Annotated in this window: 75 protein-coding genes and 1 riboswitch (2 of these 76 running past the window's edge); of the genes, 37 read left to right on the top strand and 38 right to left on the bottom strand. The window is 58.7% G+C overall.

The genetic code is table 11. From position 1 onward, the window contains the following. From THTE_RS02955 to THTE_RS02990, 8 genes are all read right to left on the bottom strand, one after another. Positions 1-78, bottom strand: the 5' end (the start) of a protein-coding gene (locus tag THTE_RS02955; RefSeq protein WP_095414039.1) for a class I SAM-dependent methyltransferase. Its footprint begins 771 nt before the window's first position; 78 of the gene's 849 nt are visible here — the first part of the coding sequence; the start codon lies at positions 76-78; the stop codon falls past the left edge of the window. Further along, complete coding sequence (locus THTE_RS02960) at positions 41-766, bottom strand: HAD family hydrolase (protein WP_095414040.1); 726 nt, start codon at positions 764-766, stop codon at positions 41-43. Before THTE_RS02960 ends, THTE_RS02955 begins: the two co-directional genes overlap by 38 nt. Positions 767-788: 22 nt before the next feature. Further along, positions 789-1967, bottom strand: a complete 1179-nt coding sequence (locus THTE_RS02965) for an ATP-grasp domain-containing protein (RefSeq protein WP_095414041.1) — start codon at positions 1965-1967, stop codon at positions 789-791. A 10-nt stretch (positions 1968-1977) separates the two neighbouring features. Continuing rightward, on the bottom strand, positions 1978-2757 hold the full coding sequence (locus tag THTE_RS02970; RefSeq protein WP_095414042.1) for a sugar transferase: 780 nt from the start codon (positions 2755-2757) through the stop codon (positions 1978-1980). A gap of 125 nt (positions 2758-2882) precedes the next feature. Further along, a complete protein-coding gene (ltaE, locus tag THTE_RS02975) occupies positions 2883-3950 on the bottom strand; it encodes a low-specificity L-threonine aldolase (RefSeq protein ID WP_095414043.1) in 1068 nt (355 codons plus the stop codon). A 39-nt stretch (positions 3951-3989) separates the two neighbouring features. Then, entirely contained in the window at positions 3990-6329 is a 2340-nt protein-coding gene (gene rnr, locus THTE_RS02980) for a ribonuclease R (RefSeq protein ID WP_095414044.1), read from the bottom strand. An 832-nt stretch (positions 6330-7161) separates the two neighbouring features. Further along, positions 7162-7590 (bottom strand): nucleotide pyrophosphohydrolase, encoded by a 429-nt coding sequence (locus tag THTE_RS02985; RefSeq protein ID WP_095414045.1) that lies wholly within the window; start codon positions 7588-7590, stop codon positions 7162-7164. A 119-nt stretch (positions 7591-7709) separates the two neighbouring features. After that, on the bottom strand, positions 7710-9521 hold the full coding sequence (locus THTE_RS02990; protein WP_095414046.1) for a DUF4838 domain-containing protein: 1812 nt from the start codon (positions 9519-9521) through the stop codon (positions 7710-7712). Between the two features lie 1132 nt (positions 9522-10653). On the opposite strand from THTE_RS02990, the gene THTE_RS17835 reads away from it, so the two are divergent. Continuing rightward, entirely contained in the window at positions 10654-12585 is a 1932-nt protein-coding gene (locus tag THTE_RS17835) for a thioredoxin domain-containing protein (protein WP_157731660.1), read from the top strand. Positions 12586-12711: 126 nt separating this feature from the next. Here the strand turns inward: THTE_RS17835 and THTE_RS03000 are convergent, their stop codons facing one another. Together THTE_RS03000 and THTE_RS03005 are read right to left on the bottom strand one after the other, a co-directional pair. Further along, positions 12712-15303, bottom strand: coding sequence for an ATP-dependent Clp protease ATP-binding subunit (locus THTE_RS03000; RefSeq protein WP_095414047.1), 2592 nt, complete (start codon positions 15301-15303; stop codon positions 12712-12714). Between the two features lie 645 nt (positions 15304-15948). Then, positions 15949-16590 (bottom strand): tetratricopeptide repeat protein, encoded by a 642-nt coding sequence (locus THTE_RS03005; protein ID WP_095414048.1) that lies wholly within the window; start codon positions 16588-16590, stop codon positions 15949-15951. 646 nt (positions 16591-17236) lie between these two features. Here THTE_RS03005 and rpsO point away from each other — a divergent pair. The 7 genes from rpsO to THTE_RS03040 all read left to right on the top strand — a co-directional run bounded on the left by rpsO (position 17237) and on the right by THTE_RS03040 (position 27374). After that, complete coding sequence (gene rpsO, locus THTE_RS03010; protein ID WP_095414049.1) at positions 17237-17506, top strand: 30S ribosomal protein S15; 270 nt, start codon at positions 17237-17239, stop codon at positions 17504-17506. Between the two features lie 114 nt (positions 17507-17620). Then, on the top strand, positions 17621-19825 hold the full coding sequence (gene pnp, locus THTE_RS03015; protein ID WP_095414050.1) for a polyribonucleotide nucleotidyltransferase: 2205 nt from the start codon (positions 17621-17623) through the stop codon (positions 19823-19825). Between the two features lie 758 nt (positions 19826-20583). Beyond that, positions 20584-21387, top strand: a complete 804-nt coding sequence (locus THTE_RS03020) for a two-component system sensor histidine kinase NtrB (RefSeq protein ID WP_095414051.1) — start codon at positions 20584-20586, stop codon at positions 21385-21387. Continuing rightward, positions 21335-22765: a sigma-54-dependent transcriptional regulator gene (locus THTE_RS03025; RefSeq protein ID WP_095414052.1), complete on the top strand. Its 1431-nt coding sequence runs from the start codon at positions 21335-21337 to the stop codon at positions 22763-22765. The genes THTE_RS03020 and THTE_RS03025 overlap by 53 nt, the downstream gene beginning before the upstream one ends. A gap of 107 nt (positions 22766-22872) precedes the next feature. Further along, positions 22873-24846 (top strand): DNA mismatch repair endonuclease MutL, encoded by a 1974-nt coding sequence (mutL, locus tag THTE_RS03030; protein WP_095416739.1) that lies wholly within the window; start codon positions 22873-22875, stop codon positions 24844-24846. 372 nt (positions 24847-25218) lie between these two features. After that, positions 25219-26031, top strand: a complete 813-nt coding sequence (locus THTE_RS03035; RefSeq protein WP_157731662.1) for a sugar phosphate isomerase/epimerase family protein — start codon at positions 25219-25221, stop codon at positions 26029-26031. A gap of 236 nt (positions 26032-26267) precedes the next feature. Then, positions 26268-27374, top strand: coding sequence for an Lpg1974 family pore-forming outer membrane protein (locus THTE_RS03040; RefSeq protein WP_095414054.1), 1107 nt, complete (start codon positions 26268-26270; stop codon positions 27372-27374). A 139-nt stretch (positions 27375-27513) separates the two neighbouring features. Here THTE_RS03040 and THTE_RS03045 read toward each other — a convergent pair whose 3' ends face one another. Further along, positions 27514-29055, bottom strand: a complete 1542-nt coding sequence (locus THTE_RS03045) for a serine/threonine protein kinase (RefSeq protein WP_095414055.1) — start codon at positions 29053-29055, stop codon at positions 27514-27516. Positions 29056-29676: 621 nt separating this feature from the next. On the opposite strand from THTE_RS03045, the gene THTE_RS03050 reads away from it, so the two are divergent. The 4 genes from THTE_RS03050 (at position 29677) to THTE_RS03065 (ending at position 34133) form a co-directional block, all read left to right on the top strand. Then, on the top strand, positions 29677-31467 hold the full coding sequence (locus tag THTE_RS03050) for a glycosyl hydrolase family 28-related protein (protein ID WP_157731664.1): 1791 nt from the start codon (positions 29677-29679) through the stop codon (positions 31465-31467). 282 nt (positions 31468-31749) lie between these two features. Then, the gene (locus THTE_RS03055) at positions 31750-32952 is read left to right on the top strand and encodes a uroporphyrinogen decarboxylase family protein (protein ID WP_207651764.1); all 1203 of its coding nucleotides are present in this window, start codon (positions 31750-31752) and stop codon (positions 32950-32952) included. Between the two features lie 228 nt (positions 32953-33180). Further along, positions 33181-33381 carry a hypothetical protein gene (locus tag THTE_RS03060; RefSeq protein WP_095414057.1) on the top strand — a complete coding sequence of 67 codons (201 nt, stop codon included), beginning with the start codon at positions 33181-33183 and terminating at the stop codon, positions 33379-33381. A 107-nt stretch (positions 33382-33488) separates the two neighbouring features. Further along, positions 33489-34133 carry a cobalamin B12-binding domain-containing protein gene (locus tag THTE_RS03065; protein WP_095414058.1) on the top strand — a complete coding sequence of 215 codons (645 nt, stop codon included), beginning with the start codon at positions 33489-33491 and terminating at the stop codon, positions 34131-34133. A gap of 340 nt (positions 34134-34473) precedes the next feature. Here THTE_RS03065 and THTE_RS03070 read toward each other — a convergent pair whose 3' ends face one another. The 7 genes from THTE_RS03070 to THTE_RS03105 all read right to left on the bottom strand — a co-directional run bounded on the left by THTE_RS03070 (position 34474) and on the right by THTE_RS03105 (position 45047). Then, positions 34474-35244 carry an SDR family NAD(P)-dependent oxidoreductase gene (locus tag THTE_RS03070; RefSeq protein ID WP_095414059.1) on the bottom strand — a complete coding sequence of 257 codons (771 nt, stop codon included), beginning with the start codon at positions 35242-35244 and terminating at the stop codon, positions 34474-34476. Positions 35245-35333: 89 nt separating this feature from the next. Beyond that, positions 35334-37256, bottom strand: coding sequence for a biosynthetic arginine decarboxylase (gene speA / locus THTE_RS03075; protein WP_095414060.1), 1923 nt, complete (start codon positions 37254-37256; stop codon positions 35334-35336). Positions 37257-37685: 429 nt separating this feature from the next. Then, on the bottom strand, positions 37686-38795 hold the full coding sequence (locus THTE_RS03085; protein WP_095414062.1) for an ABC transporter ATP-binding protein: 1110 nt from the start codon (positions 38793-38795) through the stop codon (positions 37686-37688). Continuing rightward, positions 38788-39879, bottom strand: a complete 1092-nt coding sequence (locus THTE_RS03090; RefSeq protein ID WP_207651765.1) for an ABC transporter ATP-binding protein — start codon at positions 39877-39879, stop codon at positions 38788-38790. Before THTE_RS03090 ends, THTE_RS03085 begins: the two co-directional genes overlap by 8 nt. Before the next feature lie 90 nt (positions 39880-39969). Beyond that, positions 39970-41241 (bottom strand): ABC transporter permease, encoded by a 1272-nt coding sequence (locus tag THTE_RS03095; protein WP_095414063.1) that lies wholly within the window; start codon positions 41239-41241, stop codon positions 39970-39972. Next, complete coding sequence (locus THTE_RS03100) at positions 41238-43058, bottom strand: ABC transporter permease subunit (RefSeq protein WP_095414064.1); 1821 nt, start codon at positions 43056-43058, stop codon at positions 41238-41240. Before THTE_RS03100 ends, THTE_RS03095 begins: the two co-directional genes overlap by 4 nt. A gap of 84 nt (positions 43059-43142) precedes the next feature. Further along, a complete protein-coding gene (locus THTE_RS03105) occupies positions 43143-45047 on the bottom strand; it encodes a peptide-binding protein (protein ID WP_095414065.1) in 1905 nt (634 codons plus the stop codon). Positions 45048-45406: 359 nt separating this feature from the next. Between THTE_RS03105 and sppA the strand changes: the two genes are divergently transcribed. Then, positions 45407-46477, top strand: a complete 1071-nt coding sequence (gene sppA / locus THTE_RS03110) for a signal peptide peptidase SppA (protein WP_095414066.1) — start codon at positions 45407-45409, stop codon at positions 46475-46477. Positions 46478-46564: 87 nt separating this feature from the next. Here sppA and THTE_RS03115 read toward each other — a convergent pair whose 3' ends face one another. From THTE_RS03115 to THTE_RS03130, 4 genes are read right to left on the bottom strand one after another with little or no spacing between them, the layout of a single operon-like run. Continuing rightward, entirely contained in the window at positions 46565-47656 is a 1092-nt protein-coding gene (locus THTE_RS03115; RefSeq protein WP_095414067.1) for a sulfate/molybdate ABC transporter ATP-binding protein, read from the bottom strand. Next, positions 47641-48621, bottom strand: coding sequence for a sulfate ABC transporter permease subunit CysW (gene cysW / locus THTE_RS03120; protein WP_095414068.1), 981 nt, complete (start codon positions 48619-48621; stop codon positions 47641-47643). Before cysW ends, THTE_RS03115 begins: the two co-directional genes overlap by 16 nt. Further along, positions 48618-49454 (bottom strand): sulfate ABC transporter permease subunit CysT, encoded by an 837-nt coding sequence (gene cysT, locus THTE_RS03125; protein WP_095414069.1) that lies wholly within the window; start codon positions 49452-49454, stop codon positions 48618-48620. Before cysT ends, cysW begins: the two co-directional genes overlap by 4 nt. Before the next feature lie 20 nt (positions 49455-49474). Continuing rightward, positions 49475-50593 carry a sulfate ABC transporter substrate-binding protein gene (locus tag THTE_RS03130; RefSeq protein WP_095414070.1) on the bottom strand — a complete coding sequence of 373 codons (1119 nt, stop codon included), beginning with the start codon at positions 50591-50593 and terminating at the stop codon, positions 49475-49477. 397 nt (positions 50594-50990) lie between these two features. Here THTE_RS03130 and THTE_RS03135 point away from each other — a divergent pair, with 397 nt between their 5' ends. Together THTE_RS03135 and THTE_RS03140 are read left to right on the top strand one after the other, a co-directional pair. Then, positions 50991-52550, top strand: coding sequence for a sigma-54 interaction domain-containing protein (locus tag THTE_RS03135; RefSeq protein WP_207651766.1), 1560 nt, complete (start codon positions 50991-50993; stop codon positions 52548-52550). Positions 52551-52804: 254 nt separating this feature from the next. Further along, complete coding sequence (locus THTE_RS03140; protein ID WP_095414071.1) at positions 52805-54148, top strand: leucine-rich repeat domain-containing protein; 1344 nt, start codon at positions 52805-52807, stop codon at positions 54146-54148. Positions 54149-54373: 225 nt separating this feature from the next. Here THTE_RS03140 and THTE_RS03145 read toward each other — a convergent pair whose 3' ends face one another. The 5 genes from THTE_RS03145 to THTE_RS03165 form a co-directional block, all read right to left on the bottom strand. Then, the gene (locus THTE_RS03145) at positions 54374-55069 is read right to left on the bottom strand and encodes a 3-keto-disaccharide hydrolase (RefSeq protein ID WP_095414072.1); all 696 of its coding nucleotides are present in this window, start codon (positions 55067-55069) and stop codon (positions 54374-54376) included. 125 nt (positions 55070-55194) lie between these two features. Further along, entirely contained in the window at positions 55195-56622 is a 1428-nt protein-coding gene (locus THTE_RS03150) for a sulfatase (protein WP_095414073.1), read from the bottom strand. Positions 56623-56850: 228 nt separating this feature from the next. Beyond that, complete coding sequence (locus tag THTE_RS03155; RefSeq protein WP_095414074.1) at positions 56851-58173, bottom strand: amidohydrolase family protein; 1323 nt, start codon at positions 58171-58173, stop codon at positions 56851-56853. Positions 58174-58248: 75 nt separating this feature from the next. Further along, the gene (locus tag THTE_RS03160) at positions 58249-60543 is read right to left on the bottom strand and encodes an ABC transporter permease subunit/CPBP intramembrane protease (RefSeq protein ID WP_095414075.1); all 2295 of its coding nucleotides are present in this window, start codon (positions 60541-60543) and stop codon (positions 58249-58251) included. Then, positions 60540-61403: an ABC transporter ATP-binding protein gene (locus THTE_RS03165; RefSeq protein ID WP_095414076.1), complete on the bottom strand. Its 864-nt coding sequence runs from the start codon at positions 61401-61403 to the stop codon at positions 60540-60542. The genes THTE_RS03160 and THTE_RS03165 overlap by 4 nt, the downstream gene beginning before the upstream one ends. A gap of 537 nt (positions 61404-61940) precedes the next feature. Here THTE_RS03165 and THTE_RS03170 point away from each other — a divergent pair. The 6 genes from THTE_RS03170 to THTE_RS03195 all read left to right on the top strand — a co-directional run bounded on the left by THTE_RS03170 (position 61941) and on the right by THTE_RS03195 (position 73412). Beyond that, the gene (locus THTE_RS03170; protein ID WP_095414077.1) at positions 61941-65684 is read left to right on the top strand and encodes a mechanosensitive ion channel domain-containing protein; all 3744 of its coding nucleotides are present in this window, start codon (positions 61941-61943) and stop codon (positions 65682-65684) included. A 926-nt stretch (positions 65685-66610) separates the two neighbouring features. Further along, complete coding sequence (locus tag THTE_RS03175; protein WP_095414078.1) at positions 66611-67663, top strand: glycoside hydrolase family 5 protein; 1053 nt, start codon at positions 66611-66613, stop codon at positions 67661-67663. 237 nt (positions 67664-67900) lie between these two features. Then, positions 67901-69271, top strand: coding sequence for a Gfo/Idh/MocA family protein (locus THTE_RS03180; RefSeq protein WP_095414079.1), 1371 nt, complete (start codon positions 67901-67903; stop codon positions 69269-69271). A 1047-nt stretch (positions 69272-70318) separates the two neighbouring features. Then, a complete protein-coding gene (locus THTE_RS03185; RefSeq protein ID WP_157731666.1) occupies positions 70319-71389 on the top strand; it encodes an aldo/keto reductase in 1071 nt (356 codons plus the stop codon). A gap of 253 nt (positions 71390-71642) precedes the next feature. Next, a complete protein-coding gene (locus tag THTE_RS03190) occupies positions 71643-72329 on the top strand; it encodes a cytochrome c3 family protein (RefSeq protein WP_095414081.1) in 687 nt (228 codons plus the stop codon). Between the two features lie 171 nt (positions 72330-72500). Continuing rightward, positions 72501-73412 (top strand): ThuA domain-containing protein, encoded by a 912-nt coding sequence (locus tag THTE_RS03195; RefSeq protein WP_095414082.1) that lies wholly within the window; start codon positions 72501-72503, stop codon positions 73410-73412. A 229-nt stretch (positions 73413-73641) separates the two neighbouring features. Here the strand turns inward: THTE_RS03195 and THTE_RS03205 are convergent, their stop codons facing one another. Next, positions 73642-75162, bottom strand: a complete 1521-nt coding sequence (locus THTE_RS03205) for a sulfatase (protein ID WP_207651767.1) — start codon at positions 75160-75162, stop codon at positions 73642-73644. Between the two features lie 277 nt (positions 75163-75439). Between THTE_RS03205 and THTE_RS03210 the strand changes: the two genes are divergently transcribed. From THTE_RS03210 to THTE_RS03235, 6 genes are all read left to right on the top strand, one after another. Then, positions 75440-76903, top strand: a complete 1464-nt coding sequence (locus THTE_RS03210; protein WP_095414085.1) for an MATE family efflux transporter — start codon at positions 75440-75442, stop codon at positions 76901-76903. A 466-nt stretch (positions 76904-77369) separates the two neighbouring features. Beyond that, a complete protein-coding gene (gene argB, locus THTE_RS03215) occupies positions 77370-78278 on the top strand; it encodes an acetylglutamate kinase (protein ID WP_095414086.1) in 909 nt (302 codons plus the stop codon). A 215-nt stretch (positions 78279-78493) separates the two neighbouring features. Continuing rightward, positions 78494-79720, top strand: a complete 1227-nt coding sequence (locus tag THTE_RS03220) for an aspartate aminotransferase family protein (protein WP_207651768.1) — start codon at positions 78494-78496, stop codon at positions 79718-79720. 43 nt (positions 79721-79763) lie between these two features. Beyond that, a complete protein-coding gene (gene argF, locus THTE_RS03225) occupies positions 79764-80699 on the top strand; it encodes an ornithine carbamoyltransferase (RefSeq protein WP_237260190.1) in 936 nt (311 codons plus the stop codon). Between the two features lie 50 nt (positions 80700-80749). Continuing rightward, a complete protein-coding gene (gene rph, locus THTE_RS03230) occupies positions 80750-81484 on the top strand; it encodes a ribonuclease PH (RefSeq protein ID WP_095416745.1) in 735 nt (244 codons plus the stop codon). A gap of 64 nt (positions 81485-81548) precedes the next feature. Continuing rightward, the gene (locus THTE_RS03235; RefSeq protein WP_095414087.1) at positions 81549-82343 is read left to right on the top strand and encodes a HEAT repeat domain-containing protein; all 795 of its coding nucleotides are present in this window, start codon (positions 81549-81551) and stop codon (positions 82341-82343) included. A 59-nt stretch (positions 82344-82402) separates the two neighbouring features. Here THTE_RS03235 and THTE_RS03240 read toward each other — a convergent pair whose 3' ends face one another. From THTE_RS03240 to THTE_RS03255, 4 genes are all read right to left on the bottom strand, one after another. Further along, positions 82403-84322, bottom strand: a complete 1920-nt coding sequence (locus tag THTE_RS03240) for a carbon starvation CstA family protein (RefSeq protein WP_095414088.1) — start codon at positions 84320-84322, stop codon at positions 82403-82405. 239 nt (positions 84323-84561) lie between these two features. Next, positions 84562-88515, bottom strand: coding sequence for a COG1361 family protein (locus tag THTE_RS03245; protein WP_095414089.1), 3954 nt, complete (start codon positions 88513-88515; stop codon positions 84562-84564). 532 nt (positions 88516-89047) lie between these two features. After that, a complete protein-coding gene (locus THTE_RS18610) occupies positions 89048-89635 on the bottom strand; it encodes an REP-associated tyrosine transposase (protein WP_095414090.1) in 588 nt (195 codons plus the stop codon). Between the two features lie 412 nt (positions 89636-90047). Then, a complete protein-coding gene (locus tag THTE_RS03255; RefSeq protein WP_095414091.1) occupies positions 90048-93539 on the bottom strand; it encodes a glycosyl hydrolase in 3492 nt (1163 codons plus the stop codon). Positions 93540-93806: 267 nt separating this feature from the next. Between THTE_RS03255 and THTE_RS03260 the strand changes: the two genes are divergently transcribed. The 4 genes from THTE_RS03260 to THTE_RS03275 all read left to right on the top strand — a co-directional run bounded on the left by THTE_RS03260 (position 93807) and on the right by THTE_RS03275 (position 96953). Then, entirely contained in the window at positions 93807-94814 is a 1008-nt protein-coding gene (locus THTE_RS03260; RefSeq protein WP_095414092.1) for a DUF1559 domain-containing protein, read from the top strand. Between the two features lie 343 nt (positions 94815-95157). Continuing rightward, on the top strand, positions 95158-95373 hold the full coding sequence (locus THTE_RS03265) for a hypothetical protein (RefSeq protein WP_095414093.1): 216 nt from the start codon (positions 95158-95160) through the stop codon (positions 95371-95373). 278 nt (positions 95374-95651) lie between these two features. After that, positions 95652-95927 carry a hypothetical protein gene (locus THTE_RS03270; protein ID WP_095414094.1) on the top strand — a complete coding sequence of 92 codons (276 nt, stop codon included), beginning with the start codon at positions 95652-95654 and terminating at the stop codon, positions 95925-95927. A gap of 78 nt (positions 95928-96005) precedes the next feature. After that, positions 96006-96953 carry a radical SAM protein gene (locus tag THTE_RS03275; protein WP_237260191.1) on the top strand — a complete coding sequence of 316 codons (948 nt, stop codon included), beginning with the start codon at positions 96006-96008 and terminating at the stop codon, positions 96951-96953. Positions 96954-96974: 21 nt separating this feature from the next. On the opposite strand, the gene metH is transcribed toward THTE_RS03275, so the two are convergent. Both metH and THTE_RS03285 read right to left on the bottom strand, forming a co-directional pair. After that, complete coding sequence (gene metH, locus THTE_RS03280; RefSeq protein ID WP_095416747.1) at positions 96975-100670, bottom strand: methionine synthase; 3696 nt, start codon at positions 100668-100670, stop codon at positions 96975-96977. A gap of 886 nt (positions 100671-101556) precedes the next feature. After that, on the bottom strand, positions 101557-102390 hold the full coding sequence (locus THTE_RS03285; protein WP_095414095.1) for a PEP-CTERM sorting domain-containing protein: 834 nt from the start codon (positions 102388-102390) through the stop codon (positions 101557-101559). A 1061-nt stretch (positions 102391-103451) separates the two neighbouring features. Between THTE_RS03285 and pheS the strand changes: the two genes are divergently transcribed. The 3 genes from pheS to pyrF all read left to right on the top strand — a co-directional run bounded on the left by pheS (position 103452) and on the right by pyrF (position 108122). Further along, positions 103452-104477 (top strand): phenylalanine--tRNA ligase subunit alpha, encoded by a 1026-nt coding sequence (pheS, locus tag THTE_RS03295; RefSeq protein WP_095414097.1) that lies wholly within the window; start codon positions 103452-103454, stop codon positions 104475-104477. Positions 104478-104627: 150 nt separating this feature from the next. Next, the gene (gene pheT, locus THTE_RS03300) at positions 104628-107012 is read left to right on the top strand and encodes a phenylalanine--tRNA ligase subunit beta (RefSeq protein WP_095414098.1); all 2385 of its coding nucleotides are present in this window, start codon (positions 104628-104630) and stop codon (positions 107010-107012) included. Between the two features lie 147 nt (positions 107013-107159). Further along, a complete protein-coding gene (gene pyrF / locus THTE_RS03305; protein WP_237260192.1) occupies positions 107160-108122 on the top strand; it encodes an orotidine-5'-phosphate decarboxylase in 963 nt (320 codons plus the stop codon). 73 nt (positions 108123-108195) lie between these two features. On the opposite strand, the gene THTE_RS03310 is transcribed toward pyrF, so the two are convergent. From THTE_RS03310 to THTE_RS03320, 3 genes are all read right to left on the bottom strand, one after another. Then, positions 108196-108783 carry a histidine phosphatase family protein gene (locus THTE_RS03310; RefSeq protein WP_095414099.1) on the bottom strand — a complete coding sequence of 196 codons (588 nt, stop codon included), beginning with the start codon at positions 108781-108783 and terminating at the stop codon, positions 108196-108198. Continuing rightward, a complete protein-coding gene (gene rpe / locus THTE_RS03315; RefSeq protein ID WP_095416749.1) occupies positions 108780-109490 on the bottom strand; it encodes a ribulose-phosphate 3-epimerase in 711 nt (236 codons plus the stop codon). Before rpe ends, THTE_RS03310 begins: the two co-directional genes overlap by 4 nt. 255 nt (positions 109491-109745) lie before the next feature. Continuing rightward, positions 109746-111407, bottom strand: a complete 1662-nt coding sequence (locus tag THTE_RS03320) for an amidophosphoribosyltransferase (protein ID WP_095414100.1) — start codon at positions 111405-111407, stop codon at positions 109746-109748. A gap of 1051 nt (positions 111408-112458) precedes the next feature. Here THTE_RS03320 and THTE_RS03330 point away from each other — a divergent pair. From THTE_RS03330 to THTE_RS03340, 3 genes are all read left to right on the top strand, one after another. Continuing rightward, positions 112459-113490: a hypothetical protein gene (locus THTE_RS03330; RefSeq protein WP_095414102.1), complete on the top strand. Its 1032-nt coding sequence runs from the start codon at positions 112459-112461 to the stop codon at positions 113488-113490. A gap of 457 nt (positions 113491-113947) precedes the next feature. Further along, positions 113948-114010: riboswitch (Fluoride riboswitch) on the top strand. 115 nt (positions 114011-114125) lie between these two features. Further along, entirely contained in the window at positions 114126-114509 is a 384-nt protein-coding gene (gene crcB, locus THTE_RS03335; protein WP_095414103.1) for a fluoride efflux transporter CrcB, read from the top strand. Positions 114510-114530: 21 nt separating this feature from the next. Continuing rightward, complete coding sequence (locus THTE_RS03340; RefSeq protein WP_095414104.1) at positions 114531-114878, top strand: DUF190 domain-containing protein; 348 nt, start codon at positions 114531-114533, stop codon at positions 114876-114878. Between the two features lie 45 nt (positions 114879-114923). Here THTE_RS03340 and THTE_RS03345 read toward each other — a convergent pair whose 3' ends face one another. After that, positions 114924-115343 carry the 3' portion of a hydrogenase maturation protease gene (locus tag THTE_RS03345; protein ID WP_095414105.1) on the bottom strand. It continues 72 nt past the right edge of the window, so the window shows 420 of its 492 coding nt (coding positions 73-492); its start codon lies off the right edge, out of view; it ends in the stop codon at positions 114924-114926.

Consider the following 115343-nt stretch of genomic DNA (forward strand, 5'->3'; position numbering starts at 1 on the left):
GGCGAGGAAGCGGTGCGGGTATTCGAACCATGCATAAATCTTACGCAGCGTTTTCAAGAAGATATTCCCTGCGCTCATGGCGACTGCTTCTGGGCACGATATCAAGACAATCGATCAATTCTGAAAGATGCGTGATGCGGTAGTCCGGAGGGGCCTCCGCGAGGTCGGGGTGGTGACGAAAGTAGCCGTCGTATCGCACAATGCGAACGGTCTTCATGCCCAGCCGGGCGGCACCCCAAATGTCGCGTCGTGGGTGGTCGCCTACAAACACCACCCGCATGGGCTCAGTTTTCAACGCGCGACAGGCGGTCAAAAAAGGGAGCGGATCGGGTTTCCAGAACGGGCGGCCCAGTTCGTCGGTGCAGACAATGACATCCACCATGGAGGCCAGATCCAGAGCGGCGAGCTTTCTTCGCTGGACCTCCCGATGACCGTCCGTCACGATGCCCAGCCGAAAATGACGGCAGAGCTCGACGAGAACCTCGCGGGTCTCGGGGGGCAGCTCTATTTTGGGAACATGCGATCGCACCATGCGAACGAGCTGGGGAATCCAGCCTGGATCGAAGTTCAGGCGTCGCGCCGCGTGCTGGAAGACGCGGTCCCGGTCGATTTCCCAGTGGATGTGTTCCAGCAGGGACAGAATCTGATGCGGGGACCCAATTCCGCGATCGGCGAGAAATTCTGCCACCGTCGCGAAGGCACTGCGGATGAACGCGATTTCAGGATAAAGGGTATCGTCCAGGTCGAAAATAATCGCCTCGATCATCGGTCGGGTCTTCTGCAATCGGTCATGAGGGACGATTTCGCGACAGCTGATCGCTCTGAGGCTCTCTGCATAGTTGGCGGAACCAATGGGGGCGGAAAACTAACTCGGCCGTGTGTCCATGGGACAATCCTTGGACCGCGTCGCTATCTGAGTCATTCCCCCGAGGAACTTCCGAGGGCGACGGTGTTCTGGCAGTGGCTGCCGGGCAGGTTTTGATGATCTCGTTTCCGTGATAGAACAGATCGCCCAGGAATCGCCACAAATGAAGGTCCGCGATATAGTCATCGGGATTGCCCTGAGCAGTCTGCCCCAGGCTTTCCAGCAGCAACGACCGGAGTAGTCGCCCGCCAGTGGCCTGATTGGAAAGCACCACCGCGGAACCCAGCCGAGGATTCACGTCAATGACGGCAGTCTTTTCACCTGCAATGATCTGGACATTGACCGGCCCGCGATGGCCTTCGTGAGCCAATGCAGCGAGGACACGGTCCGCCACCCCGGCGACTGCCTCATTTCGGACGGTGCAGGAGCGAAACGCCTCGCCACCCACCACCTTCTCTCGGATCCGCACCACCCGCACGATAAGATGGCCGGCGCGATTGATGTAGCCGTCCACACTGTATTCCGTGCCCGAGATAAATTCCTCCAGAAACATGGCAGGGTCGGCGAGCACCTGCCGTGCTTCCTCTCTGTTGTGGCAAAGCCGGGCGCCGATCGAGCCAAATCCCCGCGCCCGTTTGGCGAACAGGGGAAAGGGAGCCTGGTCCAGATCAATTGGCTGAAAAACCCTGGGCACGGGAATTCCACGGCGCATCGCCCATTCGCCGAAGCGGAGTTTGTCAAAACACAGTTCCGCCACATGAACGGGCGGTGTGATCAGCGCGACGCCGATCTCTGCAAAGTGTTCCCGGTAAGGCGCAAGGGCCAGAACATCGATGTCAATGATTGGAATGACGACCCCGATTTCGTGACGCCGGCACAGTTCCAGCAGAATGCGGGGATACGAAGGATCGGCAATTGGGGGCACCTGGAAGGCTCCATCTGCAAATGCCCCCGCCGGTGTGATGGCTTCGCGATCGGCCACGTAGATCCTGGCCGTCCGAAACTCCGGAATCTCGTGCATGGCTTCGCGAAGCTGAAGAATGTGCCCCACCCATTTACCCCCACAGGTGACCAGAACATTGTGACGCAGCACGTGACGCATGGGGGACTCCTCAAGCAGCACGGCGATCTTGAGAACGGTCGGCTTCTCGGTGTCGGGGGCCTGTTCCCATTGGAGACGTGATTTCCGGGTTGCGAGGAAAGCGGGTTGAAAGTTCCCCCGTGGTGACACCTGTGGAGAGCTTCCAGGTGAGGTCTTCGTGTCCCGGATGCAACCCCAGGTCGTCCACGATTTTTACGTCCTGGCCAGCCCCGTCGAAAAGCATCCCGGTGGGCACTTTCCAGAGTGTCAGCGCCAGAATTTTCAAATCCAACAGAAGACTGAAGTGATCCACGTAGTACACGTCGTAAGCCAGACGCTCGCTGAACTTCAGGGCATTCCTTCCCATCACCTGCGCAAGGCCCGTGATCCCAGGCCGCATGTTATGGCGGCGAGCTTGTTCGGGGGTGTAGCGGGGTAGATATTCCACGAGCAATGGTCGCGGCCCGATGAGACTCATATCCCCACGCAGGACGTTCCACAGCTCAGGGAGTTCGTCCAAACTGAAGCGGCGAAGAAAACGTCCCAGCGGCGTCAGGCGTTCCGCATCGGGAAGAGGTGTGCCATCAGGACGGAACGCGTTCCGCATGGTGCGAAACTTATAGAGCGTGAAAAGGCGACCGTGCAGACCGGGCCGGACCTGACGAAAAAGAATGGGCCGACCCATGCTCATCCAGATGGCCAGGGCAATCATAGCCAAAAGTGGGGCCAGCAGCACAAGTGCGACTGCGGCTCCTGCGACATCAAAGACCCGTTTGATGGCTAGTTGAATTTCCCTCGACCTTACCGCCATTGGCCTGCTTCCATGCACGTGCCGCAAAACTTTCCGGAGGAAATGACGGGGACGCCTCTCGGTCAGGTACGTCCAGGCAATTTGGCAAACTGGCTCAAAAGCTTACGGGGAACCATCCCGGCAAATCAAGATGAGTTTTGGCATGGGCGGTGCTCGCAGATGACGTGGCGAAGGATGCCCAGGGCCTCGTCCACATCTTGCGAGTTGACATCCAAATGAGTGACCGCCCGAATCCGCTGCGGTGCCGTGGGCAGCATCAGCACGCCGTGGTCTTTGAGAAGCTGGGAAAGCTGGGCTGCTGTACCCCATTCTGGTGCCACGTCGAAGAGGAGAATGTTGGTTTCCACCGGGATGGGCATGAGGGTCAGGAATGGGATTTCCATCAATCCCGCGGCGAGTCGTCGGGCATTGGCGTGGTCTTCGGCCAGTCGGTCGATGTGATGTTCCAGAGCGTAAAGCGCAGCCGCGGCAAGGACGCCTACCTGCCGCATGCCACCACCGAGCACCTTGCGATGGCGTCGCGCTTCGGCGATCAGGTCTTTGGGACCCGCAAGGGCCGAGCCAACCGGTGCCCCGAGGCCTTTGCTGAAACATACGTTGACCGTGTCAAAAAGTTGCGCCCACTCATGGAGGGGGATTCCTGTAGCCACCGAGGCATTCCACAGCCGTGCTCCATCCAGATGGAGGGCCAGATGGTTGCGGCGTGCCCAGCCCACCAGTGTTTCCACAAGCGAAAACGGCTGGACGCGACCGCCCCCACGATTATGAGTGTTTTCCAGGGTCAGCAACCGCGTACGCACAAAATGGACGTTTTGCGGGCGGATCAGTCCCTCCAGTTGCTCGGGCTGCATGAGACCCCAGTAGCCCTGAACAGGTCGAGCGGCGACCCCACAGATCTGCGCGTAACCTCCCTGTTCGTAGTTGTAAATATGGGAGTCCGCTTCACAGATCATCTCGTCGCCAGGTCGGCAGTGCAGCCGCACCGCGATGAGATTGGACATCGTGCCAGACGGCACAAAGAGGGCGGCTTCCTTGTGAAGTAGCTCCGCGACACGCTCCTCGAGTCGTTGGACGGTTGGGTCATCGCCCAGCACATCATCGCCGACCTCGGCCGATGCCATCGCCGCCCGCATCCCGGGAGTTGGTCGGGTGACAGTGTCACTGCGGAAATCGAGAATCCGCTCCGTCTTCATGCGACGTTCCCCATAATCCCATAGCACCGGAGCCGTAGTTTATTTTGACTTTTTTCTCGCAGAACGTCCGCCGCCCGCTTTGTTTGCACGCCGTGTGCTCATCTCCGTCCCGTTAACCCGTTGAGATAGCGAGCGGTGCCGATTCTTCTTGGTCGCCTTTTTGCCATTATGAAATCCGGCCAGGGACTCTTCCACGATCCCCGGCGTGGGATGGCCGCGGTGGGCGATGAGCCGAAAATCGAGCTGGCGGCGTTCCAGATCGACATGCGCCACCGCCACCTGGACAAGGTCTCCCAGCCGAAACTGATTGCCCTTGCGCCGGCCGACCAGGGAGTGTGAAGTGCGATCGTAATCGTAGTAGTCGTCCTGGAGGGCTTCCACGGGGATGAAGCCATCCGCGGGAAGAGCAACTCCCTGGACAAACAGCCCATATTTTTCGACGCCGGTGATGATCCCTTCCATCTCCATGCCGATTCGCTCGCTGAGGAAGGAGAGGAGTTTCAATCGCGTCAACTCCCGCTCTGCCGCCTCGGCACGTTCTTCCCGATCCGAACAATGTTCACCAAGAGCAACCAGTTCCGCGGGATTGATCCGCGGGTTCTTCCCCAGCAGGAGGGCGTCCACCAGCCGGTGAATCGTCAGGTCGGGATACCGCCGGATGGGCGACGTGAAGTGGCAGTAGCACTCGCTCGCCAGGGCGTAATGGCCTTCTTCCAGAGGGCTGTAGATGGCCCGCTGAAGTGATCGCAAGACTGCGTAGTGGACCGCATACTGTTGGGGCTTGCCCGTGGCGTACTCCAGCAGTCCCTGCAGACCGAAACGGTCCTCCAGATCGCGAGGAGGAAATCCGAGTGCCTCCACAAATTCCCGCAGCAGGCGGAGCTTGCGCTCGGCCGGCGGTTTATGGATTCGTCGCAGAAACAACCAGCCGCGATCGCGAAGCGTCTCGGCCACGCTTTCATTGGCGGCCAGCATGAATTCCTCGATCATCTGATGGCTTTCCGTGTTCGGCACCAGATGCGCGCCGATGACCCGACCGCGACGATCGAGATTCACTTTGACCTCGGGCATGACAAGTTCCAGGGCTCCCCGTTCGCGTCGTCGCTGGCGGAGAATCCGGGCGAGATCGCGCATCCGTAGAAGAAGGTCATGGACTTTCGTGCCCCACGCTTTCTTATAAGCTTCTGGATTCTCCAGAAATGCATCCACCTGCTCGTAGGTGAGGCGTTTGTCGCTGCGGATGACCGACCGGTAGATTTTCACATCGGTTTTGACACCATCGGGTGTGTATTCAATGTAAACCGACTTGGTGAACCGGAGTTTGCCCGGCTGCAAACTTGCCAGGCCATTGGAGAGCAGTTCCGGCAACATGGGGATGACGCGGTCGGGCAAGTAGACGCTGGTTGCCCGTTCCCGCGCCTCTCGGTCGATGGCCGAGCCGGGAGGGACAAAGTAGGCCACATCGGCAATGTGCACCCCCAGCACCCACGTGCCGTCCTCGCGGCGCTCAAGGGAAATCGCGTCATCGAAGTCGCGGGCATCCTCGGGGTCGATCGTGATCGTTGTTTCGTGGGTTGCGTCGTAGCGGTCGGGCGGAATAGTTTCTTCAAACATCGCCGCCTGGGCCCGGGCTTCTTCCAGAACGTCGGGCGGAAATTCCTCCGGCAGATTGAATTCCCGCATAATCGTGAGGGTGTCCACGCCCGGCTTGCCCAAGGGGCCAAGCACCTCCACGATCACACCTTCACCGCTCCGATGATGGCTGGGGAAGCGGAGCATCTCGATGACGACCTTGTCGTCCGGCCGGACACCTCGCGCGCCGGGATCTCCCACGTAGATCGGCTGGGCGAATACGGTCCCGTCCACCTGGACAAAACCCTGCCCGTCATGCTCAAAATAGGTGCCGACGAAACGCGAATTCTGCCGTTCGAGGATTTCCACAATTTGACCGGCCAGCATGCGTTCTCCACGCCGATGACGATGGGCCAGCCGTACCCGCACAAGATCGCCGGTGGAGGCGTCCCCGGCCCAGTCTGCCGGGATGAAGATATCCTCAGGGGGCTCGGTGTCGCCGGGTTTGGCCTTGGGCCGAACAAATCCGTGCCCTGCCTCTTTGCGGCGAAAAATTCCGATGATTTCACCGCCCCGATACGGAGAATCATCGGTTTTGCGCTGACCTGCCAGGTACACGAGATGTCCCGATCCGAATTCGAGCAGCCCGGCTTTGACCAGCTCTTTGACCGCCTTTTTGACTAGGTGGGCCTCTTCACTGGGGATTTGCAGCGCTTTGGCGATCGCCCGCGGCTTGACCGGTTGATACTTGGGCGATCGCACGTGTTCCAGGATGGCGTTTTGCAGTTCTTCCATGGCTTGTTTCATAGGGAATAGTCTCCTCTTTTCGGCCAAATCGACCGACGACCGGATGAATTGTACAAGACCAGCGGTGACAATTGGCGGGAGGCCCCGTTTGTCTCACCGTAGTGGGAATGTTCGGACAAGCTCCACAAGGCGGGTGACAACCATCGTCGCCCGTTTCCGATAGGCACGCTCCTATCAGGAGAACGGTGCACGCGACTTATTTTCTGGGAAAAGTCCCGTCGAATTTTTCTCAACATTTCGTTTTCATAAAGTATAGACGCAAGTTTTGCAAATTCAATCCGCATCGAAGTTGAGCGCGGACCTGACAAGCAGGTCCCTCCGGAAGGGATCTATTCGGAGGGGCACGCCTGTCGTGCCCAATGAAGTGGAATTGTTTATCCAACATCGAAAAAAGCGGACCTGACGAGCAGGTCCCTCCGGGAAATCGTTCGGAGGGGCACGCTTGTCGTGCCCGATGAACGGGAATGGATGATCGAACGTTGAACGGCGGAACCTGACAAGCAGGTCCCTCCGGCGTTGTAGGGGCAATTCATGAATTGCCCCGACCGTGTAATCAGCGGAATGCGGACCTGACGAGCAGGTCCCCCCGGGAAATCGTTCGGAGGGGCACGCTTGTCGTGCCCGGTGAAGTGGAATTGTTTATCCAACATCGAAAAAAGCGGACCTGACAAGCAGGTTCCTCCGAGAGGAAGCTCACCGGTCTCAAAACCTTGCCCAAATTCCCAGGTCTTTTCCCGAGCGGAGGAAAGTTGGGATGGGTCGAACCAGACCGAATTCGCCTTGAGGGAGTGAGCCGTTGGCGGTGCGAAAAATCGATTGCCGGTCTCTGGGATTATTGCGAGGCAGAACTGCTCGCTGGACCCGGCCAGCGAGGATCGTCGGGTCCGAAGTATCCCCGGTAAATCTCGGCCGGGTATTTCTGAACGTTCTTCTCCATCTTTCGCAACACGGCCGTCGTGAGATCGATCCCCAGTCGGCTGGAAAGGGCCAGCAGATAGCAGAAGACGTCGGCCATTTCGTCGGCCACTGCTTCCCGCTGTTCAGGGTTCCTGGCGACCGCTTCTCCCTGCTCCGGAGTGAGCCACTGGAAATGTTCCATCAGTTCGGCGGCTTCCACGGCCAGCGCCATGACGAGGTTCTTGGGTGTATGGAACGGCTCCCATGACCGTTCCTGGACGAATTTCTCGACGATCTCGCGCAACCGGGCGATCGGCGTGGTGGCATCGCTGGCGGGAAAGGGGACCTGTTCCGAAGACGTCATCGGCGTGATCACCGCAGGGACACATCGGCCTGCAAAAGCGGAGCAGCCGCGAAGGCGGGCACTCCGCGGCTGCTCCTGGGGGCTGGGGCAATGGACGACTTCTTATTATTGCAAAAACCTTACCGCGATTCCAGTCCCAGCGCGTCTGCCAGTTTAGTCCGGTAATCCTCCAGGTTGAGGGGGTTCCATTCATTCAGTCGGGTGATTCCTGCCACGGGAATCAGCTCCACGAATGGCCGAAAGCGTTGCTTGGCCAGTGAAGCCAGCGGCTCTTTCTGTGGGGCGAGCCGGGCACGCTCCAGAATCGCGTAATCCACACTCAGCCGACCGATCTTCACCCGTTTGAGCAGCGTCGGATCATCGTGGACCGCCTCCTCCGCCTTCTGCCAGAGTTGGTTGGCTTCCACCAGCAGCTCGTCCGTGAGGTGGGGATGGGTCGGAGGAATCCAGATGCTGCAATGGATGTTTTCCTTTTCCACGCGATCGTGGAGAGCGTCGATGTACTGGCGGATGAACGGAGCCGCCGCCCCATAGTAGCCTTCCAAGAACTCGTTCATGGCCAGGTTTTCATCATAATCGGGATTCCAGAGGAACTTGGCCGTCATATAGCCGCCGAGTGCCGCCAGTTCACTGTTGGGTGTGTTGTAGGTGTCCTGTTCAAAAATTCCTTTCACGTTGTTTTCTACAAAGAGCTTGATATTGTCATTGCGGACCCGCTGGTTGGGAAACGGCAGCAGGTAGTGCCGGAAGTCGGTAACGTAGTCCCACACCCACAGCCGGTTGCAGATTTTCGCCCAGCCTCGCAGGTCTTCCACGAACGCCTTGTTGGCCGGCAGGTCGCAGGTGGCCAGCGGATGGGCAAAGCAGCACTCGATGGAGCACAAGCGAATGATCACATTGGGCCGGGGACGCATCGTCTTGGGCGGCTTTCGCGTCCATTGATAGGCCAGCGTTTCGATGGCCTTGTCGGGGAAGCGTTTTTCCACGGCCTCCGCCACTCGATTAACCATCTGAAGCACCGGGGCGATCTGGCTTTCTTCGGCCTTGGCCAGGGCCTGACATCTGTCGCATTCGCAGTAGTTGTACCAGTCGTTCTGAGAAACGGAGAACACGAACGCCTCAGGATCGCGCTCCATCGCCTTGAGGATCTCTTCCGTAACAATCCGAATGACATCCTCATTGGTGCAGCAGAGCTGCGTTCGGTCCTTCAGCCGTTTTCCTTTGACCAGCGCGAAATACTCGGGATGCTCATCGAAATATTTTTCCGGGGGGACCAGCCGATCGAAGGTGTGGACGAAAAAGCCACTTCCAAACCGGATCTTGCCGCCGTGTTGTGGCCCCAGCCGTCCCGACGAGGAATTGACCCGATTCCGGGCACACCAGTCTCCGTCAAAGCAGTCGTAAGTGAACGGCTCCCGGTATTCCAGGACGGGAACGATCGTTTCATCGAGAGGTCCGATGGTCAGGCGATTGTGGTGGGGAATTCGGCTGCAATCCGGGGTGAACCAGCGGCATCCCCAGTGATCCTCGAGCAACCCGTAGACCCCATAAAGCGTGCCCCGGGGCTCACCACCGGCAATGATGAGACGTTGGCCAACCGTCTTGATGGTGTAACCTTCCTTGCCCAGCTTCTGCCAGTCAATTTCGACGCCGAGTTCCTGCAATCGGCGATTGTTGCTCAGCAGGATTTCCTGGTCGGCGGCGGGTTGAAAGGTGTCTGTCCGGATGGAGAGGTTCGCTCCGGTCATTTCGCGGATGAATTTGGCCAATTCATCCGCGGCATGACGCACGGGTTCGCTGGCCTTTTCAGGAATGACAATGTGATAGGACGATTGCCCACCCTCCGCAATAACGAGTTCCTGTGCGTACGCCGGACAGATGCCCACCGACACGACAGCCATCAGTAACATTCCCCAGGGAATCCGACGCATGGTGATCCTCCTCCGCAAAAGAAACTAAACCCGGTTTGTGCGACCCAAACAGGCGTTTCCCAGGGTACACGGCGATGACGCCTGCCGCAATAAGGGGAAGGTTGGCCCTATCCCCACTTTGTCCGCCCCCGGGGAAAGGCCTGTAAAAGTCGGCAACGTCTTCAGAGGAGTGAGATTCAGCCCGGAGGGACTTTTCCCGGAGGGACCTGCCTGTCAGGTCTACGTTCCTCTGATTACATGGTAGGGGCAATTCATGAATTGCGCCTACAATGTCGGAGGGACCTGCCTGTGGAGCCGCCTCTCGGAGGGACGCGCTCGTCACGTCCGCTTCGCGATGTTGGATTATCCACTGTTATTCATTGGGCACGACAAGCGTGCCCCTCCGAAAGAATGTCGGAGGGACCCGCTTGTCGGGTCCGCCGTGCAACGTTCGATCATCCATTCCCATTTCCCCCGGGCACGACAAGCGTGCCTCTCCAAAAAAATGTCGGAGGGACGTGCTCGTCACGTCCGCTTCGCGATGTTGGATTATCCACTGTTATTCCCCCGGCACGACAGGCGTGCCTCTCCAAAAAAATGTCGGAGGGACGTGCCTGTCAGGTCCGTCATTCAACGGTCAACGTCTGCCAAGCGCCCTCGTTGTCGCCTTCGATCGGCCTGAAATGCTCTCTTGCTTGCCGGAATCCCACAGAAGTGGGTGGGCTGCTGTCTTGCTGAAATGGCGGTACCGAGGTCGGCTCACTGCCAATTTGGCAGCCGCACCAATTTGATATTGCCACCCAACTGCCTTGTGGTATTTAATGAGTGTCTCTCGGTGGGTGGACCGGGAGGGATGATCGCCATCGCCTCTGCCGAGAGACGTTGCACTATCCCACTCATTGGCAACAGTTGACGGATCGTACACGTCGAGAGAACACGGAGGTTGCCCTGGATCACAAGTATCCGGTGACCATGGATGGTCGATGCGTTCATTCAAGCCGGCAGGTGCTGGCGGACGGGCTTTTCTCGTCCGCACCGTCCTGGAATCGGCCGGCCTCTTTGCGTCGCACTTGCTCACCTGGTGGCCAGGGTGGCGACCTCCTCGAAACTTACCTGCGGGTGGCGTTCCCGCCTTTTTCTGGAGGGTTTGCCGATGCGCGCTGTGATACTTTGGCCACCGCGCCACAGGTGTCTGCTCTGGGGTTTGCTCGTCCTGGGACAGTGCGTGGGGTCGCTGACATTTCCTCCCGTCAGGGCAGATGATCTCGCTGGTCAGACAGTCCTTTTGGATTTTTACGCCGACTGGTGCGGTCCATGCCAGCAGATGATGCCCGTGGTGGAGGAGCTCCACCGGGCCGGTTACCCCGTGCGGAAAGTCAACATTGATCGAGAACCCGCGCTTGCGCAGCGCTTTCGCATCAACGCGGTGCCGACTTTTGTAATGATCGTCAATGGGAGGGAAGTGGACCGCATTGTCGGACCGGCCAGCCTCGATCAGCTTCGGCTGCTGTGTCGTTTGGCGCCGCAACGGCCGACTCAATTCATACCGGTACAGGCCCCTTCAGAAACAATCGCGAGAACAGCTTCGGGAAATTCCTCGGTTCCCCCACAATCGCCGATCAATGACGGTGGTTCTCAGCGGAAAGGTTTGCCCCCGTTTGACTCGCAGTGTCGGTTTGCTGCTCCGACGGACGAAGACCTTATTGCCGCGACGGTGCGGATTCGGATTGAAGATCCTCGAGGTCGGTCGAGCGGCTCGGGCACAATCATCGATGCCCGAGGAGGCGAAGCCCTGATTATCACCTGTGGTCATCTCTTTCGGGAAAGCAAGGGGCAATTGCCGATTCAGGTGGATCTTTTTGGCCCGCGGCCTGTCCAAAACCTGCCCGCCCAGCTCATTCACTATGATGAAAAACTGGACATCGGCTTTTTGAGTATCCGGCCCAACCAGCCGGTGGTTGTCGCGCGAGTGGCCCCGCCAGGCTATCCGCTGGCGGTGGGTGATGCGATTTATTCCGTGGGCTGTGGGGAGGGGCAACCGCCGACGGTTTGGAAGGGGAAGGTAACGGCGATCGACAAATATTTGGGACCAGCGAACATCGAGGCTTCCCGGGCACCCGTGGTGGGACGCAGCGGAGGTGGCCTGTTTTCCAGCGAAGGCTTCCTCATCGGTGTGTGCAACGCCGCTGATCCACCCCTGGATGAAGGAATCTATCTGGCCCTGCGGGAAATTCATCGCTCGTTGGATCGGCTCAATCTGGCCATGGTCTATCGAACGGACGGAGCCACCGTAGCTCCCGCGACGTTGGTGCAGGCAACGCCCTCCCCCGTCCCAGCCCGGTCGGCCGGGGAACTTTCCAACGGGATGCGGGCATCAGAGGGCGTCGCACCAGAGCAGGCCAACGTGGCATCTAACACCGCTGGGGAAGGACAGCAAACGTCGGTGCTGGGAGCGGACGCTCGGCCGATTCCTTCGCAGGAGTTGGTACGTTCTCCTGAGGAAGTGACCCTCGCCGCAGGGCTGCCGTTGCCGATTGCTTTGAGCCAGAGTGCTGAACACGCGTCTTCCCAGCAGGAAATAAAACCCTCCGCTCCGTTTAACCGGGCGCCTGCCGTGCCGATGTCCCATGTCGCAGCCACGGGAGGGTTATCTACGACAGGGCTGTCGCTGGAGGAGCGCGCAGCCTGGGAAGAAATCGCCAGGCGACGTGCGGCAGGGTACGAGATCGTATGTGTCGTTCGGCCGATGAATCAGCCCCAGGCCCCCAGTGAGGTCATAGTCCTTCGGGAGATGTCGCCGGAGTTTCTTGCCCTGCTGAGACAGGAAGGGGTGAAGACGATCCATCCCCGTGAGGAGAGCCGAATCGATGGAGCAGGGGTGCAGACAAACGTGGTTCCGCAGTTGTCGGATGCAAGAGCGGCGGTGCCCCTGGTGCCCATCACAGCCCAAGCACGAATCGACGACAGAGGCCATTCTGAGCGTGCCGTCCGGGGTCAGGGCGGTTTGTCGCCCGCCGTGGATATGAGCGGGATCGGCCTGCCGGCGGCGGTGATCGCAATTGCGCCTTCAGGTGGCGGCCGATAGGATCGTGAAGCCTGAAGTGAGGACACGAAAAGCGGCGAAGAAGCGTTAGGGCCAGCAAGAAAAAGAACTGGGCGGCTCAAGCCGCCCAGAATGGATGACACGCTTTTACTCGAGAGTCTCGGACGCTCAATTCTGGCTGGCTGGCGGAGTCCCGGAATCGCCCCCAGACACGCCCGCGGTTTCCGGTTCATCGGCGCTGGCTTCACCGGGCGGTGGCAATTCCGGCTTGCCGACCACACCTTCGAAGACCAGTTGTTTCTTGCCGCCGACGTCCTTGACCTTCACCACAATCGTGTCCTTGCCTTCGAACTCACCTTTAAGGAGCTCCTCGGCAAGCGGGTCTTCGATGTAATTCTCGATGGCACGCCGCAACGGTCGGGCACCAAAGTCGAGATTCGTACCCCGCTTGATGATGAGCTTCTTCGCCTCCTCGGTGAGCACGAGGGACAGGCCGCGTTCGGCCAGCCGCTGGCGGACCTTGCCCAACTCGAGTTCCACCACGTCGCAGAGGTCTTTCTGCGTCAGGTGCCGGAAGACGATGATGTCGTCCACCCGGTTGAGGAACTCGGGCCGGAACACCTTCTCGATCTGCTCGATGACACGCCGCTTCATGTTTTCGTAGCTGGTGTCATCGTCGGGCTTCTGGAAGCCGAAGGCGGCCTCATTCTTGATCGCCTCGGCACCCGCATTGGTGGTCATGATCAGGATCGTGTTCCGGAAGTCCACATTCCGGCCGAAGCTGTCCGTCAGACGCCCTTCCTCCATCACCTGGAGCAGCATGTTGAACACGTCCGGATGGGCCTTCTCGATCTCATCGAGGAGGATGACCGAGTACGGCCGACGCCGGATCTTTTCCGTGAGTTGTCCGCCCTCCTCGTAGCCGACGTAGCCCGGCGGCGCGCCGATGAGGCGGCTCACGTTGTGTTTCTCCATGTACTCGCTCATGTCAATCTGGATGAGGGCGTCCTCATCGCCGAACATGAACTCGGCCAGGGCCTTGGCAAGGAGGGTCTTACCGACACCCGTCGGCCCGGCGAAGATGAAGCATCCCACCGGCCGCTTGGGGTCTTTCAGACCGCTGCGGCTCCGCCGCACCGCCCGGGCGATCGACTTGATCGCCTCATCCTGGCTGACCACCCGCTTGTGCAGCTCTTCCTCCATCTTGAGCAACCGGATGGAGTCCTCGGTGGTCATCCGGGTGAGCGGAATGCCGGTCATCTTGGAGACGACCTCGGCCACAACCTCGGCGTCCACGATGCCGTCCGCGGCAGCCGACTTCTCGCGCCACTCGCGCATCATGGTAGCCTTCTTTTTCTTGAGTTTGTCGGCCTGGTCGCGGAGTTTGGCGGCCTTTTCGAAGTCCTGATTGGCCACCGCTTCCTCTTTCTCCTTGTTGAGCCGCTCGATTTCCTCGTCGATTTCTTTGAGGTCGGGCGGCCGGGTCAGCGACTTCAGGTGCACCCTCGCACCGGCCTCGTCGATCACGTCGATGGCCTTGTCGGGCAGGCAGCGGCCGGTGATGTACCGGCTGGAGAGTTCCACCGCCGCGACAATTGCATCGTCGGTGATCTGCACGTGGTGGTGCTTCTCGTAGCGATCGCGGAGTCCTTTGAGGATTGCGATGGTTTCTTCCTTGGTGTTCGGTTCCACCATCACGACCTGGAACCGACGATCGAGGGCGCTGTCCTTCTCGATGTATTTACGGTACTCATCGAGTGTGGTGGCGCCGATGCACTGGATTTCGCCACGGGCCAGAGCCGGCTTGAGGACGTTGGAGGCGTCGATCGCGCCCTCCGCACCACCCGCACCGACCAGCGTGTGCAGCTCATCAATGAAGAGGATGACGTTCCCCGCCCGGCGGACTTCGTTCATGACCGCCTTGATCCGCTCCTCAAACTGACCGCGGTACTTGGTCCCCGCGACCATCATGGCCAGGTCGAGCACCACCACCCGTTTGTCGAGCAGGATCTCGGGCACATCACCCTTGACGATCCTCTGCGCGAAACCTTCCACGATGGCAGTCTTACCGACACCAGCCTCACCCAGGAGCACCGGGTTGTTCTTCGTCCGCCGGCAGAGAATCTGCATCGTGCGCTCGATTTCTTTTTCACGCCCGATCACCGGATCGAGCTTGCCTTGCCGGGCCAATTCGGTGAGATCCCGGCCGAAGCTGTCGAGCGCTGGAGTCCGGGATCGGCTTGCCCGCGCGGAAGGATCACCGCCGGTGACTTCCTCCTGGCTCAATCCGCCGGAACGATCGGGGGTTTCAGCGGCTTCACTTCCGTGACCGAGCAAATTGAGAACCTCCTCCCGAACCTCTTCCAGCTTGAGGCCGAGGTTCATCAATACCTGAGCCGCGACACCTTCCTGCTCACGCAGCAAGCCGAGCAGGAGGTGCTCGGTCCCGATGTAGTTGTGATTGAGATTTCGCGCCTCCTCGGTCGCGTACTCGATGACCTTGCGAGCGCGCGGGGTCAGCGGAAGCCGTCCCATGGTCACCATGTCGGGACCACTCTGGACGAGCTTTTCGACCTCGTTGCGAATCCGCTTGAGGTCCACATCCAGGTTGCGCAGCACGTTGGCCGCCACACCGCTCCCCTCCTTGATGAGGCCGAGCAAGATGTGCTCCGTGCCAACATATTCATGGTTGAACCGCTGCGCCTCCTGGTTGGCCAACTGCATGACCTTTCGGGCGCGATCAGTAAATCGTTCGAACATAGTCGTGCCTTCCTCTCACTGTTTTTCTCATTGAGAGCGATCGACTGTGAATCCGATCGCAGCTCAATGCTCGTTGCCCATTCGTTAATTGTACCGTTCACCGCCCTCCCGCGTGACTGCCGTCGTTTCACCGACGACAGCTTCTGGCCGGACGAAAGGGCGTCCAGCACCATAGCACTGCAACTCTCGTTCCGGCCAAAAAATCTGCAACATTTTTTCCTGCTTTCAAATGGCTTCGTCTGTCAGCGAAGACTTTCCCTCTCGCGTGAGCCGTTTCCAGCTGCGTCCCCCCCAAAAATCCTGCCACGCCAGTCCCGCCATTAAAAAATAGCCCGGCGGGGCACAAACGACTGAACGCCAATAAAAGTTTACCCCATCGGGCCATTTTCGCGAACTGCCAAGTTGGCGGTTGGTGTTGTCGTTTTTGCATCACGCTAATGCAGTTTCCGGTCTTTCTAACCATCCCCCAATGGAATTATACGTGCGATTTGGTTTTCGGTCCTCACCGGGCGAAGGATTTGGCCGTCCTTCTCTGCCTTTAGCATCGCGATGGATCTGTGCGCTTGCTGGTTCGGTTCTGTTTCGACACGTCCTTTCGACCCGAAGTTCACAGATTCCGCTTGGCCGACGTGTTGTTCTACTGTGTCATGCCGCTTTGGCAGTCGGCGACCAGGACACGGCCGCCTCAACGTCCGCGGTACTTTTGGGCTGTGATGTCGGGTTTTCCTTGGTTTCGGTGCTTGCCCGGTGTGCCTCCTTCTCGGCCGTCGATAGCTGCTCCAGGATCTCCAGTTCTCGGTCGATTTCGAAAAGCCAGGGCGCCGCGCGTTCCACCTTCCGCAATTTGGAAAGAAGTGACCGAGCGGCAGGCAAACGGCCCTGGCGTCGCCACACCGAAGCCAGGAGAAGGGCGGCTTCGACGTCCTGCGGATCCCGCCGCAGCCGATTGCGGAGCAGCGACTCAGCCAGCGCCCGATCACCCCGAAGATACGCGTGCAGCGCCTGGGGGTACGTGTCGTCCAACTCGCGCTGGGTGGCGCGCTGCTCTTCCGTGCGAACGAATCGCCAGGACAGCACAACGCCTGTGATCCACCCCGCACAGAACGCCAGCCAGAGGAAGTTTTTGATCTCTGCACTAACGAGTTCCGGCCAAAGCAAAGTGGTGGCCAAAGCCACCTGGAAAATGGCGGAAAGCAAGACGCTCCCTATCCAGGCCGACCAGGTGGGCCGCACCAGAAGGGGGGCCAAACCGGGAACTAGCCAGAGATACCAACCGCGGCTTTTCATGAACTCAGCCCGTCAAAAACTTCCTGCTGCAAGCCATTGAGTTCCCCTCTAAATAGCCTTATCATACGCCTAACAATAGGGGGTCAGCTCTCGTGGCCAGCGTGTGGTTCGATTGTCGCTGGGCGAACTTGGCCTGGAGATTCTCAAACTGCTGGGCAGTTTAGCCCGTTTTGGGGTGCCAGGGCAAGACGATCTGGCCCCGCGGCTGGGCCTGTAGCGGCGATTGCCGTCTGCGGGTGAGCGTAATTTGGTGGGGTCAATTCATGAATTGCCTCTACCGGTAAAACAGGCGACACACGGGACACATTGGTTGGGGCCAATGTATGAATTGCAGCCACAAGCCTGGAGCTGTGGGCGGTCGCAACATGGGCATGGATCAGGATCTCACGCAGGCAATAACTCTTATTAATGGTGGTGACCGTGGCTGGAGGCGTGCCGGTCAGGCCGGGGTTCGAGGCCCGGGGGCACCCGAGTCGGTGGCTCCCTTTTCAGGGTTACGGCCGGGCGGTACACTGAGTGGTGAGAGATTTGGTGGATGGGAAAAGAAAGGTTTGGTTTTTGTCAGACTGGAGGTCGAATACCGCCTTTGCGGGATTTCCGGCGGGTGCTCGGTTGACGGGAAATTTGCGGAACGTGCGGAGCTGAGATGTCCATTACCAAAGAACAAAAGCGCGAGCTGATTGAGCAATTCCGGACCAGTGAGGCAGACACGGGTTCGCCCGAAGTTCAAATCGCGATTCTGACCACGCGGATCAAGGCTCTCACCGAGCATTTGAAGGTCCATCGCAAAGACTTCGCCAGCCGACGTGGCATGCTCATGATGGTCAGTCGGCGGCGGAAGCTTTTGGATTATCTCAAGCGGACGGCTCCGGATCGCTACTTCGCGATTATTCAGCGGCTCCAGCTCCGCAAGTGATTTTCCCCGCGAGCAGCACCCGGCTTGTGATTCCTCGGCATTTCGGCGACGGATGCCGCTTGGGCTTCTCGACAGGCGGTATGGCGGCCTCTCAGAAGCGACCTGGTTGGAAAGGTGACAACATTGAAAGTCCGAGTTGAACGCCGTATTGGGGCTCAAACGTTATGGATTGAAACGGGGGAACTGGGGAGACAGGCTGCGGGCTGCTGTCTGACAGGATATGGTGACACGGTGGTTCTGTGTGCGGTGACCACCGGCCCGCCGCGCGAGGGAATCGACTTCTTTCCGCTCAGTTGCGACTATCGGGAACGGTACGCGGCGGCAGGGAAGTTCCCTGGGGGATTTCTGAAGAGGGAAGGTCGCCCCACGCCCCGTGAAGTGCTCATCTCACGGTTGATCGACCGGCCCATCCGTCCCCTCTTTCCGGAAGGCTTCATGGACGAGGTCCAGGTTCAGGCGATGGTCATGGCGGCCGACCGCCAGAATGACCCAGACGTTCTGGCGATGATCGGTTCGGCGGCTGCGCTCGCCATATCACCGATTCCGTTTTTGGGACCGGTGGGTTCGGTGCGGGTAGGACTCATCGAGGGCCAGATTGTGCCCTTCCCCACGCAGGAAATGCTCGACAAGAGCGAGCTGGACCTGGTCGTCTCCGGCACCGACGAAGGCATCGTGATGATTGAAGGCTTTGCCAAGGAAGTGCCGGAAGATGTGATGGGCGACGCCATCATGGCGGCCTACGAGTACGTCAAGCAGGTCATCGATCTACAGAAAGAGCTGATTGCCCAGGTCCAACCGGTCAAGAATCCGTTTGAGCCGCTACCGCCCAGCCCGTTGTACGACCAACTCAAGGAGCGCTATTACGAGGAATTTAAGCAAGCCAAACAGGTGCCCGGAAAACTGGACCGTGCCCAGGCCGTTGAGCAGCTCAAACAAAAGGCGCTCATGGAAATGATTCCCGATCCAACGGCGGAGGGAGCGCCGCCCATCGTCGAGTTTGAAAGGGCCTGGCACGAACTGGAACGGCGAGTGGTCCGCGATCTGATTCTCAGCGGCAAGCGGCCGGATGGACGCGGCGTCAAGGAACTCCGTCCGATCACGTGTAAAGTCGATGTCCTGCCGCGGGTGCATGGTTCCGCCCTGTTCCAGCGCGGTGAAACGCAGGCCATGATCACCGTCACGCTGGGCACCACCCGGGACCAGCAACTCGTGGACGGCATCATGGAGGAATACGGCAAGAAATTCATGCTGGACTACTACTTCCCGCCGTTTTCGGTGGGTGAATGCCGGCCGATTCGTGGACCAAGTCGGAGAGAAATCGGACACGGCAATCTCGCCGAGCGGAGCGTGGAACCGGTCCTGCCCGACCCGGAGGTGTTCCCTTACACGATCCGAATCATTTCGGACATTCTGGAATCCAACGGTTCCAGCTCCATGGCCACGGTGTGCGGGGCCACGCTGGGATTGATGGCGGCGGGAGTTCCCATTCGCAATCCGGTGGCGGGCATTTCGATCGGGCTGATCAAAGAGTCGGACGACAACTGGCTTCTGCTCACCGATATCATCGGGGATGAAGACCACTTCGGTGACATGGATTTCAAGGTCGCGGGGACCCAGAACGGTGTCACCGGCATCCAGCTCGATTTGAAGGTTCGCTCGATTCATGAAGCGATCATCCGCGCGACCCTGGAGCAGGCCCGGGAAGCACGCATCGAGATCCTTCGCAAGATGCTGTCCGTAATCTCGCGGCCACGGGACGATATCTCGGTCTTCGCGCCGCGGTTGCTGCGGACCAAGATCGATCCCGACAAGATCGGCATGTTGATCGGGCCGGGTGGAAAAACAATCCGTAGCATTCAGGAGAAGACCAATTCCACCATCGAGGTAGAGGACGATGGGACCGTCACCATCGCGGCGTACAGTCTGGAAGACGCCCAGGCCGCGCTGAAACAGGTGGAGGCCGTCACGGCGACCATTGAAGTGGGGAAAATCTACGATGGCCGGGTCACCAGCATTAAGGACTTCGGCGCGTTCGTGGAGATCCTGCCCGGCAAGGACGGCCTGTGCCATATCAGCGAGCTGGCCGACGAATATGTGGCGAACGTATCCGACATCTGCAAGGTGGGTGACACGGTTCCCGTCAAGGTGATCGCTATTGATGATCAGGATCGGGTGAAGCTCAGTCGGAAGAGCGCACTCCGCGAACTTGCCCAAAAGCAGAAAGAGGCAGAAGGCGGTGGCTCGTCAACAGGTGCCACCTCTCCCCCTCACCAGCCGCCGCAACGGCGACAACCGCCCAGTCATCGACGGCGCACATAGGGCCAGCGGTTTCTGCTTCCCACACGATGCAGCAAACGCCGTGGAGAGGTTGTTGTCTGGCCGCACGGGCTGAGTCATCCCAACTTTGTCTCCGCCGCGGTAAAGGTTCATGAAGTTCGGCAGGGTCTTAAGAGGGGTCAGTTTCAGCCCGGCGGGACCTCTCCCGGAGGGACGTGCTTGTCACGTGCGCTTTTCGACGCTGGATCATCCATTCCCTTTCCACGGGCACGACAAGTGTGCCCCTCCGAAGAAATCCCGGAGGGACCTGCTTGTCAGGTCCGATCAACACCAATTGATGACCCATTGCTCCTTGCCGCACGCGACAAGCGTGCCCCTCCGAAGTTTCATGGGAGGCCGTGGAGAACGTTCGTCCTGGTAGGGGCAATTCACGAATTGCCCCTACAACGCCGGAGGGACGTGCTTGTCACGTCCGCTTTCCGACGCTGGATCAGCCATTCCCTTTCCACGGGCACGACAAGCGTGTCCCTCCGAAGAAATCCCGGAGGGACCTGCTTGTCAGGTCCGATCAACACCAATTGATGACCCATCGCTCCTCGCCGGGCACGACAAGCGTGCCCCTCCGAGGGGATCTGCATAGTATCCCACTCCGCTTCCCGCCCATTTGTACCGGCTCGGTGCATCCTGTATGATGACAGGGAACGGCGAGTCATTCGTTCCCGGGTAATCAGGATGGTCGCCAGCAGGCAAGAGCGACGGGCTCCGGCAGCAGCAAGCTTCTCATTCGACGGAAGGGCACAATGGACGGCAATTCCTCCCGTGTGCGAGATGACGTGTCTCAGCGGCTGATCGACCAGTACACGGAGCTTGCGCGCCTGGCCGGTGCCCTCGCCCACGAAATTAAGAATCCCCTTTCGACCATCCGACTCAATCTCGAGCTATTGGCCGAGGATTTTGCCAATTCGGACAACCCGCGGGAACGGCGTGCACTCAACCGCATCCAGATCGTCCAGCGGGAATGTGAACGATTGCAAACCATTTTGGACGATTTTCTGAAATTCACGCGGGCGGATCGGCTGAATCTGGAACCGGCCAATTTGAATGAAGAGATTCGGCGGGCCCTGCAATTTTTTGCGGCGCAGGCCCGCGAGGCAAACATTCGCATCATGGATTTTCTGGCCAGCAATTTGCCGACGGTGTTGCTGGATCGTGCAGCCTTTCAGACGGCGCTTCAGAATTTGTTGATCAACGCATTGCAGGCGATGCCCAAGGGGGGTGAGCTGGTTGTCCGCACGGTCCCATCCCCCGAGGGTGTGGTTATCGATTTGATCGACAACGGCTGCGGGATGGACCCCGAGACACTGGCCCATGCCTTCGACGCATTTTTTACGACGAAGCGCGGGGGCACCGGTTTGGGACTGCCCACGGCCCGTCGTATCATCGAAGCCCATGGCGGATGTATCACGGCCCAGAGTGAAATTGGCCGCGGCACGCAAATGACCATCAAGCTTCCCATCCCCCGACAATTGCCAGGAGAGACAGTAGCGAGTGATGAGCGAGCGAGTGAGTCCCCCAGAACAGAAAAGCAGGTCAGCGGCGGTTGAAGCCAAGGACCGCCCGACCGCGCGAATCCTCATTATCGATAATGACCCCGGTCATGCGGAGGTCATGGCAGAGGCCCTGGAGCGGGAAGGGTACCGGTGTCGGGTGGCCACTTCAGGACCGGAGGGTGCAAAGCTCATCCGGGAGGAGGAGTTCGATGTCATCATCACGGACCTTGTGATGAACGAAATTGACGGTTTGGATATCCTCCGGCTGGCGAAGCAGGAACAACCTGAAGCGGAGGTCATCCTCGTCACCGGTCATGGAACGATCCAGTCTGCCGTCACCGCCATGCGGGAGGGGGCCTTCAACTATTTGCTCAAGCCGCTGGATCTGGCGCAACTGCGGGCGGTGACCGAAAAGGCGGTGGAAAGTGTTCAGCTCCGGCGGACCAATGTGGAACTCCATCGCCGGCTGGACGAAACGTTTGGATTCCAGGGTATTGTGGGCAACAGCCCGCAAATGCGCGCTGTTCTGGAAAAAGTCAAACGGATCGCCCCCACAAACGCCACGGTACTCATTCTCGGAGAAACGGGAACGGGCAAGGAACTCATCGCTCAGGCCATCCATCAGAACAGCCCGCGAAAGAACAAGCCGTTCGTGGCCCTCAATTGTGCAGCACTGAGTGAAAATATTTTGGAAAGTGAGCTGTTTGGTCACGTCAAGGGAGCATTTACGGATGCCTGTGCGGATCGGGTGGGAAAATTCGAGTATGCCCACGGCGGCACGCTGTTCCTGGACGAGGTGGGCGATATGCCCATGGCCACTCAGATCAAATTGCTGCGTGTTCTGGAAAACGGGGAAATCACCCGAGTGGGCTCCAACGATCCCATCAAGGTGAATGTTCGGGTGCTTTCGGCCACCAATCAAAACCTGGAGGCGCTGGTGGAGGAGGGACGCTTCCGCCGCGATCTTTACCACCGTCTCAATGTGGTGAGCATCCGACTGCCGAGTCTGGCAGAGCGGGCGGAGGACATCCCCATCCTGATCGACCACTTCATGAAAATGTTCGCCAAGAAGCATAACAAGCACATCAAGGGGATGACGCCCGCTGCCCGACGCCGTTTGCAAATGTATTCGTGGCCGGGAAATGTCCGGGAATTGCGCAACGTTATCGAAAGTATGACCGTTGTGGATTACGACGGCATCCTCGACGTGGATGATCTGCCCGAGCAATTCGCGGACGGCGACGCCCGTCGCACGGACGCCAACAATGTGTCGTTGGCGGCGCTGGTGGGAAAGCCGTTGGAAGAAATCGAGAAGATGTTCATCGCCGAGACGCTGCGCGCCACAGGGGGAAATCGCGAAGAGGCTGCGCGGCTACTCGGCATCGGTGAGCGGACGCTCTATCGCAAGATCAAGGAATATGGGTTATCGTGACTCTTTCCTCCTCTGCCGATCGCCCCAACAATTGTTGTTGTCGGGTGCTGTTGAAGGAAACTGAATGGAAGATTCAGGGGCGCGGGAACCAGCCAACGGAGGTTCGGATGGCGAAGATTCGCCGTCTTCCCCAGAGCGTGATCAATAAAATCGCGGCTGGCGAGGTCATCGAACGCCCCGCCAGTGTCGTGAAGGAACTTGTCGAAAACTCTCTGGACGCCGGCGCAACGCGGATTGATGTTTCGGTCGCCAAGGGTGGGATTGAGTTCATCCGCGTGGCCGACAATGGTTGTGGCATCGCCTTTGAAGACCTGGAACTGGCCGTCGCCAGTCACGCGACAAGCAAGATCAGTGATGCGGAAGGCCTCTTCCACGTGCGGACGCTGGGGTTTCGTGGAGAAGCGCTCGCGTCCATCGCCGAGGTCAGCCATCTTCGTCTTCGCAGTCGTACTCCGGATTCAGACTCGGGCGGCGAAATCTACGTGGAAGGCGGCCTGGTGCGGTCCATTGCGCCGTGCGGGTGTCCCGTGGGAACGGTCGTCGAGGTCCGCCAGTTGTTCTTCAATACTCCTGTGCGGCGAAAATTCCTTCGTTCCACCACCACGGAACTGGGGCATATTTCGGAGACTGTGGCGAAGCTGGCGCTGGCCCATTTCCGGGTGCATTTCACGCTCACGCACAATGATCGGCCGGTGCTCCAGTTGCCGGCAGCCGGCGATCTTCTGGAACGCATAGCCGCCCTTTACGGGCAGGAGCTGGCCGACGCCCTCATTCCGGTGTCCAGTGAAGATGGGGCGGTGCGCTTGTACGGGTACGTGGCCCATCCGGCATTCAGTCGGCCGAATGCAAAAATGCAATTTTTGTTTTTGAACGGTCGAGCGATCCGCGATCGCAATCTTCAGCACGCCCTCAATGAGGCCTACCGGGGCCTTTTGACCGTGGGACGCCAGCCGGTCGCTTTTCTGGTGCTGGAAATGCCGCCGGAAATGGTGGACGTGAACGTCCATCCCACCAAGCAAGAGGTGCGTTTTCTGGACAGCGGGAGACTTTACAGCCAGCTTCTCAGCACGCTGCGAAGGGAATTCCTTAGCAGCGACCTCAGCACCCGCATTTCCGCGCCCATACCGGCTCAGGGCGGTGATTCCTGGCGGTCAGCTCACGATCCGGAAAAGGTTCGGGCCATGCGCCGACAGATCGTGGAATGGGCCAAGGGGGAACTTCAGCAGAGACTGGCGGGAGAAGTCACATCAACTGCAGAAGTGTCGCAGAATACGGTGAGGCGAGAGCCACTCGCGCCCCACCCCGATGAAACAGCACGACATGGCGTCGGCTTGAGAGAGTTTGGTGCCTGTGGGGAGCGTGGAGCCGAAGATGATGCAGGACTCGCCACAGCCACGGCGGGGTACCGTTCTGCCGGTTCGCGAATCGCGGAATCCATTCAGACTGCTGAAGCGTTGGGGCAAAAGCCGCAGCGGGGCGGGCATCCGGACCTGGGGCTCGGCAGCGATTTCGCACCCAAGGTGCTTCAAATTCACAATCGTTATTTGATTACAGAAAGCGACGAGGGCCTGGTGGTCATCGACCAGCACGCGCTGCATGAACGGATTCTTTACGAGCAGCTTCGGCAGAGCCTCCAGGAGGGACAGCTCACCACCCAGCAGCTTCTCATCCCCGAACCTGTGGACCTCTCGCCCGTGGAGGCGGCCCTGGCCCTGGAAAACAGGGAGCTTCTCGCCGAGTTGGGACTTTCGATTGAGCCTTTCGGCGGGAGCACGGTGCTCGTGCACAGTTATCCGGCCATGCTGCGGCACATGTCGGCCGGGGATTTGCTTCGCTCGGTACTGGCCGCACTCGCCGAGGGAAGAGGCCAACCGGACCGCGCAACCTTGCTGGACAGCATTCTTCACAGCCTGGCGTGCAAAGCGGCAATCAAGGCGGGAGAACGGCTGGCCCCGGAGCAGGTGCAGGCACTCCTCGAGCAAAGCCGCCAGGTGCTCCATTCCCATCACTGTCCGCACGGTCGCCCGACAATGCTGGTCTTTTCGCGCGAGGAGCTCGATCGCTACTTCCGCCGCACGTGACGAGCGGGCAGTTTTCTGCGCTGACGCGTTGCGGTTTTTGGAGCGGTCTACAAGATGTCAGATGTGCCCTGTGAAGGGCAATTCATGAATGGCCCCTACGGCCGCTGTGTCTTATGCTCCGAAAATGATATCCAAGACATTGGGGTGGGCGATTCGTCAAAGAAATTGGGCGGAACTCTCCACAGTTGGAATATGGACCTGACAAGCAGGTTTTGAAGGGCGCTCCCCCGCGAATCCGTGTGGCCGTCCCGGCGCCATCGGTAGAGGAAAAACATAGATGTGTCGGGGCCCCGCATTGTTGCTTTTTGTCGGGACGCGCATCTATACTGATGGGGGACTATGATGGGCTTCAGCAGCGGGAGGGCACAACCTATGGCCTGGCCGTTTTTGCGGATCGGGAACCAGACGGCGTTCAGTGCAAGTGATCCCACGGATCCCTATCGTTTTGCCGTGGAACACGGTTTTGACGCCTTCGAATGGTTCAACGACAAGCGGCACGGCTGGGGCTGGTGTCAGGAAGACGCGGACGAGTACGACCGGCGACAGATTCGTCAGACGGGCGAAGAGAAGCACATCGCCTACAGCGTCCACGCCCGGTGCCAGGCGGACATCACCACACCAGAGGGTCGGGAGGATGTCCTCCGCAGCATCCAGTTTGCCAACGACATTGGCGCGAAGCTCGTGAACATCTACTTCCACGGGACGCAGGGTGTGCAAGGCTTCGCCGAGGCGCTGCGCCCCATTGTGGAAGCGGCGGCCCCTGCTCAGATCAAAATCAGCGTTGAAAATACGGTCTTCGTGGGGCCGGAAGAATTCAACGATCTGTTCGCGTTTCTTCGCGAAAAAGAGTGGTATGTTCCCGGTCAGGTGGGACTGTGCTTTGACATGGGACACGCCAATCTCTGCTCGGCGACGCGGAACAATTATGTTGGCTTTCTGGAAAAGTTGTCGTCCGACGTGCCCATCGTGCATCTACACGTCCACGAGAACTGGGGGGACGGCGATAGCCACCTGCCGCTTTTCACGGGGCCTGCCGGGATGGACGACACAGGCGTTCGCGCGATGTTCCGGATTCTCAAGGAACGGGGGTATGATGGGCTAATCATCATGGAGCAATGGCCTCAACCGGCGGAGCAGCTTCTGCACACGCGGCAGAGATTAAAAGAACTGCTTCTCTCGCTTTGAACGATCACCGGCTGCCTCTTGGCTGAGAAAGTGAAGCAGACGCCCCGCCGTTGAAAAACAGCGGGGATTCTTTGTTAATCTGCGATAGCTGCGCAAACTTTTCTTGTCGTGCTGTTTTTCTTTCCGGACAGCCCGCGAAAAAGCGATATTCTCGATACGAGCGGAAATGCTGCCCGTTTGAAGCACGGATGCGCTTTTGAAATCCTGGATGCTCTTTCCAGTTTACGGGGGACGCTATGAAAACAAGGACGTTTTTGGCGGTTCTAGCGGCCGGTTGTTTTGTTACCGGGACGGCGATGGCGCAATGGGCACCCTCCGGAATGTACCCCAACGCCTGGGGAGGTGGTGTTCCAGTGGGATATTTCGAACAGGGTGGTCCGGCTCCCCAGACGCTCACTCCGGTTCCGGAGTCGCCTTCTACCGGCCCGACGGAAGCGTGTCCGACCGGCCGCCTGCCGGTCTGGCAGGTCTGGGGTGAATATCTTTATCTTCGTCCCTCCGACGTGGATGTGCCCTGGGCTGTTGCCATTAACGGGGCCATTCAGCAGGGAGATGTTCCCATTCAGGTCGGCCGAATTGCCAACGCCGATATCGACTTCGACTCCGGTTTTCGTGTTGGTGTCGGCCGAGTGGTGGACGAATGTTCCAGTGCCGGCGTCAGCTACACGTTCTTTGAAAGTCACTCCAACGATTCGCTCAGCACAGACGCCCCCCTTGTCCTGCGGTCCCTGGTGGCTCATCCGGGCACCCTGACGGCGGCTGCCGACTACCTCCGCGGTATCGCCAGCAACGACGTGGACTTCCAGTTGATCGATGCCGACTACCGCCACATCTTCCGCAGCAATTGCTATGGTTCGTGGAACTGGCTGGTCGGCGGTCGCTACGCTCAACTGGAACAGGATTTTTCGTCCACGTTCTTTAACAACGGTGTGGAAAATGTGCTCACCGACATCCGGTTTTATGGCGGTGGTATCCGGCTTGGATTGGAAGGCGAACGTCACTTCCAGAACTGCAATCTGATGGTGTATGGTCGCAGCGCCGCCAGCTTTGTGGCGGGAGACTTCCGTGCCCGGTATTTCCAGGGACAGTCCTTCACCAGTGTGGAAGTGGATACCAACTGGCGTGGTTCCCGGGTGGTGCCAATCCTCGATCTCGAATTGGGCAGCGGCTGGGTCAGCGACAACGGCTGCGTGATGTTCACCGTCGGCTACATGGTGAGCGCCTGGTTCAACGCAGTGGATGCTGACACCTTCATCCGAGGTGTGCAGAGCAACAACTTCAGTGACATGGACGACACAGTGGTGTTCGATGGTTTGGTGGGACGAGCGGAGATCCGCTTCTGATCGTTTGCTGACTCCAGCGTTTCCCGGAAACACCTGACATCGTTCCCGCTCGCACTCGCTGTTCGGCACGCAGCGAGTGTTGTCTTTTTTGTGAGACGTCTGGGTCGGCCAAGGGGGTCGCGGACTGATCAGGCCGGTATTATCGGAGAAACTGAATCGCGGCCAGCGCTGCAGCGACGAGCACGCCGCCGATGATCACAAGCCAGATCCACGCCGGCATGGGTGGGGCGCGACGCGGCCTGTCGCGGCGGACTATTGCCAGCAGAGGATCTTCCTTGACGTCTAAAGGCAACGTTATCGCGGCCCCCGATTCCGGTTCTCCAGGAAGGGCGCTTTCCTGGTTGGTATTCGCCGTATCGTTGGGCTCGCGGGTAAGTTCCTCCGGAATAGGCAGCGTTTCCACAATGGGTTTGGCCACCGGCAGCGTGGGTGTGGTGGCGGATTCTTCCAGCGGTCTAGCCTTGGGGAGCGGTGCAACGGCAGGCGTTTGCTGAAGGGCCTGCGCGACCGGCAAAGGCGTCGGCTTGCCGCTGGTTGGTTCGCTGATCGGTTTGGCGGACAGCAACTTTGTCCCTGGCGTTGGAACGGCGCCGGGTGCCGCCGTTGGCGCTGCTGGTGCACTGCGGCGGAGCGTGTTCTCATCGGCAATCTGATAGCCGTGATTGATCAGCCACAGCCGCAACGCGTCGGCTACCTGGGCTGCCGATTGATACCGGGCCGAGGGCTTCTTGGCCATCATCTTCATGCAAATGGCCACAAGATCGTCGGGCACATCCGGGCGTTCGTTGCGGATGTCGGGCGGCATTTCCCGCTGATGCTTCATGACGCGCTGGGCCAGCGTTCCCTCGGGGAAAGGGGGATGTCCTGTCAGAAGGAAATAGAGCGTGCACCCCAAACTGTAAATGTCCGCCCGAAGGTCCACCCGATGGCTGTCGATGGCCTGTTCCGGGGCGAGATAGTCGGCTGTCCCCAGCACGTTCTCATCGTAGGCGAGGGTGAGTGATGCGCGGTCGTCGTCCGAAAAACGCGCCAAACCTAGGTCCAGTAACTTGACCACCCCCTTTTTGTCCACAAGAAGGTTCGCAGGTTTGATGTCGCGATGGATGAGGCCCGCCTGATGGGCGTGATGGAGGCCTTCCGCTGCCTGGCGGATATATTCGGCCGCCATGTGAGGGGGCAGGGGGCCCTTTTCTCTGACCATCCGCTGGAGGTCCTGGCCCTCCACGTACTCCATCACCAGGTAGTGATTCGTACCGTCGCTGTCCACGTCGTAGGCGCGGACGATGTTGGGATGGTCGAGAGCGGCCGCCGCCTTTGCCTCACGGTGAAATCGCGCGAGATAGGAAGCGTCGTTGACCCGGTGTTTGGGCAGAACCTTGATCGCCACCCGGCGCTGCATGAGCACGTGTTCAGCAAGATACACGCTGCTCATCCCCCCGCTGCCCAGGTGATCAAGCAATTTGTACTTGCCCAGGAAAAAACCTTTGTAGCGACCTTCGAGGAGTTTTCCGGCCTGCCACCGGGTAAGAAGGCCAGCCTCGACCAGCTTGCCCGCCAGTTCCTCGGCGGTCAGCGAAGAGCTTCCCTCAGGTGGCAGCCACTGCTTGACCACCTTCTGTAACTGGTCGGTCTCGACCAGTTGACTGCGTTTCACCAGATCGAGGAATTGCTCGACCGTCATCGGAAGTCTCGCTACCCGAGGTTTTCATCCCGCTGGCATAAGTGCCCAACCTTTCCGTCGTTTCACAATCGTACCGGGCCCACGTCACTCACCGGTTTTCCCGGACATCAACCCTTCCTTACGCGAGTCCGCTCATCTGCTGGCCCAAAGTATTGGGCAAAATTTGACACTCTCCTCCACCGCTATTTAACTTACCACTTTCCGGGAATTATTTCCACTTTCTGAAGTCCACCCGCTATCAAAGTCGGCACGGCAGGCGGAGTTGTGCCTGCGGCGCAAACGATGCTGGTCGGTCCGCTGCCAGCAGCACGGGCAAACCGGCCAGATTCCGGCGGGGATTCCGGATTACTGTCACACTACAGAGGACGGGGCCACATGGTCCCGTGGGGAGATTCATGAATCGCCCCTACCGTGGGTTGTTGGCAAACGGACGTGACAAGCATGTCCCTCCGCATGCGGACTGTTCCGCGCCTCTCACGGCCTGGGCGCGCTGGTGTATCATGGAAGCTTTCTCCGCTTGGAAGGCGTTTCACTAAACTGGATTCTTTCGCGCGGGAGATGGCCATGTCCTTGGTAATGAACGCATCTACTGGCAGAACTCTTTGGAGATCGCCGGGTCATTTGTCCGTCTGGCTTGCTTGGCTCTGGATGGTGGCGGCGACGGGCTCCACCTGGACAGAGGAGGCCGCGCTGCCGATTCCTTCGCAAGAACCGGCCAACGTGCCGGTTTTTCGAATCAATGCCTGCGAAGCGGGAGTGGTGCCGGACGGCAAGACTGACTGCACGGAGGCCCTCCAAAAGGCCCTGGACCGGGCGGGCAAGATGGGGGGCGGCATTGTGGAACTTCCTGCCGGGGTCTATCGCGTCCAGGGACATCTCGTCATCCCTGCCAACGTGACCCTCCAGGGGGTTTTCCAGACGGCTCCCACCACGGCGCGATGGGGTCAGCTCACACCGGCAGGAACAGTGCTCCTCGCATACGAGGGGAGAGGAAACGAACAAGGTGAGCCCTTTTTGCGACTAGGGGGCAGTCACGCGACGGTGGCCGGCCTTGCCATCGTTTACCCGGAATGGAACCCAAAGGACGTGCCCCCGGTGCCGTATCCTCCCTGCATTGCCTCCACTAACACCGAGAACGTTTCCATCCAAAACTGTCTTCTGGTCAATCCTTACGAGGGAATTCGGCTGATTCGGGCGCACCGGCATCTTGTGCGTAACGTCACGGGGTACCCCATCAAGCGGGGAATTTACGTCGATGAATGTTACGACATTGGTCGAATCGAGAACGTGCATTTCTGGCCGTTCGGGGTGAGCTATCGGCCGGACGACCCATACTGTCAGTGGATCAACCTGAACGGAGTGGCCTTCGAGTTTGCCCGCACGGACTGGCATTATGTGATCAACACCTTCTGTTTTGGATACGGGATTGGTTATAGGTTTTCTCAGTCAGCCCATGGGAGCGCCAACGGGAACTTTCTGGGGATCGGGGCCGATTCCTGTCAGCGAGCGGTGGTGGTGGAACAGGCTCAGCCACCGGGGTTGCTCATCACGAATGGAGAATTCGTTGGTCGATGGAGCAGCCAGGATTCGGTCACCCTCGACGTCGGTCCGCAGGTGCAGGGGAAGGTCAGTCTGGTTAACTGTTCATTTTGGGGGCCCATTGATCGGTGTGTGGTGATGCGAAGTCCACATGCCCAGCTAACGCTCTCCGCGTGCCATTTTTGTGAGTGGGATGTCGCGAATCAGGGGTCGCCCGCGGTCGAGATCCAGGCCGGGTTCGCCACCATTCAGGGATGCACATTCGATCGCGATACGGCCCAGCACATCCATATCCACAGCGGTGTCCGATCGGTCATCGTGACGGCCAACCAGGCGCCGGGCGGCTTGCGGGTGAATAACGAAGCGGGAAGCAAGGTGCAGATGGGCCTCAATGCGGAGGATCCCATCCAGTGGACGCCGGAAGCACGGCTTCATTACCGGTTGGATTTGGGCCAACCAGGGGATTCGCGGTATTTGCTCAATTGGTATGGTCCGGAAAAAAGCGAGCGAACCTTCCGCTGGAGCACATCCAAATCGCAGTTGGTGCTGCCCATCGAGCCTGGGCGGGCTTATGAGGTGCTTCTGGAGGTGAGTATTCCAAAAGCCCTGGAAGGTAAAGAAATAACGCTGCATCTTGGCGATCACGTGCTTGGGGTATTAAAGTCCGGGGAAAACAGAGTGCGTATTCCTCCCCAAGAAACTGAAAAACTCACGCTCCAAATTCGCTCGCCCGGTTGGGTGCCTGCCGAATTGAGCAAACAATCAACCGACCGGCGCGTCCTCGGGATACAAGTGTTTTCGCTTGTGATGAAAGGAGAAGGGGCCGACGAAAAAATCTTTGACGCAAACACCGGAGAATGGCAGACTCAGTGATTTGTGCCCCGTGTGAGCTTTTTCCGCGAATCAACGGGCGATTCGCCCTTGCGCTTGTGTGATAAGCGCGAATGCAGGCGATTTGATCGCGGGTGGCGATTGACAATCTCACCGACGGTGTGGCATATTAACGGCACGTTTGAATCAATTCGGTGCCACTTTCGGCAGGAATCGTCCTCGGAGGGGTTTGAAGGGCGTTCTTGCCATCGAGCAAGTGGAGGCAATCTGCGCCGACATAGGGGGAGCGCGTCCGCGCGGAATCTCTGGTTTCGGGAGGGAAGAATGGCCGAACTGGATCCCATGGAGCAGCGGTATCAGGAACGGCTCCGTCGCTATGTGACGGCCATGCGCAAGGGCAAGCCGGACCGCATTCCGATCCGGCCGTTCGTGGCGGAGTTCACGGCGGTCTATGCGGGCTACACGATCCAGGAAGTGACCCACGATTATCAGAAGGCCTTCGACGCCGTGATTCGGTGTGCGGCGGACTTCGATTGGGACGCCGTGGTGCCCAATATGGTCTACGTTTGGACGGGGCTCGTCCAGGCGATCAACCTGCGGTATTATGCCGTCCCTGGCGTCGATCTTCCTGCGGATGTTCCCTTTCAGTATTTGGAACCGCCTGAAGAAAACGCCTGGATGCGTCCCGACGAGTATGACGCGCTCATAGAAGATCCGACGGGCTACCTTTACAACGTGTGGTTGCCGCGGGTATCTCGGGACGTGGTTGCGCCCGGCCAGCCTAACACATTTCGCAACAACATGTCATTCGTGCTGGGTGCCATGGCGATGCTTGATTACTTCAACGCGCTGGGGCGACAGGTGGAACGATTGCGGCGGGAAACAGGTACGGTCTCGGCCATCTCGGGGATCCTCAAGGCACCTTTCGATATCCTTGCCGACAAGCTGCGTGGGTATAAGGGATTGTGTCTGGACCTCTATCGCCAGCCGGACAAAGTGCTCAAGGCCTGCGAAGCCCTTGCCCCGCACCTTCTCCACGTGGCCAAATCCGGTGCCGATCCACAGAAAAATGTTCCCATCGGCCTGTGGATGCATCGTGGATGCGTGCCATTTCTTTCGCCACAGCAATTTGAACGCTTTTACTGGCCAACGTTAAAGTGGATTATCGAATCCCTCTGGGCGGAAGGTTACCAGGTGCTGTTCTATGCCGAAGGGGAATGGAATCCCAATTTGAAATATATCGCACAACTCCCCGATTTAAGCATTGTCTATCATGTTGATCGGGGAGATATTTTTGAGGTGTATAAGGCAGTGGGGCACAAATTTTGTATCAGCGGCGGTATTCCGAATGACTTACTGGCTTTTGGCACTCCGCAGGATGTGCGCGAGTATTGCAAGAAGGTCATTGATGGCGTAGCGCGTGATGGTGGCTATATCATGGATGCCAGCGCTATCATGCAGAATGATGCCAAGATAGAAAACGTTCGGGCCATGACAGAGTTCACCCGCGAATACGGGGTATATTGAGTATCGAGTCTATTTCGGCGGAACGCATTCAGTAAAAAGCGGGCCGATTGCTGCATCGACAATAATAGCCGATGGATGAAAAGAAATTCATCTAACTGATATAGTTGCGGGACTTGTATCATCGCACGAGGTTATGGTCTGCTAAATTACATTAAACGAGGAACACTTTGCCGAGTCGCGGAGAATCACGAATAACGGTCGGTGGAGTGCTCATGAGGGAGATCTGCCATGGTAGACGAAACGCGCGAGAAGGATGTGTCCACGCAACCGGGTTGTGGGGTTCGCCCGCCTGGAACGTGCATTCCGTGGGATGAGAAACGCCGCGAATTGGGCGAGATAAAGGGCGATGAGGAATTAGTCAAGAGAATCTGGGAGAATATCGACGCGCTTGGCTACACGTATATCTGGCAGGTGTTGCTGTCATTTTAATCCATGCCGAAAAAGAGTTTTGGAAAGCTCTGGTGGAAAAGCCGTGATAACGGGGGAATTGGGTGAGGGGAGATGGCCCGCCCCCGCGTTCTCAGGGGATCGAGATAATGAGCGAAAAAACGCTTGCCGAGGCGATCGCGTGGTGTGATGAGGCGACGGCAATGCGGCTTATTCGGGAGCAGCTTGCCGCGGGTGTACCGGCTCAGGAGATCCTCGCGCAGTGTAACGAGGGGATGCTGGAACTGGGAAATCGCTTTGCCCGGGAGGAATGCTTTCTTCCGGACCTCATGTTCGGCGGTCTGATCATGAAGAACATCATGGCCGAGCTTGGCCCCCATCTCACCCGGGACGTGAAAGGGGGGGCCGCCGGACTGCGGGCGAAGGCGGTGATGGGCACCGTTCAGCACGACGTTCACGATATTGGAAAAGACATTGTGGTCATGATGTTGCGCGGGGCGGGATTTGAGGTCATCGATCTGGGCGTGGACGTGCCGCCCGAGCGATTTGTCCAGGCCATCCGAGAGCACCGGCCCTCCGTGGTGGGAATGAGTCTTCTTCTCACCACGTGTTATCCGTCGGTGACCGCCACGGTCAATGCAATTCGCGAGGCCGGGCTGCGGGATCAGGTGGCCATCATGGTGGGCGGGGCCGCAGCGAGTGAGCTTCTCGCCAAAAATGCCGGCTGCGATTTCTACGGCAAGACGGCGGTCGATGGGCTCAAGTTCGCCTGTCAGGTGGCGGGGATCAAATAGCGGCGCGGGGGCAAAATTCAACCGCCGGGCTGAATAACCGCCCGAACGTAAGCGGGTGATGCATTTCCACTTAACCTCTGGGAACGCGGCCGTCCATGGGCCTCCGCCTGGGAGCAAGATTCAGCCCGGAGGGAGCTCCTTGTCAGGCCAACATTCCGACGACGGCGTAGCCAGTTTCACCCACGGGGCCGCAACTCTCGTCAAACGGTAGGAACAATTCACAAATTGCCCCTACCGAACGTTGGGCCGTGGCATCTCATGGGAAACTAAAAATTGGGCCGCATCAGGTCGCGGGATGGTTTACGAAGGTGGGCCGCTGCGTGGCGATTCAAAGACTGCATCAAAAGATTCGCGCCAGGCAACCACCATCCACCACGATAACCTGCCCGGTGATGTACCGGCCGGCTTCGCTTGCCAAAAGCAGGGTGGGCCAGGCGACTTCCTCGGGCTGTCCCCACCGACCCAGGGCCGTGCGGGAAACGATTTGCTCCTGCTGTTCCTTGCTGAGCAGGGTCATCGGCATTTCCGTGGCGATGGGACCGGGCGCAATACAGTTGACCGTGATGTTGAACGGTCCCAGGTCGAGGGCGCTCGCTTTGGCCATTCCCACCAGCGCCGCCTTGGTCGCCGAATAGGCATTGCGCTTCGCGGTGCTGGCAAGCGCCATCATGGAGGACATGTGGATGATCCTTCCCCAGCGACGTTCCTTCATTTTGGGAACCAGCGCCCGGGTTAGACGCATGGCATTGGTCAGATTGAGCTCCACGAGGTAGTCCCAGTCTTTATCCTGAATTTCGTCGATGGCCTGGGGAATATTCCAGCCCGCGTTATTGATCAGGATGTCGATATGCCCCATGCGGGCGAGGGCCTCGGCCGCGAGGCGATCGGTGTCCTCGCGTCGGGCAACATCGGCAGCCAGCCATTCCACTCGCTGCCCGGTGCTCTGCGAAAGCTCCTCGGCCGTCTTGCGGATGGCCTCTTCCGTGCGGCTGCAGATGAAGAGGTCGGCACCCGCCTGGGCGAAAACCTGGGCGATGGCCCGACCGATGCCGCGACTCGCTCCCGTGATCAAGGCAGTACGCCCCGCAAGGCTAAAGATGGTATCCTTCATGGCGATTTCCCTCATGAAGCCAGCACGTTGTGTTTTTCCCCGTGTGACAAAGCCCATTGCAAGCCCGGCCGACGATGCCGCGGGCTGGGTTATTCGGCTGGATTTTCCAGATACGTGTACCCTTCCAGTCCGGACTCATAGAAACGCAGCAATCTTCCGGCCTGGCGATCGTCGATGCGGCCTCGCCGAATCGCTTCTTCGAGGCTGTTTCTCAGCCGAACCACAAGGGTGTTGGGATCGAATTCCACGTAGGAGAGCACTTCGCGAACAGTATCGCCGTTGATCACCGTCTCCACCACGACGTCGCCGTCTTCATCGAGTCCGACGTGGACGGCATTGGTATCACCGAACAGATTGTGGAGATCGCCGAGAATCTCCTGATACGCCCCCACGAGGAAGACACCGATGTAATACGGCTCGCCACGGAACTCGTGGAGTGGCAGCGATCGCTTGACATCATGCCGATCAATGAAACGGTCGATTTTGCCGTCGGAGTCGCAGGTGATGTCTGCCAGGATGCCGCGGCGCGTCGGTTGTTCTGTCAGACGGTGAATGGGCATGATGGGAAAGAGCTGTTTGATGGCCCAGCTATCCGGCAGGGATTGAAAGAGTGAAAAATTGCAGAAGTACGTTTCGCTGAGCAGGGATTCCAGCACTTCCAGTTCCTCGGGAACGTAGTCCAAATGCTGCATCAGCCGGTAAATCTTGCGGCAGATGGCCCAGTAAATGTTCTCAGCGAAGGCCCGTTCTTCAAGCGACATGTAGCCATTATTGAAGAGATTGATCGTGTTCTCCAGAGCTTCCTGCGCGTCGTGGAAGCTTTCCAGCAAATTGCGGACATTGAGGGCTTCGTACGTTTGCAGGAGGTCGTGCAGACACTGCTCCGCATCCTCGGGGATTTTCTCGGGAATTCCATTTTCACCGCGATCGGCAACCCCCAGCACATTGAAAACCAGAACACTGTTGTAGGCGACGACGGCCCGACCGCTTTCGGAGAAAATCGTGGGATGCGGTACACCCGCGTCATCGCACACGTGCTGGATGTGGTAGACCACGTCGTTCGCGTATTCTTCCAGGGTGTAATTGACGCTGGACTCAAAGGTGGTCTGGGAGCCGTCGTAATCCACACCCAGTCCGCCGCCCACATCCAGATACTGCAAGCCGGCGCCCTGCTTGTAGAGATCGGCGTAAACTCGGGCACCTTCGGTAAGGGCGGCCTTGATGTGGCGGATGTTCGTGATCTGGCTTCCCAGATGAAAGTGAAGGAGCTTGAAGCAGTCGGCCATCTCGTGCTCTTTCAGCTCCCGCAAGGCCCGCAGGATTTCGCTCACCGTCAGGCCGAATTTGGAACGATGGCCCCCCGAAGATTGCCATCGACCGGAACCCATCGCCGCCAGTTTGACACGGACACCGATATTCGGGCGAACGCCCACCTCCCGCGCATAACGCAGGATCAACTCTAGGTCAGTGTATTTTTCCACGACCAGGAAGATGTTGCGGCCCATCTTTTGGGCCAGCATGGCCGTTTCGATGAACCGGGCGTCCTTGAATCCATTGCAGACGATGGGGGTGTCGTTATCGGCGAGGGCGATGACCGCCAGCAATTCGGGTTTACTGCCAGCTTCCAACCCGAACTTGTAGGGGGCTCCGTAACGGAGAATCTCTTCCACCACCTGCCGCTGCTGATTCACCTTAATGGGGTAAACGAGGTGGTATCCGCCGGTGTAGTTGTGGTCGCGGATCGCATCGCTGAAAGCGTTCTTGATCTCTCCCAGACGGTGCTTGAGAATGCCCCCGAACCGGAGCAGAACCGGAGTCTGGATGCCGCGAACGACCAAGCGATCGACGAGGTGTTTGAGGTCGATGGAGCGCTTGGGGTCTTTTTCCGGGTGCACGCAGACATGCCCAGCGGCGTTGACGGAGAAATACCCCTTACCCCAGCTCCGGACCTCATAGAGCTCCTCGGCATCGGCCACCGTCCACCGGCGTGCTTGGGCATCGAGTTGCAGCATGGGCGTGGTCCCCCTCTCCCTGGTCCAAGGGTCTGGAATGACTTTGTCGAAATGGCCGTTTGGATTGGTGAAATGATTCTCGAACCTCTCCCTCATCGTTCAAGAAAAAACACCCGCGGTTGACCGGTTATCAGTTCGGGGTTCCAAGGGAAAGCTGCGTCCAGCAGCCAACCCGGAGGTGTCGAGTCTGCCGCCTCGTTGGGACCGACTTTCTCCCTGGCCGAACCACCACAACTCCGCGACGACGCAGGATTTCCTTCAATAACCGTATCGTATTCAATTACCGCCCAGTGAAAAGGGGGTAAAAAAGAGCCTGACCGCGAAAACGGCGTGCAGGCCCCAGGGCGTACCGAACGGGAGACGCGGCGAAAAAGCACAAGGCCGAAATCGGGGCCAATCAAGCCTTTCCGGAGCCTTCCCGGTTGCTTTTCAGCGCGTCGCCGCGGGGCCACTGACCGTGGTTTCAGGGGCGTCCATTTCCTCGACAAATTCGCCACGACCCGCCAGGTCCTTCTCCACGGCATGACATCGAACGTAGTGGCCGCCGAGATTCAGAATCCGCGGAGGTTCCGTGCGACAGATATCCATCCGGCGAGGACACCGTGGATGAAAGCGACAACCCGCCGGAGGATTGTCGGGACTCGGCGGATCGCCTTCCAGAATGATCCGCTGTCGGCCGCTCTTCGGATCCATCGTCGGAATCGCTGACAGGAGCGCCTGCGTGTAGGGATGGAGAGGTTCGGCATACAGTCGTCGGCTGTCGGCAAGCTCCACGATCTCGCCCAGGTACATCACCGCCACGCGGTCGGAAAGGTATTCCACCACGGACAAATCGTGGGAAATAAAGAGATACGTGAGGTGACGTTTTTCTCGCAATTCGACCAGCAAATTGATGATTTGCGACTGGATGGACACATCCAGGGCGGAGAGCGGCTCGTCAAGGACGACGAAGTCCGGTCGAAGGACAAGCGCCCGGGCGATGCTCACTCGCTGGCGTTGTCCCCCGGACAGTTCGTGCGGATAGCGTGTCATCATGTCGGGATCGAGTCCGACTTCGCGGAGGATGGCGGCCACCAGTTCCCGGCGTCTTCGCTGCTGTTCCGCCTGCGACAGCCGCTGGGGAACCGCGGACGGATCGTCCTTTTTCTTCTCCTGAAGTAAGTCGGGATGGACGATGAGCCCTTCCTCGACGATGCTGCCGATGGTCATTCGTGGATTGAGGGAGCTGAATGGATCCTGAAACACGATTTGCATGAACCGCCGGAGGTTGCGAAGTTCGGGACCGCGGCAGGTCACAATATTCCGTCCAGCAAAAAAAATGTCCCCGCTGGTCGGTTCGATGAGGCGGAGGATCGTTCGGCCGAGGGTTGTCTTACCGCAACCCGATTCGCCCACCAGGCCGAGCGTCTCGCCCTTGCGGATGGCAAACGAGACGTCGTCCACTGCCCGGGTGTAGCGCGTGATACGGGAAAGCAGCCCTTCCCGCTTGGGAAAGTACTTCTTGAGGTGACGAACGTGAAGGAGGATCTGGTCAGCCATTGTTTCGATTGGTCGGAACGTCGTCGAACGAAAGTTCCCCAGCAAAGTGACACCGCACCCAGTGGCCGGGGGCCAGGACGCGGAGTTCTGGTTCCTGCTGCCGGCAAATCTCCTGACAGTAATCGCAGCGGGGATGAAACTTGCAACCGGGCGGGAAATCCTTGGGATTGGGGACATTCCCCTTGATGGTGGCCAGCTTTTTCCCTTTATCTTCTCCCAGGCGGGGACGCGATCGGAGAAGGCCCACCGTGTATGGGTGGAGCGGCTGCGTGAACAGGGTTTCCACGGGAGCCCGCTCCACAATTTTGGAGGCGTACATGACCGCCACCTCGTGTGCCAGCTCCGCGACCACCCCCAGATCGTGGGTGATGATGAGGATGGCCATTCGTTGCTTCTGCTGAATTTCTCGAAGAAGCTCCAAAATCTGAGCCTGAATGGTGACGTCCAGGGCCGTGGTGGGTTCGTCGGCGATGAGCAGTTTTGGCCGGCACGCCAGGGCCATGGCGATCATCACGCGCTGCCGCATCCCCCCAGAAAACTGGTGCGGGTAGTCCCGCCAGCGTTTTTCCGCGTCGGGAATCCCCACCTGCTTGAGTGAGTCAATCATCAATTGTTTGGCACGTTCCGCGGAGATTCGGCCGCCGCGGTTTCCCTCTTCGCGGTGGTGGAGTCGGATCGCCTCCAGGATCTGGGAGCCCACCGTGAAAACCGGGTTGAGGGAAGTCATCGGCTCCTGAAAGATCATGGCAATTTTGCCGCCCCGCACTTTCCGCATCTCTGGCTCACTGAGTTGGGTGAGGACGCGGACGCCGTCTTCATCGTGGTAGGTGATCTTGCCGCCGACGATTTGGCCGGGCGGCGCCACCAGCCGCATGATCGACAGGGCGGTCACCGACTTGCCGCACCCCGATTCACCGACCAGCCCCAGCGTTCGTCCCGGATATATCTCCAGCGAGACGTCATCCACGGCGCGGAGAGTGGCTTCCTCGGTGAAGAAGTATGTGCGGAGGTTCTCCACCCGGAGCAGGGGATCCAGCCGTGTCGTTTGACTCTGCATGTTTTCGGATTGGGCAGAAACGGGCATGAATCGTATCTCGTGCAGTCTGTCGCGTTTATTTCTCGGCACTTATCGGCAAACTCGTGCGGTGGGCCATTTCCTATTCCGCCGCAGACGCTAAATGCGCAGTCGGGGATCCATGGCGTCGCGAAGTCCGTTACCCACCAGGTTGAAGGCCGTCACGGTAATAAACATCGCCAGCGAGGGGAAGACCACCAGCCACCAGTAGTGATAGTTCTCACTTCCCTGGCGGAGAAGCAAGCCCCAGCTTGGGGCAGGGAGGCGGACGCCAAAACCCAGCAGACTTAACCCCGCCTCGGTGATGATGGCGCCTGCAATCCCGAAGGGGGCGGCGACCATCGCCGGGGAAAGCGAATTCGGCAACACGTGCCAGAACAGCACGCGGAGGTTCGTCGCGCCAGTCGCTCGGGCGGCCGCAACATAGTCAAGATTTCGCTGTTTCAGGACCTCGCCCCGAATCAGCCGGGCGACGGTCGGCCAACCGGTCAATCCGATCACCACCATGATGATGTAAATGCTCTGGCCCAACAGACCCACGAGAGTCAGGATCAAAAAGAATGCCGGAAACAGCATGATCACCTCGATGATACGCGAGATGAGGATGTCCACGAACCCACCATAATAGCCCGCAATAGCCCCCAACACGATCCCAATGACCATGTAAATGCCCACCGCCACGAAACCAACTGTGAGGGAAATCCGCAGACCGTAGATCATCCTCACGAGGACATCCCGGCCCACGTCGTCTGTGCCCAAAATGTGAGGAAAGCCATCGTTGCTCTTTCGCCAGAACAGGACTTGCTCCCCGGTGTTGGGATTTGTTGTGAACCGCGGCTTGCGGTAAAACGGGGGTTTGACGGGGGAGTCCATATCCTGCTCGGTCGGCCCGAAAGGAATCAGGGGATACACAGCCCGAGCTGTCCCCTGACGGGCAAACTCCTCTTCCGGGAATGTTCGGGCACGGTAGCGATTGTCGGGGCGGACGCCGGGAATCATGAAAATGCCGCCAAGTCCCAGAATGGCCAGGGCGTAGACCGCGGCGTACTTTCCCACAGGAAGCAGCTTCTCCGGATAACGGCGACGGTAGCGAAGAGCGTGGATGACCACGCCAATCAGCCAGGGGAAAAAGGCCACCATCGCCAGGTTGAACCAGTAGTCCACCGTTTCCTCGGGATTGAAGAGTGCGCGGAACCACGGCCAGGCCGTCCCGCGCTCGTCGTGGTAGTAAAACGGAATATTGCAGGCCAGGACGGGGGCGAAAATGGCAATCAGAAAGAGCACCGCCAGAACCCACAAAGACCCTACCGAAAACGGGTTCTTGCGGAACTGTTTCCACACAATTTGCCAGTAGGACTGACCGGAGGTCATTTCTCCTCACCCTGAGCGGAAAAGGTAATCCGCGGATCCACCAGCACGTAGAGAATGTCCGTCAAAAGGATGCTCAATAGAACGATAATGGCGTCGATATAGATGAGCGCCATCAGCGTGGGATAGTCTTTCTGTTCTATGGATTCCCAGCTCAGACGACCCATTCCGTGTATTCCAAAGATGTACTCGACAAGAACGCTCCCGCCCAAAAGCGCGGGCAAAAAGCTGGAAAACAACGTGAGAATGGGAATGAGCGCGTTCCGCAAAGCGTGCTTGAAGATCACGGTAAATTCGGAAAGCCCTTTGGCCCGAGCAGTACGGATATAGTCCTGCGAGATGACCTCCAGCATGCTCGTCCGAGCATACATCGCCAGCCCCGCCAGACTGAAAAGCGACAGACACATAACAGGCAGGAAAGCATGCCAGAGGTAGTCCAGAAGGTATCGTGGCCAGGAAAAGTTTTCCGCACCTTGGGAGTGCAACCCAATCATGGGAAACCATTTGAGATAATCCCCGTAGCAAAAAAAGAGCAACAGTAACATGGCGGCAACAAAGGACGGGATGGAATAAAGAAGAAAAAGCGTCAGACTGATCGCGCGATCCGTCAGGGTGTTGCGTTTGACAGCGGCAATGATCCCGGCGGGGATGGCGATCAGGTAGGTGACCAGCTCGGCCATCAGTATGAGCGGCGCCGAGACGATCACCGCATTCCAGATCTTGGTGGCCACGGGTTCCCGGGTTTTGGTGGCCGACCGACCGAACTGGAACGTGACCAGACGCCACACCATGTGGGCATACTGAGTATCTGTGAACACGTAGGCCACTCGAAGGAGAAAAGGCGGCTCGTAGCGCTGCCGGTAAAGCTCATAATGGGCGATCCAGTTTTCCGCCACTTCCTCCACGAGGGACTCGGGAGCATCGGCGGGCACATCCAGCCGAAGCGGCTCGCGGACCAGCCGTCGCAGGGCCAGGCTGGCCACGAATTTTTCCCGAAGTGTCGAATCACCCAGAAGTTTTTCCGCGAAGAAACGAACTGTTTGCGGATCGAGGTAATCGAGCTCTTCAAGGAGCTGAGTTTGGGACATCTGGCAAAGGGCGTGGAAACGAGATTCCAGTTCGGCACGTTCCGTGCTGCTGAGAGGCCGGGTGGTGGATTCTGTTCGCTTCCACCACAGCCGCCAGGCGCCGACCACGTACGGTGTTTCCTCCTCTCTTGGCCGGGCGGAATAGGTAAAGACGAACGGTTCCACCACCATGGAATTCAAGGCATGGATGAGTCCGATTTTGACCTGCCGATCCACATCTGGGGACTCGAGCAGCCGGACGGCAAATGGGACGCCGTGATGGCCCAGGTCCTCGCAGAATACCTGCACGTAGGCCGCCACGGCCTGGGCGAGGCGGGCATGTTCCGCGGGATCTTCCAGGCGAGCGCGAAACCGAGGAATCCCGAGCGAACGGAGAAACGCGAGACGCTCGTGGCCGTTCGGCAGCCGCGTCGGATCATGGGCCAGGACGGCCAGTTCGGCAGCGATCTGGGATTGGCTGGCTACCCGATAGTATCCGGCCCAGTACACCGCCTGCGAATAATCGCGAAAATACCGGAAGTTAAGCAGGAGAGGCCGATCGAGCTTGAGATCCCGCTTTTGAATAAGATACGCCTCGCGGGTTTGAGTGGTCTGGCCGGCCAGCCCGGTGGCCCCAAGCTGCATCAAAAGGGGATCTCCCGGCGCAAGTTGCATGATGCAGAATGACACCACCGTGATCCCGAACAAGGTGGGGATCATCAGCAGAAGGCGGCGGACAATATAACTCCACACGGGTCGCTGAACTCTCCTCAGCAGGTCAAGCCGGATGTGACGAATGTATGCCGACGTCTGTTGCCGTTCCCCGCACCCCAGGCATCACGGTCCCACGGCACGCGGCCGGGACGCATACCATTCGCGGCTGTCGTAGCAGGGACGAATCTTGTAAAACTTGATGTTTTGCAGCCGGGTATCGTACCCTCCCGTCGCCCGATCTGTGAACAGGAAAGTGTAGGGTTGATCTTCGTAAATCCGTCGGTGGATTTGCTTGTATAGCTCGTGCTGTTTTTGCTCGTCCATGGTCACACGCAGTTCCTCGATGAGCTTGTCCACCTCCGGGTTGCGGTAGGCCACGTGATTGGAACTGTCGGGAACCTCCGCCTGGCTGGAATGCCACAGTTGGAAGGGATCCTGCTTCCAGGAGAGCGCCCAGCCCAGCATGGCTGCTTCATACTCCCGTTTGCGGAGTTTTTGCAGCATCAGATTCCACTTGGTGGGCGCGATCTGGACGTCGATGCCGATTTTCCGACACTCCTCTTTGATAATCTCGGCGATCTGTCGGTAGCTGGGAGCGTCGGTGTAGATCATGAGTTCGAAGCGGGCAGGAACCTTGACGCCATCAATCACTTTATCCAGCACGCCGTCATTGTCCGTGTCCTGCCAGCCTGCCTTGGTAAGTAGCTCTTTGGCCTTGGTTGGATCGTAAGGAATGGGCGGAAGCGAGCTATCGTAAGAGCTGCTGCCAGGGAGGAAAGGTCCTGTGGTCCGTTCCGCCAGTCCGCGGAAGACCTTCTCGATGATTGTGTCCACGGGAATGACGTAGGCCAGAGCCCAGCGGAATTCCTTGTCCCGGAAGACCGGTTTCGTCAGGTTGTAGCCGATGTACCGGTAGCCCGGATATGCAAAGTCCACCAGGTTCACTTTCTTCGCCAAAACGTTGGGATGTTGCTTAGCCTGGAGAAACTGGTCTTTGTCGGGGATTCCAGCGAAATCAAGTTGATTTTGCAGGAGCATTTGGGTGTTGGTGTTGGGGTTGGAGATACACCGGTAGACAACACCGCTGAAGTAGTAAGGATTCCCCCAGTAATCGGGATTCCGTACCAACACAAGCCGCTGCTGGGAAACCCATTCTTTGAAAATCATTGGGCCGGTACCGCACATCATCTTGTTGGCCCAGTGGTTGTTAAAGCCGTCGGCGAACTCTTTGGACGAGAAATCAAAAGAGATCGGTTCCCCAGTGGCGTTCACCGAAAAAACGTGCCGCGGAATGATCGGCACGCCGCCCAGCGTGAATTCTTTGGCCAAAAAATAGGGCTTCTTCCACCGGACCTTCACGGTGTACTTGTCCACCGCCCGATATTCGATCATCGACCGCTGGCTTTCGTCTGTGGCGGTGGGATCTTCGTAATAACTGCGAATATGGGCGGCCTCGACATTGGGATTGAGGACGCAATCGAACGTGAACGTGACGTCGCGGGAGGTCAGTTCAGCCTCGGGAAGTGGTTTACCATTCGGCAACTTCATGGGGTGCCACTTCACCCCTTTGCGGAGGTGAATGGTAAATTCGAGATTTTTCTCGTCGAACTCCCATTTCTCTGCGAGCACCGGCTCCCACTCGTCGGGATTGTCAAACCGCGGTTCCGCCAGAGTTTCGTACACCCGCGATTGGAACGCCTCGGAGACAGTATCCGATGCCGTGATCGGGTTGAGGGTATCTGGGTCGTCTGGGTAACTGAGTAAAAGCACATCGTTTTCGGCGGGGGGAACACCAGCTCGGGTAAGACGTGGTTTGGCAGGGCTGGTCCCGCCCGCCGATTCAGCCGCGCTTTGCGATATTCCCTTGCTCTCTTGGGCGGAGCTTCCGGAGTCGGTCCGGCTGCATCCCACCAGAGTGAGGCCGATGCACAAAGCGGCCAGCGTAAAGCGAATTCTCCAATTCTGCCACACACACCTTGCGGTTAGCGGATGCAAAGTGATCGCGGCATGATTTTGATGCTCGGCCATGGAAAGCACCTCAGACGGGATGATTTAACTCCATTGCGTAGTGTACGGTGTACGCAGAGCGGAACCGCGAAAATCTCCAGAAAACAGCCCTTTCGGGTTCCCGTTCCTTCCATTGTTCCCTGGAGTCTCGCGCTTCGCCGCCCTGTTGGCTTGACTCCACGGTGTCTTTGCCGCATGTTAGGAAAGAAGTGTTGCGCCGTCAATAACGACTGTTCAAGACCGGGAAAAATAATAAAGATGCGCAAAACGCGGGGAGGTGCTGGTTTTAGCCTGCATGTTCTTCATCCAGGGCGTCATTTTTGATCAGGTGAAAGTGGTTCCATCGAGCAAACCCGTTGCAGGATTGAGGTGAATTTATCATGACTACCGACAATTCTCCGCCGGTCGTGGCTGCGGTGGTTCCCCCGCAACCTCCGATCGTCGTTCGTCGCTGGAGTGTGGGGGCCATTATCGTTATTGTCCTGTTGCTGCTGGGGCTCATTTTTTCCGCCTTTCTGAACATGATGCTGCTGGGGATGGTCGGGCTTCGTCTGTTCGAGACGCCGAAAGTGCGGGAGGAATATTTCTCACATTCCAAAACAGCCCGGGACAAAGTGGTCATTATGTCGCTGGAGGGCCTCATCCTGGACGGCCGGGGGTTCATGAAGGACCAGATCGACCAGGTCATTGAGGACGAGTCGGTCAAGGCGGTGGTGCTGCGGATTAATTCGCCGGGGGGAACCGTCAGTGGCGCCGATTACATTTACCACCATCTCAAGAAGATGAAAGAAAAGCGGAACATTCCGCTGGTGGTGAGTATGGGGGCCATCGCGGCCAGTGGGGGCTATTATGTGGCCATGGCCGTGGGGGATACACCCCGCTCGATCTACGCCGAACCGACAACCTGGACCGGTTCCATCGGTGTGGTCATCCCGCATTACAACGCCGCGGAGCTCGCCGAAAAAATCGGCATCCAGGAGGATTCGGTGGCCAGCCATCGGTTGAAGACGATGGGGAGTATTCTCCGGCCGATGACCGAGGAAGAGCGGAAAATCTTCCAGGGGCTTGTTGACGAGAGCTTTGAAAGGTTTAAAGAGATTGTCAAATCCGGCCGACCTGTCTTTCGCAAACAAGCGGCCCTACTGGATAAGTTGGCCACCGGCCAGGTGTTCACAGCCCAGCAGGCCAAGGCCGATGGCTTGATCGACGAGATCGGGTTCCTTGAAGATGCGGTTGACCGCGCGATCGAACTGGCCGGGCTCGATCCGGAGAATGTCCGGGTGGTCCAGTACAAAAAGGAACCGACCATGGCGGACATCCTCTTCGGGGACACGGTGCGTTTCCCAATCCGACCAGCCGGCGCGGATTGGTCGTGGCTGCTGGAATTGAGCGTTCCCCGAGCCTATTATCTCTTCTGGCAGGGACCCGCGCTTCTCCGCAGCGGATCGTGAAGACGCGGCTTGTCGCGGCAAGCTGACCGCATGCCGGGCCCGGGATGATGGACCGCCGTCAATTGCCTGCGTCACAGATGCCCACGCTCACTGACCAACGGCGGCACGAAGCGGTTCGGCAGGGGGGTACTGGTGGCCATCTTCGGTGAAGCACCGCAGTTGCCTGGCCGACACGTAAACAGTATCCCCTTCCGCAAGTGCAAGTTGCGACAGGTGATGGGGATCAATTTCGGCGAGGAAAAGTTCCCCCGATTGGGCCATCAGCCACAATTTCACCAGTCCTCCCGCCGTGTGAATTCGCTGAACCACGGCCGGGAAAGCGTGCTTATGAGGAATCGTGCTGAGGGCGAATTCGTGCGGTCGTACGAAGACCACCACCTCTTCTCCGGCCGACAGGGCCTCGGAGGTGCCAAATTCCACGCGGGAACCACGGCGAATCCCGCGAAACCTGTTCACGGTGCCGATGAATTCGGTGACAAACGCTGATTGCGGCTGATGATAAACTTCTTCCGGCGTGCCCACCTGCTCGATTCGGCCAGCGTTGAGGACGACCACACGGTCCGCGAGCTCCAGAGCCTCGTCCTGATCGTGGGTGACGAACACGCTTGTCAGACCGATCTCGTCATGCAATCCACGCAGCCAGGTGCGGAGTTGCCGACGAACCTTGGCATCCAGGGCTCCGAACGGTTCATCCAGGAGAAGTACCTGCGGGCGGATGGCCAGTGCCCGGGCCAGGGCCACCCGCTGACGCTGCCCACCCGACAGTTGATGCGGATACCGCTCGGCGAATGGCTCCAGTTGTACCAGCCGCAAAAGCTCCCGCACTCGCGCATCGATGTCACCGGGAGAAAGCCGCAGCCGCCGCCGCTGAACGCGAAGTCCAAAAGCGATATTCTCGTAGACCGTCATGTGCCGAAACAGTGCGTAATGCTGGAATACAAACCCCACTCCCCGCTGGGACGCCGGCCGATAGGTGACGTCTTTACCATCGAACAGCAGACGGCCGGAGCCAGGGTCGGGTGCTTCCAGGCCGGCTATGATTCGCAGAAGTGTCGTCTTTCCCGAACCGGAAGGTCCCAGCAGTGCCACGAGTTCTCCCGCATGAATGGTCAGATTCACGCGATCGAGAGCGCGAAATTTGCCGAAGGTTTTGGAGATTTCGATCACTTCGATGCGCATGGGAAAGACGCCTCCTCAAAAAGACAATCTTGCCCGCGGTTGAGCTTCCGATTGATGCGGTGTTGCCAGACGGTCTTCACGACCAGGGTCACCAGCCCTACTCCGGTGAGCAGCGAAGCAACGGCAAACGCGGCAGAGAACTGGTACTCGTTGTAAAGGAGTTCCACATACAGCGGCAGAGTCACAGTGAAACCGCGGATGTGTCCCGAAACGACCGAAACCGCACCGAATTCCCCGAGAGATCGTGCGGTGCACAGAATCACTCCGTAGAGGAGCGCCCAGCGAATCTTAGGCAGCGTGACGTGATAAAAGATCTGCCAGCCGTTGGCGCCAAGCAGTCGAGCGGCTTCTTCCTCCTCGCTCCCTTCGGTTTCCATCAGGGTCTTCACTTCCCTGACCACAAGCGGCAGGGTGACGAAGGCGGTTGCCAGAACAATACCCGGGAATGCGAAAATGACCCGAACACCCCAGCGTTCCAGAATCGCTCCCAACCACCCATGCTGCCCATAGACCAGAATGAGCAGCAACCCCACCACGACCGGCGAGATGGAAAGAGGCAAATCAATAAGGCTGATCAGCGCGTTGCGGCCGAAAAAGCGGTATTTGCTCAGGCACCACGCCGCGGACAGTCCAAACGCGGTATTGATGGCAACGCAGAGTGCGGTGACTGACAGGCTGAGCCGCACCGCCGCCAGGGCTTCCGGATTGCTGATTGCCGCACAGTAAACATGCCATCCCTGACGGAACGCCTCTGCAAAAACGACGACCAGAGGGAGCACAAGAAATACTCCAAGGATCAGCAGCGTGGTCAGAATGAGACCGAGACGCAAAAGAATCCCAACGGGCGAACTCCGTGTAAGTCCAGCATAGGGGTGCGATGGCTCGGCGCTGGCCGCCGTGAAACCATTGGTCGGCGAGGTGGATCGCGATGGAGCGAGGGAAAGACACCTCAATGACTGTTTCATGCGACGCTCCCTTCCTGCCAGCGCAACTGCCAGTTGTGGAGAGCGTTTATGGTCACGAGAATGCCCAGGGATGCCAGCAGCATGATCGCTGCAATGACGGCCGCCCCGTGATAGTCGTACTGCTCAAGCTTGATGACGATGAGGAGTGGTGCAATCTCTGTGCGATGGGGAAGGTTGCCTGCGATGAAGATGATGGAGCCATACTCACCCACCGCCCGGGCAAACGCCAGAGACATGCCCGTGAGCAGCGCCGGTCGCAGAGAAGGAAAAGTCACCCGCCAGAATGTCACAATCGGTCCGGCGCCCAGGCTTGCCGCGGCCTCTTCCCAGTCCGAAGGAAGATCGGCAATGGCAGGTTGAAGGGTTCTCACCACGAATGGCAACCCAATATAGATCATGGCGATTAGAATTCCCCAGCGCGTGTAGGCCAGGGAAAAGCCCCACTGCTCCGTGATCGCTCCCAGCCATGAGCCGGGAGCGAAAAGGGTTGTCAGGGCGATTCCAGAAACGGCTGTGGGCAGGGCAAAGGGTAAATCAACGAGTGCATCGAGGAAGCCTCGGCCGGGGAATGTATATCGTACAAGAACCCACGCGACGACAAACCCGAGCACCGCGTCCACCATCGCGGCGGCCAGGGCAGAGCCAAGGCTCAGACGGATGGCCGACCAAACCCGCGGTTCCCACAGGGTGCTCCAGCCGGTTCCGCTGGTCAGAAACGTCGTGAAGGCCGCCAGGGGCAGGATGACCATCGCGCCGAGGTAGCTCACGGTGATCCCCAGCGTGAGGCCAAAGCCCGGCAACGTCGGATGTCTCTCCCGTACTCTAAAAGGCACCAAAAATCTCCTCCACCAAATCAGTGCGAAACCGAGGTTTGCGCTTCCATAATGCGGTCGAATGTACCACCGTCGTCGAAGTGTTCCTTTTGGGCCTTTGCCCAGCCCCCAAACACGTCGTCCACGGTGAACATCTCCACGGGGCGAAAGACGTCTGCAAATTCTTGGGCTACCGTGGGATCCACCGGCCGATAGTAGTGACGCCCAATGATCCGCTGGGCCTCGGGCGTGTAGAGGAATTGCAAATAGGCCTCCGCCACGGCACGCGTTCCCCTCCTGTCCACAACGCCATCGACAACGGCCACGGGGGGCTCGGCAAGAATGGTCACGGAAGGCACCACCAGTTCGACGTTTTCCCCACCCACTTCCCGGGTGGCCAGGAGGGCCTCGTTTTCCCAGGCGATGAGCACGTCGCCAATTCCCCGCTGAATGAAGGTGTTGGTGGCCCCGCGTGCCCCCGTGTCCATCACCTTCACCCGCGAGAAAATCGCCCGCACAAACTCAAACGCCTTTTCCTGGGCCTTTTGGACCTCGGGAGACGAGGCGTTTTTCACTTTGGAGAGATCCCCTAACTCGCGTTTGAGGGCATATCCCCAGGCTGCCAGATAATTCCATCGTGCCCCGCCGGAAGTCTTTGGATTGGGAGTCACCACGTCGACGTCGGGCCTGGTGAGGTCCTCCCAATCCTGGATGTTTTTGGGATTACCTTTTCGGACAAGGAAAACAATGGTGGAGACGTACGGGCAACTGCGATGGGGCAAACGCTCCTGCCAATTCGCGGCGATGAGGCCCGTTCGGGCAGCGATGACGTCGATATCGTATGCGAGGGCCAGGGTCACCACGTCAGCCTGGAGGCCGTCGATCACCGCTCGTGCCTGCTTTCCGGAACCACCGTGGGACTGACGGATCTCGACCTGCTGACCAGTTTTGGCCAGCCAATATTGGGCAAATGAAGCGTTGATCTCTCTGTAAAGCTCTCGAGTAGGGTCGTAAGAGACGTTAAGCAGCACGAGGCGGGAGTCTGACCTGCCGCACCCGCTCACCGTTGCTGCGGCGCAAAGGGCCACCAGCGCGAAGGCCGCCAGGCATGCTCTCCAGTGGATAGGAAAACGCAGCTTTGCATTTGTCGTGGTGGGCATGAGTGGTGAAACTCCACGTTGGACGGCGTTGTCATTTGAGATTGGCCAATCGCCACGCGCGGTGAACCGACAGCCGACGGCGATTCCGCACATGCGCGGGCCGTAGGCCAAAGGTGAAGGCGTCACGCACGATCCATGCCAGTGGCGAATAGCGCGTCGCAAGTGACGCCTTAGTAAGGAGATATGACTTTACTATATCTTTGGCCGGGTTTTCAGGGTCAATCAATCCGTGAAATATAACGGGGTGGACTGGATTCGAAGGCGCAGAACCGTTACATTTAACGGAAAATCTCTGCCATTGTTCTTCGACGAAGAATCAACGCGAAATATCCTCGCCGCTTGTTCAAAACCGTTAAATATCACGGAAATCTCGCGCAGGGGTTGGCAAATACTGCTTATGATGGATGAGAACACGCTCCTTGTTGAAGTCTGGCGGGAAGCCTGCCGCCATATCGAGATCGCCGAATCGGTGGCGGGAATCGCGACAGTCCTCAAAAACCGCATCCCGTTTCAGGTCATGGTGGTCCGCCGGTTGAAACCGTCCGACTCGGTTCTTGAGACCGTCGCCGTCGCGCCGACCGTTCCCCCGTGGTTGGGGCAGAGAGTAACCCCCCTTTCGCGTGCTGCACTCTCCCGTCTTATGCAGTGGTGTTTAGGGCGGGACGTGTTGAAAATGCCGCCCAATCGGCCAGATCTTTGCGGCGTGGATTTGGAAAGCTTGCTTGGGAACGCTCCCGCGGCTGTCCTGGTCGGCGGCTTGGTCTCGGACGGGAAGGCGACGGGGATTGCGTTGCTGGTGGAAAGAGAAGATGGGCCACCGTTTACGACCTCTCACGTTCAACTCTTTCACGAGGTTCTGGAGCCGTTGGCCGTCAGCCTGGAGAACGATGCCCGAGTCCGCGAGTTGGCCGTCCTTCGCGAAGCCGCCGAAGCCGAGCGGCAGTCCCTTCTGGCGCGTCTGGGTCGAAAGTCGCTGGGCGACACCATTGTGGGAGCAGACGGTGGCCTCAAGCACGTCATGGAACGCGTGGAATTGGTGGCTCGATCGGATGTGCCGGTGCTTTTGCTGGGAGAAACGGGTACCGGAAAGGAGCTTATCGCGCGGACGATCCATCTTCGCTCTCCTCGGGCGAAGGCGCCCTTTCTTCGCGTAAATTGCGGCGCGATCCCTCCCGAACTGGTGGACTCCCAGCTCTTCGGTCACGAAAAGGGAAGTTTCACGGGGGCGGTGGAAACGCATCAGGGGTGGTTTGAGAGGGCGGATGGAGGCACGCTTTTTTTGGACGAAATTGGAGAACTTCCCCTGGACGCCCAGGTGCGTCTTCTGCAGGTTCTTCAGGACGGAACGTTTGAGCGCGTTGGTGGCCGACATCCCATCACCGTGGACGTGCGGATCATCGCCGCCACGCATCGGAACCTGCAGGAGATGGTGCGGGCGGGTCGGTTTCGCGAAGATCTGTGGTACCGTCTGGCGGTTTTTCCGATCTTTCTCCCGCCGCTCCGCGACCGGCCCGAGGATATCCCGGCGCTTGCCCGGCATTTTGCCGAACGGGCGGCGGTGCGGTTCAATTTGCCGCTCCAACTGCCCACTGAGGAAGACATTCGTCTTCTTATGAGCTACGACTGGCCGGGAAACATTCGGGAGCTGGCGGCGGTCATTGATCGCGCGGCCATTTTGGGCGACGGCCGGGGCCTGCAGGTAGCCAAAGCCCTGGGAATCGGCACCTCGCCCGGTGCCACGGATCACCAGAAGGAGAATTTCCAGGACGAGGCCTTTCCCACACTGGAGGAAGTCAATCGTCGCCACATTGAAGAAGCCCTTCGGCGGTGCGCCGGGAGAATCGAGGGGCCCAAAGGGGCGGCGGCTTTACTGGGGATCAATCCCCACACGTTGCGCTCCAGAATGCGCAAACTGGGCATTCGATGGCAAGTCTACCGCAGGAAGTCTGGGGCGTGACTCCACAACCACGGGCTGCGGGCAGATCGATGCAAATGCAAGCATGAAGCAGGTGGGCTGAAACAAACTCCGAGATTGACGAGATTGCGTTGTGAATGCCTCGGGAAAGTCGCACGCGTTGCATGAGTCTTGTCTTCCCCCGGGTTGGCGAACACCAACTGGCCGTGGTAGCGTAATGGTGTTATCAGTATCGGCATGCCAAATTTGTGTCGTGAGCGCTAGAACTAATTGGCATTTGCGATGGGAGAGGCTCAATGCGTGTACTTGCAAGACTTGCCTGTGTTTTGGTGGTTGCCCTGGCATGTGCAGGATGTCCTAAGCCGCAGCCGGCCCCGCAAAGTAGTGAAGAGCCCAAACAACCGGTTGCCAAGGAACCCAAGCCGACGCAGCCGACTGTTAGTATTGACCCGGCCCTTGTTAAGAAACTGGAAGAGCGAGTAACCGAGCTAAATGGCAAGCTTGAGCGAGACGCGAACGGCAATCCGCTAGCCGTGGACCTCTTCCAGCGGCAGACGACCGATCAGGACCTGGCCCTGATCGCGCAGATCCCGACCATCCAGCGGCTGAGCTTGTGGGGCGCCGACATCACGGACGCAGGTATCCAGGAGTTGACGAAGCTCCCCAACCTTCAGGTGCTCGTTCTGGAGAATACCAGCATCACCAACGACGGAATGAAGTTCCTGGGGCAGATCAAGAGTTTGCGGTCGCTCAATTTACGGCGGAGCACCAATTTGACAGACGATGGTCTCCAGCATCTGGTGACGCTGGAAAATCTTCAGGAATTGGCGCTGCTGTACAACAATTTTTCCGATGCCGGGATGAAATGGGTGGGACAGCTCAAGAAGCTCCGCAACCTGGACCTGCGGGGATGTGTCATGATCACGGATGCGGGCCTCGAACAACTGAAGGACCTGAAAGAATTGCGGGCCCTTAAGTTGCGGAACCAACCCAGCGTTACCGATGCGGGCATCGCCACAATCGCCCAGTTGACCAATTTGAAAGACCTCGCTTTGGAAGATGCCGGGATTACCGACGCCGGCGTGAAGCAGCTTGCATCGCTCACCAATCTGGAGGCACTCAACCTCATGCGGTGTTACGGGGTGACGGATGATGGGATTGCCTTGCTCAAGCCGCTCACCAAATTGCAGCGCCTTTTCCTGCGGGGACTTTACATCTCCGGCCATGGACTGAAGGCGCTCACCGATACACAGAATCTCCAGGAACTGGATCTGGCGGAAACGCAGGCGGACGACACCACTGCTGAGGCCCTGCTCAATTTTCCCAACTTGAAGGTTCTGGATCTCTGGCATACCCAGATCACCGATGCCGGCCTGGCCCATCTCGGCAAGCTCAAGCAACTGGAAGAACTGGTCCTGGACGGAACACGCATCACCAGTGCCGGGCTGGCCCACCTGAGCAATCTGACACAACTCCGCACGCTCTCACTCAAAGAGTGTGATGACATCACAGACGAGGCCGTGCCTCATCTCGCGAAGCTGGCGTCCCTCAAAAAGTTGTCGCTCCAGCAGAGCGGCTTGAGTGAAGGCGGAATCAATCAGCTTCGGGAAAAATTGACCGGCTGCACGGTCGAATTCTGATCCAAGGACTCCGAAAACGCGAAGAGGCATCCCGCACGAATTTACGCAAAGCGAAGACGTTCAGTCCTGGGGCGACAGGAAAACGAGCAAGCGGGGTGTCGTTAAAACACCCCGCTTGTTTTTTAGTGCCGGGCAATGCAAGGTGGCAGGTGAATGGAGCTTGGCTCAGAAGGGCTCAAGCAAGCGGATGATTTCCGCCATTGGGCCCGGGCCAGGTTTTTTGAATCAGTCGAGCGGCTTGACGCGGATGTTGCGGTAGGCCACCGGACCGTGATTCCCCTGCAGCATGATGGGGCCACGGGGCACTTCCTTGCCTGTCACGCCGCCGGGGGTCTGGGAGGGTAACTCTAGGTTCTCGTGAATGACCTGGCCGTTGAGCACCACTTTCACCAGCTTGCCGTTGGCGGTTTTCTTGCCCGTCGCGTCAAAACGCGGGGCGCGGTACTCGATGACGTACTTTTGCCACTCGCCAGGTTGCTTGGAAGCATTCACCTTGGGAACGGCAATGCTGTAGAGCGCGCCCATGTCTCCCATGCCCAGCTTTTCCTTGCCGTAGCTATCGAGGACCTGAATCTCATACTCGCCCATAACGTAGATGCCGGAGTTTGAACCCTTCGGGACCATCACTTCAATCTCGATGATGGCATCGCCGAAGGTCTGCTCGGTGTAGATGTCCACGCCATGAGAACCGACGTTCACGAGTTCTTCCCCACCGGGTTTGCAGATGAGGGCGCGGGGATCATTCGGATCGACGGCCGCCGTTCCCACCTGCCATTTGCTTTGCTCGGGGCTTCCCTTGAGCTTCCAGCCCGGTAGACCCGGCTTGATCGGAATGGTGATCCAACCGTCTTCTGCAACCGCCGAGGCGGCCATTCCCGTCACCAGAACACCACACACCAGCCAACACGCGGACTTCCTCATGGTGCCATCTCCTTGTTAGAGGACCGACAACCAACACGTCCCATGGCCCCACAGCCAATGGGACTGATCACGTTCGAGGATTGACAAATCTCGATTGTTCGGCGGGATTCCTGTTATCAGGGAAGTTATTCCGGTTGGTAATCGGGATTTGGGGTTGGTAGCTGGGCATCGACCTCTTTCAACCATTTTTCCAGGACCGCCCGGAGCTGAGCAGCCTTTTGCGGGAAACGGTCAGTGAGGTCCTGTGATTCCTGGGGATCGTCCTTGAGATTGTACAGCTCTCCATGATTATCCTCATAGAAGTGGATGTATTTCCAGTCACCGTGCCGCACCGCACTGTAGGGAGTAGCGCCGCCCGGATGGTAGTGCGGATAGTGCCAGAAGAGGGCGCGATCAGGCAACGACCCCTCGCCGCGAAGCACATTGGCTACGCTCATGCCGTCGGAATGGTGCGAAGGATCGTCGGCGAGGCCGAGCATGTCGAGAACGGTGGGATAGAGATCGATCGTCATGATCGGTTGATGGGAAACGCTCCCTGGAGCGGTCACCCCAGGCCACCGAATGATCCAGGGAACGCGGACGCCACCCTCATAAGCCGATCCTTTTCCGGCCCGCAGGCCGATGTTGTGGGTCACTGGCCGTTTCTGGCACGCGGGCAGAACCAGTCCACCGTTGTCGGACGTGAAGATGACGATCGTTCGTTCGGTCAGTTGCAGACTATCGAGAGTTTCGAGAATTCGGCCGACGCTTTGGTCCAAACTGTGAATCATGGCGGCATAGACCGGGCATTGCTGACCGTTCAGGTTGTCTCCCCGGGCGTTAGCTTCTGCGAGCTTCTTTTCGTAATAGCGAACAAGCTGTTCCTTGGCCTGAAGCGGCGTATGCACGGCATAATGAGCAAAGTACAGGAAAAAGGGCTTTCCCTTGTTGGCGGTAATGAACTTCATGGCTTCATCGGTGAGGCGATCGGTGAGATATTCCCCCTCGTGACCGCCCTCCAGCGGAACGCGGCGGTCTGCTTTTCCGTACGGCCAGAAGTAACTGCCGGGCGACCCCCACTGCGTTCCCCCGATATTCAAATCAAACCCCTGATGCTGGGGAAAGTAGGGCGGATCCCCCAGGTGCCATTTTCCCACGTGGGCTGTGGCGTAACCCGCTTCATGAAGTCTTTCCGCCAGGGTGAGCTCTTCGAGGGGAAGGTACATTCTCCAATCGGGAATGCGGAGTTTTGCCCGTGGTCGCACATGACCGGGGATCCAGTCGGTGAGGTGCAAGCGTGCCGGATACTTCCCGGTCAAAAGAGCTGCCCGAGTGGGTGAACACACCGTACATGCGGCATAGCCCTGGGTAAAGCGCATTCCCTGCGAGGCAAGGCGATCGATGTGGGGAGTTTCGTAAAATCGGCTGCCGGTACATCCGAGATCAGTGGCTCCCAGGTCATCCACCAGAATGACCACCACGTTCCACGGTTTTTGTGGCGGTTCTTTGGCCAGGGCGGTACCACTCAAGGCAAGTAGCAACCCCAGCCCCACAGCTCTTTTCAGCCCAGACATGGCAAAACCTCCCCGAGGATGTCGCAAGGTTAGCCAGGGCGAGTCAACGTGTTTTCGCCCCCATTATAAACGGCGATGGCGGCGAAAGCACCGTGGCGGAAGGAGTAAGCAAGAACTGGCTTCTCTTTCCAAGAGGAGTGATTTCCGAAAGAGTATCATCCTGATCACCTGGGGGCTGCACACCGCCGCGGGCGATACACTGCTCCGCTCTTTGACAAGAGCGAGGGGCTAATTTTCGTTGTCCGCGGAGTACGCCAGTTGGCCGTCGATCCACACGGCCCGAACGGTCGCCTGGGGAGCGAGCACGGCTTCCACAGGGTCTCTTTCGTCGATCCGATCCTCCAATTTCACGACCGTGATTTGGGCGGAAGCCCCGTCGCGCAGATATCCCCACCCTTGCCATCCCAGCACCTTTGCTGGTTGAGATGTTGCCATGGCAAGGACTTGCCCAGCAGGCAAGTGGGGAAAGAGCTCGCGTACAGTTTGCAGCTCCCGCAAGATACTCAGGTCCGGATTGGTCGCGCGACTGTCCGTCCCGAGAATCACGGGAATCCCGGCCGCGAGGTATTCGTCGAGGGGATACCCCGCATGGCCGAAGCGGCGGTAGGTTCGCGGACAGAACACCACCGCAACCCGCCGGGCCGATCGCTGGAGCAAACTCCGCTCAAGCGATGTCAGATGATTCCCGTGGACGATGAGAAGGGGAGAACTCTCGGAAAGGATGGCGATATACTCGGCCCAACTCGTACCGCTTCCGAAAAGAGACCGGGTATTGATCCCCAGATCAGCGAACATCTTATGAAATGGGCCCGTCTGATGTTGGAGAAGCTCTTGTTCTTCTGCGGTCTCTGCAAGGTGGATGGCCACTGGAAGAGCCCGAGCGTTGGCGTATGAAACGAGTTGCCGCAACACGGTAGGCGGGACGGTGTATGGCGCATGGGGACTGATTCCCGCATCCAGTCCCAGCAGCGTACATGCCCAGCGATGCAGATCGAGTCGGGAAATGAGTTCCCCTACCGTATCTTCTCGCACGGCGATGCATTCCAGGAGGCTGAGCACGCGCGGACGTGGCCCTGAAGGCAAGCGTCGGTCGGGGAGGAATGTTTCCACCCACCACGCAGGCCAGCCAGGCTGCGCGATATCAACAATCCCGCACGCACCGCCTGCCACGCATTCTTCGATTCCACGGGAGATGGCCTCCGCCGGACGATAGTCTGCCGATCGACGGAACGCGACAACGGTGGGAATCCATTCCCACAGGGATTGCCCTTCTTTAAAACCTCTGTTCCAGCCGCTCAGCTCCAGATGGGTGTGGGCATTGATCAGTCCGGGTAGGATCGCGCAGCCGGGATAGGTGTGCTCTTCGACGACGATGTCGGCATGTTCCGGCAGGCTGGCCCGCAATTTGTCCACCACACGAGCAGAAGAGGAATCCTCTCCCACGGCCAGCACGCGGTCCCGGTACAACAGGACACTGCCAAACCGGCGAGGCGATTCTCCGGGAGAAATGACCCAGTCAGCGGATAGTCGATAAAGTCGGAACTCGAGCATCACTTCCGTGGTGGGAGTCGTGTCGGTATTGCCTTAAGGTCCGCAACCTGTTCTGAACGAGTTTCCGGACCGACCTCAGTCGGCGTCATGCTCGGGGGTCGGCCGATCTGGCGAGTGCGGGATCATCCAGGAGACGATCAGTCCGGCGGCGAGAATGCCGGCGGCCACGATCGGCCCATGAAACATCAGTCCGTCCTCCGTCCAACTGGCCAGGGATTCCAGCCAGGGATGCTGCCGGTAGACCTCGGCCGTGATCGATCCCAGAACCAGCCCCAGGCCATTGTGCATTGCATGGTACACCACACAGGGATAAAGGCTGCCGGTGCGGAGGGCAAGCATTCCCAGGACCAATCCGGCAACGAATGCCACCACCGACTGCTGCATGAGGGCGTGAGTGAGGGCGAAAAACACGGCGGAGTACACGACGGCTTCCAGAGGCCGCAAACCGCTCCGAAAGCCGGAGAGCACGAATCCTCGGAAGGCGAGTTCCTCGCACACGGCCGGTACGAGAGCCATCACGAACAGCAGGGTAGGCCAGTCCGGCACGCTTGTGGAGAGTTGCTTGAGGTACTCCGCGATGGCCGGATCGAGAGGGTACAGCTTTGTCACCCAGAGTTTGAATGTGCTGAATGCGGGACACAGAGCAACGGCCAGCAATGCGGCACCCAAAACGTGTCGCCAACGTGGCCAGCGAAGGAGCAGTGTCTCGCGCGGCCGGTCCACAAACAGTCCCGTCATCACCCCCACCGGCAGGAGGACCACAACCAACTGCGTGATGAGCGCCTGTTGCATGAAACTGAGTGTCAGCGAAGTCCGGGCGAGAGCTTGTGTCAGCACAAAACGAACCAGCAGAATGCTGACCCCGCACAAAAGTGCCAGTGCCGGGGTTGGGACGGAACGCCGGCGTGTGGCGTATCGCAGCCAGGCAGTGAGATCAAATCGCTCACTCTCCCGGAAGAGCACTTGTTCTCGATTGAACTGCTGAACAGACCAGCGGAGCATGAGAAGGCATCCGCCCAGAGTGACCGCGGTCACCGGCGCGACGAAGCGGAGGGCCTCGGCGATTTGCCCTTCGATGAGTGTCTTCAGCAGCAAGACCAGGCCCGCAATCGGAATAAGGGCCGTGCCCAGGTCCAGCTCAAGGCCTCGCGCCATGGGGAGGCCGACGAGCGGTAACGTCACAAAAAGCAGCGGCATCAGATAGTACTGGCCCTCTTTTGTGCTGCGTGCAAATGCGGCGATGCCCAACGCCAAGCAACTAAATGCGGCTGAAGTCGGCAACAGGGCCAGTCCCAGCCACAAGACCGAGGACAATGGGGGCGCGGAAAACTGCGGCAGGTTGCCGAACGCCAGCCACCCTGTCAGCCCCATGCTGACCAGGTTGAGGACCGCGGTCGCCATGCTGAAAACCGTGATGGCCGCCAGCTTGCCGAGGACGATTTCCTTTCGACTGGCGGGGCTGGAAAGAAGCGTTTCCAGCGTTCCGCGTTCTTTCTCTCCGGCACACAGATCCACGGCGGGGTAGAACGAACCGGTAAGAGACCAGATGACCAGCAGGACAGGGAAAATCTTGGCCCAAACGGCAGCCCCCTGAAGCGAGGTCCCCGCCGAGACATCCGCGATTTCGAGGCGGAAGGGGCGCGCGGCCTCGGGCGGCAATTGGGCGGCCGCCAGGTTGGCGATCATCACCTGGGTACTCCATTGCTCCAGGACGCGCTGCAGTCGATTGTAGGCGGTTTGTGATCTTTCCTGCGCGGAAGAGTAATAAATCTGGGGCGACGGAATCGCGGACCGCGCCACAATGACCGGTTGGCCCTTCCCAGGCGGACTCTCGCCGGAGTGACTTAATTCGTCGTGGTCTTTTGACCCGGTACTTTCAAAATGAGTGTCTGCCGGATTCCGAATATCCCCAGGGAAATGCGCCGTCAATTGACGGCGGATCTCTTCCCGAAATCGCGCAAGCTCGCCGGCGAATCCCGGCGGAAAGACCAGGACGGCATCAAAATCCTGCGATGTGATGGCCTCCTTGGCGAGGGTTTCCCAGCCCTCGGGCGCTCTGGGAAGACCGTGATCCTCGGGTTCCTCGCGGAAAAACGCAAGCTCCAAAAGGCGGGCTTCCGCGGGACTGGCGAAAAACATTTCACAAAAGCGATTGTTTTCAAACAGCGGTGGATCGAGCGGTTCCCGAGCGCCGATGACCAGAATCCGACTGGGCTTTTCGCCCATGAACTGGGCAATTTGAAAGAAGCTCAAACCCAGGAGCGGATAGAGGAACACCGGGAGCACCGCCACCATGAAGATCGTCCGGCGATCACGCAACTGATCGCGGATTTCGCGGGCGAAGATGATGCGAACGTTACGCCACGTCATGTCGGACGGTTGAGTGCGGGTGATCCTGTGTGAGTGTCGTGTTCAGTTCCCACCGTGTTGCGATCGCACGGCTCGCGGCGACTTTCTTGATGGGCCACTGTCGGCTGGCCGTTTTCCAGTTCGACCTGGGTGATCAGGCGGAAGAAAAGCTCTTCCAGATCGTGCTCGCGGTACTCTTCGCGAAGTTCCGGCAATGTCCCCGCCGCCAGAATCTTTCCGCGATAGAGGATGGCGATGCGGTCACAGAGTTTTTCCGCCTCGCGCATGATATGCGTGGAGAAAATCACGCATTTTCCCTGGTCTCGCAACTCTGCGATGGTTTTGAGCAGCGCTCTTGCCACCAGGACGTCCAATCCGGCAGTCGGTTCATCGAAAATGAGTACGGGTGGATCGTGAATGAGGGCGCGGGCGACGGACACCTTCTGCTTCATCCCGGTGGACATCTTGGCTCCCAGGACATCGCGGATCTCCCACATTCGCAGCCGGTTGAAAAGCTCCTCCATGCGAGCCCGTAACACGTCCCGCGGCAACCCGTAGAGAAGTCCAAAATATTCGACCATCTCCCAGGCCGTCATGCGGTCATACACGGCCGTGTTGACAGACATGAACCCGATCGACCGGCGAACCTCATCGGGCTGTGTTAAGCAATCGTAGCCGTTGACCACGGCCCGGCCGGAGGTCGGCCTCAGCAGCGTGGCGAGGATCCGCAGAGTGGTGGTTTTACCCGCCCCATTGGGGCCTAACAGGCCGAAAACCTCGCCTGGTCGGGCAACGAAACTGAGCCCTTCCAGGGCCACAATCCGCCCCCGACGGAGGTCCTCATAGTGTTTGGCGAGATTTTCCACCACAACGCTGCACATCAAAAACGCTCGTTTTCAGCTTGTTAAAATCATCCGGGAATTTGAGGTGCTCTAAGCCGGCACTCGTGCGGCCTTGTAACATAAACCGCTGAATGTTCGCACATGAAGTCCGTTGGCCACTCTTAAAAGGGGCCATTGGCGGCCCGGCGCAAGCCTGAAGTCGCTGGTCCAGGACTTTTCGCGGTCACTGCCCGCGGCCGGGGCGACTGGCGCAGGCCCACACCCGATCGGTTGCAACCCATCTGAACTTTTCTTTTCGGCTTCAGAAGATTGTACCACGCGAGAACCCAAGCCAGCCGGTGAGAATGTCACCCCGCGAAAAACCGTAAGCGGAAAACCGCATTCCGCGGCCGCCCGACAGACATCGCTGTTACGACTGATTCAGGCTTCGGAACAGCACTGTTTTCACGTGACCGGACACAATGGACCACCAAAAGTGGCATTGTCACCGGGAAACCCAATCTGGACAATGCCGGTCGGTGCTGCCCGACGAATGTGAGCGACGCACGGTCGAGTCGGAGAATTAGGAAAAATAGGATGAGTCAACCTGTTCGCGTCCTTGCAATATTACTTTTTGTGACTTGCGTTCCGGAGGGACTGTCTTTCGCGGTGACGCCGGGCATGGCGTCAGCGGACGACATCGCCGGTGCACAGCCGGACGAGTCGCACAACGGGTATCCCGCGGAGGTGAACCTCCTGGCGCAGTCGCAAGCGCAGCGGATGAATTCTCTTCGCTCGCCGCTTCGAGTCGCCCGTGCGCAAGAACCAGCCGCCACCGCGCAGCCTGATGCAGGGGGAGGCACGCCGCCGCTTTCGCCGGTAACGCCTGGAGCCGGGGCGCAGTCACCCGCCGAGCCTTCCGTGCCCGCATTGTCCGCCGAAGACCTTCAGCTTCGGATTCAGCGGATTCAGTCTGATCCCAGTCTGGACGAGGCTCTCAAATCCCAGATTGTCGGAATCTATGAGCGCGCCCTCCAGGAACTTGCGGCGGCTGACAAGGCCAGAGCTCGCGCGGAGCAATTTCGCCAGCAGCGGGAGTCCATTACCCAGGAAATTAAAAAGCTGGAAGCAGAGCTTGCTTCCCTGGAAGCAGCCGCGGGCACTGTCAATGCGGACGACCTGTCGCTGGAAGACATTCAGAAAGCGGCCCAGGAGGCCGAGGAACGGCTCAATGCGGCGCGGAGTGCCCGTGACTCCGTTGAGGCGGAGGTGACCCGACGTAACTCCTCGCGACAGTCCGCCAAGCAGAGGGCCGACGCGGCGCAGAAACGGATCGAGGCTGCCCGGCAAGCGCTGGCGGCGCCCCCCAAGGCGGATCAGATCCCCGCCCTGGCGGAAGCGGAACGCATCCTGCATCAGGCGGAATGGGAATCGGCACGCCGGGAAGCCGAGGCCAGCAAGGAAGAACTCGCCTATTACGACAAGGCCGACGAAGCCCTCCTCCCTTTGCAGAGACGTGTGGCGGCGCAGCGGTTGCGTGTGGCGGAAGGCGAATTCCAGCAGTGGCAGCAGATCCTGGCTCAGCGGCGTCAGGCCGAGGCGGTCTCTCGCGCGGAAAAAGCCAAACAAAGGCGGGAGCAGCTTCCGCCCGCTCTCCGCACGGTGGCTGAACAGGTGGAAAAATCGGCTGCCGAAGTGGCTCAACTCACGGCGAAGGTTAATTCCGTATCGGCTGAACTCACCCGGGCCAATCAGCAACTGGAAGAGCTTAAGCAGCAATTTCAGACCACCAGGGACCGGATGGGTGTCGTGGGGATGACGGGGGCACTGGGACTTTGGTTGCGTGCGCAGCGGGCGAAACTCCCCGACACTTACACCCTCTGGCAGAGAATTCGCAAGCGTCAGGAAGACATTCGCCAGGCCCAGTGGAACCTGCTGGAATTGAGCGATCGGCACGCGCAGGCACCGCCACTCGAGGAAGAAATCGCACGCTGGCGAAGTCGCCTGATGGGTGAGGATCTTGATCATCATCCGGAGTGGGAGGAAGTCCTCCGGGAGCTGCTCACGGAGTCTTATTCACTGCTCGAACAGCAGGTCAAACTCTACAATCGCTGGCTCAATGACCTGGTGGATTTAGACAACACGGAGAGGGCGACCATCCGGCTGATCGAAGAGTACCGCCGGTTTATCGACGAGCACATTCTGTGGATCCCCAACACCCCCGCCTTTGAACCATCACAGTGGTCTGAGCATTTCCGCCTCACGCTGGGTGTGATCAACACGCTGGTTGGGGTCGAAACATGGTCTGAAATTGGGGGAATTATTGAGCGGGATGTGGTCAATAACCCCAGTCTGTGGATGTCCACCGTTTTGCTCTTATTGATTTGGGGTCTGCTTCTTTTCCGATTGAGAAAAATTCTGCCCGATCTAGCCGCCCGAGTCAGCCGAGGAGCCTTCTACGGATTCTGGCCAACGCTCCACGCGGTAGCCATTACAGTGGCGGAAACGCTCTGGCTCCCCTCGGCTCTTTTCTTTTTGGCGTGGCGGCTGGTGTCGCCTTTGGAAAGCACTTCGTTGAGTTTGGTCATTGCGGCGGGGCTGCGCTCGGTGGCTGAGTTCTTGCTGGTCTTCGATGGGTTGCGTCGGGTCGCGGCCGCCGGCGGTTTGGGGGAAGCTCACTTCGGCTGGCCACCGAATCTCGCGACGGCCCTCCGCCGTCAACTCCGCTGGTTCATCTTCCTGGGAGTGGTTGTCACGTATTTCTGCGCAGCCATTCATGCCAGTAATGACCAGCGGTGGGAAGCCGGCCCAGGGCGTTTGGCCTTCCTGGCGATGATGGCTCTTTATGCGGTGATGGCGGCGATCCTCTTCCGCCCGCGGGGGTCCGTCTGGGAAGCGGTGCGCATTCACAACGACAGAGGATGGTTCTATCGAGGACGGACGGTCTGGTGGCTTGCCGGGGTGGGAACCCCAATTGTTCTGGCCGTGCTTTCTTTGCTTGGCTACAGCTACACGGCCATCGAGCTGGCCCAGCGATTCCGAGAGACGATCATCCTGCCGTTAGGACTGGGCGTCTTGGAAGAGCTCTTCAACCGCTGGCTTGTTGTTCGCAAGCAGCGGATTGGCCTCAATCGTGCCCGGCAAAAACGTATGATGGAAGCTCAGAGTACTGAAGCTGCCACGGAGAGCGGCGGGGTCGTGGCGCCACCCGCGGAATCCGAGCCCGATCTTTCCTTGGTCGGTTCCCAAACGCGGCGACTGTTCGGCACGCTTCAGGTCGTGCTCGCGGTGTTCCTGCTGTGGTGGATCTGGGCAGACGTTCTGCCGGCCCTGGGAATGTTACGGCAGGTGCGATTGTGGGGGGGAACTCCGGCGGCAGTCTCCGCGGCGGAAGCGACATCGGCTGCACCTGTGGGGACTGTGTCGGTCCAGGAGGGGGCTCAAGCGGCAACCCTGCCGGTTCCGGTAAGGGCGGTCACTCTGGCGGATGTGCTCCTGGCCGTTGTCACGCTTGTGATTGGTGCGATGTTCGCGAAGAATATCGCGGGTCTTATGGAGATTGTGCTTCCGCAGAGATTGCCCGTCGATCCGGGTCTACGCTATGCCCTGCACACGGTGGCATCGTATCTAGTCATCGGAGTGGCCATTATCTTGGCCTGTGGACGCCTGGGGTTGCAGTGGTCGCAGGCCCAGTGGTTGGTGGCGGCTCTGGGTGTCGGGTTGGGATTCGGATTGCAAGAAATCTTCGCAAATTTTGTCTCCGGTCTCATTATTCTCTTTGAAAGACCGATTAGGGTGGGCGATTTGGTCACGGTGGGCGAGTTTTCGGGAGTCGTCACAAAAATCCGCATCCGCGCAACGACAATCCTCAATTTTGAGCGTCGCGAACTGATCATTCCCAATAAGGAGTTCATCACGGGAAAAGTCATCAACTGGACGTTGAGTGATCGCACCAATCGCGTCGAAGTAGCTGTGCGTGTGGCGTATGGAACCGATCCCGATCGGGTGATCTCGCTGCTTCTCGATGTCGCCAAAAACCATCCTCATGTCATGTCAGATCCGGCGCCCGTTGTACTGTTTGAGGGATTTGGCGATAGCTCGCTCAATTTCCGGCTCTTTGCGTATGTGGCGAATTATGACAATCGTCTGACGGTGATTAACGGGCTCCATGCCGCGGTGTACCGCCGGTTGACGGAAGAGGGTATCTCGATCCCCTTCCCGCAGCGGGACATCCACATTTATTACACAGAACAACCGCGATCCAATCAGTCCAGCGGAGCAGGCGAAGCGTCCTCTTCTCCCGAATCACAGATTCCCCCTCAGGATAAAGGCCCCATTTGACGTGGATATTGCCCGGACTTTGAGGACCCGGTTCCACTCAAGGCTGAATCTTCACTAGGACGCATATGTCAGGTCCGTCGGGGTTTCTTCACGTTTTGCCGCGACCACGAAAGCGTTCCGCTGTTTGGGGAATTCATAAATCGCCCCTACAACGCCGGAGGGACCTGCTTGTCAGGTCCGCCGCTTAACGTTGGATCGTCGATTCCCTTTTGCCGGGGACTGAAGTCCCGCGCCGAAAGCGGGGCTAAAGCCCCGCACTCCATATGGAGTGCGGCGATTTATCGCCGCTTTTTAGTGAAGGCTTTAGCCTTCACCACCTTGCCGTCGGCCCGGATGGCACGACGACGACCCATCGGGGGTGGAACCCGACCCTCCAATCCACACAATGGAGGGACCTTGCTTGTCGGGTCCGATCAACACCGCTCGATGACCCATCGCCCTTCGCCGGGCACGACAAGCGTGCCCCTCCGAGCCTTCCGAGGGCCTGCTTGTCACGTCCGCTTTTTGGCTTGCACGCATGACGGGATATAGACGCGGTTTCACCCGGGCCACGGGATTTGGTGGGTGTAATTTAGGTATTGGATATTGGACCGCGCGGTAGCGGCAATTCATAAATCGCCCCTACCAGAATCTGATGACCATGGCCACACTTTATTTCCCGCCACGGCAATTCATCAATCCAGCCAACCGGAATCCCGTTGGCTGGCCCACGCTTCAAGCACCGTGAACGGATTGCCGCTTCAGTCGGCGGTCAGCCAGCCCGGGTTTTGCCCTTCCACCACGCAGTTCTCGTCCAGCCACCGCTTTGGTGATGGGTGAAACCCAAATATGGCCGGTTGCGGCGTCCGCGGTGCTGACACATAATGTCTTTGACTTTGTTAGCTTCCTACTGGTGTCGTAAGGGAAAGAGCAAACGGAGGTGACCGATGTGGCGGCGAGCAACGGTGGTGATGACAACCTGGATGGTCGCTCTCGTTTCGATCGGGTTGGGTGTTTGCCGGGCAGACGGTGCGAACCCCGACGATTGGCCCGACGCCTGGACGCAGGTCAAACGGCTGGGGCGAGGTGTGAATATCATCGGGTATGATCCGCTGTGGCGGGATCGTTCCCGGGCAAGGTTCCGCGAAGAGTTCTTCTCCATGATTCGCAAGGCCGGCTTCCAGCACGTGCGAATCAACCTCCATCCCTTCCGCGATAATCCCAACTACAGTGGCGAAGGTGCGGGATTGCGGCCGGAGTATCTGGAAACACTCGACTGGGCCGTGGATCGGGCTCTTCAGGCGGGGCTCCTGGTGGTTCTGGACTTCCACGAATTCACTGCCATCGGGAAGGACCCTGATCGCCTCAAGGCCCGGTATATGGCGTGCTGGGAAGTGATCGCCGAACGAGAGAAGAATCGGCCGCCGGAGGTGTTGTTTGAGCTTCTCAATGAGCCCAACTCGGCGATGACCCCCGAACTGTGGAACACCTGGGCCAAGGAGGCACTGAGCATCGTTCGGCGTTCCAATCCGAAGCGGACCGTGATCATTGGCCCGGGACAGTGGAACAACATTGCAGCCCTCGACAAACTCGCGCTCCCCGACGATCCGAACATCATCGTAACGGTGCATTATTACAGCCCCTTCGACTTCACGCATCAGGGCGCACCCTGGGCGGGAAAAGCGGACAAGGTCGGCATTCACTGGGGAACCGAACAGGATCGCGAAGCCGTGCGGAAAGACTTTGACCGTGCCCAGGCCTGGGCGGAAAAGCACAAACGGCCGATTTATCTGGGCGAGTTCGGCGTGTACGACAAAGCCCCTCAGGAAGACCGGGTGGCCTGGCTGAGTTTTGTGACCCGAGAGGCGGAACGCCGCGGATGGGCCTGGGCTTACTGGCAGTTTGACGGAGATTTCATCCTCTACGATATTCCCAACAATCGCTGGGTGGAGCAGATCCTGAAGGCCATCATTCCCGATGTCGCGCCAGCAGCGCCTTGACGGTGGGATGGCGTTTGCCTGCTTGTGCGTTTGCACTCTGCAGTTGGGATGTGAGCGATTCTGACGACGTCGCGCGGCAGCCGTTTCTTCCGGCTGTCGTTTTTGTTGCGCAGGCATGGAAAGCATTGCATTCCATGGCTGGAGAGCTTATCTTCAGAGTCGGTTTGTGGCAGCAGAAATGCCCCATTGATACCCGTGATCTTTCCCACATGAGTCTGCATGTTGAAGGAGATGACCATGTCTGCATCGGCACGAAAAGGCGAAGAACGGTCACCGCACACCACGCGGCGCGATTTTCTGGTGACAGGCGGGATGGCGGGAGTTGGTGCGCTGGCGCTGATGGCGCGGGCAGTGCCGGCCGTCCATGCGGCGGAAAGTCACACCATCAGACTGGCGCTCATCGGTTGCGGAGGCCGGGGTTCCGGGGCCGTCAAGGATGCCTTTTCCGTGGCTAACGGTCCCGTGGAACTGTATGCCATGGCCGATATCTTCGAAGACCGGCTGGAGAGCTCGCGCAAAGTGCTTTCCGACATGTATGGTCAGCAGGTTAACGTGGAAGGCCGCTGTTTCGTCGGTTTTGATGCCTACAAGCACGCCATTGATTGCCTGCGACCAGGTGATGTGGCGATGCTAACGGGGTATGCGGCATTTCGGCCCATGCAGCTTGAATACGCCGTGAGCAAAGGCGTGAACGTGTTCATGGAAAAATCGTTCGCCTGCGATCCGGTGGGCGTGCGTCGCGTGATAGCCGCAGGCAAGAAAGCCCAGGAGAAAAACGTCAAGATCGCCGCGGGGCTCCAGTGCCGACATTCGGTCAATCGACATGAATTGATTCGTCGCATCAAAGATGGCGAGCTGGGCGACATCATTTCAGTTCGGGCATATCGCATGGAAGCCGTGGGGCCCCTCGGACCCAAGCCCGCCGATGTTCCCGAACTGTTCTGGCAGATCCGCAATTTCTTCCGATTCTTCTGGGTGTCGGGAGGGCTGTTCAGCGAAATGGATATTCACCAGATCGACGAAATCTGCTGGATTAAAGACGCCTGGCCGGTCCGGGCCCACGGCGTGGGAGGCCGGGCCGTCAACAGCACGGATCGCAGCCAGAATCTCGATTCCTATTTCGCTGAATGGACGTTCCCCGATGGCACACAGGGGATCGACGTCGTGCGGTACGTTCCCAACTGTTACAACCACTTCGCCACGTACATTCACGGCAGCAAGCGGGCGGCGCAGTTTTCTGGGCCGGTGCACGCCGGCATTGTCAGAATCTTCAAGGATCAGAGGATTGACGAGGACAACATCCTCTGGGAGGCTCCCAAGGAGAAGCTGACGCCCTGGCAGGCGGAATGGGCCGACTTCTTTGATTCCATCCGCAATGACAAACCCCACAACGAGGCGGAACGAGCGGCCCTGGCCAACCTGGCGGCCATCATCGGTCGGGCGGCCGTGCACTCGGGCCAGGTCGTCACGTGGGACGAGGCGATGGCCTCCCAGTTCCAGTTTTGCCCCAACATCGATCAGATGACGGCCGAAACACCCCCGCCAATCCAGCCCGATGAGCGAGGATTCTATCCGGTGCCGGTGCCCGGCCAGTGGAAGGAAATCTGACCTCGGCGGGGAAGGTGATTCCAGACGACGGCGGCCTTTTCGGAGGAACCTGCTTGTCAGGTCCGCCGCTTAACGTTGGATCGTCGATTCCCTTTTGCCGGGGACTGAAGTCCCGCGCCGAAAGCGGGGCTAAAGCCCCGCACTCCATATGGAGTGCGGCGATTCATCGCCGCTTTTCGGTGAAGGCTTTAGCCTTCACCACCTTGCCGTCGGCCCGGATGGCACGACGACGACCCATCGGGGGTGGAACCCGACCCTCCAATCCACACAATGGAGGGACCTTGCTTGTCGGGTCGGATCAACACCGCTCGATGACCCATCGCCCTTCGCCGGGCACGACAAGCGTGCCCCTCCGACTTTTCGGAGGCACCTGCTTGTCAGGTCCGCCGCTTAACGTTGGATCATCGATTCCCTTTTGCCGGGGACTGAAGTCCCGGGCCGAAAGCGGGGCTAAAGCCCCGCACTCCATATGGAGTGCGGCGATTCATCGCCGCTTTTTAGTGAAGGCTTTAGCCTTCACAAACTTGCCGTCGGCCCGGATGGCACGACGACCCATCGGGGGTGGAACCCGACCCTCCAATCCACACAATGGAGGGACCTGCTTGTCAGGTCCGATCGACACCGATCGATGACCCATCGCCCTTCGCCGGGCACGACAAGCCTGCCCCTCCGACTTTTCGGAGGCACCTGCTTGTCAGGTCCGCTCTTTGAGTTTTTCGGATCATGGGGGATTGGAGCGCCTGGTTTTACCCGGGCCGCAGGACGCCGCGGAAGGCGTGTCGCCGCGGGCAAACTGGAGGGGCGGTTTCCTCCACCCCGGTTTGCACGGGCAATCACCGCTGGATGTCGCCTCTGCGATTGGTTATCGCCCCCAATGGCCAGAAATCCTTGGTCGGTGTGGTGGGCGGTCTATTGTGCTTGTGAGGGGCAATGGTCCGAAATATATTGGCAGGTGTCGCGAAAGCGGCCGGGGCTTCGCACAGGATTCGATCCGGTGCTTATAGGCACGGGGAAAAACGGTATCTGGGGAAATTCGGGAGGGCTCTCATGGATTCTCGCGAACTTAATCGCCGCGAGTTCGTTCGCATCACGACGACGGCGGCCACGGCTGCCGCGGCAGGCATGGCTGTGGCTTCGGGCTCCGCTGCCCCGGCTGATCGGGGTGATCCCACCAAGACCCGCAGTTACAACGAGAATATGGAATACCGACGACTCGGCCGAACGAATCTATGGCTGTCGGCCATCGGTTTAGGGGGCCACTGGAAGAAGATCCCCTACGAGTACAACACGCCGGAATTCAAGAAGAACCGCCGCGAGGTGATCGCTGCCTGCCTGGATCACGGGATCAACTATGTCGATGCCTGCTGGGATCATGAGGTCATCGCTTACGGGGAAGCAATCAAGGGGCGTCGTGATGAGATTTACTTCGGATACTCCTTTGGTGCCCACGAGAGCCGATTCCCGGAATGGGGCGGATCGCTTCAAAAAATGAAGGAAGGCTTTGAAATGGGGCTTAAGGCGGGTGGTCTCGACTACGTGGATCTGTGGCGAATTACCATGCACGAACAGACCAGCCGCAGTAATACCGAAAAAGAGATCGAGATTGCCATGGAAGCCCTGGAATGGGCGAAACGGACGGGCAAAGCTCGGTTCACCGGCGTGTCCAGCCATGACCGTAACTGGATCACCGAGGCCGTGGCCAAGTACCCACAGTTGGAGGTCATTGTGACACCCTACACGGCCGGAAGCAAACGCGCCCCGCAGGGAAGTATGTTTGAAGCGTTTGAAAAATACGACGTGGGCTTCATCGGGATCAAGCCGTTTGCCAGTGGGGCGGTATTCAAGTCGCGTGGTATGCCCGATTCTCCAACCAAGGAAGAAGATGATCGCCGGGCCAGGCTGGTCCTCCGCTACGTGCTGAGCTGCCCTCAACTGACGACCGCGATCCCTGGTCTCATCACCGTGGATCAGGTGAAAAACGCCGCTCTCGCCATCATCGAACGTCGCAAGGAAGACCTGTCGGCCTCCGAGCAGGCGGAGGTCCAGGAGATTGCCGATCACATGTGGAAAAACCTGCCCCATGACTACGGCTGGCTGCGGCAGTGGGAGTGGGTATAAAGACCAGCGATCGGGAGTCAGTCACGCTCGAGATCGCCCGTCCTCTGAACCATCAGTCCGCGACCCGTCCCTGAGGTGGCGCTTCCGCCGAATGTCAGGTAGCGCGACTTCGGGGTGGATCTTCGGGAGGAGCCGCCGGACTGTGCCGAAATAGCGTGGCCGCAGTAAACAAAATCAGGACAAAATACATTGTCGCTTGATATTGAGAAAACCACGTATTGGGCAAGATGCATATTCTCCGGGAGTCAGTGGAATGAGAAATCTGAGGATCATTGTGTGCGCGGCGGCACTGCTCTTCCTGATTGCAGGTGTTTGGGGATTGCGCAAAGGTGTGGGGCGAGAGACACCGGCGCTGGAAAAGCGGGCAGCTCAGGCCGCTGCGTCATCTACTGCCGGATTGCAAGGGTCAGTGCATGACGAAGGATCAGCAAGGAAGGATAAGGATAACGATAGTAGTTCACAGAAAACGAATGGCAGCACGCCGTCGGAATCCGCCGGTCCCTCAAGCGGCCAGGGGACCCAGATGGTCCTGGTGGAAAACCCCCGGTTCAACCGAGATAAGCCGGTTTTGTTTGACAGCCGACTGGAAACCGACAATTCTTCCTGCATGGTGTGTCACGCCGATTTTGAGGAAGAGCCGATTTCCGCCGTTCATCTGAAGGCCGGCATCACCTGCATGGGATGCCACGGCGACTCGCTTGCCCATCGGGGAGACGAGTTCAATGTTGTCAAGCCCGACGTGATATGGGGTCGGGCGGAGATCGAGCCATTTTGCAAACAGTGTCACCCGCAACACCGGGATCCGACTGGGGTGGAGGCGTACCGGCAAAAGAATCTCGGCAACCGGCGGGAAAATGGCCGGTACGTAAGGAAGGACTCTCCCTGCACCGATTGCCACGGAAAACATGCCATTGTCCCCGCCGAGGGGAACTTCAGATAATCGCAGGCAGGTCCGGGACGACCGCGGAATGTTGCGTGCGGCAGGCGCAGTGTCCCCACGGTTGGCCAGCAGTGCGGACGGCAGTGTGGGGCCAGGAGAAGAACATTCTGAATTTTTCAAGAGAACGGATAGCAACTGACGCTACACAGATCGAGTTGGGGAGGGCTGACCATGCAACGTCGGGAGATGATCAAGCTGGTGTCAAGCGGTTTTCTGGCGATGATGACACGCTCCCTCGCCCGGGCCGAAACGGCACAGCAGAAGAAGAAAGTGCTCTTTTTCACCCGCAACGTCGGTTACTATCACGACATCGTAAAACGGAAGGACCCCAACGAGTTAAGCTTTGCCGAGCAGCGATTCGTGGAAATCGCCGGAGATATGGACGTTGAGGTGGTTTGCACCAAAGACGGGCGAGTGTTCGATCAGGATCTATCCGGGTACGATGCGTTCGCGTTCTATTGCAATGGCGATTTGACCCAGCCGAATGACGCCAATGAGCCTCCCATGAGTGCCACGGGAAAGGAACGGCTTCTGGCGGCTGTTCGTGGAGGAAAAGGATTTTTGGGCTTCCACTCCACATGTGGGTGCTGGCGAACGCCGGGTGACCTTTATGCGAATGCTCCGCGGGAGAAGGTCGATCCGTTTCTGCGGATGTTGGGCGCGGAGTTTCTGGCCCACGGTCCCCAGCAGGAGGCTTCCCTGACACTCGTCTCCCACCGTCTCCCGCCGATCGCGTCTTTAGGCATTGCGGAGGGGGTGGCATTCTACGACGAGTGGTATTCCATGAAAAACTTTAATCCCGACATGCACGTCATCCTTGTGCAGGAAACGCGGTACCTCGAGGGCGATTGCTACCGCCGTCCGCCTTTCCCGTGCACCTGGGCAAGGCGAGAAGGTGAAGGCCACGTGTTCTTCACCTCAATGGGACATACGGAAGACGTGTGGACGAGCCCTATCTTCGCCACCTTCGTGACGGCGGGTCTGAACTGGGTTCTCAAAAATGTCAATGTCGATCTACCTGCCAATTTCTCTCGTGTCACACCTCAGGCCGATGTGCTTCCGGCACCGCCGAGCAAGAAGTGAGTTCATCGCGTTTTGAATAAACGGCTGGAATCGGGAACGTCGCGCAAAAAGCGGGGTCGAACCGATCGAAGCAGGCGATCCGACGAAAAAAGCGGACCTGACGGGCTGGTTTCTTTTAAAAACTGGCGAACGACACTTCTCGTGGAAAAAGACGGAATATCCAACCGCTTGAGCACGGCCACGCTGGTTCTTCTGTGAGTTTGGACCTCCGCTTGACAAGGGAGGTCTGTTAGTCACCCTGCTGAGCCCGTCGTTGGGCCCGCCGAGGTCGGTTCTCCGGTTGCCGAGCTTTTTCAGCCGGTTCCGGCGTGTGCGGAGTGGGCATCGGGGCGTGGATTTCTGCCCGCCATTTCTTCAGCAACTCGTGAAGCTCGGCAGCTTTCTGGGGATTCTGCGAGGCCAGATTCTTTTCCTCGCCGATATCTTCCCGGAGATTGTACAGCTCCAGATGGCCATCTTCGAAAAACTCGAGGAGCTTCCAGTCCCCCAGCCGGATTGCCCCGACAGGTGTTGTCCGCCAGGTGCCCTGACCGGCTCCCAGATAGCCGGGGAAATGCCAGAAGAGCGGCCTTTCCGGGAATGGGGCTTTGTCCCCCTGCTTCAGCAACGGCACGAGGCTCACGCCGTCAAGCACGTAATTGGCGGGCGGCTTTGCGCCGGCCAGTTCGAGGAGCGTCGGATAAATATCGACGCTGTGGATTGGCACGTGGCATTCAGTCCCGGACGGGATGTGGCCCGGCCAGCGGAAAATAAACGGCACGCGGATCCCTCCCTCGTAGAGCATGCCTTTTCCACCGCGAAGGGGCGCGTTATCGGTGATGCTTCCGCCCATGATCCCCAGGCGTTCATAGCCGCCCACACCCCCGTTATCACTGGTGAAGATGACGAGCGTGTTCTCGTCCAGTCCCAGCTCTTTGAGCGTGGCCAGTACCCGTCCCACGCTCTCGTCCACGCTGGCGATCATCGCCGCGTAGACGGGGCTGTTATGACCGCCGGCCGGGGGTTTTCCTTCAAAACGCTTGATGAGCTCGGCTTTCGCCTGATGGGGGGAATGGACGGCAAAATGGTGAAGGCAGAGGAAAAATGGCTCCTTGGCATGGCGGCGAATAAAATCCACGGCCTTGTCCGTCAGGAAGTCTGCCAGATAAGTGCCTTCCGGATAGGAAACCGGCGGATTCGTCGTGAAATTGAAATGCCGTCCCGCCGAAGTAATGGCTTCGTCAAAACCGCGGGCCCTGGGGTGGTGCTCAGTGTCCTCTCCCAGATGCCACTTTCCGAACAAGCCCGTGACATATCCGGCACTCTTGAGGGCCTGCGCCAGCGTGACTTTTTCCAGCGGCAGTTTCTCCACGTTATCGACGGGGCGGAGAGGTCGGGTTCGCCACGCAAACCGTTCGATGCTGCCCACCGTGTACACCCCCGTTCGGGGTCCATATTGCCCACTAATCAGGGCGGCTCGTGTCGGCTGACAGTTAGGACCCGCCGTGTAACCATCGGTGAATTTCATGCCCTCGGCGGCCATGCGGTCGATGTTCGGCGTCTCGTAGTATTTGCTTCCGTAACAGGCCAGATCCGTGTAGCCGAGGTCGTCCGCGAGGATGAAGACGAAATTGGGGCGATTCCCCACTCCGGTTGTAGATTCTCCTCCCCGAACGTTGTAGACACCACCCCAAACTGTGGTGACAATCGCTCCGACGGCGGCAAGGACGAACATCCCTCGGCCGGCTATAATGGGATAGCGATGACTCACCTCTGCATCCTCCTAAATTGCGGCTACTTTTGGCCCCCTTGAGGGGGGCGCTCGATTGGGTCGCCCCGGTCGCGGCCCTTGTTCACGGTTCTTATTGCGCGAGTCTTTGCAAGCGCAGAATCGGGGGCGGGGTTTTGTGAGTTTTCTCCTGCGTGGGTTGTTTGGGAGATCGGAGTGGGACCCTGTCGCGGGCTCCTTTCGTCGTCGATCCAGTCATGTCCGTGTCACACCAGCGTGAGCTGACAAAATATCCAATCCGTCGATAAAAGGGCTGTGTATGCTGAGGCGATGGCGTCGTTGGTGGCTGCAACCCTGTGGTGCCCGGGCGGTTCTTGCTTTGGCGCTACCACTCGTCATCTCGTTCGCATCCTGGACGGTGATGAATTTCACCGACCGGATGTTCCTGGTCTGGTACGACACGTCTGCCGTGGCTGCCGTCCTGCCCGCCGGGATGGTGCAATGGACACTGGTTTCCTTCGCCATGGGATTGGTCAGCTACGTCACGACGTTTGTCGCCCAGTATGAGGGGGCCAAGCGACGCCATCGGATAGGGCCCGTTATCGGACAGGGGCTTTGGCTATCCCTCTTCTTTTTGCCACCCCTCATGCTGACAATTCCGCTTGCCCGGTGGATGTTTCTGGCGGTCGGGCATCCTCCGCATTTGGCGGAACTCGAGGCCCGTTACTATCAGGTGGCGATGCTTTCAGCGGGGGCGATGCTGTTTTCGGCCGTCCAGGCTGGGTTCTTCACGGGCCGGGGGGATACCCGGAGTGTGATGCTCGTCGATACTGCCGCTGCGGTGATCAATCTCGTGCTCGACTACCTGTGGATTTTTGGCAAGCTGGGGTTTCCGGAGGGAGGCTTGGAAGGGGCGGCCTGGGCGAGCACTGTCGCCCAGTGGTTCAAAGTGCTGTGCTATCTTGCGCTGATGTCATCTTCGCGGTATGCTGAGTACCGGCTCGCCGATGCGCGTCGCCTGGAGTGGCCGCTCCTCCGTCGACTGTGGTATTTTGGGGCTCCGAATGGCTGGCAATGGTTTTTGGAAGGGGCTGGGTTCACAGGCTTTTTGCTCCTGGTGGGCCGTCTCGGGGAGGAAGCCACCGCCGCCAGCAATCTCGCCTTTAACGTGAATAGCCTCGCGTTCATTCCCCCGCTGGGACTTTCCATTGCCGTGACGACGCTGGTCGGGCAGGAGCTGGGGGCCAATCGTCCACGGCGGGCAGAACGCGCTGCGTGGACGGCTTTCCAACTGGCCGCCCTCTATACGGGTGTGCTGGCTGTCGCCTATGTTTTCATTCCGGATGTTTTCCTGTTTGCCTATTCAGCGGGAGCCGCAGGGGAAAGTTTTGATGCCCTTCGGCCAACGGTGATTCTGCTCTTGAAATTCGTCGCGGCTTACTGTCTCTTTGATGCCATGAACCTCATTTTTTCGGGGGCTCTTCGCGGGGCAGGGGACACGCGATTCATCCTTCGGGTGGGGGTTCTCATGTGCCCGATCCCCGCCGTGCTCACCTGGCTCGGCACCGAGTGGTTCGGAGCGGGATTGATCTTCTCCTGGGTGGTTCTCACACTTTGGACTTGCGCCCTGGGGTTGATTTACCTCCTTCGCTTTGTCCAGGGACACTGGCGTGAGATGCGGGTCATCGAGCCTGCTGTCATCGAGGATTCCCTCGAGGTGGGAGTGTCTGGTGCGGTGGCTGAGCTGGAGAGCGTCTCCGCCCTGGCGAAGGACGTGGATTGACCGAGATGTGCCAGGGATCGGCAGTGCCTTTCGCAACGCCGACCTTTTTCTGGACCGGTCTGAAAATCGGGCAGTTCGGCGTCGTCTATTCCGGAGGGGCGTGTTTGTCACGTCCGTATTTTCTCGGAGGGACCCGCTTGTCGGGTCCGATCAACACCAATCGATGCCCCATCGCCCTTCACCGGGCACGACAAGCGTGCCCCTCCGAACTTCCGGAGGGACCTGCTTGTCACGTCCGGTTTTTGCCGGTAGGGGCGATTCATGAATCCCCAGACAACTCATCCGGCCCGTGGCGTGTCGTAGCAAAGTAAGGAAAGTCAGCGGGCAGGGGCGTTGACTGCCTTGCGGTCGGCACAGCAAAATAACAATTTTCGGTTCACGTCTGAGAACCGCCCGGCCTGGGCGGTGTCTTTCCTTTTTGGGCGGGTGGATTTCACGTTCTTGGTCACCGGGAGAGGTTCGAACCTTGCAGCAAGCCATTGAAAAAGCGGACGTGCTCATTGAGGCCCTACGCTGGATTCGCACCTTCCGCGGCAAGATCACGGTCATCAAATTGGGCGGAAGTGTGATGGAAGAGCAGCGGGCGATAACCCACCTGCTGCTTGACATCCTTTTTATGGAGACTGTTGGGATGCAGCCCGTGGTGGTGCACGGCGGTGGGGCTGCCATCAGTCGGGCGATGCAAAAGGCCGGCATCCAGCCGCGGTTTGTGCGGGGTCGCCGCTACACGGATGAAGAGACGCTCAAGATTGTGGAGGAGGTCCTGGCCTACGAAATCAATGAGAGCCTCGCGCGCGGCATCGAGGAACTCGGCGGACGCGCCCAGGCGCTCAATTTCCGCACCAAAAATGTTCTTTTTGGCCGGAAGCTCGTGCTTCAGGACGAAAACGGTGAGCCGGTCGATCTGGGCTACGTGGGGGAAGTGACGCGTGTCGATGCGGACACCATCAAGGAATTGTGCAACCAGGGAGTGGTGCCCGTCATACCGTCGATGTGCCTGGCTGACGATGGCAGCGGGGTGAAGCTGAATGTTAACGCCGATACGGCGGCCACGGCGGTTGCCCAGGCAGTCAAGGCCGAAAAGCTTGTTTTCCTCAGCGATGTGAACGGTGTTCGGCTTCGCAAGGATGACCCCAATTCGCTCATTCACTCGTTGACGGCCGAGCAAGCCCGCGAACTCATCCGCCAGGGAGTGATCGACGCGGGAATGATTCCCAAGGTGGAGGCCTGCCTGGAAACTCTCAAGCACGGCGTGAACAAGATTCACATCATTGATGGCCGCCTGCGTCATTCCCTCTTGCTGGAAGTTTACACCACCAAGGGTGTGGGCACGGAGATCATTCGCGATGGGGCGACGCCCTCTAACGGTGCGTGAGGGGCATGTTCCGCCAAGAATAGCAAACTTTTTGCCATGGTGGGATTGTTTGTTCTTCACGGAGGATGCCTCGGGAGTTTTATTTGCAGCGGTGATTTGAGGAGGTGACGGCCAGCAAGGCCAGTAAATCTTGTGCACGTGTTGGCTTTGGTTGAAAGTTTAGTTTTTTCGGCGGCCCAGGAACGTCTGATTCGGTCGGAGAAGGAAGCACTGAGGTGAACCGTCCTCAATTGAGCTCGAAGGACATCATTGGCCTGTTCGATCGGTACGTCATCGGCAACTACCGACGGTTTCCCGTGGCCCTGGTCCGCGGGGAGGGTGTCTACGTTTGGGACGCGGAGGGCAACCGCTATCTCGATCTTTTCCCTGGGTGGGGCTGCAATCTTCTTGGCCACTGTCCGCCGAGGGTGGTCGAAGCCGTCCGCGAGCAGGTGGGGCGCCTCATTCACGTTCCCAATACTTGGTACACAGAACTGCAGGGACTGTGGGCCCAGGCGCTTTCCGAGCGGAGTTTTGGAGGTCAGGCATTTTTCTGCAATTCGGGGACCGAGGCCAACGAGGCGGCCATCAAGCTCGTCCGCCTCCACAGTCCCAAGGGACGGTACAAGATCATCACGTTCGAGGGCGGTTTCCATGGCCGAACGCTGGGTTCGCTCTCCGCCACCGCGCAGCCCAAGTATCACGAAGGACTGGGACCGCTGCTGCCCGGCTTTGTGTACTGCCCTTTCGGTGATCTGGATGCCGTGGCGAAGGCTATTGACACCGAGACGGCGGCCATCATGGTGGAGCCTATTCAGGGGGAAGGGGGCGTGGTTCTTCCGCCCGACGGTTTTCTGGCGGGACTCCGCCAACTTGCCGATCGGCACAATTTGCTACTCGTGTTTGATGAAGTGCAAACCGGTTGCGGTCGCACAGGGCATTGGTTTGGCTACCAGTACTTTGGCGTGACGCCCGACATCATGACTCTGGCCAAATCGCTGTGCGGTGGTCTGGCGGGCGGGGCGATGCTCGCAAAGCCCGAAATAGCCGCCAGCCTCCGTCCCGGCATGCACGCGTCCACTTTCGGGGGCAATCCGATCGCGGCGGCTGCGGGTCTGGCCACCATCGAGATGATCGAAAAGGAAAATCTTCTCGAAAAGGCGAAACACATCAGTGCGGTCTTCCGCCAGCGATTGGAAGAGCTTAAAAAAACGTGTCCCATCGTCCGCGAAGTCCGCATCGCCGGACTTATGATCGGGATTGAACTGACGCTGGAAGGGGCTCCGGTCGTGGATGCCTGTCTCCGCCGCGGTCTGCTCATCAACTGTACTCATAACACGGTGATCCGCCTGTTACCGGCCATGATCATGAATGACGATCAGGTCCACGAAGGCTGCGACATTCTGGCGGACGTGCTCGCCGCCTACGCGGCAGGCCGGTTGGAATCGGCTGGCAAACCATAATTGCCGAACATGGCAAGCGGCTCACGAAAGCGTGGAGGGCCTCATGATGATAAAGCTGGAACGTCGACACCTGTTAACGGTAGAAGATCTTTCGGCAGCCGAGATCGAACGGATTTTTTCCATCAGCGAAGACCTCAAGGCCAAATTTCTGGAAGGTGTTCGTGAGCCGCTCTTGCCCCAGCGTGTGATGGCCCTGATTTTTGAAAAGCCGTCCCTCCGCACCCGGGTGAGTTTTGAAACAGCGATGGCTCATCTCGGCGGGAGTGCCATTTTCCTGGGACAGGATGCGGGATTTGGGAAGCGGGAAACGATGGCCGATTTTGCCTCGGTCCTCAGTCAGTATGTGGATGTCATCGTATTCCGCGGTAATAAACATCAAACTGTGGAAGAACTCGCTTACTACTCCAGTTGCCCTGTGATCAACGGCCTGACCGATTACGCCCATCCCTGTCAGGCCCTGGCGGACCTGTTCACCCTGCGGGAAATCGCCGGTAAACTGCGGGGACACACCCTGGCCTGGGTGGGCGACGGAAACAATGTAGCGCGCAGCCTTGCGGAGGGCTGTGCCAAACTCGGTGTGCGATTTGTCATGGCGACCCCGGAAAAGTATCGCTTCGAGCCGGAGTTTGTGGATCGCCTGCGGAAAAAATATCCAGATTTCCAGTTTGAGGTGGTGGATCGCCCCGAGGACGCTGTGCGGGACGCCCTCGCGGTGTATACGGACGTCTGGACGAGTATGGGACAGGAGGCCGAAGCGGAGCAGCGCCGCAGGGATTTTGCGCCCTATCAAGTCAACGCCAAACTAATGGCCCATACGCAGAAAGGCGCGGTGTTCATGCACTGCCTGCCCGCTCATCGGGGAGAGGAGGTGACGGACGAGGTGATCGACGGGCCGCAGAGCGTCGTCCTCCAGCAGGCCGCCAACCGGTTGCACGTTCAGAAGGGCATCCTGGCGTGGCTTCTCGGGGCGCATGCGTGAGTGAGTCGGACCAAGCCGGTCAGCGTTGTGGATAGGGAGACAGCGACGTGGTGACGCGCGGGGATGGTCGAATCTGGAACGAGCTGCGCCCCATAACGATCCAGCGGCGCTTCACAACGGCTTCCGCGGGAAGTGTTCTCATCTCCGCCGGGCGGAGTATCGTACTCTGCACGGCCAACGTCGAGCCGCAGGTCCCCGCCTGGCTGGCAGATCAGGGGAGCGGTTGGCTCACTGCGGAATACAGCATGCTGCCCGGCAGCACGACTCCGCGCAAGCAGCGGGAGCGCAGCCGTGTGGAGGGCCGCACTGCCGAAATCCAGCGGCTGATTGGGCGCAGCCTGCGTGGCGTGGTGGATCTTCAGGGGCTGGGGCCTCGCACCATCACGATCGATTGCGACGTCCTTCAGGCGGATGGCGGCACGCGCACGCTCAGCATCACCGGAGGGTTCATCGCTCTCGTGGATGCCCTCCGGACGATCCAGGCGGAACTCCCCAACCCAGAGCGTTTACCGCTCCACGACAGTGTGGCGGCGGTTAGCGTTGCCCAGTGGGGCGAGGATCTCGTGCTGGATCCCAACCAGCAGGAAGACAATGAAGCGGCAGTGGATTTTAATGTTATCATGACGGGGAGCGGAAAGTTTGTGGAAATTCAGGGGACAGCCGAGCACGCGCCTTTCGATCGTTTGCTCCTCGAACGTATTCTGGACCTGGCCGCACAGGGGATTGCCGAACTGACCCGCCTCCAGCGAGAAGCGCTGGGGGAGGACTGGCCGTGGGCTTCCTGAGCGGTCTGATCCAGGTCGCATGATGCGTTTTGCGAGGGCATATCGCAACGTGTGAGACCACGACATGTTACAGAAATACTGGCGGCGGCTGAGTCAAGACGTCGGGCATCGGGTAATAAAAGTGAGCCCGTTTGTGTTTGTCGTCTTCACTGTGTTTGTTGTCCCTTCGTGCCGGCCGATGCCCCCGATGGGCGAGGACGCCAAGGAGTCGCGAAGGCCGTCGCGGCGAACGGAGTTCCGTGAAGTCAAGTACACAGACAAGACGCCCGAAGAGTGGCGCGAGCTGTTGGGGCATCCTAATCCGCAGGTGAGGGACCACGCGATTGACGCCCTGGTTCAATACGGTCCGGACCAGGTGCCCTTTCTCGCCAAGATGGTGGAGGATCGCAGCAAACCCACGGCGCGCATGGCGGCGATCAGAGCCCTGGGCGCGTTTGGTCCCCGTGCCGCCGCGGCAGTTCCTGTGATCGTGGCCGCTCTGCAGGATCAGACCTGGGACGGGCGAGATGTCGCCGCCGAAAGCTTGGGATTCATCGGCCAGGCTTCGCCGGACGTTGAGCGGGCCCTGTGCGAGGCCCTCAAGGATGGCGATGAAAGGGTACGCATGGCGGCTGCCCGGGCACTCGGGCGCTGCCGAGCGGCAAGTCAGGAGGCTGTGAAGGTCCTCGCTGCTGCCCTTAAGGATGCCGATCCCAACGTGCAAATGGCGGCAGTAGAAGCATTAGGAGAGCTTGGCCCCGCTGCCCAGTCTGCTGTGCCCCAGTTGGAAGAGTTGGCCCGGCAGGGAACGCCTGTCCTTCAGGCAACCGCCCAGGAAGCCCTCAGCCGGATCACGGGGAGAAAAAACGCACCGCCATAGGACCTGGATGGCGTGCAATCTTTTCCCGGTTAACTGCACTGGTCCCAAGCAGTGCGATCTCAAAACACGGTCTCTGCCCGCTCGCGCTGCTCTTGTGCTGCGGGTTGCTCTTCCAGCGGAATGGTGGCTGGACGTTGAGGACCGCGGAGAAATGCCGTGATGCCTTCCAGAATCAGCCAAGCTGCCATGATCAGCACGATAACGGTTGTCACCCACAGGACGGTTTTTCCTTCCCGATAGAATCCAATCAGATTATAAATCATGGCGGCCCCGGTCATGAGGAGCATGAAAATCATCGGCACGAGCGTGAAAGCGTACATCCGCTGATTCTGATAGAGGTACACACTCACGATCAACAGGGCCAATCCGGCCAGAAGCTGATTGGTTGTGCCGAAGAGTGTCCAGAGGGCTTTCCCCGCGGGAACGACGGCAAAAAAGCCGATTCCCGCCACCGCCATGAGGGAGCCAAAGTATCGGTTGGCCAGGAACTTCAAACCCACCGCCTGGCAGAGCTCTTCCACGTTGAAGCGAAGCAGGCGGGTTGCGGAATCCAACGTGGTGAGTGCGAACGCCGTGACGGTCACCGCGATGAACGTGGAGCCGATACCGGTGGGAATTCCCAGGTGAGAAAGAATGTTGGCACTTCCGCGAACCACGGCATTAAGCTGGGCGGCCAGCCCTCCGATAGCGCTCCAGCTCGCGTAAACACCCCTGTCGCTCCAGTCAAATTGAGAAAGCCCCGCAACACAAGCCGCAATAACGAGCACGGCCAGCGCGCCCTCCACCAACATCGCGCCATACCCAACCAGCAGGGCATCCTTTTCCCGATTGAGTTGCTTGACGGTCGTCCCACTGGAGACCAGGGAATGGAAACCGCTCACTGCTCCACAAGCGATGGTGACAAAAAGCAGCGGGATCAGGGGCGGGGCTCCCGGCACATTCAGCCGAACCGCCGGTGCATCAATCTTGGCGTATTCACTGCCTACTGCCGTAGCCACCAGCATCCCTACAAATAGGGCGATCAGGGCGAAGTAGAGCTGAAAACTGTTGATGTAATCCCGCGGCTGAAGCAGCAGCCAGACGGGCAGCACGGACGCTAAGAAGCCATACAAAAGGAGTGCCCCGATCCATGCGTAATTGGCTCTGCCCAAAACAGTGTCGGGATCCTTGATGGATCCCAGCTCGCGAACCACATCATCCCGGCCCTGGGCCTTGAAGTAATCAATCGCAGCGGCCGCACCGTACGGACGGGAAAATCCTGGCCTTCCCATCGTGGGTTTGGCATCGCGAGCCTGTTCCAGGGCCTGTCGGGTCTGGGGGGTACACAGCCATTCATAGGTCAGGACGGGGTTCTTTTCGCCCAAATAGATAAGGCCGGCAAACACGACAAGGGCACCCAATGTAGCGGGGAGGAGCGGTACTTTCAGCCGATATACGGACAATCCAAAAAGGACGGCCAGCAACATCAGGCCGACCGAGGGAATAATCGCGTCGGGATTGTAATTGAGGAACAAATCGGCCAGCGTGTTGCAGAACGCGCCCATCGCAAGTGACATGAGAAAGAAAATGATCAGAAGCGAAAGCAGTCGGGCGCGTGGACCAAGGACATAATACGCCACTTCGCCCACCGAACGCCCCCGATGCCGAAGGCTCACCACGAGGGCACCCAAATCGTGGACGGCCCCGATCAGAATGGCACCGAAAACCACCCAAAGGACCGCCGGCAACCAACCCCAAATGACGGCCAGGGCAGGCCCCAGGATTGGGCCCAGGCCGGCGATTGATGCAAAATGATGACCAAATAATACCGGTGTTTTCGCGGGACAGTAATCGATGCCGTCATACATGGTGTGGGCAGGCGTGGGACGATCGGGGTCGAGCTGAAACACCCGCCGGGCCAGAAAGCGGCCATATACCTGGTAACCTAGAAAAAGCAGGGCAAATGCCCCGAAAACGACGACAGCGGCCTGATCCAGCATAAGAGTCTCCCCTATCCGTGTTTGCTGTTGTCATCCAACGGGGACCGTTGGCAGGTGTGGGGCCTGGTGTAAACGGAAAAACGCTCAAATTTAGCATAAATCTCCGCTCACCCTGCCGCAACGTTTTCGTGGAAACGACAGTGTGGCGGTTAAGATTTCCGTGATCCACTCGCACCAACCCCGCGAGGCTGCACCGTGGTGCTCATGCGCCCTGTTTGCGCCTGCCATCGCCGCTTCGTTCATTCACCGAGGATGGCGTCCACTTGGAATTGGCCTTCGGCCGTGCCACCGCCCGGATCGAGTCGCAGGGCCACGATAATCTGACCGTCCCATTGTGGATGATCGGCCAGGCTGAGGCGATATTCGTGAAGCTGGCCGTCCGGCTCCACCGCGAAGCGAAGGGATTTCTCTTCATCGAAGTTCGGCGAACGCTCGGTCGTCCAGAAAAGCTGCGCCATTCTTCCGGCGGTGGTACTCATCCTGATGACGACGGTCTTGTAAACCGCGGCCGGAACGCGGAGGTTGGGCCGAATGATGTACGGATCAGGGCCCGTGATACGACCCGCTAGGATGCCATCCTTGACCTCGAGGTCAGCCACATCGTGGGCGGCGATCCAGCCCTCCAATCCCGTCTCGAATGTAAACGTGAGGAGCTGCGCCAGCCGCGGAATTCGATCCACAGTGCGCTGGACGGCCGGTTTGATGGAGACGGTCGCCGGGCCGGTCGCTCCCACCTGAATCGTCAGCAGCGCGGTGCCGGGGTCATAGCACCAGGCGGAGCCGTCCTCCAGGTGAGGCTGCTCATTTTGGGGAATTGGTTGCCCGTTGATGGCCACTTCCTGCGGGCTGGCGATATTGGCAATCAACACCGGGCCGACTTCTCCCGGTGGAAACGCGATCTGAAATTCGAGGGCATCGCCGCTCAGGTGGACCCGGTCAATCGTTCCCAAGGAGGTGAGTGCAAACCGCTGATTCTCGGGCCCGACGTAAACGGTGCGAGGTTCTTCGTCCCGCCCGATCAATTTGGTGACACACCCGATGATCTGCCGGGGGGCGAAGACCCACGGACATTTTTCTCCTGTTATGGCGCTGATATTGTCCGGCCAGAGCGCCACGTTTTCGCCTTCCTGATCCTGCTGATGGATAGCGCTGTGAATGACAATGGTCGCCACCTCCGTCCACGGAAGACTCTGATCAAATTCCGCTAGTTTCAGGAGGGCGTTGGCGTACCGCAGGCCATTCCACTGAACAGGACGCCCGAACCACGAACCGTGGTACCACGTGGCCCCGAACACGGGAATGCTGGCCCCCTGGAGAAACGGCTTCTCGGGATCGCTCCACAGATAAACGAACGGTAATCCCCGCCTGGCCCAGAGAACGGCATCCTGGAGCCACCGTTTTTCGCCCGTGAGGCGGTAGGCCTCGATGTACGCGTCCACAGCATCGGCGGCAGCTAGGATGTCCGGGGTATGGACGGGCACTTCCCAGACTTGTGCCGCACGAGGAACGCGGAATTGTTCCATCAACTCCAGCGTTTTCACCATTTCCTCATAAAGGCGACGATCACCCGTGATGCGAGCGAAGGTTAGGATTTCGTAGGCATTGCGGGCGCAGGTCCCGACTTCCAGGGCGTCATTGGGACCAAGTTCGCGGTAGTCCATGCCGACGAAAGGTCCACTGCCCGGCCGGTCGGCGTCAAATCGCCAGCTTCCGTCCTCACGCCGGGAAGCCAGAAGAGCGGCGACGCGACTTGCATTGGCCCAGACGCGATCCGCACGACCTCCGACGCGGAGCGCATCCAGCCGTGGCGGGAGCTTGAGTTGCTCGCAAACTTCTTTCACACGTTCCTCGCAGCGACCTTTCAAACCCGGATCGCTGGTCAGCATGGCCCCAAGCACGAGATCGGCGGCAAAATCGGACGGCAGGGCCTGGTGAGAAAGAATGGCGTTTCCTTTGGTGGTCCACCACTGACGGGTTTCCGGATCCCACAGCGACTCCAAATAGGCCCGCGTGGAGAACTCAATTTCACCAGGGAGAGAGTTATGAGGTAGAGGATGGGCAGGGGCGATCCTGAGGTTTTTCACGTAGTCCGTGATGACGGCAAGTGCGTCCTCCGCCTGACCATCGGTCCAAAGATCGGCCGCCAACCGGAGTGTTCGATTCGGCTCGAGTTTGTAGGGTTTCGAGGCCATCCGACTGTTGACCGGTGTGTACTCCGGCACCGGCGGCAAGAAGAGTTCCATCAGGTGACTTCGCTGATGGTTGAAGCGGTCTGGCGAGGCGAACCCAAATGCCGGGGGAAGTCGGTCACCGGCAGGTCGATTGTCCCAGATCAGGCCCACCGTACCGTGTGGGCCATGAATTCCCACTGCGGGAATGGTGATCATGTAAGGATGGACAACATAGCGCACGCGATCGGGATGGTCTTCCGCGATGTCGAGGCTATCGCTCGACAATTCGTCATCCACCAGCCACTCCAATCCTGGGAAGATGGCCTCATCGCGCTGATGGATGTAAACCATGGGCAATCCCCAGGCGAGAATGTCCACAGGTTGGTCGCTTTCCAGTTGTGAATCCATGCGACAGATGCTGGCCCCCGCTCCGAGGGTGAATCTCACAGTTGCCCGAATCGTGGCGCCATTGGCGGTTTTGACAGTGCAGGGAAAGATCAGAACGCCGCCCGGGCTGTTCGTCGCCGGGCCCAGTTGGCAGGAGTCCGCGGCGAGCAGATATTCTTCCGCCTGGTCCTGGCCGTGACGGACGACGAGTCGTCCCATGGAAATCAGCCAGCCGGCGACCTTCCAGCCTTGTGGGGTTTTCACCTCGAGGCGTCCGGCAGAAAATCGCTGCTGGCATGGGTAGAACACCAGACGCAGGTTTTCGTTTTCCAATACAGGCACTGGCCGCGGCGCCACTGAAAACCGGCCCAGAGGTGGCGGTGGCGAGATACTTTTGACAACCATCACCCGCGATTGACCCGACCACCCCCCTCCCAAACTCTCCGCGATCGGGACGTCCTTGGCCTGCACGGAGACTTTGACGGGCAGGTTGGGAGTTTCCGCGTCAGCAACAAAGGTGTGTCGCACGATGGTGCGTCGGGTGGGAAACAGAGTCTTGACGACCTGTCGCGTCGATCCCTGCGGCGTTTCAAATGTGACGGTGATTCCACTCAGATTGACCTGGCCGGTGTTTTCCAGTTCGCACTCCAGGACAGCCGTCTGGCCCACCGTAACCACAGGCTCCGCCGGCCCGAAGCTCCGAACACGCAGGGCCGGCTTGAGTTCCAACCGGCGCACGTCCTGAAGTTCCCCACAAACAGCCCTGGCGAGAAGAGTCATGGGGCGGTCCCGCACGCCTGTCCATGCGAAATAGAGCGGCTTGATTTCGTCTGGAGCCAGCCTGGGAATGGTCATTTTTTCCGGGCGATAGCGTGCCGGGCCGGGAACGGTGATCGTAGCCTCCACGTTGTCCGCAGGACGATCGCCCACATTGGCCACCAACACCCGAATGCGAGCCTCCCGATCGGGCGTTTGCGGGTCTTCCTCCAGCATGACCTTTTTGATGTGAGGTACCGGGCCCACCTGAACGATGTACTGAACATCGTCAAGAAGCAGCTCTCCCGCCGTTCCCACAATCCGTGCTGCAAAGTGGACGCTTTTGACCTTGGGATTATCGGTGTAGTCGTACTTCAACCGGGCGTGGTGCCACTGGCCGTCGCCGATGTGATCTTCCGGGACGGTGAACGTTGCGCGGGGTGAACCCGTTCGCTCAATGCCTTCTTCATTGACCGGGATGACGTAAATATTGAGCTTCGCTCCCCGAGCGGAAACAGCCTTGTACCAGAAATCGATGCCGCCTTTCAGCTCGGTGATGAGTCGGGTTCGGTTGAGGCCGGTCTCGGATGTTGCCGTCTCGGCCGTGCGAACCAGTCGCAAGGAATACTTTCCAGAATGTGCGTCGGGGGAGACGGTCACTTCGCGGCCCACGGGGCCCCAATCCACGGGGAAACCGTTTTTGCCGAGAACTTCAAAGGAACCGTTGGTGCACGGATTTTCCGGGGAAACGGAGCCGCTCTCGGCTGCAATCGTTGGGCTGCTGGCAAATACCACGGCCAGCACTGTGATGGTCAGGATGGCCGTCGCACGTGTTTTCCGTTTCCGCCAGCCAACAAGAGATTTCATCAACGCTCGCATGATCATCTCCTCCTTTGGAGTGCGGCGATTTATCGCCTTGGAGTGCGGCGATTTATCGCCGCTTTTTTGAGACGGCTTTAGCCGTCGCGAAACCGCGTGTGTCGCCTGTATTTTCCCGTTTGTGTATTCCTTTGTGTTCTGACGCTCGAATTTTTTTCATTCCGACGCTCGCACTTTTTCATTCCGACGGTTGTCTTCTTTTGTATTCTGAGGCTTGTATTTTTTATGCTCACGCTTTCATTCTTGCCCCATGTCGCGGGGAGCTAAAGCTCCCGCGCGAAAGCGGGGCTAAAGCCCCGCACTCCATGGAGTGCGGCGATTCATCGCCGCTTTCCTGAGACGGCTTCAGCCGTCGTGAAACCGTGTGTGGGTGCCCGTATTCTCACGCTTGCGTATTCTTTTGTCTTCTAACGCTTGTATTTTTTTATTCCGACGCTTGAATTTTGCCTCACGCTGCGGGGAGCTAAAGCTCCCGCGCGAAAGCGGGGCTAAAGCCCCGCACTCCAAAGGGCGATTTCTCGACTTCCTGTTTTCACCACTCAGGTGCCACGTCGAAGTCATCGACTACGTGAAGACGGTCTGTCTTCAATCCATAGATAGTGTGCACGTGGGCGGGTTTCGCTGTCGTTTCGAACCATTGTGCCGAGCACCACGGGTAATGGGAGGCGATGCGTACAAGTCCATGTTTTACCGGATTTTGGTGTGTGTAGCAGAGCCTCGCGAAATAGGACTTTTGATATGTCAACCTTACTTCCCAGTAGTTATGCCAAACGCGTCGATGTGAAAGTCCATCACAGCGATTAACCCAGACGGCGGTGCGGCCATGGACGAGCCGAATCAGTTCCCGAAGCGTCTCGCCACTTTGACTACCAGGCGGAGCGTGAGCGACGAAGTGATAATGGTTAGAAAAAACCGCCCAAGCTTCCAGTTCCCAATTCAAATCACTTGCCACCGTAAGTAGGGTATCGCGGAGATAGCGCAGGCGTTCAGCTCCTCTGAAGATGTTCTCTTTACCGTGAGTTGCAGCGGTAACGAAATAGGTGCCGTGCTCTGAGAGTTCATGAAGGGGCGCGTGTGGCCACGAGGCGCGAGAGTTAACTGTGTCATCGTACGAACTCACAGCCTAACCTCTTTAACCGCCGATTGGTTTACTTTGGGATTGTTTGAAACTCGTGTGGAGTGCGGCGATTTATCGCCGCTTTTTTGAGACGGCTTTAGCCGTCGTGAAACCGCGTGTGTCGCCTGCATTTTCCCGTTTGTGTATTCCTTTGTGTTCTGACGCTCGAATTTTTTTCATTTCGACGCTTGTCTTCTTTTGTCTTCTGACGCTTGATTTTTTCACTAATCCTTGCCTTCTTTTGCATTCTGACGCTTGAATTCTTTGTCTTGTGACACTTGTATTTTTTTCATTCCGACGCTTGCATTTTTTCATTCCGATGCTTGCATTCTTGCCTCGTGCTGCGGGGAGCTAAAGCTCCCGCGCGAAAGCGGGGCTAAAGCCCCGCACTCCATAAAGGCCGCGCATTCTAAAGTTACTCGTGCCTGGTCTCTTCGTGCCCTTTGGTAAGGAAGTTAACGGGCGTCACGATTCTAACCGTCACCGGCCCCAGCAGGCCCGAGCGATGGAGCGGCGCCTCTTTCCACGGCACCCGCCAGGCCAGCGCGTGTTTGATGTTGGTATAGGTGAATGTTCCGAATTGCGGCTCCCGGGCGTCGCCGGTCAACCGGTTCGACCAATCATTGGCAACCCGAACGACTAACTCATTCTCGCCATTCCGAACGGCCTCTGTGATGTCCAGCTCATACGGCGGGGTCCAGAGATTGCCCACCCAGTGGCCGTTGACCATCACTTCGGCCACGAACCGGACTTCTCCTAGATCAATGAACACCCGCTGATGGGGTGAGATTTCGCCAATTTGAAATGTCTTGCGGTAAGTTGCCACGCCGGAAAAGTACCTGATGCCCGGCTCAAAATGATCAGTCCAGGAGATCAGCTCCTGAAAGGTCGTCTTTTCGGGGGCTCCCCAACCCGGCGGAAACTCCACCTGCCACGCACCCGTCAATTTCTCGTGTTGAACCGGTGTAGCCATGAAGGGGATTCTCCTCCCGGAGGCCAGAACAAGCTGATATTCGCCCGGCGTTTCGCAGCGAACTCTCAGAGAACCATCATCGCCCAGTTCAATCTGCACGGGCGGTTTTCCCGTGGACGGAGTGAACAGGAGATCTTTTCCGTCTTGTAGGACACCGACCACGGCGTCCGTCTCCGGTGGGTTTTTCCCCTGCCGTGGTACGACGACGAAGAGGGTCCCCAGCGGTGGAAGCGAGAGCGGCACTTCCATTCCCTCGGCGGTCTGACGAAAGGCGGCGAGCTTGGTTCTTTTTCCGGTGACCGGATCCCAAATCTCCGGAGTTCCACTTTCGGTGCGGATTCGCGCGACCAGATTTTCCCACCGTGGAAGGCGATTCCAGAAGAAATAGATATGCACGGCCGGGGTCCGACGGTGGACATAATCGATGGACGCGCCCTCGGCTGTATGCACGACCACGTCCGGTGGAATACCGAGGTGCTGGAGTACCTCTTTGAGCGGCATTCCCCAGAATACGCGGCCTGCCCCGTAGGTCCGGTGACCGCTGGCTGAGGGGTTTTCACCCCAGATGCGGTCAGCGATTGCTTTGACCTTTTCATCACAACCCGGATAATCCGTCAGAGAGGGGCTTTTCTGCGGTTTTTCGCCCACCACCGTGGCGCCGGCCTCGATAAGAGAAGCCAGTTTGTCCATGACTTCTGGCCTGATCTCACTCCCTGGCGGCAGGACTAGAACGGGAGTGCCCTCATGCTCCGGGGCAAAGCACACACGCCCATTGCGAACGAATGCCCGCTCCAGAAGGGCCTTCGTGTCGGTCACCGTGTAGTCGTAGCCAAAGCCCAGTTCGGGATCGATGCTCTTGGGCATGACGAAATTGAACCCCCGATCGCCGTAGTAATAGCAGACGTCGGTGACCGGTTCGCCCTGCTGAAGCAGGAAGCTGCACCGGGCGATATACTCGACGAATCCCCCAGCCAGCGGCCACCAGGCAATCGAGGGCGAAAAATGCGTGCCCGCCGTGTAGACCCAGCCTGGCAGTTTGGCCTGTGCCGGTCGATGGGCTGCCGTGTGGAACGTGAAATGGTTGGCCCCTTCGCAGAATGCCCGGTCGGCAATGGGCTTTAACTCGGCCGGTCCATCCTGCCAGTGTCGCCAGCTCGTGAACGCCTCCATATCGACCATCGGCTTACCATAGATCTGCGCAGCGCAGGCTGTTTCCTTGACCACCCAGATGTGCTCATCCACCCAGAACTCGCCTCGCGGGATGTCAATGGCGCCCTGGGCTTTGAGGGCGTCCACCGGAACGGGATGGAGCGGCAGGCCAGGACCGCCGGCCTCCGCGCAGAGTTTCAGCCCATGTTTATGGCAGATTTCCGTGGCCCGGCCATAGAAGGCATCCACAATCAAATCGGAGAGCGTTGTCTCGTAATCACGAATGAATCGCCGCGTGGTCGCTTCGTCCGTCATGATGCAGCCCAGCAGGACCGGCAGGAAGGGCTTCATGTCGTAACCACGACGGCGCTGAAATTCCTCCAAAAGTTTTGGTGTCCAGGTAGCGCCGCGGAGTTCGTAGCTGCACACGTAGAGCTGCTTGAGGGCTGTTTGATCGAGCGGTCCCAGTTCGTCAATCAGCGGTTCGAGAATATGGCGAAAGTGCCAGTCTGTGGCGGCTGGATTGAAATGGTCGATGGCCCAGCCTGCGGAATTCGGGCTGGGGAGAACGAGTTGTTGCCCCGTGTTCCCATAGCCAAAGCGAATGATTCGCCATTTCCCGGCCGGGACTTCCCAATGCAATTTGCCGTCGGGCCCCAGCCGGTCGGTGAGGTCGATGACCTGTGTGGGCGATGCGATAACCACAGGGGGTTCCTCGGCCGAGGCCCAGCTATTCCGCGGGCCGTTGCGGACACCGTCGTGAATGCAATCCGCGGACCATGGCCCCGAGGTTTTCCACTGGGTGGTGAATCGCACGAGAGCCGCCCCCGTGCGGCTGCCACCATTGACCATCCGGGAGACGACGTTATTGCCCTGGGGAGTGCAGAGCTCGAATTCCCCGAGCTCCCATCGCGATTCGCGCGGATTGTGCTTGGAAAGGAGTTCCAGCTTGACGTATCGCGCGTGAGTAGCTGGAAAGTCGAAGCGCTGCGGCTCCGTTGTCGGTTGCAACTCTCCCTTGACGACCAGGCGAAACGCGTCGGGGGCGTCGTTCGTGTCTGACAGGTAAACGGCGAAACCCTTCACGAAGCGGTGAAGTGGCCCGGTCTTGCTGGCATCTTCCGACTCGGTGTTGCACAGGATGACGTGATCAACGAGGTAACGACCAGGCGGCGCCAGTTGGAAAACGAACGTGGGTAAATCGTAAACTGTGTCCGCCGGTAGCGCCAGCACAGCGATATCCCGATAGATCGGAGGCAATCCGCCCGGATGTTTGTAGGCAGCGGGAGGGAGTTCCGGCTGTGGGATGATGGCCTCAAAAGTCCCGGGCCCTTCACAACTGATCTGAGTGGTGAAAAGTCCCATCGCCCCGTACTCGGGCGTCACCCAGGGACCGCCGGCGTTCCAGCTACTTGAGGTGATGAGGCCTATTTCCATGCCCATCTCTTTCGCCTTGCTGAGGAGCGGCACAAGCTGGCGCACCCATTCCCGGCTCATGAAGGCCGGTCCCGCGGGGATAACCTTGTCGGGGTCACGCGCGCCGATATCGAAGACGTACAGCCCGCTGAGGCCCTTTTCCCGGAATTGTCGCAACTCGCACAAGGCCTGCGGGACATCGACGTAGCCATTCATCCAACACCAGTACGCAGCCGGTCGTGCCACGTCCGGGGGATTACGAAATCCCAGTACAAGCTCGTCTGGAATCTCGGTGGCCAGCGTCGTGAAAAAGCTGCTCAGGCTTACGATTCCCATTGACAGGACAGCAGTTAGAGGACGCTTCAGCATGGCATCACCCAGTGTCGGTCAAAGACTGTTGCCCAGGCGCGATTCCCGAGGTTTCTCAACGCGACGCCATTTTAACACATTCTTAGCGCTCTCATAACGGTTTCCTAACACGGTTCCCGTATAGTGACTCTGAACAACGATCGGAGAGAACCTCGACAACGCACGTCGGTGTGAACAAGGCAGTCCCTGGGATTGGGTCCTCTCGGAGGGCTGCCACAACAATGGGAAGCGGTTAAGGACCCATCAACCGATCAAAGGAGGAACCATATGAACCGTATCGCGTCACGAGAGTCCACGGAGAAAAGTGGTTTTACGCTCGTCGAACTCCTGGTGGTCGTTGCGATCATCGGGATTCTGATCGCACTGCTTTTGCCCGCGGTTCAGGCGGCCCGCGAAGCCGCAAGAAGAAGTCAGTGCAGCAACAACCTCAAGCAAATCGGTCTGGCTTTCCATAACTTTCAGGATGTGTACGGCTGGCTGCCGAACGGGGCGCGGGACGGCGACCACCGGGTTCCCGATCCGCTGACCGCCTGCTGCAATTCGCGGACCCGGCATGGGTGGAGCTGGCTCTACCACATCACCCCGTTTATTGAACAGAAGCCGATTTATGACCTGGCCAGCGACGCTGACGATCCTCCGACGCAGGGTTCAGGACAGAACCGCAAGGAAGACATCGTCGCCCAGCGAGGAGTTCCCATCTATTATTGCCCCTCCCGCCGCTACATGGAGTTTTACGGAAGCGGTAGATTCTATCGCTCCGACTATGCAGGAAACGGCGGCCAGCGCGACGGCGGAGATGTGCGTGGGTCGGGAAGCAACGGACTCCGCGGCGTCGTGATCCAGACAGACGCGAAGAAGACGCGGGTGGAGATGCTCCGGGATGGGTCGTCCAACATCATCATGGTGGGCGAAAAGGCTCTCCATCCCAAGGCCTTTGGTTCAGAGGGTGGGGATAACGAGAGGTGGAATAACCCCGGCTGGGACGAAGACATCATCCGCTGGGGCGCTTTTCGCAGAAGCGATGGCACGGAATACGGGCTGACGCCCATCCCGGATAGTAAGGCCCCCTACGACCCAGGCTCCGGTTGGACGACTGTGGTGGACGTTGACGGACGAACGTGGGGACGTTGGCATCCCTTCTTCGGTTCTTCCCATCCCGGCGGACTCAACGCATGCATGGCCGACGGAGGAGTGCGGTTTCTGAGCTTCACCGTCGACCATCAGGTGTTCCGCCGCCTGAGCCTCAGCGATGATGGCGAGCCCGTCCAGTACTGACGGTTTGCGCAAATTCACACTCCCCACCCTCACGCCGCCGGTTGGCTGCCCGCGGACCTTTCCCCCCGTGTGTGTCACTCGCCTGGGCTTCGCGGGCAGCCGACCCTCTCTCACCAGTCATCGACACAGTCACCGGGCAAGAGATTTGCGCGCCTCTCAGGGAACACTGGGAGCGGTTGACGAGGAACTCGGGACTGGGACCTCCAACCGTGGCCTGCAGCCGGGCGCGTTGCTACGCCGAAAGTTGGTGGCTCCAGGAGCGGATCCAAGCAGCGACACGTTGGGCCGATACGCGAACCGACATGATCTGTTGTCGTCGTATTCAAAAAGGAGGATTCTGAAAATGACGCAACACAAAAGCAAATTGAGAAAAACAACACGGCTGTTTGGTGCGGTCATTCTGGGAGTTGTATTGGGGCTTGTATTGGGGAGTGTGCCAGGTTGTGGCCAGAAGAAGGCTGAGCCGCCACCGCTCACGGAAGACCTCAAGGCCAGGATCCAGCAAGAGGATGAGGCGATCACGGCGGCGGAAAAGGCCCAGTCGCAGCTTCGCCCATGACTGCACATTTTGCTTTCGTGCAGTAATGGTCGGCTACCGCCGGGCACGCCATGATCCTCACGCAACAACTGCCAGGACTTGCTGTCAATTGTGGCCGATTCCGCAAAATTTCACGCGTTATTGAATAAACGGGGCGAATAATTAAGCCAGAAATTGATATAAATCAACAAATCAGATCAGAAATGTCAACTTGTCTTTTTATGGGGTTCCTTCGTAGACTATTATGAGTCGGGGATCGGCATCTCTCACGTCGGCGGGTCGAAGGCGAGGGTCGAGTCATGATCGGGAGCGAATTGGACACGATTCCGTGCGTGGAGGAGCTCAAACCCGGTGACCGAATTGAGGTGGAACACCGTGTTACGGTCGGCAGCAAGAGCTGGACCACCCGCACGGTGGGGACGGTGGTGCGGACCGAGCGGGTCGCTCACGGCCTGCATTTTGACCGGGCACCGGACGAAAAAACCTACAGCGATGTGATCCTCCTGGAACTGCCGGACGGTGAACTCACAACCATCACACTGGATGAATTCACCGTGATCCGGCGTGCGCCGTGACGGCTTCCCGTCATCTCGGGGGCCATCCATCTGTCGATTGCTTATTCGAATTCGAAGCGCTGAGGAGGGGCCGTCTTCTTGAGGAGAACCGAACGCGAACGAGATTCCGAAATTCGCCCGCCATTGGGTGCTATCGATCCCTTTCATTCCAGCCCAGCCATGTCGGTCCCCGGCCATTTGCCCACCGTTTTCACCCGCCACGAACGCACCTTCGGAGACTTCCGGTTTGTCTATCCGGTGGTGAGCCGTCGGGCAGGCGGGGTCTCCATCGGCGTCAACCTTAACCCTGACAAGATTTGCAATTTTGATTGCGTCTATTGTCAGGTTGATCGCCGCGAGTTGCCGGGACGCGTCTTCGTGGAGTTGGATCGGCTCCGCGACGAGCTCCATGAAGCAATTCGGCTCGTCCGGCAGGGTGAGCTGTTTTCCACGGAGAAATTTGCAGAAACGCCGCTGCCCCTGCGCCGCCTCCGCGATATTGCGTTCAGTGGCGATGGCGAGCCCACAACGTTCACCAATTTCGAGCAAATCTGCCAGCTTGCCGCGGATGTTCGCCATTCCGAAGGATTGGATGACATCAAGCTGGTCCTCATCACAAATGCCTCCATGTTCCACCGGCCGGGCGTCCAGCGGGGACTGGCGATCCTCGATGCGCACGGGGGTGAAATTTGGGCCAAGCTGGATGCCGGTACCGAGGAGTATTTCCAGAGAGTTGCCCGAACTTCCATTCCTTTCCAGCGAATTCTGGACAACATCACGGAGGCCGCCCGCGTCCGCCCCCTTGTGATTCAGTCTCTTTTTATGCGTTTGAATGAGCAGGCCCCTCCGCCAGAGGAAATCGTTGCGTACTGTGAACGTTTGAAAGAAATCGTTCAAGCCGGCGGACGGATCAAACTGGTGCAGATTTACTCCGTGGCGCGTCCGCCTGCCGAATCGTTTGTCAGCGCGCTCTCAGCTCAGGAGCTGGAAGCCATCGCCGCCCAGGTGCACTCCAGCACCGGCCTCACAACGGCGGTTTATCCGTAGGTCCAAGGACGCTCGCAGTAATCAGCTCTCCGGTTCGTAGGCGAGATACGGCGCAAGCCAGCGCTCGACTTCCTGGACCGGCATCCCTTTGCGGCGGGCATAGTTCTCCACCTGATCGCGGGTCACGCGGTCCACCGTAAAATACCGGGCCTGGGGATGGGCGAAGTACCATCCGCACACCGAGGCCGGTGGATCCATGGCGAAGCTCTCGGTCAGCCGGATTCCCGTCGTTTCAGTGGCATGCAACAGTTTGAAAAGCGTGGCCTTCTCAGTGTGATCCGGACATGCGGGGTATCCTGGGGCTGGCCGAATGCCCCGATACCGCTCCTTAATCAGGTCTTCATTGGAGAGGTTCTCGTCCTGCCCGTAGCCCCAGTCACGCCGCGCCTGGGCGTGAAGCCTTTCGGCGAATGCTTCAGCCAGCCGGTCGGCCAGCGCTTTGACCATGATGGCCCGATAGTCGTCGCGCTGTTCCTCGTACCGCCGTGCCAGGGCCGCCGCCTCATGTCCCGATGTGACGGCAAAGGCTCCGATATAGTCCAGACGGCCGCTCTCCACCGGCGCGATGAAGTCAGCCAGGGCGAAAAATACTTCCTGCCCCTGACGTCGCCACTGCTGCCGCAATGTGTAGAACCGGGCAAGGACCTCGCTGCGTGTCTCGTCGGTGTAAACAAGGATGTCGTCGCCTTCTGAGTTGGCCGGCCAGAATCCGTAAACTCCCCGCGGGTGCAGAAGCTTGCCGGCGACGATTTCTTCAAGCATCCGCTGGGCATCCCGCCAGAGGGCCTCTGCCTGCTGGCCGAACCGGGCATCACTGAAGATTTTGGGATACGTGCCGGGTAACTCCCAGGCGATGAAGAAAGGCGTCCAATCAATGTAGGGAATCAGTTCCTCCACGGGCACCTCCACCGTCCGCGTGCCCAGAAAGCTCGGTTGCGGAATGTCCACGTGAGCCCAGTCACAAGTGAACCGACGTGCCACCGCTTCGCGGTAGGGGACCAAATTGGCCGTGCGACGCTGGGTGTAACTTTCCGCCAGTTTGGCCTGCTCTCGACGGATCTCTTCTGCAAACGCGATGCGCTCCACGGGGTTCATCAGCCGCTCGACCACGCCCACACTCTTGGAGGCGTCGGGCACGTGAACGGTGATTCCCGCGTATTCCGGCGCGATTTTCACCGCCGTGTGCTTCGCGCTGGTCGTCGCTCCACCAATAAGAAGCGGCAGCGTCATCCCGCGACGATTCATTTCCCGAGCGACGTGGACCATCTCTTCCAAACTGGGGGTGATCAGCCCGGAAAGCCCCACGATGTCGGCTTTCTCGCGCTCCGCTGTCTCCAGAATTGTTTCGCAGGGAACCATCACTCCCAGGTCCACAATCCGATAGTTGTTGCAGGCCAGCACAATGCCCACGATATTCTTGCCGATATCGTGCACGTCACCCTTCACCGTTGCCAGGACGATGGTGCCGCGATGCTGTCCGTTTCCGCCCGACCGCGCTTTCTCAGCTTCCATGTAGGGCGTCAGATAGGCCACGGCCTTCTTCATCACTCTGGCCGATTTAACAACCTGGGGAAGAAACATTTTTCCCTGGCCGAACAGATCGCCGACAACCTTCATTCCGTCCATGAGGGGGCCCTCGATGATCGCCAGGGCCGAGGGCATTTGCTGGCGAATTTCCTCCACATCCTGTTCAATGAACTCGTCGATCCCATGGATGAGAGCATGTTTGAGCCGTTCCGCGACCGGAGCCTGTCGCCATTTTTGCTCGCTCTTGGTCGCCGCGTCGGTGGGTGTTGTCGAAAGTTTTTCCGCAAAGCGGATAAGCCGCTCCGTGGCATCCGGCCGACGGTCGAACAGCACGTCTTCCACAAGCTCCCGCAATTCCGGGTCGATCTCTTCGTACACGTCGAGCTGCCCCGCGTTGACGATCGCCATGTCGAGGCCCGCCTGAATGGCATGATACAGGAAGGCGGAGTGCATGGCGCGGCGGACCGGCTCGCTGGAGCGAAAAGAAAACGAAATGTTGCTCACGCCTCCAGATGTCTTCGCCCCAGGGCAGCGCTGTTTGATTTGGCGGACAGCCTCGATGAAATTGATCGCATACCGGTTGTGCTCTTCGATTCCCGTTCCCACCGTGAGAATATTGGGGTCGAAAATGATGTCTTCCGGTGGAAAACCTACTTTCTCCGTTAGCAGGCGGTATGCCCGCTCGGCGACGCGGACCTTGTGTTCGATCGTGACCGCCTGCCCCTCCTCATCGAAGGCCATGACCACGACCGCCGCCCCGTAACGGCGGATTTTTCGCGCCTCCTCCAGGAAAACACTTTCGCCTTCCTTCAGACTGATCGAGTTGACGATCCCTTTGCCCTGCAGGCATTTGAGTCCCGTTTCAAGGATCGACCATTTGGAGCTGTCGATCATGATGGGCACGCGGGCAATATCGGGTTCGGCGGCCAGGCGATTGAGAAACTCCCGCATGGCCTGCTCGCCGTCCAGCAGGGCATCGTCCATGTTCACGTCGAGGATATTCGCCCCACCTTCCACCTGCTGCCGAGCAATCGCCACCGCCTCATCATAGCGACCTTCGCGGATTAGCCGTGCAAACCGCCGCGACCCGGCGACGTTCGTCCGCTCACCAATCAGAATGAAGTTGCTGTCAGGACGAATGACCAGCGGCTCCAACCCGGCCAGTCGTGTCCAGCGCGAAACTTCCGGAGGTGTGCGCGGACGCTTGTCCCGGACTGCTTCCGCGATGGCCCGGATATGAGCCGGCGTCGTCCCGCAGCAGCCGCCCACGATGTTGATCCAGCCATTCTGAGCAAACTCCGCCAGGACGGCTGCCATCTGCTCGGGCGTTTCGTCGTATCCGCCGAACTCGTTGGGAAGACCCGCATTGGGATGGCAGCTCGTCCAGATCGGCGCGAGGGTGGAAAGTTCTTCCACAAACGGCCGCATCAGCTCCGGCCCCAAGGCGCAGTTAATCCCCACACTGAAAAGAGGGGCATGCGAGATCGAAATCCAGAAAGCCTCCAGAGTCTGTCCAGAGAGCGTTCGGCCGCTCCGATCGGTGATCGTCACCGAGGCCATCACCGGCACGCGCTGCCCGGTCGCTTCAAAAACGTCTTCGATGGCCACAAGGCACGCCTTCGCGTTGAGCGTGTCGAAGATCGTTTCCACAAGCAAAATATCCACCCCGGCTGTCAGCAGGGCTTCCACCTGCTCTCGGTAGGCGGCGTAGAGATCGTCGAACGTGACCGCACGATATCCCGGTCGGTTGACGTCCGGCGAAAGCGAGGCCGTCCGGTTCGTCGGGCCGATCGATCCCGCCACGAAACGGGGCCCACTGTCAGGATGGCTGGAGCAATACCGAGCGATGGCATTTCTGGCGCACTGAACCGCCGCCGCGTTGATGGCGGCCGCATGATCCGTGAGGGCATAGTCGGCCAGCGAAATGCGATTGGCATTGAATGTGTTGGTCGTGATGATGTCGGCGCCAGCTTCGAGATAGGCAAGATGGATATCCGTGATGGCATCGGGCCGGGTGATCGAGAGGAGATCGTTGCACCCCTTGAGAGGGGATGGGTGATCCGCGAAGGCGTTGCCCCGGTAAGCCGCCTCATCCAGGTGCAGGGCCTGAATCATTGTTCCCATCGCACCGTCGAGGATGAGGATCCGCTGGCGGATAAGCTCATTCAGAACTGCTAATGGGTCATGCATGATTTCACAGGCGTGTCCTGAATTTTCTGTCACGTCGGGCATGAGGTTTTACTGGGATCTCAATCTTTCTGGGGGGTATTACACCGGACCGGCCATGAAAGCGCCGCTCCGTTGAAATAAAAGCGTTTCCCGTTCGCTTTCACCATCGCGTCCGCTTACTCAATGATAGGCGCGCGGAGTAGGGTTGGCGAACGTGGAATGGCCTGGGAGGCAGGCTTTCCCGGCTAAACAACGCACATTCGCCCGAATCCGAGGAATCGCCAGTTTTGCAAAAACCTGCGAGATGTGATGGGGCACAATGCATCGTAGGGGCGATTAACAAATCGCCCCTACCGGTGAACAGTTGTTGTGCGCGTCCGAGAAAGAACCTAATGTGGAGGGCCACGCTTGTCGTACCCGGTGTCAGTTAACCATCTGATGTCAAACCTGGTAGGGGCAATTCATGAATTGCCCCTACCGGTGAACCCATGTTGTGTCCGTTAGCGAAAAACGTGATTCGGAGGGGCACGCTTGTCGTGCCCGGCGAAGGGGGATGGGTCATCGATCGGTGTTGATCGGACCCGACAAGCGGGTCCCTCCGAGGTAGGTTCGTCCCGATTTCCAACACACGGACCCCGACGAGGATCGGGGCGTTGAGGCCAGCAATTGGCAGGGCAATCGTTCGCCCATCGTCTTCGGTTCGGAACCTGGGATGAGTACGAGGACGAACGGAAACCTCCCAAAAGAGGCGGCCACGGACCGGCGATCATCTCCACTTGAACATAAAAAACCCCGGCGAGCGCAAACTCAACCGGGGATTCTGCCGTTATCGCGAATCTTCGTTGTGATTGCCGTGGTTACCAGGACGAAAGCGGCGATTGGCCGCAGGTGATTCTCAGTGCTCCGATCACGCCTTTTTGCGGCGACGCAGAACGACGGCGCCCAGTCCCGTAGCCCCCAGCGATGCCAAACCCACCAGCGTGGCCGGCTCAGGGACTGCGTTCACCTGCATCACTATCGCTCCGCTAGGATCGCCCCAGGTATCTGGGTTAAGATTAAGTGATGTCATCGGATATACCGCCAGTTTAAACGTGTACTCGCCGTTCTTGTTGGGGTCGAACGAAATGTCCGTCTGATTTATGACGACGCCGCCGGGTGGATTTGTGCTGGATTGCGGAATGGACAAAAAGTTCATCGCGAGATTCCAAGAGTTCTCGACCTCGCCTGCCACCTGGTCGTCTTGTCCCTCGCCATTCGGAGTGTTTGAATTGCCATCGTCATCGCCATCAAGGATTTGACTGAAATTCGCGATCAACCAGGCATAGTTGAGTGTACCAGTGTTTTCACCCGGATCGAAATCGTAGAACAGCTTGACTCCCAGGTACTGGTTAACATTGGGAGCCGCCACATAGAAGCCAAAGTTCCATTTGGCGTAATCCTTGTCGTATCCCGTGCCGCCATACTTCCCGGTTTCTACGTAGTAGATACCTGGTGCCACCGCGTAAACAGGGGACTGCCCATACCGCCCATGGGCCATCAGGGCCAGGAAAACGTCGGCTTCATTATTGCCATCCAAGTCTAATTCAGTCCACACCAACTTGCTGTTACTTCCAACAATCCCTGAGCCACCAAATTGAACGTTACCGATCCAATCTGGCCGCCCAAAATAGGCGAAAGCGCTGCCCGATAGGCCGCACACCACGACCCCAAGCGACAACACCCAACACAGTCTGCGCAACATGGCTGACCTCCTCCAGGAATCAAGAACCGTTGACGACTGCCAACTTCCTCTAACGCCGATTCACCCATTCAAATCGGAAGCAACGGGTAAGCAAACGCACCGCCCCAGTTCCGACCGCCTCGATCCGAAGGAGCAAGCGCCCGTTACCGCGAGTGCCCTCCCGACTTCCGCCGTGCCGACTCGAAACCCGTTGCGAAAAAACCGTGTCGGCACAATCACTGGCCTTATCTTAATCACCCGAATTCAAAAATCAACTCCGGACCGTGCAAATTTGGCGGGTATTATGTCCTATTCGGTCAGATAAAAGTGGGGGTCTCGGTAACTGTCCGGGACGGGAAAGCCTACCGACTCATCCCCACATTTTGTGAGGATCCGCGAGAGGCCAAGGTCTTGCAGGGGCAATTCTTGAATCGCCCCCATCGGTCATCGTTGTGCGATCTGGGCCCAGGGCAGGGCGGTGAAGGCTAAAGCCTTCACCAAAAAGCGGCGATGAATCGCCGCACTCCATAAATCGCCGCACTCCATGGAGTGCGGGGCTTTAGCCCCGCTTTCGGCGCGGGACTTCAGTCCCCGCGGAAAGGCAATGGATTGTCCAACGTCGAAAAGCGGACGTGACAAGCACATCCCTCCGAGTATGCGGACCTGACGAGCGGGTCCCTCCGAAAAGTCGGAGGGGCACGCTTGTCGTGCCCGGTGAAGGGGGATGGGTCATCGATCGGTGTTGATCGGACCCGACAAGCGGGTCCCTCCATGTGCGGCAGCGGCAATTCATGAATGGCCCCTACCGAAATCGGAGCCACTTGGCCGTGCTACCATGCGTTGCAGGCACGATTCATGGATCACCCCTACCTTAGCCTAAGTGCGCCACGGGGTGGAAGCTGCCTCTCAGGGCCGCTTCCTAACACCAAACGGGTCACCGCCAGACGGTGCCGATGTGGGATACCCAATCGAGCGGCGGCGCGATAAATTGAGCGTTTTCGGGGCCAATCTTCAGAACCCGCACGGGCGCCTGATTTTTCTGGATTCTTTCCGATTTCCGCAATTTCCGGTCTTAACCAGCCATGGATGACATTTTGCAACAACTCAGGCAGGACCTCGATGCCGCTCAGGACTCCAAACAACTGGAGCAGGTGCGCATCAAGTATCTTGGGCGAAAGGGTTTGATCACGACCCTCGCCAAAAGCACCGACTTCAGCCGTCTATCGCCCGAGGAAAAGCGGAGCTTCGGCCAGCGGTTGAACACCCTCAAGTCGGAGGCCGAGCGCCTCCTCGCGGAAGCCGCAGCGCGGATCCAGGCTTTGGAGAAAGACCGCGTGCGGCGGATCGCCGGCCTGGACCTATCGCTCCCCTCGATCGACCGCCGCATGGGAAGCATCCACCCCATCGCACTTGTTCAGATGGAACTGGAAGAGATTTTTCAGGGGATGGGCTTCCGCGTCCTCACGGGATACGAAGTGGAGCTGGAATATTACAACTTCGACGCCCTCAATATCCCGCCGGATCATCCCGCGCGCGATATGCAGGATACGTTCTGGCTGGAAAATGGAATGCTCCTGCGGACACACACATCCGCCAATCAGGTCCGCGCGCTGGAAACCTATGGCGTGCCCCTGCGGGCGATCTTTCCTGGGCGGTGCTTTCGTAACGAGGCCATTGACGCCAGTCACGAGAATACTTTCTACCAACTCGAAGGCCTGCTCGTGGATCGCGATATTTCCGTCGCCCATCTCATCGCCGTGATGAAGACCCTGTTAAGCCAGGTGTTCCGGCGAGAGGTGACGGTTCGCCTTCGGCCCGGATTTTTCCCGTTCGTGGAACCGGGCTTTGAACTCGACGTGCAGTGCCTCATTTGTGGAGGAAAAGGGTGCTCCACGTGCAAACAAACTGGCTGGATCGAGTTGATCCCCTGCGGGTTGGTCCATCCCAAGGTCCTGGAATATGGCCGCGTTGATCCTCAGGTTTACAGTGGCTTTGCCTTTGGCATGGGGTTGACGCGTCTGGCCATGATGAAATACGGCATTCCCGATATCCGGTTGTTCAACTCCGGCGATATTCGGTTTTACGAGCAATTTCCGGCCGCATTTTGAGCACGTGATCCGCGGCGATGCCAGAACGGGTTCCCGTGCAAGCCCATCGTGTGAGAAAACCAAGCAAGGGAGCCGGTACCGTCGTGGGGTAAGGTTTTTGGCAGGTTAACACGTGTTGAGAACACATTTCCGAGAAAGACGGAGCAAGCCGTGAAGATCTCCCTGGATTGGATCAGCGATTTCGTTGATATCGGCGATATCCCCGCCGAAAAGCTCGCCGATCGTTTGACCATGTGCACCGCCGAGGTGGAAGATGTCCAGGAAATCAAGCGGTACGTGGACGGGGTTTTGATCGGGGAAGTCGTTTCCTGCACCGAATTGCCCGAGACAAGGGGCCTGAAACTCGTCCAGGTGCAGTGTGGAGATCGGCGCTATCAAACGGTGTGTGGGGCACCCAACGTCCGCACGGGAATGAAGGCCCCTTTCGCACCGGAAGGAACCAGGCTGGCTGGGGGAGTGGTTATTTCGCTCGAGGAGATTTATCGATTTCGCAGTGAAGGCGTGCTGTGCTCCCCCGCTGAACTGGGCATGAGCCGCTGGCACGAAGGGTTGCTGGAATGCCCCGACCATCTCCCGAGTGGGACGCCACTCAGCCAGTGGATTCCACCCAAGGATGTGCTCATCGAAATTGACAATAAGAGCCTGACCCATCGGCCAGACCTGTGGGGCCATTACGGCTTTGCCCGGGAAATCGCGGCCATTTTTCGGCGTCCCCTGCGACCACTGCCGGTGGTTGATCTTTCCCGCTATGACGACCTTCCCGCGTATCCGCTCACCATTGACGACCTGGAGAATTGCCCTTGTTATGCCTGTCTGGAGTTGAAAATCCGTGCGGCCGTGCCGTCACCCCTTGTCATTCAACGGCGGCTTCACGCCCTCGGCCAGAGGACGTTCAACCTCATGGTGGACCTGACGAACTACATCATGTGGGAACTAGGTCAGCCCACTCACGCCTTTGATGGAGACAAGGTCCACGCGATTCGGGTCGCGCCACTTGGAAGACCGGGCACCTTCGTCACCCTGGATGGCCAGGAGCGTCAGCTTTTGCCGGATGATCTCCTCATTTGGAATGAGAAGGAACCGGTGGCGTTGGCGGGAATCATGGGGGGATTGGAAAGCGAAGTGACCGCCAGTACGACGAAAGTGCTCCTGGAAAGCGCGAACTTCAAGGCCTCGCGCATTCGGCGGACATCGGTTCGCCTGGACTTGCGGACCGAAGCGGCGCAACGCTTCGAGAAAGGCCAGCCCCCCGTCAATGTCAAAGTGGGGACCGCCCGGCTTCTAAAGTGCCTGGAAGAATCCGGCGAGCCGTTCGAGGTCACTTCGCGCTTCACGGTGGCGGGTGATCTCAAGGAGCATCCTCGACCACTGGCCATCCCCTGGCAAACCGTGGACACCATGGCCGGGCAAACCATCCCCCGTGAGGAAGCCGTCCGCATTCTCGAGGACCTCGGTTTTGTCGCCAAATCGGAAGGTGACATACTGCAAGTGGGTCTACCGCCGCACCGCAGCGAAAAAGATCTCTCCATTCCCGCAGACGTGGTGGAGGAAATCCTTCGCATCTACGGCTACGACCGGATTGTGCCGCGATTGCCGGAAGGCCCGATGGCAGCCCTGCCCGTCAACGAAAGTTTGAGAAAAGAGCACAAAGCCCGGAAAATCCTGGCCGGGGCTCACCAGTTCATCGAAGTCCAGAACTACATCTGGATGGACGATGTCTGGCTGAATGAAATCGGTTTTGCACCGGCGGAAACGCTCACTCTCAAGAATCCGCCGTCGGCGACGTGCCGCCGGCTGCGTACAATGCTCATGCCCAATCTACTGGCGCTGGTCCGACCGAATCGCTCCCATCGCGATGCCTTCCGCATTTTCGAGATCGGACGCGTGTTCTTCCCCGATAGTCCAGGGGGCTGTCGCGAGCGGACGCATCTGGCGGGCATCAGTTTTCGGCAGGGGGCACGAGGAGATCTTGAAGAACACTACCGGAGTATTCGCGGGGCTTTGGAAGATCTGAGTGCCGGCCTGTCGGAAGCTCCGTGGCGTTTCGTCCCCGGTCGGGAATCTCCGCTCCCCTGGCAGGTGCCGGGATATTGGTGTGAAATTCGGGCGGGAGAGAGCACGCTGGGAAGCGTTGGTGTGCTGGACCCCGTCCTGGCACGAACGGTGGCCCTGGAAGGACAGGTGGTCTGGTTCGAGATCGACCTGGATGCAGTGGTCGGCCCTGTTTACCCCGCCGTACGTTATAAGGCCCTGCCCATCTATCCACGGTCATGGCAGGATTTTTCCCTGCTGTGGGACATGACTCGGGGCTTTGACAGCCTTGAGACAGTGCTCGATGGATTCACCCACCCACTCGTCAGCGAGCGGGAATTCCTCTACGTCTACAAGGGGAAAGGATTGCCCCCAGGACAGGCCAGCTACACCTTCCGTTACTGGTTGGCGGCCCCCGATCACACCCTGAGCGGCGAAGAGATCGAGGGATTTCGCCAGGCGTTTCTGGCTTTCCTCCAGCAGGCGGGCATTTCCCTGCGGTGAGTCTTTCACCGGTAGGTTCCCTTGTCCAAGGACTTTGTTTGCCAGGGCTACAATGAAGAGAGAAGGTGCCATCCGGTTCGGTACCCGAGGTCTATCCATTGGCGATTCTGAAAGCACTTCTTCTGTGAAAGTAGCGACCTTGGTCTTATGATGCCTGCAGCGGAAACGAAGATTCGCTTCATTGACCGGCTGGAACAAGCGGTCCGGCGACGGGGAACACCCGCTTTGGTCGGGATCGATCCTCATTTGGACCTTCTTCCGCCCAATATTCTGCCGGCCGAAGGTCCTCAGCGACGGCTGCTGCCCAGGCAGCGCCTGGCCGTGGCGGTGCGAGAATTTTGCGCGGGCGTGCTGGATGTGATCGGCTCAATGGTGCCGATCGTCAAGTTTCAGATGGCGTTTTTTGAGCAACTCGGGCCGGAGGGGATGTCCGCTCTTGCTGAACTGGTGGGACACGCTCGGAGGTACGGCCTGCTCGTGATTCTGGACGGTAAACGGGGCGATATCGGGAGCACTGCCGTCGCCTACGCAGAGGGGATGCTGGGTCCAGCTCCTGTTAGCTCCTGGGGCGGTGACGCGGTGACGGTCAGCCCCTACCTCGGGGAAGATAGCCTCCAACCCTTTATCGAGACGGCAGTCGCCCGGCAGGGCGGCGTGTTCGTGCTGGTGAAGACATCCAACCCTGGGAGTGGACTATTCCAGGACCTCATTGCCGAAGGCATGCCGCTTTATCGTCACGTGGCTGCCTGGGTCGAGCAGCAGGCCGTTCGCACCAAGGGACGCTGCGGTTATGGGGACGTTGGCGGGGTTGTGGGGGCCACTTTCCATGAGCAGCTCGCGGAACTCCGGCAGGTGATGCCGCACACCTGGTTCCTTGTTCCCGGTTATGGGACCCAGGGAGGCACCGCAAGGGATGTCGCGCCAGCGTTCGATCCCACCGGTCTGGGGGCTATAGTCAATAACTCACGAGGCATCCTCTTCGCGTACCGACGCCGGGAGTTCGAGCGATTCGGCCCCACCCGGTGGCAGGAGGCCATCGAAGCCGCCACCCGGGAAATGATCGATCAACTCCGCACAGACACCCCTGCCGGTCGACTGACCAGTCGATAAACAGTCGCACACAACCACCTACGGGGGAAAACCCATCCGGAGGAGTGCCGCGGACGCCTGAATAGACGGGGGATTACGAGGGCGTCTCGATGGCTTTTGGTTCCCACTGGAGGATTTCTAACTGGCCGTGCCGCATTTCCGCCTTCCATAGATCTCCCAGTGGGGCATGTGTGATCAAGCGCTTGATGATGCTCGCCATCGGTTCTGCCACGACCAATCCGATGGTCTCCCCCTGGTGCCGCCGATGAAGCCGCCGCAACCAATCCATGACGCGTGTCTCGGCCTCCTCGATCGTTTCGCCCTCCGGTGGGCAGATGCAGTCCGGGATTTCCTGCCACTGTCGGTAAATCTTTGGTTGCCGGGTGCGAATTTCCTCGATCTTCATTCCCTGCCACAGTCCGTAGTCCAGGTTCCGCAGGGCGTCGATCTCCCGGGAACGCACATTCAACGCTCGGGAAATCGCCTCCGCTGTCTCAACCGCTGGCCGACAGGGAGCGTAATACAGGGCGTCCAAACGAATGCTGCCACTCCGCAACGACTCCACCTCCTTGTTGACTTCCTGGAAGCCCTGGGTGTTGAGGGGGATGTCCAACTGCCCCCGGACTCGTCCTTGAACGTCGTAATCAGTGGCACCCGGACGAATCAACACTATTTTGATCATAATGCAACCTTACTCTGATGATCCTTCACCAAGGCCGCCAGTTCCCGATACCGCTGGGAGTAATTGTCATGCCCCAGCAATCCTGTGCCCACGATGAACATCGTGGCACCGGCCTCGGCGCACTGACCGATTGTCTGTCCGTTCACGCCTCCGTCCACGGAAATCATCAAACCGTCTGGAGCCAGTTGGCGCAGTCGGCGAATCTTGGGGAGAACTTCCGGGCGGAAGCTCTGGCCCCCAAAACCCGGCATAACGCTCATCACCAGCACCAGCTCGCAATCGTTCAAATAAGGGATAACCGCTTCGACCGGAGTCGGCGGATTAAGCGATACACCCGCACACGCCCCGGTCCGATGAATCATTTCAAACAACGGTCGGGGATCGGGAGCCACCTCAATGTGGACGGTCAAATAGTCGGCACCTGCTTCCCGAAAGCGTTCAATATGTGCTTCAGGATTGGAAATCATCAAGTGGACGTCCAGTATCAACCGGGTGGCCTTCCGAACCGCCTGGACGATGGGGATTCCGAAGCTCAAGTTGGGCACAAAGTGCCCGTCCATAATGTCCAGGTGCAAAAAGCGTGCCCCCGCGGCCTCCAGACGTTCGATTTCCCGGGCCAGATACCGGAAATCAGCCGCCAAAAGCGACGGCCCAATCATCACGTGCCCAGCCTGATATTCCTCAAAAAGCGGCGAACGAGCAATCATCGATCCATGCCGCCCCCGGCCCTGAAAAGTTTGATCTTTTTGATCCGGTTGAACCCAGTCCATATAATCCCGTCATTTTCCTTAATCCATCCCCGTTTTCAATCCTCCATTTGGTGGGATCACCAGCATGCAGGCCGACTGGGGTGAGATTGTCTTTCTCGATCTCTATGCAGAATGCCTTATTTTCCCAGTTTAACAAAGCTCGCGCTGTTTAAACCACCAGATTTCTTCTCGCGATATCGCCAACCTAAGGTCTCAACGGGAACGGGCGAGCTCTGATTTCGCTTTCGAGTCAAATTCCATTTCCTCAGCAACTCTTTCCGAGCAGCTCAAGCCCGTCGTTAGCGATTGCTCTTCCACATCGTATGTTCTTCCCGCGATGCCCTCGCGCCAGCGGCGGCGGGCCTCCTCGGCCAGTTTTTGCCCCCACGGGGTAGGATACACTCCCGTAATGCACGCCCGGCAGAGATCGTTGGCATCAATCCCAATCGCCCGCGCTACCGCCTCCACCGGCAGGTAGCGGAGCGAATCGGCCCCCAGATCCCGGGCCATCTGCGCCTGAATTTCCTCCGTTATTTCCCCGTTTTTCAGATACCTGGGGGCAAAAAGCTCGCCCATCGAAGACATGTCGATCCCGTAAAAGCAGGGGGAAACAATCGGTGGACAGGCCACGCGGACATGAATTTCCGCCGGTTTCCCCAGCTCCCGCATGCGATGGATGAGAACCCGCATCGTCGTCGAGCGAACGATGGAGTCCTCCACGAGAAGAACCCGTTTCCCCTCCAGGACTTCGCGCAACGGAGTGTATTTCGCCCGGGCCTTGGCATCTCGGTTGAGATTGCTTTCGATAAACGTCCGTCCCGTGTAACGGTTGCGGATAAGCCCCTCCAGGCAGGGCACCCGCAGGGCATACGCCATGGCGTCGGCGGCGGCCTTGCTGGTATCAGGCACAGGGACGACGATCGTCTTCCCGTCATCGACGGGCACCGTTTCCAGCCGGGCTAACTCTTCGCCCAGGGCCTTGCGAGCCAGGTACACGCTCCGGCCATCGAGTGTGCTGGCCACGTTGGAAAAATAAATCCACTCGAAGAAACAGTGGGCACGATGGGGCGCCGTGGCGAACTGCACAAAGCGGATCCCTTTTTCTGAGACGATGATGGCCTGACCGGGAGCCACCGGTTTGATCATTTCCGGAGCAAACCCCAGGTTCAAGAGGGCCACGCTTTCGCTGGCCGCGGCGAAGAGCGATCCATCGCAGGCCCAACTCAGGGGCTTAAACCCCAGCGGGTCCCGCACCACCATGAGTTCCCCAAGGGCATTGAGAAACACCATGCTGTAGGCGCCATCGAACTCCCGGGGAAATGCCCGACACACGTCCGCGAGGTCCGGAGCGGGGTTCGGATTCAGCTCCCGACACAGGACGTGCATGATCACTTCGGTGTCTGTGTTCCGGACCAGATGGTTGTCCTCGTCGCGGAGCAGTCGTTCGCGGAGTTCGGGGAAATTTGCGATTTGACCGTTAAAGGCAAAACTGAACCACTTGTGTTTGCGGATGTGATGACGCTCGAACGGCTGGGCATAGCTGGGGTCGTCCTTGCCGCACGTTGCATAACGGACATGCCCGATCGCCGCCCGGCCCGCAAAGTTTTTCATCAATTCCTCGAACCGATCGCGCTGGGAAAGGGCAAACACCTCCGCCACTGTTCCCACGTTTTTGTAGGTGAGTAGCAAATGCGAATGCCGGTCGTTGAACCGGGTGATCCCGGCGGCGAGCTGCCCCCGGTTCTGGATGTCCAGGAGCATGCGGGGGATCAGCGTCGGCGCAGAATCGGGGCCTCCGGGGCAAAGCGGGCTAACCGTGTCGCTGGAGAAGTGATAAACCGCGACGACTCCGCATTCTTCGGCTAAATCACGCATATGTCTTTCCCAAGAAAGAGCACCGAGGCGACTTGTCTGGCCGACGGATCATCGGAGTTTCAGCCGCCTCTGTGATTCATTCTAAGACGCCCTGCCCACGGATACAACGAGCGGGATGAATTCCGCCGCTTTCGAAAACTGATTACGTCACAGTCGCTTCCGCAACGCGCTCACCGTGGTGCACATCCAAAGCGGCGGGGGTCAAGGCCTCTCTCGCAGGAGGGATTTTCCGAAATTCTTGCATCGAAATCACAGGAAAAACGCGACGCTGGCTATCGCGTTGCCAGCATCGCCCGAATAATGTGTGACTTTTTCCGCAATGCGCTGGACAGGAAACTCGCCGTAGATAGAATGGATATCAAAAGCCGTAGGATCGCGCGATTGCCGAAGACTGGCGGGGGCGAACCGGTCGCCAGTTGGCGTGTCCCCATATTATGCGACGCTCTGTACGAGAGGAGAACGAGTCTCATCCGGAAACCTTTGAAGGAGCATTTCTTCATTACGAGGAACTTAAGCGAGGGTTTTTACAACAAAAAAACGACCCGCCACCGTTTGAGAAGTTTTCTCGGTTAGGGAAATTTACTCCCCTGGAAACCCAAGGCATCCAGGTATCTTTCGCATCCTCGATGGCGAATTTTCGTGAATCTCCCGGATATCGGTGTCTTCTGCGGTAATTTTGCCGGTTGTTATTAAACATGGGCTTCGCACGTATTAGCTTTGATAGCGTGATGGGGAATCTCTCAGACTTCTGAGCTTGGATCAGATTGCTCGCCGTTTGAAGAACATCGTTAGCCCCCTCTTTCTGGATCCCTTGCCGATAGCGGCCATACGCCTTGGTTGAACGGTGCTTTTGTCTTTCTACAACGGCAACCAGACCGCTTGGAGTGTCAACGCCGCTCGGCTCCACCCTTTCTGGAGCTACACAGAGTTGGCAAAACGGTTGCCAACCCAGGTGGCCGGGTAAATCGCCGTGATAATTAGCGAGGAAATTTGCGAAGTGGGCAAATAGTCTTTCGCATTCAGCAAAGATGCGCGATCGAGGAGAAGTCCAATGAAGCGTCCCAAGAAACTCCACAAAAAGTGTCACCCTGTGACTCACGAAACCCGCGACGTGGCGCGGATCTGGTGGGATGCCGAGGAAAATAAACTCTGCTGGTTTACCGAGAGAAACCGCACCCCGATCAAGTCCCCGGAACAGCTCCAGTGTCTGGCCGAAGGGTATTCCTGCGTTCTGGTCTCGGGTGCGACGGACCAATGGCCGGCACGCTTTGCCGCGCTACAGGGATTGGATCCAGAGCGCGTACAAATTGTGCTGGTTCCGCACCGCAGCCAGCGCGGCCGATGCTCCGCGGAACCGGATTCGGACGAGGGCAATCAGGAGAAGGTCCTCGTGCGCAGGGTGGTGGAAGGGTATGACGGTCCGCTGACCATGCTTCAGGTGGCGGTTTTCTGCCCGCAAAGTCCGCTTGATCCCGTGGCTACGTTTGCCGGAACCTGGATGGGTCAGTTCCACAAATTCTGGGACATCCCCATTACCCGGGAAACGGCGGAATTCTGGGCCCGGGTGGGTGACGTTCATTACTGGCTGGCCCCTCCGGATGCCTGTCCGCCTGATCTTTCCACCCCGGTGGAGCTGCATGAGAAATGCGACAATCCCGCGTGGGAACAAGAGGACGCCAGCGTCAAGATTTTCGCATTGTTCTTTGGTCCGCCCAAGAAAAAGAATCGCCTTCCGGTTCCCAAGTGGCCGCTGGGAAGGGTCGCCGCGAGTATCATTGCTCGCCGCTCTCAGCGCAAGCTGCTGCCGCAGGCATGGGCGGGCTCGCCGGACGCGGAGGCGGTCCTCCAGCAAATTCTCGAGTCGGCGATTCAGTCTCTCGGAGATCCACGGGCATGGCTGTGGCGGGCCCTCCTTCGCACCTCGGTGCCCCAGGTCAATCTCGCCTATACGGAGGCCGTGCTGGCATGGGTTCTTGCCCGGTTGGTCCATCCTGAATTGTTTCCTCCGCCGATCGATTTGATCGATTCGCCCGCCGTGTCTTACTGGCGCCAGCACCGGGAGCTGGATCATCCATCCCCCTGAACCGGGCACGACAAGCGTGCCCCTCCGAAATAATCCGGGCCGTTCCAGAATAATCGCGGAGGGACCTACGTGTCAGGTCCACATACTCGGAGGGACGTGCTTGTCACGTCCGCATATTCGGAGGGACGTGCTTGTCACGTCCGCTTTTCGGCGTTGGACAATCCATTGCCTTTCGGCAGGGACTGAAGTCCCGCGTGGAAAGCGGGGCTAAAGCCCCGCACTCCATGGAGTGCGGCGATTCATCGCCGCTTTTCGGTGAAGGCTTTAGCCTTCACAACCTTGCCGTCGGGCAGGACGGAATCGGGTGATCGGTCGCGGTGGGACCCGACCCTCCAATGCGTCCGGTGGACGCGGCCAACTTTCACGTCGACCGTTCAACCACGCTTCCTGGCGGCAATTGTGATGCGTGTCCCGGCGGACCTTGGCCTTGACGAATTCATCCCCCTGATGTAGGCTTAAAGTTGACGGGGATGGAGTCCCCCGCTAAATGCCCTATCGGGCTGATGACTCCTACCGCGCAGGCATTTGCACGGCAGGGGTCGCAGCTCGTTCAGCCGACCCGCTGCACAAGCGGGTTTTTTGTTTTCTTGCCTGCGCGACAGTCCGAGGTTTGCGGTAGCTGAAGAGGTGTCTTCATGGCTGTTGCGGAAAAGCTGATCTACCTTGCTCTGGCAGGAGCGCTGGGCACTTTGGCGCGTTATGGCCTGGCCGGCTTTGTTCACCGCCTTAATGGAGTGAGTTTTCCTTGGGGGACGGTGACGGTAAACATACTCGGATGTTTTGTGGCCGGACTCGTGTGGGGGCTTTTGGAGAACCGCTGGGTTTTGCCGCCCCACCTCCGGACCGCAGTGATGGTGGGATTCTTCGGGGCTTTCACCACATTTTCCACTTTTATCCTGGAGACTACGGAACTTATGCGATCCAGCGAATGGCTGCTTGCCATGGGTAATCTTCTGCTCCAAAATGGGGCAGGTCTGATCGCGCTTATTGTGGGGGGCTTTCTGGCTCGCATTCTGTGATGTCGCGGAGTCAACCCTATCATGAAACTTCCTTACGAGGCCCATCTGCTACGGATTTTTATCGGGGAAAGCGATCGAGTGGGAAATCGCCCGCTCTATGAGGTGATTGTGGAAGAGGCCCGCCGTCGCGGTCTGGCTGGGGCTACCGTGATCCGTGGTTTTCTGGGGTTCGGCGCGAATAGCCGAATCCACACCGCCAAAATCCTTCGTCTCTCCGAAGACCTTCCCGTTGTCATCGAGATCGTGGACGCAGAAGAGAAAATCGAAGCGTTCATCCAGGAACTGGACGGAATGATTCACGAAGGTCTCGTGACGCTGGAAAAAGTGCGGGTCATCGCATACCGCCACAACAAAAAGGCAACATCCTGACCTTCGGCGCGGCTTACGGCAAGTTCGGCTCCGAAACAAGGGACGCTAGCTCTCCCCTTCGGTGGTTGGCCTATCCCAGTTGGACAGAATTTCCTTGACCAGTTTGACCGCGTGGGGGATGGCTGCCGCGACTGCGGGCGTGCACTGTTCACCAAATGTCAGGACATCTTCCGCCTCGATGGCCACAAGGACGATGGAATCGTCGGGGGGCAGATGCAACCCCATCTGACGGCCGAAGGCCAGGGCCGTGGGAAGATTAACATCATGCGCCGAAGCACTGTGCTGGGTGGGAATCTCATTGGGGTGAAGGCACCGGATGGTCCCCGGTGCCACACCGGACTGCATGGCGTCGATGATGATCGCGCGGTCGAATCCTGCCAGCCGTTCCATCAGCCGCAATCCACCCCAGTGATCCTCATCGATGACGAGATCTTCACGAGGGGGCAGAATCTTCTGAAGTTCCTG

The sequence above is a fragment of the Thermogutta terrifontis genome (genome assembly GCF_002277955.1).
GTDB lineage: Bacteria > Planctomycetota > Planctomycetia > Pirellulales > Thermoguttaceae > Thermogutta > Thermogutta terrifontis.

Coding starts and splice junctions, on each gene's coding strand:
- THTE_RS02960 (WP_095414040.1), bottom strand. CDS start 766: ATGATCGAGGCGATTATTTTCGACCTGGACGATACCCTTTATCCTGAA.
- THTE_RS02965 (WP_095414041.1), bottom strand. CDS start 1,967: ATGCGTCACGTGCTGCGTCACAATGTTCTGGTCACCTGTGGGGGTAAA.
- THTE_RS02970 (WP_095414042.1), bottom strand. CDS start 2,757: ATGGCGGTAAGGTCGAGGGAAATTCAACTAGCCATCAAACGGGTCTTT.
- ltaE (WP_095414043.1), bottom strand. CDS start 3,950: ATGAAGACGGAGCGGATTCTCGATTTCCGCAGTGACACTGTCACCCGA.
- rnr (WP_095414044.1), bottom strand. CDS start 6,329: ATGAAACAAGCCATGGAAGAACTGCAAAACGCCATCCTGGAACACGTG.
- THTE_RS02985 (WP_095414045.1), bottom strand. CDS start 7,590: ATGACGTCTTCGGAACAGGTCCCCTTTCCCGCCAGCGATGCCACCACG.
- THTE_RS02990 (WP_095414046.1), bottom strand. CDS start 9,521: ATGCGTCGGATTCCCTGGGGAATGTTACTGATGGCTGTCGTGTCGGTG.
- THTE_RS17835 (WP_157731660.1), top strand. CDS start 10,654: ATGCGCGCTGTGATACTTTGGCCACCGCGCCACAGGTGTCTGCTCTGG.
- THTE_RS03000 (WP_095414047.1), bottom strand. CDS start 15,303: ATGTTCGAACGATTTACTGATCGCGCCCGAAAGGTCATGCAGTTGGCC.
- THTE_RS03005 (WP_095414048.1), bottom strand. CDS start 16,590: ATGAAAAGCCGCGGTTGGTATCTCTGGCTAGTTCCCGGTTTGGCCCCC.
- rpsO (WP_095414049.1), top strand. CDS start 17,237: ATGTCCATTACCAAAGAACAAAAGCGCGAGCTGATTGAGCAATTCCGG.
- THTE_RS03020 (WP_095414051.1), top strand. CDS start 20,584: ATGGACGGCAATTCCTCCCGTGTGCGAGATGACGTGTCTCAGCGGCTG.
- THTE_RS03025 (WP_095414052.1), top strand. CDS start 21,335: ATGAGCGAGCGAGTGAGTCCCCCAGAACAGAAAAGCAGGTCAGCGGCG.
- mutL (WP_095416739.1), top strand. CDS start 22,873: ATGGCGAAGATTCGCCGTCTTCCCCAGAGCGTGATCAATAAAATCGCG.
- THTE_RS03035 (WP_157731662.1), top strand. CDS start 25,219: ATGGCCTGGCCGTTTTTGCGGATCGGGAACCAGACGGCGTTCAGTGCA.
- THTE_RS03040 (WP_095414054.1), top strand. CDS start 26,268: ATGAAAACAAGGACGTTTTTGGCGGTTCTAGCGGCCGGTTGTTTTGTT.
- THTE_RS03045 (WP_095414055.1), bottom strand. CDS start 29,055: ATGACGGTCGAGCAATTCCTCGATCTGGTGAAACGCAGTCAACTGGTC.
- THTE_RS03055 (WP_207651764.1), top strand. CDS start 31,750: ATGGCCGAACTGGATCCCATGGAGCAGCGGTATCAGGAACGGCTCCGT.
- THTE_RS03060 (WP_095414057.1), top strand. CDS start 33,181: ATGGTAGACGAAACGCGCGAGAAGGATGTGTCCACGCAACCGGGTTGT.
- THTE_RS03065 (WP_095414058.1), top strand. CDS start 33,489: ATGAGCGAAAAAACGCTTGCCGAGGCGATCGCGTGGTGTGATGAGGCG.
- THTE_RS03070 (WP_095414059.1), bottom strand. CDS start 35,244: ATGAAGGATACCATCTTTAGCCTTGCGGGGCGTACTGCCTTGATCACG.
- speA (WP_095414060.1), bottom strand. CDS start 37,256: ATGCTGCAACTCGATGCCCAAGCACGCCGGTGGACGGTGGCCGATGCC.
- THTE_RS03085 (WP_095414062.1), bottom strand. CDS start 38,795: ATGGCTGACCAGATCCTCCTTCACGTTCGTCACCTCAAGAAGTACTTT.
- THTE_RS03090 (WP_207651765.1), bottom strand. CDS start 39,879: ATGCCCGTTTCTGCCCAATCCGAAAACATGCAGAGTCAAACGACACGG.
- THTE_RS03095 (WP_095414063.1), bottom strand. CDS start 41,241: ATGACCTCCGGTCAGTCCTACTGGCAAATTGTGTGGAAACAGTTCCGC.
- THTE_RS03105 (WP_095414065.1), bottom strand. CDS start 45,047: ATGGCCGAGCATCAAAATCATGCCGCGATCACTTTGCATCCGCTAACC.
- sppA (WP_095414066.1), top strand. CDS start 45,407: ATGACTACCGACAATTCTCCGCCGGTCGTGGCTGCGGTGGTTCCCCCG.
- THTE_RS03115 (WP_095414067.1), bottom strand. CDS start 47,656: ATGCGCATCGAAGTGATCGAAATCTCCAAAACCTTCGGCAAATTTCGC.
- cysW (WP_095414068.1), bottom strand. CDS start 48,621: ATGAAACAGTCATTGAGGTGTCTTTCCCTCGCTCCATCGCGATCCACC.
- THTE_RS03130 (WP_095414070.1), bottom strand. CDS start 50,593: ATGCCCACCACGACAAATGCAAAGCTGCGTTTTCCTATCCACTGGAGA.
- THTE_RS03135 (WP_207651766.1), top strand. CDS start 50,991: ATGATGGATGAGAACACGCTCCTTGTTGAAGTCTGGCGGGAAGCCTGC.
- THTE_RS03140 (WP_095414071.1), top strand. CDS start 52,805: ATGCGTGTACTTGCAAGACTTGCCTGTGTTTTGGTGGTTGCCCTGGCA.
- THTE_RS03145 (WP_095414072.1), bottom strand. CDS start 55,069: ATGAGGAAGTCCGCGTGTTGGCTGGTGTGTGGTGTTCTGGTGACGGGA.
- THTE_RS03150 (WP_095414073.1), bottom strand. CDS start 56,622: ATGTCTGGGCTGAAAAGAGCTGTGGGGCTGGGGTTGCTACTTGCCTTG.
- THTE_RS03155 (WP_095414074.1), bottom strand. CDS start 58,173: ATGCTCGAGTTCCGACTTTATCGACTATCCGCTGACTGGGTCATTTCT.
- THTE_RS03160 (WP_095414075.1), bottom strand. CDS start 60,543: ATGACGTGGCGTAACGTTCGCATCATCTTCGCCCGCGAAATCCGCGAT.
- THTE_RS03165 (WP_095414076.1), bottom strand. CDS start 61,403: ATGTGCAGCGTTGTGGTGGAAAATCTCGCCAAACACTATGAGGACCTC.
- THTE_RS03170 (WP_095414077.1), top strand. CDS start 61,941: ATGAGTCAACCTGTTCGCGTCCTTGCAATATTACTTTTTGTGACTTGC.
- THTE_RS03175 (WP_095414078.1), top strand. CDS start 66,611: ATGTGGCGGCGAGCAACGGTGGTGATGACAACCTGGATGGTCGCTCTC.
- THTE_RS03180 (WP_095414079.1), top strand. CDS start 67,901: ATGTCTGCATCGGCACGAAAAGGCGAAGAACGGTCACCGCACACCACG.
- THTE_RS03185 (WP_157731666.1), top strand. CDS start 70,319: ATGGATTCTCGCGAACTTAATCGCCGCGAGTTCGTTCGCATCACGACG.
- THTE_RS03190 (WP_095414081.1), top strand. CDS start 71,643: ATGAGAAATCTGAGGATCATTGTGTGCGCGGCGGCACTGCTCTTCCTG.
- THTE_RS03195 (WP_095414082.1), top strand. CDS start 72,501: ATGCAACGTCGGGAGATGATCAAGCTGGTGTCAAGCGGTTTTCTGGCG.
- THTE_RS03210 (WP_095414085.1), top strand. CDS start 75,440: ATGCTGAGGCGATGGCGTCGTTGGTGGCTGCAACCCTGTGGTGCCCGG.
- argF (WP_237260190.1), top strand. CDS start 79,764: ATGATGATAAAGCTGGAACGTCGACACCTGTTAACGGTAGAAGATCTT.
- THTE_RS03235 (WP_095414087.1), top strand. CDS start 81,549: ATGTTACAGAAATACTGGCGGCGGCTGAGTCAAGACGTCGGGCATCGG.
- THTE_RS03240 (WP_095414088.1), bottom strand. CDS start 84,322: ATGCTGGATCAGGCCGCTGTCGTCGTTTTCGGGGCATTTGCCCTGCTT.
- THTE_RS03245 (WP_095414089.1), bottom strand. CDS start 88,515: ATGCGAGCGTTGATGAAATCTCTTGTTGGCTGGCGGAAACGGAAAACA.
- THTE_RS03255 (WP_095414091.1), bottom strand. CDS start 93,539: ATGCTGAAGCGTCCTCTAACTGCTGTCCTGTCAATGGGAATCGTAAGC.
- THTE_RS03260 (WP_095414092.1), top strand. CDS start 93,807: ATGAACCGTATCGCGTCACGAGAGTCCACGGAGAAAAGTGGTTTTACG.
- THTE_RS03265 (WP_095414093.1), top strand. CDS start 95,158: ATGACGCAACACAAAAGCAAATTGAGAAAAACAACACGGCTGTTTGGT.
- THTE_RS03270 (WP_095414094.1), top strand. CDS start 95,652: ATGATCGGGAGCGAATTGGACACGATTCCGTGCGTGGAGGAGCTCAAA.
- metH (WP_095416747.1), bottom strand. CDS start 100,670: ATGCATGACCCATTAGCAGTTCTGAATGAGCTTATCCGCCAGCGGATC.
- THTE_RS03285 (WP_095414095.1), bottom strand. CDS start 102,390: ATGTTGCGCAGACTGTGTTGGGTGTTGTCGCTTGGGGTCGTGGTGTGC.
- pheS (WP_095414097.1), top strand. CDS start 103,452: ATGGATGACATTTTGCAACAACTCAGGCAGGACCTCGATGCCGCTCAG.
- pyrF (WP_237260192.1), top strand. CDS start 107,160: ATGATGCCTGCAGCGGAAACGAAGATTCGCTTCATTGACCGGCTGGAA.
- THTE_RS03310 (WP_095414099.1), bottom strand. CDS start 108,783: ATGATCAAAATAGTGTTGATTCGTCCGGGTGCCACTGATTACGACGTT.
- rpe (WP_095416749.1), bottom strand. CDS start 109,490: ATGATTGCTCGTTCGCCGCTTTTTGAGGAATATCAGGCTGGGCACGTG.
- THTE_RS03320 (WP_095414100.1), bottom strand. CDS start 111,407: ATGCGTGATTTAGCCGAAGAATGCGGAGTCGTCGCGGTTTATCACTTC.
- THTE_RS03330 (WP_095414102.1), top strand. CDS start 112,459: ATGAAGCGTCCCAAGAAACTCCACAAAAAGTGTCACCCTGTGACTCAC.
- crcB (WP_095414103.1), top strand. CDS start 114,126: ATGGCTGTTGCGGAAAAGCTGATCTACCTTGCTCTGGCAGGAGCGCTG.
- THTE_RS03340 (WP_095414104.1), top strand. CDS start 114,531: ATGAAACTTCCTTACGAGGCCCATCTGCTACGGATTTTTATCGGGGAA.